The organism is Ruegeria sp. G10 (assembly GCF_056533645.1).
In genome coordinates, this window is record NZ_JBQFOQ010000014.1 from 1 (window position 1) to 96680 (window position 96680).

General features: G+C 57.5%; 91 protein-coding genes and 2 pseudogenes. 55 read left to right on the forward strand and 38 right to left on the reverse strand.

What is annotated here, in order from left to right:
* Positions 1 to 235: 235 nt before the first annotated feature.
* From ACR0KM_RS18425 to ACR0KM_RS18435, 3 genes are all read left to right on the forward strand, one after another.
* Positions 236 to 874: a hypothetical protein gene (locus ACR0KM_RS18425; RefSeq protein ID WP_480861286.1), complete on the forward strand. Its 639-nt coding sequence runs from the start codon at positions 236 to 238 to the stop codon at positions 872 to 874.
* Between the two features lie 247 nt (positions 875 to 1121).
* The gene (locus tag ACR0KM_RS18430; protein ID WP_480699912.1) at positions 1122 to 1943 is read left to right on the forward strand and encodes a type IV toxin-antitoxin system AbiEi family antitoxin domain-containing protein; all 822 of its coding nucleotides are present in this window, start codon (positions 1122 to 1124) and stop codon (positions 1941 to 1943) included.
* Positions 1933 to 2862: a nucleotidyl transferase AbiEii/AbiGii toxin family protein gene (locus tag ACR0KM_RS18435; RefSeq protein WP_480861285.1), complete on the forward strand. Its 930-nt coding sequence runs from the start codon at positions 1933 to 1935 to the stop codon at positions 2860 to 2862. Before ACR0KM_RS18430 ends, ACR0KM_RS18435 begins: the two co-directional genes overlap by 11 nt.
* Before the next feature lie 507 nt (positions 2863 to 3369).
* Here ACR0KM_RS18435 and ACR0KM_RS18440 read toward each other — a convergent pair.
* The 5 genes from ACR0KM_RS18440 to ACR0KM_RS18460 form a co-directional block, all read right to left on the reverse strand.
* Positions 3370 to 4479 (reverse strand): DUF4172 domain-containing protein, encoded by a 1110-nt coding sequence (locus ACR0KM_RS18440; protein WP_480861284.1) that lies wholly within the window; start codon positions 4477 to 4479, stop codon positions 3370 to 3372.
* A 152-nt stretch (positions 4480 to 4631) separates the two neighbouring features.
* Positions 4632 to 5687: a helix-turn-helix domain-containing protein gene (locus tag ACR0KM_RS18445; protein WP_480861283.1), complete on the reverse strand. Its 1056-nt coding sequence runs from the start codon at positions 5685 to 5687 to the stop codon at positions 4632 to 4634.
* Positions 5688 to 5893: 206 nt separating this feature from the next.
* Positions 5894 to 6868, reverse strand: a complete 975-nt coding sequence (locus ACR0KM_RS18450; RefSeq protein ID WP_480861282.1) for a ParB/RepB/Spo0J family partition protein — start codon at positions 6866 to 6868, stop codon at positions 5894 to 5896.
* Between the two features lies 1 nt (position 6869).
* Positions 6870 to 8051, reverse strand: a complete 1182-nt coding sequence (gene repA, locus ACR0KM_RS18455) for a plasmid partitioning protein RepA (protein ID WP_480861281.1) — start codon at positions 8049 to 8051, stop codon at positions 6870 to 6872.
* Between the two features lie 649 nt (positions 8052 to 8700).
* Positions 8701 to 8940: a hypothetical protein gene (locus ACR0KM_RS18460; protein WP_480865536.1), complete on the reverse strand. Its 240-nt coding sequence runs from the start codon at positions 8938 to 8940 to the stop codon at positions 8701 to 8703.
* Positions 8941 to 8998: 58 nt separating this feature from the next.
* Between ACR0KM_RS18460 and ACR0KM_RS18465 the strand changes: the two genes are divergently transcribed.
* Together ACR0KM_RS18465 and ACR0KM_RS18470 are read left to right on the forward strand one after the other, a co-directional pair.
* Positions 8999 to 9262: a type II toxin-antitoxin system ParD family antitoxin gene (locus ACR0KM_RS18465; RefSeq protein ID WP_480861280.1), complete on the forward strand. Its 264-nt coding sequence runs from the start codon at positions 8999 to 9001 to the stop codon at positions 9260 to 9262.
* The gene (locus ACR0KM_RS18470; RefSeq protein WP_480861279.1) at positions 9259 to 9576 is read left to right on the forward strand and encodes a type II toxin-antitoxin system RelE/ParE family toxin; all 318 of its coding nucleotides are present in this window, start codon (positions 9259 to 9261) and stop codon (positions 9574 to 9576) included. The genes ACR0KM_RS18465 and ACR0KM_RS18470 overlap by 4 nt, the downstream gene beginning before the upstream one ends.
* A 4-nt stretch (positions 9577 to 9580) precedes the next feature.
* Here ACR0KM_RS18470 and ACR0KM_RS18475 read toward each other — a convergent pair whose 3' ends face one another.
* Both ACR0KM_RS18475 and ACR0KM_RS18480 read right to left on the reverse strand, forming a co-directional pair.
* Entirely contained in the window at positions 9581 to 10636 is a 1056-nt protein-coding gene (locus ACR0KM_RS18475) for a tyrosine-type recombinase/integrase (protein WP_480861278.1), read from the reverse strand.
* Between the two features lie 178 nt (positions 10637 to 10814).
* The gene (locus ACR0KM_RS18480) at positions 10815 to 11729 is read right to left on the reverse strand and encodes a LysR family transcriptional regulator (RefSeq protein WP_480861277.1); all 915 of its coding nucleotides are present in this window, start codon (positions 11727 to 11729) and stop codon (positions 10815 to 10817) included.
* A gap of 93 nt (positions 11730 to 11822) precedes the next feature.
* Here ACR0KM_RS18480 and ACR0KM_RS18485 point away from each other — a divergent pair, with 93 nt between their 5' ends.
* The 5 genes from ACR0KM_RS18485 to ACR0KM_RS18505 are packed head-to-tail and all read left to right on the forward strand — an operon-like array spanning position 11823 to position 17518.
* Positions 11823 to 12899: an ABC transporter ATP-binding protein gene (locus ACR0KM_RS18485; RefSeq protein WP_480861276.1), complete on the forward strand. Its 1077-nt coding sequence runs from the start codon at positions 11823 to 11825 to the stop codon at positions 12897 to 12899.
* A 17-nt stretch (positions 12900 to 12916) separates the two neighbouring features.
* Entirely contained in the window at positions 12917 to 14224 is a 1308-nt protein-coding gene (locus ACR0KM_RS18490; protein ID WP_480861275.1) for an ABC transporter substrate-binding protein, read from the forward strand.
* Positions 14225 to 14277: 53 nt separating this feature from the next.
* Positions 14278 to 15162 carry a carbohydrate ABC transporter permease gene (locus ACR0KM_RS18495; RefSeq protein WP_480861274.1) on the forward strand — a complete coding sequence of 295 codons (885 nt, stop codon included), beginning with the start codon at positions 14278 to 14280 and terminating at the stop codon, positions 15160 to 15162.
* 3 nt (positions 15163 to 15165) lie between these two features.
* Complete coding sequence (locus tag ACR0KM_RS18500; RefSeq protein ID WP_480861273.1) at positions 15166 to 15996, forward strand: carbohydrate ABC transporter permease; 831 nt, start codon at positions 15166 to 15168, stop codon at positions 15994 to 15996.
* A 13-nt stretch (positions 15997 to 16009) separates the two neighbouring features.
* Positions 16010 to 17518, forward strand: a complete 1509-nt coding sequence (locus ACR0KM_RS18505) for a sulfatase (protein WP_480861272.1) — start codon at positions 16010 to 16012, stop codon at positions 17516 to 17518.
* A 29-nt stretch (positions 17519 to 17547) separates the two neighbouring features.
* Here ACR0KM_RS18505 and ACR0KM_RS18510 read toward each other — a convergent pair whose 3' ends face one another.
* Both ACR0KM_RS18510 and ACR0KM_RS18515 read right to left on the reverse strand, forming a co-directional pair.
* Positions 17548 to 18018: a tripartite tricarboxylate transporter TctB family protein gene (locus ACR0KM_RS18510; RefSeq protein ID WP_480861271.1), complete on the reverse strand. Its 471-nt coding sequence runs from the start codon at positions 18016 to 18018 to the stop codon at positions 17548 to 17550.
* A gap of 40 nt (positions 18019 to 18058) precedes the next feature.
* On the reverse strand, positions 18059 to 19054 hold the full coding sequence (locus tag ACR0KM_RS18515; protein WP_480861270.1) for a Bug family tripartite tricarboxylate transporter substrate binding protein: 996 nt from the start codon (positions 19052 to 19054) through the stop codon (positions 18059 to 18061).
* 240 nt (positions 19055 to 19294) lie between these two features.
* Here ACR0KM_RS18515 and ACR0KM_RS18520 point away from each other — a divergent pair, with 240 nt between their 5' ends.
* Both ACR0KM_RS18520 and ACR0KM_RS18525 read left to right on the forward strand, forming a co-directional pair.
* Positions 19295 to 20794: a tripartite tricarboxylate transporter permease gene (locus tag ACR0KM_RS18520; protein WP_480861269.1), complete on the forward strand. Its 1500-nt coding sequence runs from the start codon at positions 19295 to 19297 to the stop codon at positions 20792 to 20794.
* Positions 20791 to 22440: a sulfatase-like hydrolase/transferase gene (locus ACR0KM_RS18525; protein WP_480861268.1), complete on the forward strand. Its 1650-nt coding sequence runs from the start codon at positions 20791 to 20793 to the stop codon at positions 22438 to 22440. The genes ACR0KM_RS18520 and ACR0KM_RS18525 overlap by 4 nt, the downstream gene beginning before the upstream one ends.
* On the opposite strand, the gene ACR0KM_RS18530 is transcribed toward ACR0KM_RS18525, so the two are convergent.
* On the reverse strand, positions 22437 to 23357 hold the full coding sequence (locus ACR0KM_RS18530; RefSeq protein WP_480861267.1) for a LysR family transcriptional regulator: 921 nt from the start codon (positions 23355 to 23357) through the stop codon (positions 22437 to 22439). The genes ACR0KM_RS18525 and ACR0KM_RS18530 overlap by 4 nt on opposite strands.
* A 51-nt stretch (positions 23358 to 23408) precedes the next feature.
* On the reverse strand, positions 23409 to 24065 hold the full coding sequence (locus ACR0KM_RS18535) for a TetR/AcrR family transcriptional regulator (protein ID WP_480861266.1): 657 nt from the start codon (positions 24063 to 24065) through the stop codon (positions 23409 to 23411).
* A gap of 277 nt (positions 24066 to 24342) precedes the next feature.
* On the opposite strand from ACR0KM_RS18535, the gene ACR0KM_RS18540 reads away from it, so the two are divergent.
* The 9 genes from ACR0KM_RS18540 (at position 24343) to ACR0KM_RS18580 (ending at position 34057) form a co-directional block, all read left to right on the forward strand.
* On the forward strand, positions 24343 to 25449 hold the full coding sequence (locus tag ACR0KM_RS18540) for a sugar ABC transporter substrate-binding protein (RefSeq protein ID WP_480861265.1): 1107 nt from the start codon (positions 24343 to 24345) through the stop codon (positions 25447 to 25449).
* A gap of 89 nt (positions 25450 to 25538) precedes the next feature.
* Entirely contained in the window at positions 25539 to 26504 is a 966-nt protein-coding gene (locus ACR0KM_RS18545) for an ABC transporter permease (RefSeq protein ID WP_480861264.1), read from the forward strand.
* Between the two features lie 10 nt (positions 26505 to 26514).
* The gene (locus tag ACR0KM_RS18550; RefSeq protein ID WP_480861263.1) at positions 26515 to 28023 is read left to right on the forward strand and encodes a sugar ABC transporter ATP-binding protein; all 1509 of its coding nucleotides are present in this window, start codon (positions 26515 to 26517) and stop codon (positions 28021 to 28023) included.
* 10 nt (positions 28024 to 28033) lie between these two features.
* Positions 28034 to 28975, forward strand: a complete 942-nt coding sequence (locus ACR0KM_RS18555) for an ABC transporter permease (protein WP_480861262.1) — start codon at positions 28034 to 28036, stop codon at positions 28973 to 28975.
* On the forward strand, positions 28972 to 30009 hold the full coding sequence (locus ACR0KM_RS18560; protein ID WP_480861261.1) for a zinc-dependent alcohol dehydrogenase: 1038 nt from the start codon (positions 28972 to 28974) through the stop codon (positions 30007 to 30009). Before ACR0KM_RS18555 ends, ACR0KM_RS18560 begins: the two co-directional genes overlap by 4 nt.
* A gap of 18 nt (positions 30010 to 30027) precedes the next feature.
* On the forward strand, positions 30028 to 30597 hold the full coding sequence (locus tag ACR0KM_RS18565) for a flavodoxin family protein (RefSeq protein WP_480861260.1): 570 nt from the start codon (positions 30028 to 30030) through the stop codon (positions 30595 to 30597).
* Positions 30597 to 30896, forward strand: coding sequence for a putative quinol monooxygenase (locus ACR0KM_RS18570; protein WP_480861259.1), 300 nt, complete (start codon positions 30597 to 30599; stop codon positions 30894 to 30896). The genes ACR0KM_RS18565 and ACR0KM_RS18570 overlap by 1 nt, the downstream gene beginning before the upstream one ends.
* A 57-nt stretch (positions 30897 to 30953) precedes the next feature.
* A complete protein-coding gene (locus tag ACR0KM_RS18575) occupies positions 30954 to 32456 on the forward strand; it encodes an aldehyde dehydrogenase family protein (protein ID WP_480861258.1) in 1503 nt (500 codons plus the stop codon).
* Positions 32456 to 34057 (forward strand): GMC family oxidoreductase, encoded by a 1602-nt coding sequence (locus tag ACR0KM_RS18580; RefSeq protein ID WP_480861257.1) that lies wholly within the window; start codon positions 32456 to 32458, stop codon positions 34055 to 34057. Before ACR0KM_RS18575 ends, ACR0KM_RS18580 begins: the two co-directional genes overlap by 1 nt.
* Before the next feature lie 76 nt (positions 34058 to 34133).
* On the opposite strand, the gene ACR0KM_RS18585 is transcribed toward ACR0KM_RS18580, so the two are convergent.
* Entirely contained in the window at positions 34134 to 34952 is an 819-nt protein-coding gene (locus tag ACR0KM_RS18585) for an aldo/keto reductase (protein WP_480861256.1), read from the reverse strand.
* A gap of 149 nt (positions 34953 to 35101) precedes the next feature.
* On the opposite strand from ACR0KM_RS18585, the gene ACR0KM_RS18590 reads away from it, so the two are divergent.
* Genes ACR0KM_RS18590 through ACR0KM_RS18605 form a run of 4 tightly spaced genes read left to right on the forward strand, consistent with a single transcriptional unit; the run spans position 35102 to position 39035 of the window.
* Positions 35102 to 36682, forward strand: coding sequence for an acyl CoA:acetate/3-ketoacid CoA transferase (locus ACR0KM_RS18590; protein WP_480861255.1), 1581 nt, complete (start codon positions 35102 to 35104; stop codon positions 36680 to 36682).
* On the forward strand, positions 36682 to 37449 hold the full coding sequence (locus tag ACR0KM_RS18595; protein ID WP_480861288.1) for an enoyl-CoA hydratase/isomerase family protein: 768 nt from the start codon (positions 36682 to 36684) through the stop codon (positions 37447 to 37449). Before ACR0KM_RS18590 ends, ACR0KM_RS18595 begins: the two co-directional genes overlap by 1 nt.
* An 18-nt stretch (positions 37450 to 37467) precedes the next feature.
* Complete coding sequence (locus tag ACR0KM_RS18600; protein WP_480861254.1) at positions 37468 to 37779, forward strand: Dabb family protein; 312 nt, start codon at positions 37468 to 37470, stop codon at positions 37777 to 37779.
* Positions 37779 to 39035, forward strand: coding sequence for a glycerate kinase type-2 family protein (locus tag ACR0KM_RS18605; RefSeq protein WP_480861253.1), 1257 nt, complete (start codon positions 37779 to 37781; stop codon positions 39033 to 39035). The genes ACR0KM_RS18600 and ACR0KM_RS18605 overlap by 1 nt, the downstream gene beginning before the upstream one ends.
* Positions 39036 to 39050: 15 nt before the next feature.
* Here ACR0KM_RS18605 and ACR0KM_RS18610 read toward each other — a convergent pair whose 3' ends face one another.
* Genes ACR0KM_RS18610 through ACR0KM_RS18625 form a run of 4 tightly spaced genes read right to left on the reverse strand, consistent with a single transcriptional unit; the run spans position 39051 to position 42985 of the window.
* Positions 39051 to 39911: a sugar phosphate isomerase/epimerase family protein gene (locus ACR0KM_RS18610; RefSeq protein ID WP_480861252.1), complete on the reverse strand. Its 861-nt coding sequence runs from the start codon at positions 39909 to 39911 to the stop codon at positions 39051 to 39053.
* A 3-nt stretch (positions 39912 to 39914) separates the two neighbouring features.
* A complete protein-coding gene (locus tag ACR0KM_RS18615) occupies positions 39915 to 41063 on the reverse strand; it encodes a dihydrodipicolinate synthase family protein (protein WP_480861251.1) in 1149 nt (382 codons plus the stop codon).
* A 9-nt stretch (positions 41064 to 41072) separates the two neighbouring features.
* On the reverse strand, positions 41073 to 41843 hold the full coding sequence (locus ACR0KM_RS18620; RefSeq protein ID WP_480861250.1) for a 3-ketoacyl-ACP reductase: 771 nt from the start codon (positions 41841 to 41843) through the stop codon (positions 41073 to 41075).
* Positions 41840 to 42985 carry an acyl-CoA dehydrogenase family protein gene (locus ACR0KM_RS18625; protein WP_480861249.1) on the reverse strand — a complete coding sequence of 382 codons (1146 nt, stop codon included), beginning with the start codon at positions 42983 to 42985 and terminating at the stop codon, positions 41840 to 41842. Before ACR0KM_RS18625 ends, ACR0KM_RS18620 begins: the two co-directional genes overlap by 4 nt.
* Before the next feature lie 160 nt (positions 42986 to 43145).
* Here ACR0KM_RS18625 and ACR0KM_RS18630 point away from each other — a divergent pair, with 160 nt between their 5' ends.
* The 5 genes and pseudogenes from ACR0KM_RS18630 to ACR0KM_RS18650 form a co-directional block, all read left to right on the forward strand.
* The gene (locus ACR0KM_RS18630) at positions 43146 to 44162 is read left to right on the forward strand and encodes an aldo/keto reductase (protein ID WP_480861248.1); all 1017 of its coding nucleotides are present in this window, start codon (positions 43146 to 43148) and stop codon (positions 44160 to 44162) included.
* Positions 44159 to 44611: a MaoC family dehydratase gene (locus ACR0KM_RS18635; RefSeq protein ID WP_480861247.1), complete on the forward strand. Its 453-nt coding sequence runs from the start codon at positions 44159 to 44161 to the stop codon at positions 44609 to 44611. The genes ACR0KM_RS18630 and ACR0KM_RS18635 overlap by 4 nt, the downstream gene beginning before the upstream one ends.
* A 10-nt stretch (positions 44612 to 44621) precedes the next feature.
* The gene (locus ACR0KM_RS18640; RefSeq protein ID WP_480861246.1) at positions 44622 to 45041 is read left to right on the forward strand and encodes a GlcG/HbpS family heme-binding protein; all 420 of its coding nucleotides are present in this window, start codon (positions 44622 to 44624) and stop codon (positions 45039 to 45041) included.
* 78 nt (positions 45042 to 45119) lie between these two features.
* Positions 45120 to 45398: a transposase gene (locus ACR0KM_RS18645; RefSeq protein WP_480865546.1), complete on the forward strand. Its 279-nt coding sequence runs from the start codon at positions 45120 to 45122 to the stop codon at positions 45396 to 45398.
* Positions 45399 to 45539: 141 nt separating this feature from the next.
* Positions 45540 to 46056: pseudogene (locus ACR0KM_RS18650) on the forward strand (SulP family inorganic anion transporter); the annotation flags it as partial.
* 138 nt (positions 46057 to 46194) lie between these two features.
* Here the strand turns inward: ACR0KM_RS18650 and ACR0KM_RS18655 are convergent.
* Genes ACR0KM_RS18655 through ACR0KM_RS18665 form a run of 3 tightly spaced genes read right to left on the reverse strand, consistent with a single transcriptional unit; the run spans position 46195 to position 48961 of the window.
* Positions 46195 to 47175, reverse strand: a complete 981-nt coding sequence (locus ACR0KM_RS18655; RefSeq protein WP_480861244.1) for a DctP family TRAP transporter solute-binding subunit — start codon at positions 47173 to 47175, stop codon at positions 46195 to 46197.
* 17 nt (positions 47176 to 47192) lie between these two features.
* Positions 47193 to 48473, reverse strand: coding sequence for a TRAP transporter large permease (locus ACR0KM_RS18660; RefSeq protein WP_480861243.1), 1281 nt, complete (start codon positions 48471 to 48473; stop codon positions 47193 to 47195).
* Complete coding sequence (locus tag ACR0KM_RS18665) at positions 48470 to 48961, reverse strand: TRAP transporter small permease (protein WP_480861242.1); 492 nt, start codon at positions 48959 to 48961, stop codon at positions 48470 to 48472. Before ACR0KM_RS18665 ends, ACR0KM_RS18660 begins: the two co-directional genes overlap by 4 nt.
* 92 nt (positions 48962 to 49053) lie before the next feature.
* Between ACR0KM_RS18665 and ACR0KM_RS18670 the strand changes: the two genes are divergently transcribed.
* Positions 49054 to 50061 (forward strand): LacI family DNA-binding transcriptional regulator, encoded by a 1008-nt coding sequence (locus tag ACR0KM_RS18670; RefSeq protein ID WP_480861241.1) that lies wholly within the window; start codon positions 49054 to 49056, stop codon positions 50059 to 50061.
* On the opposite strand, the gene ACR0KM_RS18675 is transcribed toward ACR0KM_RS18670, so the two are convergent.
* The 7 genes from ACR0KM_RS18675 to ACR0KM_RS18705 are packed head-to-tail and all read right to left on the reverse strand — an operon-like array spanning position 50058 to position 55403.
* On the reverse strand, positions 50058 to 50957 hold the full coding sequence (locus ACR0KM_RS18675; RefSeq protein WP_480861240.1) for an SMP-30/gluconolactonase/LRE family protein: 900 nt from the start codon (positions 50955 to 50957) through the stop codon (positions 50058 to 50060). The genes ACR0KM_RS18670 and ACR0KM_RS18675 overlap by 4 nt on opposite strands.
* 12 nt (positions 50958 to 50969) lie before the next feature.
* On the reverse strand, positions 50970 to 52001 hold the full coding sequence (locus ACR0KM_RS18680; RefSeq protein WP_480861239.1) for an L-idonate 5-dehydrogenase: 1032 nt from the start codon (positions 51999 to 52001) through the stop codon (positions 50970 to 50972).
* 3 nt (positions 52002 to 52004) lie between these two features.
* A complete protein-coding gene (locus tag ACR0KM_RS18685) occupies positions 52005 to 52763 on the reverse strand; it encodes an SDR family oxidoreductase (protein WP_480861238.1) in 759 nt (252 codons plus the stop codon).
* A gap of 3 nt (positions 52764 to 52766) precedes the next feature.
* Positions 52767 to 53078, reverse strand: coding sequence for a Rieske 2Fe-2S domain-containing protein (locus ACR0KM_RS18690; RefSeq protein ID WP_480861237.1), 312 nt, complete (start codon positions 53076 to 53078; stop codon positions 52767 to 52769).
* Between the two features lie 8 nt (positions 53079 to 53086).
* Positions 53087 to 53911: a 3-methyl-2-oxobutanoate hydroxymethyltransferase gene (locus ACR0KM_RS18695; RefSeq protein WP_480861236.1), complete on the reverse strand. Its 825-nt coding sequence runs from the start codon at positions 53909 to 53911 to the stop codon at positions 53087 to 53089.
* A gap of 5 nt (positions 53912 to 53916) precedes the next feature.
* On the reverse strand, positions 53917 to 54654 hold the full coding sequence (locus ACR0KM_RS18700; protein WP_480861235.1) for an SDR family oxidoreductase: 738 nt from the start codon (positions 54652 to 54654) through the stop codon (positions 53917 to 53919).
* Entirely contained in the window at positions 54651 to 55403 is a 753-nt protein-coding gene (locus ACR0KM_RS18705) for a GntR family transcriptional regulator (RefSeq protein WP_480861234.1), read from the reverse strand. The genes ACR0KM_RS18700 and ACR0KM_RS18705 overlap by 4 nt, the downstream gene beginning before the upstream one ends.
* A 124-nt stretch (positions 55404 to 55527) precedes the next feature.
* On the opposite strand from ACR0KM_RS18705, the gene ACR0KM_RS18710 reads away from it, so the two are divergent.
* Genes ACR0KM_RS18710 through ACR0KM_RS18720 form a run of 3 tightly spaced genes read left to right on the forward strand, consistent with a single transcriptional unit; the run spans position 55528 to position 58673 of the window.
* Entirely contained in the window at positions 55528 to 56559 is a 1032-nt protein-coding gene (locus ACR0KM_RS18710) for a sterol desaturase family protein (protein ID WP_480861233.1), read from the forward strand.
* Positions 56556 to 57713, forward strand: coding sequence for an NAD(P)/FAD-dependent oxidoreductase (locus ACR0KM_RS18715; RefSeq protein WP_480861232.1), 1158 nt, complete (start codon positions 56556 to 56558; stop codon positions 57711 to 57713). Before ACR0KM_RS18710 ends, ACR0KM_RS18715 begins: the two co-directional genes overlap by 4 nt.
* A 6-nt stretch (positions 57714 to 57719) precedes the next feature.
* The gene (locus tag ACR0KM_RS18720) at positions 57720 to 58673 is read left to right on the forward strand and encodes a 2-hydroxyacid dehydrogenase (protein ID WP_480861231.1); all 954 of its coding nucleotides are present in this window, start codon (positions 57720 to 57722) and stop codon (positions 58671 to 58673) included.
* 96 nt (positions 58674 to 58769) lie between these two features.
* Here ACR0KM_RS18720 and ACR0KM_RS18725 read toward each other — a convergent pair whose 3' ends face one another.
* Positions 58770 to 59783 (reverse strand): LacI family DNA-binding transcriptional regulator, encoded by a 1014-nt coding sequence (locus ACR0KM_RS18725; protein ID WP_480861230.1) that lies wholly within the window; start codon positions 59781 to 59783, stop codon positions 58770 to 58772.
* Positions 59784 to 59902: 119 nt separating this feature from the next.
* Here ACR0KM_RS18725 and ACR0KM_RS18730 point away from each other — a divergent pair, with 119 nt between their 5' ends.
* From ACR0KM_RS18730 to ACR0KM_RS18755, 6 genes are all read left to right on the forward strand, one after another.
* Entirely contained in the window at positions 59903 to 61432 is a 1530-nt protein-coding gene (locus ACR0KM_RS18730) for a sugar ABC transporter ATP-binding protein (RefSeq protein ID WP_480861229.1), read from the forward strand.
* The gene (locus ACR0KM_RS18735; protein WP_480861228.1) at positions 61419 to 62486 is read left to right on the forward strand and encodes an ABC transporter permease; all 1068 of its coding nucleotides are present in this window, start codon (positions 61419 to 61421) and stop codon (positions 62484 to 62486) included. The genes ACR0KM_RS18730 and ACR0KM_RS18735 overlap by 14 nt, the downstream gene beginning before the upstream one ends.
* Before the next feature lie 17 nt (positions 62487 to 62503).
* A complete protein-coding gene (locus ACR0KM_RS18740) occupies positions 62504 to 63601 on the forward strand; it encodes a substrate-binding domain-containing protein (protein WP_480861227.1) in 1098 nt (365 codons plus the stop codon).
* Between the two features lie 73 nt (positions 63602 to 63674).
* Complete coding sequence (locus ACR0KM_RS18745) at positions 63675 to 64436, forward strand: ATP-binding cassette domain-containing protein (protein WP_480861226.1); 762 nt, start codon at positions 63675 to 63677, stop codon at positions 64434 to 64436.
* A gap of 11 nt (positions 64437 to 64447) precedes the next feature.
* Positions 64448 to 65572: an ABC transporter permease gene (locus ACR0KM_RS18750; RefSeq protein WP_480861225.1), complete on the forward strand. Its 1125-nt coding sequence runs from the start codon at positions 64448 to 64450 to the stop codon at positions 65570 to 65572.
* A gap of 33 nt (positions 65573 to 65605) precedes the next feature.
* Positions 65606 to 66739 (forward strand): substrate-binding domain-containing protein, encoded by a 1134-nt coding sequence (locus ACR0KM_RS18755; protein ID WP_480865539.1) that lies wholly within the window; start codon positions 65606 to 65608, stop codon positions 66737 to 66739.
* Between the two features lie 73 nt (positions 66740 to 66812).
* Here ACR0KM_RS18755 and ACR0KM_RS18760 read toward each other — a convergent pair whose 3' ends face one another.
* Together ACR0KM_RS18760 and ACR0KM_RS18765 are read right to left on the reverse strand one after the other, a co-directional pair.
* Positions 66813 to 68567: an IlvD/Edd family dehydratase gene (locus ACR0KM_RS18760; protein ID WP_480861223.1), complete on the reverse strand. Its 1755-nt coding sequence runs from the start codon at positions 68565 to 68567 to the stop codon at positions 66813 to 66815.
* A 1-nt stretch (position 68568) separates the two neighbouring features.
* Positions 68569 to 69477: a sugar kinase gene (locus ACR0KM_RS18765; RefSeq protein WP_480861222.1), complete on the reverse strand. Its 909-nt coding sequence runs from the start codon at positions 69475 to 69477 to the stop codon at positions 68569 to 68571.
* A 647-nt stretch (positions 69478 to 70124) separates the two neighbouring features.
* Here ACR0KM_RS18765 and ACR0KM_RS18770 point away from each other — a divergent pair.
* A pseudogene (locus ACR0KM_RS18770) lies at positions 70125 to 70559 on the forward strand (IS5 family transposase); the annotation flags it as partial.
* A 323-nt stretch (positions 70560 to 70882) separates the two neighbouring features.
* On the opposite strand, the gene ACR0KM_RS18775 reads toward ACR0KM_RS18770, so the two are convergent.
* Positions 70883 to 72259, reverse strand: a complete 1377-nt coding sequence (locus ACR0KM_RS18775) for an aminotransferase-like domain-containing protein (RefSeq protein WP_480865541.1) — start codon at positions 72257 to 72259, stop codon at positions 70883 to 70885.
* Here ACR0KM_RS18775 and ACR0KM_RS18780 point away from each other — a divergent pair.
* Positions 72245 to 72796: a DUF983 domain-containing protein gene (locus ACR0KM_RS18780; RefSeq protein ID WP_480865543.1), complete on the forward strand. Its 552-nt coding sequence runs from the start codon at positions 72245 to 72247 to the stop codon at positions 72794 to 72796. The two genes, ACR0KM_RS18775 and ACR0KM_RS18780, sit on opposite strands and share 15 nt — an antisense overlap.
* Before the next feature lie 82 nt (positions 72797 to 72878).
* On the opposite strand, the gene ACR0KM_RS18785 is transcribed toward ACR0KM_RS18780, so the two are convergent.
* The gene (locus ACR0KM_RS18785) at positions 72879 to 73826 is read right to left on the reverse strand and encodes a cysteine hydrolase family protein (protein WP_480861219.1); all 948 of its coding nucleotides are present in this window, start codon (positions 73824 to 73826) and stop codon (positions 72879 to 72881) included.
* A gap of 20 nt (positions 73827 to 73846) precedes the next feature.
* Here ACR0KM_RS18785 and ACR0KM_RS18790 point away from each other — a divergent pair, with 20 nt between their 5' ends.
* Complete coding sequence (locus ACR0KM_RS18790; RefSeq protein WP_480861218.1) at positions 73847 to 74764, forward strand: AraC family transcriptional regulator; 918 nt, start codon at positions 73847 to 73849, stop codon at positions 74762 to 74764.
* 97 nt (positions 74765 to 74861) lie between these two features.
* On the opposite strand, the gene ACR0KM_RS18795 is transcribed toward ACR0KM_RS18790, so the two are convergent.
* From ACR0KM_RS18795 to ACR0KM_RS18815, 5 genes are all read right to left on the reverse strand, one after another.
* Positions 74862 to 75719, reverse strand: coding sequence for a hypothetical protein (locus ACR0KM_RS18795; protein WP_480861217.1), 858 nt, complete (start codon positions 75717 to 75719; stop codon positions 74862 to 74864).
* A gap of 242 nt (positions 75720 to 75961) precedes the next feature.
* Positions 75962 to 77083 carry a hypothetical protein gene (locus ACR0KM_RS18800; protein ID WP_480861216.1) on the reverse strand — a complete coding sequence of 374 codons (1122 nt, stop codon included), beginning with the start codon at positions 77081 to 77083 and terminating at the stop codon, positions 75962 to 75964.
* Between the two features lie 101 nt (positions 77084 to 77184).
* Positions 77185 to 77580 carry a hypothetical protein gene (locus ACR0KM_RS18805; RefSeq protein ID WP_480861215.1) on the reverse strand — a complete coding sequence of 132 codons (396 nt, stop codon included), beginning with the start codon at positions 77578 to 77580 and terminating at the stop codon, positions 77185 to 77187.
* Positions 77581 to 77670: 90 nt separating this feature from the next.
* On the reverse strand, positions 77671 to 79041 hold the full coding sequence (locus tag ACR0KM_RS18810; protein WP_480861214.1) for a sensor histidine kinase: 1371 nt from the start codon (positions 79039 to 79041) through the stop codon (positions 77671 to 77673).
* On the reverse strand, positions 79038 to 79760 hold the full coding sequence (locus tag ACR0KM_RS18815; RefSeq protein WP_480861213.1) for a response regulator: 723 nt from the start codon (positions 79758 to 79760) through the stop codon (positions 79038 to 79040). The genes ACR0KM_RS18810 and ACR0KM_RS18815 overlap by 4 nt, the downstream gene beginning before the upstream one ends.
* 182 nt (positions 79761 to 79942) lie before the next feature.
* On the opposite strand from ACR0KM_RS18815, the gene ACR0KM_RS18820 reads away from it, so the two are divergent.
* Positions 79943 to 80770: a MipA/OmpV family protein gene (locus ACR0KM_RS18820; RefSeq protein ID WP_480861212.1), complete on the forward strand. Its 828-nt coding sequence runs from the start codon at positions 79943 to 79945 to the stop codon at positions 80768 to 80770.
* A 289-nt stretch (positions 80771 to 81059) separates the two neighbouring features.
* On the forward strand, positions 81060 to 81665 hold the full coding sequence (locus ACR0KM_RS18825) for a COG3904 family protein (RefSeq protein WP_480861211.1): 606 nt from the start codon (positions 81060 to 81062) through the stop codon (positions 81663 to 81665).
* A 243-nt stretch (positions 81666 to 81908) separates the two neighbouring features.
* On the opposite strand, the gene ACR0KM_RS18830 is transcribed toward ACR0KM_RS18825, so the two are convergent.
* Together ACR0KM_RS18830 and ACR0KM_RS18835 are read right to left on the reverse strand one after the other, a co-directional pair.
* Positions 81909 to 83039 carry a Hint domain-containing protein gene (locus tag ACR0KM_RS18830; RefSeq protein WP_480861210.1) on the reverse strand — a complete coding sequence of 377 codons (1131 nt, stop codon included), beginning with the start codon at positions 83037 to 83039 and terminating at the stop codon, positions 81909 to 81911.
* 366 nt (positions 83040 to 83405) lie between these two features.
* A complete protein-coding gene (locus ACR0KM_RS18835) occupies positions 83406 to 84179 on the reverse strand; it encodes a DeoR/GlpR family DNA-binding transcription regulator (RefSeq protein ID WP_480861209.1) in 774 nt (257 codons plus the stop codon).
* A 211-nt stretch (positions 84180 to 84390) separates the two neighbouring features.
* On the opposite strand from ACR0KM_RS18835, the gene ACR0KM_RS18840 reads away from it, so the two are divergent.
* From ACR0KM_RS18840 to ACR0KM_RS18885, 10 genes are all read left to right on the forward strand, one after another.
* Positions 84391 to 85335 (forward strand): ABC transporter substrate-binding protein, encoded by a 945-nt coding sequence (locus tag ACR0KM_RS18840; protein ID WP_480861208.1) that lies wholly within the window; start codon positions 84391 to 84393, stop codon positions 85333 to 85335.
* A 76-nt stretch (positions 85336 to 85411) separates the two neighbouring features.
* Positions 85412 to 86434, forward strand: coding sequence for a quaternary amine ABC transporter ATP-binding protein (locus ACR0KM_RS18845; protein ID WP_480861207.1), 1023 nt, complete (start codon positions 85412 to 85414; stop codon positions 86432 to 86434).
* The gene (locus ACR0KM_RS18850; RefSeq protein ID WP_480861206.1) at positions 86431 to 88422 is read left to right on the forward strand and encodes an ABC transporter permease; all 1992 of its coding nucleotides are present in this window, start codon (positions 86431 to 86433) and stop codon (positions 88420 to 88422) included. Before ACR0KM_RS18845 ends, ACR0KM_RS18850 begins: the two co-directional genes overlap by 4 nt.
* Position 88423: 1 nt before the next feature.
* Positions 88424 to 89305: a phosphotransferase gene (locus ACR0KM_RS18855; protein WP_480861205.1), complete on the forward strand. Its 882-nt coding sequence runs from the start codon at positions 88424 to 88426 to the stop codon at positions 89303 to 89305.
* Between the two features lie 8 nt (positions 89306 to 89313).
* Positions 89314 to 91758 (forward strand): GcvT family protein, encoded by a 2445-nt coding sequence (locus tag ACR0KM_RS18860; protein ID WP_480861204.1) that lies wholly within the window; start codon positions 89314 to 89316, stop codon positions 91756 to 91758.
* Positions 91759 to 91768: 10 nt separating this feature from the next.
* Positions 91769 to 92554 carry an inositol monophosphatase family protein gene (locus ACR0KM_RS18865; protein ID WP_480861203.1) on the forward strand — a complete coding sequence of 262 codons (786 nt, stop codon included), beginning with the start codon at positions 91769 to 91771 and terminating at the stop codon, positions 92552 to 92554.
* A gap of 11 nt (positions 92555 to 92565) precedes the next feature.
* Complete coding sequence (locus ACR0KM_RS18870; RefSeq protein ID WP_480861202.1) at positions 92566 to 93318, forward strand: N-formylglutamate amidohydrolase; 753 nt, start codon at positions 92566 to 92568, stop codon at positions 93316 to 93318.
* A 71-nt stretch (positions 93319 to 93389) separates the two neighbouring features.
* A complete protein-coding gene (locus ACR0KM_RS18875) occupies positions 93390 to 94676 on the forward strand; it encodes a glutamine synthetase family protein (protein WP_480861287.1) in 1287 nt (428 codons plus the stop codon).
* Between the two features lie 99 nt (positions 94677 to 94775).
* Positions 94776 to 96158 carry an aldehyde dehydrogenase family protein gene (locus tag ACR0KM_RS18880; protein WP_480861793.1) on the forward strand — a complete coding sequence of 461 codons (1383 nt, stop codon included), beginning with the start codon at positions 94776 to 94778 and terminating at the stop codon, positions 96156 to 96158.
* Positions 96155 to 96680: iron-containing alcohol dehydrogenase (locus tag ACR0KM_RS18885; protein WP_480865544.1), on the forward strand; the 526-nt coding region annotated here is incomplete at its 3' end. The genes ACR0KM_RS18880 and ACR0KM_RS18885, both read left to right, overlap by 4 nt.

The following is a 96680-nucleotide window of genomic DNA, read 5'->3' on the forward strand; positions in this document are numbered from 1 at the left end:
TCTCATCTCCACTCCTTGGCGGTTACGATGAGCCAGAAACCCTCTCTTATCAAATCGACTTAAACTGTCCCATTGGTGCTGACGTCAGACAAAGCGGCAACGTGAGGATGTGCTTGCCCACTGCAAGATAGCCACTGCAGTGCCACGGGCTGATTTGACAGGCCAGAACTTTGAGATTTCTGAGATGTTAGGCGCATCTGCACGAGATAGCATATTGGCATCCGAGGGGAATGGGTTGTTGCTCCTTTCAGAGGATCAGGGGCTTAGGCAGTGGGCGACAGCGGCCCTTAGTGTCAAGGCCAGTTGGCTTCAACCAGCTTTACTGATCGCAAAAGACAAGGGTCTAGTCTCGATTGAGGACTACACGAAATTCCTCGTTGATTGCCTAAACCGTCAATTCACGTACGTCTCGTTGGACTCCCATGCATTGCTGACACAGGCGAAAGCAGATGCGTTCAACGCCAGCGATACCATTAGACGGATGCTGGAAGTGCTTGGAGGTAAGAATGCCGATCTGGAAAGCAACCTTGAGGTGGCGGCAAATTTCCTTGACCTCGTTTTCCAGACAACTGAGCAAGAGTTCTTGCGTAATCGCTATGCCAGCTTGGTCATGGAGGCCTTCTGTGCTCCAAGAAAAGACAAAGCGGTCGAAGTAATCAAACATCTGACGAAACAGGTTACTTTTCGTGCATTCAACCTAATCGAACACGCTTGCTGGTGGCAAACAGGGCAACAAATCGGCACGCCCATGTTTCAGCCGCAGCTTGGAGCGCTGCTGGCGTCCCCGTCACAACGGCCGTTGGTGTTTCCCCGGGCCATAAAATTTCGGATCACAGAAAAGGTAAGGCTGCTTGGTTCGTGCTTCCCAAGCTGAACCACTTATTATGTACGTGAATGTCCGCTTTGCGACCTGCCCAACTCGCCGTGCGCGGGTGCAGCGAATTTCCGGTTTCCGCCGCTTGGCACCGGAATCTTCCATTTATCCCGGGTATTCCGATGGGTTTCCGCGCGGCGCTGCGTTTTTAATGATGTGTTATTTTCAGTGCTATAGACGCTTTAAAGATGTACTTTTCAAAGAGAATCTCTTGCCTTTTCTTTGAAATAATATGATTTAAGGCGTCATGAACGCTGGAAGATCGAAAAATCTGAAGAAAGTTCTCGACTCAGTGCCCGCGGGATATCTCGTCGATGCCAACTGGCTCACCGCCCATGGCATAGCCTACGAAACCTTTCGCGACTATGTAAAACGGGGCTGGCTCGAACGCGTTCACCGTGGCGTTTTTCGCCGACCTGTTCCCAATCCGCCCGTATCAAACACCGTTGACTGGAAGGCCTGCCTGATGTCGATGCAACATATCATGGGCTATGATATTCATATCGGTGGCAAAACCGCTCTCTCACAACAGGGCTACGACCACTACTTGCGTTTGGGCAACAACGCCCCCGTCTGGATCTATGGCTTCAAAATACCCAACTGGCTCACGAAGCTACCACTCAATGCGCCTATAGAAACGCGCAATACGTCGCTGTTCGCTGACCAGGCACTTGGCGTTACAAATGACGACATAAAATCTGAAAACTCCCTCCCGTGGGACTGGCAACTGCGCATGTCGGCCCCCGAACGGGCGGTCATGGAAGCCATGGACGAATTGCCGGACCATGAGAGTTTTCACAACCTCGACATGGTGTTCGAAGGCTTGACGACACTACGACCTAAGTTGCTCTCAGCGCTCTTGCTGAGCTGCAAGAAAATAAAGGTCAAGCGCCTCTTCTTTGTTTTTGCGGATCGCCACAATCACCCCTGGCGTAAACGACTTGATGCTGACGCCTTCAACCTCGGGACGGGGGATCGAGCATTGGTCGAAGGGGGTCGGATACATCCGCGATATCGCATCATGGTACCCGAAGAGTTCGCCACGACAGGGGCAGAAAATGGCGCGTAGAAATTATGAATCCCAGGTCGCCCTTCTCGTGCGTGTATTGCCTTACGTCGCGAGGGAAGAGATATTCGCGCTCAAGGGCGGGACAGCGATCAACCTCTTCTATCGCGATCTACCGCGACTCTCGGTTGATATCGACCTGACATATCTGCCGATCAAAGAGCGTGAACTGAGCCTCGTCGAGATCAACGAAGCCATGGATCGGATCGCTAAGTCGATCGAAAAGGGTATCAGCGGGGCGAAGGCTCAAAGAATAAAAGGAGGTGGGGGCGGCGCCACCCGCGTGCTTGCGCGTCTGGAAGATGCAGAAGTCAAAATCGAGACCTCGCCTGTCACACGCGGCGTTGTTCATGACCCCGAAACCCGGGCGGTCTCCGACGCCGTAGCAGACGCGTTTGGCTATGCAGAAATGCAGATCGTCTCATTCGAAGATTTGTTCGGCGGTAAGCTCCACGCAGCCGTGGATCGCCAGCATCCACGCGATCTTTATGATGTAAAGCTACTCTACGAACACGAAAGACTGACGGATGATCTGTTCCGGACTTTCCTGATCTACATCGCCAGTTCGGCACGTCCGGCACACGAATTGCTGAATCCCAACCTGATCGCCCTAGATCAACCTTATGTGCGTGAGTTCGAGGGCATGACTAAGTCAGCCGTCGGCCTGGATGACCTACTGACGACGCGCAACCAACTGATTGCGGATATCCAATCTCGCTTCGACAAACCCACCAGACAATTCTTGCTCAGTCTGCAGGATGGCGCGCCGGATTTCGCCGTAATAGATCGACCGCAAGCCGCCTATCTTCCCGCCGTGCGTTGGAAGCTTCTCAATCTGGAGCGCCTGATCCGGGACAACCCGAAAAAGCACGTCGAGCAAAGGGAAGAACTCGAGAAACTCCTAGGTCGCCTCTTCGACTGATTTAAATTCAATGTCCGACCAATTGAAAGCGCGGGGACATTTCCGCGCCGCTTATTGTCACTGCGTATAATGCCGAGAAATTCGAACATCCCATTACGATTCAGGAGGCTCATTCTTCTCCGTTATGGGAGCCGCCTGTCATCAGGTCAAGAATCGTCAATCGGTAGGTAAGCCGTAAGGAAGTCAAATTGGGTTGGCTTCAGCGAATTTCCGAATGTACGCGAGAAATGCACGGTCGGGATCTTTGGGTGGTTCCATTCCCGCAGACCAGTCACGCCATTGGCCCTCAATGTAGTAGATGTCATACCCCGGATGGCGCAGACGAGCAGTTTCGCAGGTTTCGGTCTTTAAGGCGTCACCTCTTTTTTCTAGCCAGGCCGGACGCGGCTTGATGCTTGGAGCAACAGGTACTTGAACGTGTTCTTCCTGTTCTTGTGCTTTTGCCTGACGTCCAATGGACGAAAATTTTAGAGCAAGTTCCGCCCATTCGTGCCGTACTTCAGCCCCTTACCCTCCCTGGTCCAACACTAGCCAATAGCGTGTGTACCGGAGTTCACCCGTTCGGGTCAGCGCCCCCTTCTCGACCAATTCCTGCAGATCCCGCGTCGCGGTGGCCCGCGACGTTCCCGTGATCGAGATATAGTTCTCGGCGCTGAGCCCGCCTTTGAACCCGTCCGGCCCAGCCTTGAACAACCGGGCGATTACCTTGCCTTGGCGGGCGTTAAACTGATCACGATGTCGGTCGTAGAAATGCGTCTTGGATATGAAGAAACCGACCCGCTCGAGCGTCACCTGCTGCGCTGTAAGGACAGTCTCGGCGAACCAAACGAGCCATGGCGTGACGTCCAGCGTCTTTTGATGGCGTTCAAGCTGATCGTAGTAAGCCTTCCTCTCTCTCTCGATCGTGAAAGCAAGGGCAATCAGGCTTGGCTGACCAATATTTTGCGCCAGGGATTTTTCCGCCAGCGCCCTGCCCAATCGGCCATTGCCGTCTTCAAAGGGGTGAATGCTCTCGAAATACAGATGGCTCAATCCGGCCCGGATCAGTGCGCGCAATGGTTCGGGACCGTTTGGTGCGGTCCGATTAAACCAGGCTACGAACTGATCCATTTCAGCCGAAACCTGATGTGAAGGTGGCGCTTCGAAATGCACCGTAGGACGGTCTAGCTTGCCTGAGACGATTTGCATCGCATCCTCATGGCTCCGGTAAGATCCAATCGATTCCAGATGCCTGTCATGGGACAGAAGCATGTCATGCCACAGAAACAGGGTGTCGTGCGACAGTGGTTCCGAAAAGTTAGAATAAACATCCACCATCATTTCAGAAACGCCCTGCTCACGCGGTTTGGATGGGTAGCTGTCGGGTGCCAGTCCAAGATGGCGACGCAAGGAAGATTGCACGCTGAGCCGATCCAGCATCTCACCTTCGATCGCGCTGGTCTTCATCGCTTCTTCGCTTAGCAGATCGATCCGCAATTGATCGCGATCCGATGTGTTCACATGATGAACTGCTCCAAGAACTTCCCCTGAGGACAACAGGAACTGTTGTTCATATGGTTCAAGTCTTGTGGCATCGTAACGAAAATTCGGCCAATCAGGGTTTTGCCAGTTCCACATCGTGAGGTATCAGCCTCCTTTCTATAGCTCACCATTTATGTATATGTGATTTATAGAGGTCAATCCTATTGCTCACTTTTCAAACTCTTCAATCTGATCATTGATTGAACGTGTAGTCTGAAAACAGTAGATTTCATCCTGTTTCCACAAATTTACGTAGCACTGGAGGTCCGTGAGAGCATTGCCTTTGGAGACAGCTCTCCCTTTTCGATCTTAGCCAGCAATGAAATCAGGTAAGCCGCTGGAGATTGAATATTCTCAGCACGTTGAAAGATGTATCCGAGGACAATGAAGCGAATAGCTGGGCCAAACATCGATTTCATTGCATACCAGGTTTGGCCAAGCCGGAGATACTCGGCGATATCATCCATAAGTCGATCACAGTGGTGCTGATCTTTTGCAAAACGTAGTTCTGAGCATAGCCGTGGAAAACTGCGCTCCACTTGGTCTGGAGAAACTTGAATCTGAGAAAGTTCTTCTTTCTTAACTTCCGGATTCAAAGAGTCCTCTTTGTGCCCCTCAATTTCATTGTCAGTGGCCCTCAAATTTTCTGTATCTGTCTGTGTTATCTCTGAGATTTCCACAGAGATTTCTGCCAGCAGTTCGCTGAGCACATTCGCATCTGGTTTGCGACGCAGAGCATTGCGTACGGTGGCCATCAAACCCGAGATTTTGGTGTCGTCTGCCAGAAGCTCCCTGAGACGCGCCAGAGCGGCAGAAACCTTGTCGCGGAGCACAGTGAACTCCAGAACTCGATCAGCATGCCTCTGGGCTTCCTGGATGAACTCAGCGTGCCGTTCAGACAAAGGCATCAGGGAGAGCCCAGTTGCGGTGACTACCCTGCCCTGTCGATCCCGGCGGATCCATCGCTTGCCGTTTGCGCTCATGACGCGGCGGATAAGTCCAAGCTCAACCAGCGTCGAGATATGACGTTCAACTGTCTGGACGCTGACATGAGTTCGTTTGGCGATCGCGGCGTTGGAAGCGAAGCAGATGTGATGATCATCTTGGTCCGCAGCAATCTGATCACCGCCCACAAAGGAAATCATCGCTCTCAGGACATTGAGAGTCGTGGATTTTAACCCAAGAGGTTCTCTGGCCTCTTCAATGGCGCGAAGAAGCATCCATTTTTTGGGCGTACTATTCCCCTGCCCTGTCGTTGCCGACAAGGTTGCTCCATTTGGAGCCAATGCTGTTAGTGTCTTCATGAAATTTTGTCAGCAGACAAAGAAAACCTGTTCACCCAGAGGCGTTTTTTATTGTGTCGTGATTCGCGGGCTGTTAGGGTTTAGGTGTCTAATCTATAACCACTAGTTGGTTTTCAGCCCTCGGAGCCTCAGGTTTCGGGGGTTTCTTTTTTGCTTTTCTCCTCTTTGCTCGTTACCTCATGTAGAGTTAACACCTGTTAACTCGCTTAATCCTCGGCGCTTTCTTTGAAACGCTCGTAGGAATCTTGAATGATTTGTCCAAGGTTGTCCGAAAGCCAGCTTGTATAGGCTTCATTGTCGCCTGCCCTTTTGATAGTCATGCTCACCGCAGAATTGCTGGTCTTGATGACAACGTCGGGCGCCGGTCGGATTTCCTGTGCTGCTTTCTTAGGGGTCAAGCTGCTTAGGAGACCGTTTAACCGATCGTCTGAATTAGCAACGTTGAGCGTCTCCAGGAGCTTCTTGGCCTTGTCTGCTGTTATCAGTCCTTTCCGTAACGCATCGGCTAGAGCTGTCCATTTGGGTCGTCCAGATTTCGGTGCTGGACCAATCATATCCCCGAGATCGTCCGGAATATCGTTTGTGACTCGCTCTAATTGTGACAGCGTGTTCTTGGAAATCGCCAGAGCTGTGATCGCTTCCGAGCGGTCATATCCTTGGTTTAATATTTCGCGTGCGAACCGGGCTCTCTCGTAATAGCTGAGGTCAACCCGCGAGGAGTTCTCTAGACCCTTTGCCTGAAGCGCTTCCTTATCATCAAGTGTTCTTACCAGTGCGCGAACAGGCTGGTTTAGATACTGACAAGCTAAGATGCGACGGCGGCCGTAGATGACCTCGAAGTGACCGTCGACTTCCTCAGAAGGACGCAACAGGACGGGAACTTGTTGGCCTCCTGCGTCCTTGATGCTTTCAGCGAGTTCCAGAACAGCTGAATCGACGTCCGCTTCTGGGTTGGAGTTAACAGGTGTTAACTCGATCTCAAGTCTATCTTTTGGACCCCACGGCAAAACGAGTGAGGTATCGATGTCTTGGATGCCTCCGGCTCCAACACGGACCGAAGCAATCGTACCGCGTGGAAGTGCAGCATTGGCGCGTTCCGTTTTCGTGGGTGGGATTGGTGGGTTTCCGGCTGCTGCTGCAATCGCTGCAGCCATGCTGGTTTTGTTTTGTTTAAGTGCCATTTCAACGGCCCCAAGCGGTTTGAATCATGTTTGATACTTCGTGCCCAACAGCATCCATACTTGATCGGGCGCGGTCATAGGTCGATCTCGTCATTTCAGATCGAACGACTTCATACATTGTCATCTTCAGCATCGCAGCATCAGCAATGGCAGTGCTTCGCAGAGCAGTCGCACTGATCACCCGATCCTGAAACAACGCCCTCATCAGACTAACAATTTGCTGAGATGGTGTGTCTGAGGGGTCGTCTCTTGTTATGAGGAACCGGAAATTATCGTGGACGATCGGAATCCCGGAGTTCTCAAACTCTTCCAGATATGCCGAAGTCATTTCAAGAAACTGCTGCGTAGAGGCTACGTCCAACATGCTGGGTGTCAGCGGCACGATGACAGACGTTGCCGCGAATAATCCCGCCAGCGTCAGGAAACCCAAAGAAGGTGGGCTATCGACAATGATCACATCATAGTCTGCCTCCACCGTCTCGATCGCATTGGCGAGCCGATTATAAAAGGGGATACCTTTCCGGGCGTAAACAGCAGTTTCCGTTTCAAACTCAGACAGGATCAACTGTGCGGGGGAAAGATCCAGGCCGGGGAAGTAGGTGGCCCGAATACACTCGGACATTGGCACTGGATCCTCGTAGCGCAAAGCATCATAGATTGAATTTCCTTCAAACTCTATCTCGGGCTGAATTCCGCAAAAACCAGTCAGGCTGCCTTGTGGGTCAAGATCGATGGCCAGAACGCGATAACCTTGAAGCGCAAGATAGTGACACAGGTGAATTGCCGAGGTGGACTTTGCACTACCACCCTTGAAGTTCATAAGTTGAATGACCTGAAGCCGGTCGCCATCGCGACGGCCGGGGAGGTATTTGCCGGGCTTTCTAGAACTGCCTTCAAGAATCTGGCGCATCGTTTTGATTTCGGCGCCGGAATAAAAACGTCGGCCGTTTCTGTTGACTTCCGGCTCGGGAAGTGAGCCCTCAGCATGGCCTTTTCGAAGGTACTGTCCGGTTGTCCCAAACAGGTCGGCAACCTCAGTCGCACTGAAAAGGCGGAGGGTCTTTGACAGCTCAGGAGAGTACGCCTGAGTTAGGTGTGTAGTAAGTGCAACTTGTAGACGATCAGAAATTTCACGTGTAACGTGAGACTGCGTCGCCGCATCAATGGGTGTGGTCTGTAGCATAGTTGCAGTTTTCCTGCTCATTTTTGTATGGTTGCGCAACTTGAGTGTATTTAGGCACTCGTATTCCGATTCATGTCAAGAGAAAAATCAATAACTTGTGGTGCACTGTGAGACCTGCACAAACGTGCTGAAGTTAACAGCTGTTAACTCACGTCTTTGCTGAGCGCTTGAGAAGCGCTTGGAGGTTGTATGGTACCGATAAGAATTCAGACTCCGAGTCAGTATTTTAAAGGATGCTTGACCTCAGGTGCATTGTTGCTTCCCGGAGCCCAATAAAACGGTCACATCTTATCTAGTCCTCAGAAAAGTAGTTAACCGAATGCAATGCTTCACGTCGCTCCCATGCTGAATGCCTGGATTTTCCTGAGAAACGTAGATTTTTTCAAGTGATAGGGCAGGCGGCCAGTCGTAGCGGATTCATATTGATCGAGGACGCGGTTGATCTCTGGTATGTAAGGGCGGGAAGCACTTTCTGGTCTAACTGGATCAGCCGGATAGCGTGATTATAATCGATATCCTGTGCTCCAGTTGTGATCTGCCGTGACGTGTTTCCGCGCTAGCTGCGTTGACGGATGTCACGGAAAAAAACCCAGTCTGTGCAGTCAGAATATCCTTCGGGTTAGTAGTTCTTGAATAATATGAGCAAAGCTCACCTCAACAAATCGGCAGCCGGATTTTCTGCGATATCCACATCGTTGTTGCACTTTTGCGCCTGCGCCATGGAGCGATGCATGGAGAGGCGCATAGCGGCTTGGGTCAGAAAGCCCGTGTGCAACCCGTGCGGCGAGGCAAAGTCTACCGGCAGTCCGGCCAACCTCAGCCGGTGTTTGATGATATACGCAATCGCATCCAGGCCAGCGCGGGCGTTGATATCTTCAGAATCCCACAAGGCTCAAGGACTTGACTTGACCCACCAGTATGACCAAGTATGACTGAGGAGGCCCGCTATGACCATCAAGACAACACTCAGCTTTACCGACAGGCACCACCGATTCCTCAAGGAAAAGGTAGGCGAAGGGGTCTATGCCTCGGCCTCGGCGGCGGTCGCTGCAGCGGTTGAGCGGATGATCGAAGATGAAGAGGCGCGCGAAGTTGCGCTGGACGCGATGGCCAATGAAATCCGCCGCCGCGCCGCCACGCCCCGCGCTGAATTCGTTGACCATGACGATGTATTCTCTCCGGCACTGCGCCGTCTGGACCGCAACGGGTGACATACCGCCTGCGCTACCACCCTTCGGTGGCGGATGACCTTGTGACCATCTCAGAGCTGATCGAGGACTATGCCGGTCCTCAAGTCGCACGCCGCAAGCTGGCTGAAATCGCCGAAGCCGCACAAAGCCTGCGCGCGCTGCCCCATCGCGGCACCAAGCGCGATCACATTCTGCCCGGCCTGCGCGCGATTCCCGCCGCCCGCCGCGCCGTGATCGCCTTTGTCGTCGATGATGACACGCAAGAGGTGCTTGTACTGGCGATTACCTATGGCGGCGCTGACTGGATCACCCGTGCCGATGCGCGGCGCAGCTGACGCCTTACCCCAGCAGATCGGCTGCCGGGTTTTCGGCGATATCGACGTCATTATAGTAGCGTTGCGCCTGCGCGAGGGACCGATGCAGCGACAGGCGCATGGCGGCCTGAATTGGCGCGCCGTCCAGCGCGGCCTGGGTCAGGAACCCCGAGCGTAGCCCGTGGGGTGAGGCGAAGTCGTCCGGCAACCCGGCCAACGTCAGCCGGTGCTTGACGATCTGCGCAATCGCATCCGGGGAGAGGGAGCGTTTCAATACGCGATCCGCCTTTGAGATCGGACGGAAGAGCGGGCCGTCGGTGATCTTCGCTACCTCGATCCAATGCACCAGCGCCTGCGCCGCGCGGCCCTTGAGCACCAAACGAGGCGTCTCACCCTTGCTCGTGGTCTTGGTTTCCAGCAGGGAAATCCAGATCACACCGGTCTTTTCAAACTCTTTCAGGCTGACATCCTCGCGCATCAACCCAGTGATCTCAGAGCGCCGGCGCCCGCCGCTGGCCCAACCCAACATCAGGATGGCCCTGTCGCGACAATCCCGATGCGACCCCCGACAGGTGGCCAGCAGCTGTTCGAGAATGTCGCGCGTGATCGGGTGTTGTGATTTCGGGGCAGGGGGCCGGGCGGCGGCGCGGCGGGCCTTGGCGCGGGCCTGTTTGACCTGCGGGGCATCAAACGGTGATGCGAGGTTCTTCATCCGGTGAAAGGCCAGCCACGAGGCTATGCGCCGGTCCAGCGTCGACGGGGCCGGGCAGGCGAGGGACCTGCGCAAGCCTTGCGCGATCAACATCTCTGCGGTCTGACGCGCGATGTCGTCTTCCGGCGCATCATTCAGATCGCGGGCGTGATCGAGAATAAAGGCCAGTGCGGTGGCCTCATTCTCGGGCCAGTTCAGCGCCGCCCCGAAGCGCGCCTCTTTCCACGCTGTTACATAGAGCAGATCCCGCTCATAGGCGCGCAGCGTATTCGCCGGCGTCCCGCGCACATACAGATCTGTCAGTGCCTCCTGATCCTCGGCAGAGAGGGCAGGGGAGGCGGCGGGGAGGTAGGGGGCAGGGGGCTTCATGGGCACATTCTGTGCCGATTTTCGGGAGAAATCAATTACACGTAATAAGCGATACTTATCGAGTATAACGCCAAATTTGGGTAACAACCCATATAATGGTCATAAAGCGCTTATTATGAGTGCAATAGCCCAACGATACAGGAAATATTGACGAAATATCGTGCAACAAAACCTACAACTATTTATCTGCGCAGCAATAACGAGCGCGCGTTATCAGGTCCTTGATCGGCGGAAGCTCTACGATGCTGGATCGAACGGCATATCCGCTGATGACGCGACCGGGCCGTGCGGGGAAGGGCAGTTTGACAAGACCATTTCTCGAGAGCTCCTGGTCAAGTGCATCAACGGCGAAGATGACATGATCGCTGGCACGGGCAACCGCCATCATTGCCGTCAGCGACATGATCCGGAGCGAGAATTGCCGTGAGGATACAGCCATGCGCTGTGCCCAGCTTTGAACGGTCCCCTCAAGTTTATCGTCACTAGAAAACCCGATCCAGGGATAGTCAGCCAACAGTTCAGCTTGGGGCGTCTCCGCCGAAAGCAAGGGATGCCCTTGCCGGACAAAGACCTGCAGTTCCATTTCAAGCAGGGGTTCGCAATGCACGCCGGGTCTGTCGAATTCCTCGGACAACACCCCGAAGTAAATGTCAAAGTGCCCGTCGATCATTCGGGGCACCAGATAATCCCCTGACCCGGTGACAATATCCAGACGGATCTGCGGGTGGTCGGCACAAAAGCCCGGTAGGATCTCGGGCAGCAGTTTAACGTTCCAAACGGGCCCTGAGCCGATGCGCAGTTCGACATCCGTCAGCGAGGCCGAGTTCTGGATTTCTGAAGTCGCAAAATCTACTTCGCGGGTCAGCCATCGGGTGCGCTTGCGCAGTGCCTCGGCGGTTGGCATCGGGCGCAGGCCCTGGGGCGTTCGCTCGAACAATTGCACTCCGAAATCTGCCTCAAGCTGCGCAATACTCTTGGAGACAGCCGATTGAGTTATTCCAATCGCTTCGGCCGCGGCGGTAGTACTTGCTGTGTCGTAGACGGCAGCAAAGACCCGCAGTTTGCGTGGCAGGAGGTCAGGTGTATTCCTCAAATTCATCCCCTACTGAATTTTATGAATTTGATTCTAGTTGCGAGACAGAGGACAAAACAAGATGGAAAGACCAATAATGTCAGGACCTACCCAGTGAATTCGGTGGAATTGAGAAGCATCGAGAAACGTTATGGCGCGGTCGAAGTGATCTCGGACCTGTCGCTGGCGATCCGCGATGGTGAGTTCATTGTGCTTCTGGGCCCGTCGGGCTGCGGCAAGTCTACGCTGCTGCGGATGATTGCCGGACTTGAGGAAATCTCGGGTGGTGAGATCGCGATTGGCGGTACGGTTGTCAACGATATCCCTGCACGGGACCGGGATGTGGCGATGGTGTTTCAGAACTATGCTCTCTATCCGCATATGAGTGTGGCCGAGAATATGGGCTTTGCGCTGAAGATGCGGAACACCGACGCGGCCGAGATCGCGCGGCGCGTGGATGAGGCCGTGGAAATTCTGGGGCTGCAAGACCTGCTGGCGCGGAAACCCCGAGCATTATCCGGTGGTCAACGGCAGCGCGTAGCGATGGGGCGGGCGATTGTGCGTGATCCCAAAGTCTTTCTGTTCGATGAGCCACTGTCGAACCTCGATGCCAAACTGCGCGCCAGAATGCGCGTAGAGATCGAACAGTTGCACCGCCGTCTTGGCGCAACCTCGGTCTTTGTCACACATGATCAGGTTGAGGCGATGACGATGGCCGACCGAATCGTGCTGATGAATGATGGTGTGATCCAGCAGGTTGGCAAACCGACTGAGCTGTATGATCGCCCCGAGAACTTGTTTGTGGCCGAATTCATCGGTGCGCCACAGATGAACCTTGTGCCAGGCATGTTGGTGCAAATGCCTGAAGGTCTGATGCTGCGACCTGAACATGGTGGTCAGGTCGCTCTCGGCCCGCTGGACGCGCCGACTCGGGACCCCGTAATTTGCGGATTCCGCCCTGAGCATCTGGATATCGCGCCCGGTGGCGACGGATCTGAGACCGTCGTGGCGACCGAGTCGCTGGGGCATCAGACGATCATTCATTGTGATGGGGCTTTGGGGCGGGTGGCCGCCCTGATCGACCGCGCGCAAGACGCGGCGCTGACACTGGACACGCCCGTCACCATCACGCCCCGACCGGGGCAATTCCATCTGTTCAGCGCCAAGACAGGACAGCGCCTGAACGGTTGACAGCGGAGGAGATGACAATGCTGAAAACACTAAGAAACACGGCCGCCGCCGTGCTTCTGACCGGGCTGCCCGCCGGGGCCTGGGCCGAAGCCGATATACAGATGATTATCAACCAATCACCCTGGTATCCGGGCTTTGAAGCCACGGTCGAAGCCTATGAAGAGGCCACTGGCAACAAGGTGAACATCGAAGCGGTACCGTTCCCGGTGCTGTTGGAGAAGTCCCGCAACTCGGTTCGGGCGGATGAAGGGATCTATGATCTGCTGACGATCAACGCGCTCGGCATCATTGAAATGTACGAGGGCGGGTTCCTTGAGGCAGTCTCGGATATCGACCCCGACTACAAGCTTCGCGACGATATCTCAGATTTCGGCGGCTCGGTTTATTGGGACGAGGCCAACAAATCCATTGGCAGCGGCAAGCTGATGGCCCTGCCCATGGCTGGGGTGATCCAACTGCTCTACTACCGCGCCGACCTCTATGAGGAAGCCGGGCTTGAGGTTCCGACCACATGGGAAGAGCTGATGGCCAATGCCAAGGCGCTGCACAACCCGCCCGAGCGCGTGGGCTTTACCGTGCGCGGCTCGCGGCAGAATGTGGGCTGGAACGCGATGCCCTATATCTACAGCCACGGCGGCACGATCTTTGCGGACGAAGCCGGTGGCGACTACTCGGTCACTTTCAACAGCCCTGAAGCGTTGGCCGCGCTGGAAACCTTCCTGAGCTTTGCGCATGACGTGGGTCCCGACGATCCGGGCGCGACAGGTCAGGCCGAGATGATACAGTTCATGGCCACTGGCCGGTCGGCTCACACGATCATGGTCAATGCGGCCTGGGCCGGGCTGGAGGACCCGTCGAAATCCATCGTCGCGGGCAAGGTCGGTGTGGCCGAGATCCCATCCATCGAAGGTGGCGATAACTATAGTTCCACCGGACACTTTATTGGCGGCATTCCCAAGAACATTCCTGATGACAAGAAACAGGCCGCGCTCGCCTTCATGAAATGGCTCAACACCCCCGACGGGCAGCGCGCGATGATTGAGAATGGTTCGGTTCCGGTGTCCGTCGGATTGGGGGCCACCGATTTCGATGACGCTGAAAAGTATCGTTTTTTGGATGCCACTGCGCAGAATGCGGGCAACGCGTTGTTCTATGCGGCGGTGCCCGAGCGAAACGAGATCAACTCGATCATTGATCTGCATCTGAACCTTGCGGTGATCGGCGACATGACGGCGCCCGAGGCCCTGAACAAGGCGGCAGCGGAAATCCACGCGGTGATGGAGCGCGAAGGCTACTCCACAGGCAAGCTGCCCGATCTGCAGTAAACCAAGCGGCCCCGGCAGGCGTGCCGGGGTCATCCCTTTGAAGGACGGATGAAATGATCGGCGACCGAAGCTGGAAACTGCTGTCTCTGGGCCCGCTGGCAACATTGCTGGTGGTGTTTACCATGCTGCCGATCCTTCAGATCGTCTGGATGGTGTTTCATCAGCTTGAATGGGTCGATGGCGAGGCCGTGACCACCTTTGTCGGGTTTGATAACGTCCGCAGGTTTCAGGCCGATCTGTTCTACTGGCCCGGCTTGTGGAACACGCTGTATTTTGCCTTTTTCGCAGTGGTGATCCAGTTTGCCATCGGCTTGTCGCTGGCGCTTGCGGTATCGGGGATGAAGGGCTGGGTGCGGGTCGCGGCTATCTTTGTGATGCTGCTGCCGGTTGTGACGCCGCCCATCGTAATCGGCGCGGTCTGGAACCTGCTTTACAACGCCGATTTCGGGGCGATCAACCTGGCGCTGACCACGCTGGGGCTGCCGAAACAGAACTGGCTGGCCAGCCAGTCGGCGGCACTCTGGGCTGTGATCATCGTCGATATCTGGCACTGGACGCCGTTTGTGTTCCTGCTGATGCTGACCGGGCGCGAGGGCTTGCCCGAAGAGGTCTACGAGGCCGCCGAACTGGACGCCCGCAGCCGCTGGCAGGTGCTGCGTTATATCACGCTGCCGCTGATGATGCCGGTCATAATCTCAACCCTGATCCTGCGCATGATCCTGTCGTTCAAGGTGTTCGACGAGATTTACCTGTTGACCTCAGGCGGCCCGGGGACTTCGACCGAAGTGGTCAGCCTGTCGATCCAGCGCGCCTATTTCACACAGGACGACATCGGGCTGGGTTCGGTCATGTCCCTGTTCACGCTGGTCGTCGTTGCTACATTGGCGCTGGTGACGCTGTGGCTGCAGCGTCGTTTCGTGCAAAAGACCGAAGGCTGAGCCATGGCACAATCGCACCGATCTTCTGGCCTGCCCGCACTCGCCCTTGTGGTGATCTATGGAATTCTTGTGCTGATCCCCTTTGTCTGGATCATTACCATCGCGTTCAAGACTCAGATCTCGATCCTGCTCGGGCAGGTTGCCTTTACCCCGGTCTGGACCAATTTCGAGGAATTGCTGTTCGGCAAATCTTCGCAATATCTGTCGAGCCTGAAGAACTCGATTATCGTGTCGGTGATCTCGACCGCGCTGGTGCTGGCGATCTCGACTATGGCGGTGTTCACGCTGTTCCGCCTGAAGGTCGGGCGCTGGGTGCGGTTTGCCCTGTTCACCTGGGCGATGATCTTTCACATCCTGCCGCCGATCACCTTTATCGGTATCTGGTTCGTGCAATTGCTGTCCGTGGGTCTGCTGGACACGCTGACCGGGTTGGTCCTGGCCGAAACCGTGCTGCATCTGCCGCTGGCGCTGTGGCTGATGTTCAGCTTTATCCACGAGGTGCCCGAGGAACTGCTGGAATCCGGTCGTCTGGACGGGTGCCGCGATGCGGACCTGTTCCGCCAAATCGTGCTGCCGCTGCTGCGCCCGGCGATGATTGCCGCTGGGGTGCTGGTGTTCATCTTTATCTGGAACGATTTCATCGTGGCGGTGAACCTGACTTCGAGCGCGACCCAGACCATCCCGGTCACGATCTCAAGCTATGCGCAGGAATATGACATCCGGTTCGGAGAGATGGCCGCGGGTTCGGTCCTGTCGGTGATCCCGGCGCTCGTCTTTGTTTTGATCGGTCAGAAATACATTATCCGTGGCCTGCTGTCCGGCAGCCTGAAATAGCAGTGAGGGTCTTATGAAAGTTCTCTTTGTCCTGTTCGACAGCCTGAACCGCAACGCACTGGGGGCCTATGGCAGTACCCGCATGGCCACGCCCAATTTCGACCGCTTCGCGGCCAAATCCGTGCGGTTCGACAATCACTATGTGGGCTCGATGCCCTGCATGCCTGCGCGCCGTGACCTGCATACAGGACGACTGAACTTTATGCATCGCAGCTGGGGGCCGTTGGAGCCTTTTGACAATTCGATGATCCGCGAGCTGAAATCCTCGGGCATCTGGACCCACATGATCACCGATCACGCCCATTACTGGATGGAGGGCGGCGCCACGTATCACACGCAATACTCCAGTTTCGATTTCATCCGGGGGCAGGAAAAGGACCGCTGGAAAGCCATGGTGCAGCCCCCCTTGGAGCGCTGGCGCGAGAAGTATCATCCACAGCAGATCGACGGGATGGACGAGAAGTACGTCCCCTACATGATCAGCCGCGACCACCAGCCGACCGAAGCCGATATGCCGCTGGCCAAGTGTATGGACTCAGCCTTTGAATTTATCGACACCAACGCCGACAAAGATGGTTGGTTCTGCCATCTGGAGTGTTTCGACCCGCATGAACCCTTCTGGTCGCCCGAACGGTTCCAAGGGCGGCGCGATAGCGGGTACGAAGGCCCGATCCTCGACTGGCCGCGCTATGACAAGGTTAGCGAAAGCGCCGAGGAAATAGAAGAGCTGCGCAACAATTACGCCGGGCTTGTCGAGATGTGCGACGAGTATTTCGGCCGTCTGCTGGACCACATGGACAAGCACGACATGTGGAAGGATACGGTGGTGATCCTGACCACCGATCACGGGTTCCTGCTGGGCGAACATGAGTGGTGGGCCAAGAACATCACGCCCTATTACAACGAAATCGCCCATATCCCGCTGATGATCTACCACCCCGATCATGCCGATCAGGGCGGCACGTCCCGTCAGGCCCTGACGCAAACCATGGATCTGATGCCCACGATCCTGTCACTGTTCGAAACCCCTGAGCCCGAGGGGGTAGAGGGCAGGGACCTGACACCTTTTCTGGCCGTAGACGGGCCCGGACACGAGGCGGTGGCCTATGGCATCTTCGGCGGATCCGTAAACATCACCGACGGGCGCTATACCTATTTCCGATACCCTGAGGATATCGCCGATCAGGAAATTTATGAATACACGCTGATGCCCACGCATCTGGAAGAGGCATTCTCGGTCGACAATCTGGCGCAGATGGATTTGTCCGCGCCCATGGACTATGCGCAGGGATTGCGGGTGATGAAGATCCCGGCGCGCAAGGCCGAAGACGGCGATATCGATGTGCCCTGCATGGGAACCCCGCGCGAGACCGCGACGGTTCTATATGATCTGCATAGCGACCCAGGCCAATACACCCCCATCGATGCCCCCGAAGTGGTGCAGCGTCTGGAAGACAGGCTGAGAGAAATCATGACCCGCAATCAGGTCCCGCAAGAGGCGTTCAATCGGATTGGGTTGTGACAAGATGCGCAGCATCTTGCGCCGCTAATTTACGGCAGATTCACGAAAAACAGCCGCGAAAACACAAAGTTGAGGATGGGTGGCAGCACCATGGACAGCCCTGCCAGCCACGCCAGATTGCGCCCGCGAGCGGGGTGGATGATCATGCCTGCGACAAACAGAAACACTGCCGTGGAAATCTCGAACCCCACGATGCGAGCGTTCAGCGCCCAGATATAAATCGCCAGCGTGAGAATGACGCCAAGGGATTTGGCTTGCCCCGACAACCGTTCCGCGCGGCGCGGGGCAGTTGCGGGTTTTGTGGCTGAGGGGGACGTGTGCAGCTCGACCAGCCCTTCGATCAGTATCCACAGCGCCAGAAGACCGATCAGAATAATCGTCAGTTGCGGGACAAAGCGCGGCCCCAGAGGGTCGTAATTGCCGTCCACGATCCAGAAACTGCTGGCGAAGAAAAACAGCGACAGGCCAAGGATGATACCTCCGATGAGTGTTTTTTTCATTCCTGTCGCCGTTTTGTTGCCCGATGGTTTCGTGCCGCGGTCAGTTCACCTTGATACCGAACTTGTCGATCGCGCCTGCGGTCGCATCATACCGTTCTTTAACCAGTTCGGTCAGGGCGTCGCCATCTTCGTATTTCATGGTGATCCCCAGACGGCTTTCCAGTTCGGCCACGTTGTCGGGATCGGTCAGCGCCTCGCGCAGGACGTCGCGCCAGTATTGCTTGATCTCTTCGGGCGTGTCCGGGTGAATCCAGAAATAGCCTTGCAGTTTCATAACCACAGGCGGCTCGATCCCTTGTTCGGACAGTGTTGCAACGCCGGGGGCCTTCGGGTGGCGTTCATCGGCGTTTACCGACAACGGTTTGACCATGCCTTTCTCGACCAGTTCGCCAATCGAACCGCCGGGGTCAAGGTTGGTCAGGTCCACATCGCCCGACAACAGCGCTTGCCGGAAACCGGCCCCGCCGCCACCTGTGTGCACAAAGTTCAGATCTGCGTCCAGACTATCGGCCAGACCGCCCATCATCAGATGCGACGCGGTGCCGGTGCTGACGGCGGCGTTCACCGCGCCGGGATTTTCCTTGGCATAAGCCGCAAGCTCGGCGGCGGTGTCATAGGGGGCTTCGGCGCGCGTATACAGCACGTTTGTCGCCTCATGCGTCTGTGCCAGCGGCTCGATCGCACCGGCAAAGGTCTCGTAATCGGTGCCGCCGATGTCCAGCATTCCGAATTTCGAGGTCATCAGGATCGCGTTGTGAATATAAAGCAGCGTATGCCCGTCTGCGGGCTGGCTGATCACGTGGCGGGTTCCGGCGGATGTGCCTGCCCCCGGCATCGCCTGAACGCCGATGGGCTGTGGCACCTTGTCTTTCAGCAGGTCCAGAAACGCCAGCGCGAAGGTGTGGTACGATCCCCCGGCCTTGTTCGGGAACACGACAGTTACGGGTTTGCTTGGAAAATCCTGCGCCGCGACAGGTGCAGAAAGCGTGAGCGCCGCTGTTATCCCGACGGCAAGCGACCGAAACACTGAGTTCATTTTGTCCTCCCATACAGTGTGCTCTGCATTTTGCAGAGACATCCCGGTTGGCCGGGTCTCACCAAAAGCATACGCCGAGCAAACTATATCAATCTAATATCCGTTTTTGATATATGTATCTAAATTCGGTATATATGGCGAAAGCCAAGGACATATCATAATGGTATGGAAACTTTGGTTTTTTATATTTGTTAAGGCATGGCAACCTCTCGTAAGCAGAACAAGAGGGGGAAGTCCGCCGTGCAACAGATTGCTGAAACCGCGCTACAACTGCTTCAGCCTGCGGCGCTGGGGTGGAGCTTTCTTGGCGTCGCACTTGGACTGATCGTCGGATCGATCCCCGGTCTGGGTGGCGGGTTGCTGATGGCGATGATCCTGCCGCTTACCTTTTCGATGCAAAGTCTGGATGCGCAGATCCTGCTGGTCGGGATCTATGTAGGGGGCGTCAGCGGATCGATGGTTTCGGCCATCCTGATCGGGGTGCCCGGAGCACCGGCGGCGGTGATGACCACACTGGATGGGCATGCCATGGCGCGACGCGGTCAGGCGGCGCGGGCCATGTCGTTGGGCATCATGGGCTCGACCATCGGTGGGCTGATTGCTGGGGCGATCCTGATCATGCTTGCGGTTCCGCTGGCCTCGGTGGCGCTGAAATTCCGCAACTTTGACTATTTTTCGTTTGTTGTCATGGGACTGGTCCTGATTGCCTTTACGGCAGGCAACGCACCGCGTCTGGGTTTGATCTCGGGCCTGTTCGGGGTGCTGGTGTCGACCGTCGGGTTCGATTCCGTGGGTGCGGCGAACCGGTTTACCTATGGCAGCCCGATGCTGGCCAACGGTTTTGGCCTGTTGCCCGTCCTGATCGGCGCCTATGCGTTGCGACAGGTGCTTGAGGATGTGCAATCGCCTAAAGGCGCAGGCGACCGCTTGGCAGAGCTGCCCAATGTCGCCTCGGTTCTGCGCCACGCGGGCACGATTATTGCCTTTCCGTTCAACCTGATCCGCTCATCCGTCATTGGCACCTTTGTTGGCATTCTGCCGGGCGTCGGCCCCAATGTCGGTGCGATCATGTCCTATAGCGCGGCGCAATCGCTGTCGAAAAACAAAGAAGATTTCGGGTCCGGATCAGAAGAGGCAGTGGTCGCCGCCGAGACCGGAAACAACGCAACCGTGGGCGGCGCGCTAGTGCCGATGCTGGCGCTGGGTATCCCCGGCAGCGGGCAGGATGTGTTCTTGATGGCTGCGCTGATCCTGCACGCTATCGAACCGGGGCCGTTGCTGGCGATCTATCACCCCGAGATCTTTTACGGCGTGATGGGCACCTATCTGGTGGCGAATGTCATCATGATGATCCTGATGATCTTTGCGATCTCGCTGTTTGCGCGGGTCATTCGGGTGCCGCACAATATTTTGCTACCAGTCGTGCTGGTCATGTGTGTGATCGGCGTCATCGCGTCCAGCAATCGGCTTGAGGATGCCTGGATCATGCTGGGCTTTGGCCTGCTAGGGATCGCGATGTCGTGGGGCAGCATTCCCGTTGCGCCCTTTGTCATCGGCTTCATCCTTGGGCCAATGGCCGAAGAGCGTTTACGCTCGACCCTGATGGGAACACAGGGCGAGATCATGCCGCTGTTCGGATATCCGATTGCCATGGGCGTGCTGGTGCTCAGCCTGCTGGTCATCGTCTCGGCCGCCTACAGCGCCTTACGGAAATCCGCACAAAACAGGAGCCCGCAATGACCCCGCAGCCCAATATTCTGTTTCTGCTGAGCGACGAACACAGCTTTCGCTTTGTCGGGCACCGCAGCCGGGCAGAGGGGGGCGAGCCAGTGGCCACCCCGGCGCTGGATCGGCTGGCCAACCGGTCGACGATCTTTACCGACGCTTATTGCGGCGCACCGATCTGCGTGCCGTCGCGGATTGGCCTTCTGACAGGGCTGACGGCGGAAAAGTCGGGGGCTTGTGACAATGGCTCGTTCCTTGATCCGACGCTGGATACGATCCCCAAGGCGCTGGGGCGTGCAGGTTACGCCACTTGTCTGATCGGCAAGATGCATTTTCAGGGCTCGAACCAGTATCACGGGTTTCAGCATCGGCCCTATGGCGACATTTGCGGCAATCACACCCACCAGTTCGAACACCTGATCCCGATGCGTCCCGGCGATCCCGTTATTGGCGAAGATCTGGGGCGCAAGGGTGATCTGGGCAGCGACCGGCTGGGCGATTTTCTGGAAACGCGCACCACCACAGTGGGCGAGACCAAGATCCCCGAAAGCCAATGCGGTGATCAGATTGTTGCATCAGAAACGCTGGCCTTTCTGCGCGAACAGACGAGCCGCGCACCGGACCAGCCCTGGTTCGCCTGCGCCTCGTTCAGCCGACCGCACTATCCGCTCAACACGCCGCCGCGTTTCCTGCGCGACTATCCGGTCGACAAAATAACCGAGCCGTTCATCCCGCCCAAAGGCGACAGTTTCGATCATCCCGTCACACAGGCCCTGCGCGCCGGGTTCAAGGTGGCCCGCATAGACTATGCCGAGGAAATGCGCGCCCGCGCCGCCTATTTTGCCAACGTTGCGTTTTTTGACGAGATCATCAGCGATCTGCTTGCACGGCTGGATCTGGCGGGGCTGCTGGAAAACACGATCATCGTTTACGCCAGCGATCACGGCGAAAGCGCCGGTGAGCATGGCACATGGTGGAAAAGCGGCTGGTACGAGGCGTCAACGCGGGTGCCGATGATGATTTCGACCCCCGCCCAACGGCAGGGCAGGCAAGCCGCCGCCCAAGTCTCAACCCCGGTAAGCCTGCTGGACCTGATGCCGACCTTTGCCGATCTGGCCAATGTTGATATCGGGCCGATGTCGGGGCGCAGCCTGTGTCCGGCGATCACCGGGCAGGGCGATCTGAGCGACGAAATCGTGGTCTGCGATCACCTGAATGAACGCTGGGGCAAAGGCACCGCGTTCCGGATGCTGCGGTATCGGCAGTTTAAGCTGGTTGTTTTTGATAAGGCCGCAGACCTGTTCTTTGACTTGCAAAACGACCCGAACGAGCAGAAAAACATCATCGACACAGCAACGGGCGAGGCCGCCGCCGCGCAACAGAAGATGATGGCCTTTGCGCACGAGAACCTGAACTTCGAGGTTGCGCTGGCCGAAGATCATGCGAAACAGGCCACGCTGCGGGCAGCCTATCCAATGGCGAATTCGGACTATAACCCCAATCAATACGCGTTGTCCTCGGGCCGTGTGATCGAGGCGGAACAAACCCTTTACGCGCAAGGCGTGGTGACGGACACGCCCGAGACCTTTTTTTCCGACTACCCCGATCACCTGCCCCGACCAACCCAGAGTGCAGCGGGCAAACCGACCAAGGCGTCCTAGCGGCGCTGGTCTCCCCAGCCCATCTCGGTGGCAAGGGTCACGACCAATTCGACAACGCGCCGGATGGTGGGACGGTTCTGATTGGCCCGCAGAATCGCAATCCCTGACGGATAGCGCCAAAGCGGCTCTTCAGTCCGGTTGAGGTGAACGCCGTGGGCTTTTAGATTGGGTTGCAACATGGTCGGAACCGCCATCAGCGCGCCGCGCTGGCGTTGAACCGTCAGGCCCAGCTCCAGCGAGTTTGTATTCAGCACCACGCGGGGCATCGGCAATTTATGATGGAAAAACAGCTCATTGAAACTTTCGCCCATGTTGCTGTCCAACAGGAAGGTGATCCATTCTTTGTCTATCAACGATGCCAGCGGCACCACCTGATCGGGTTCGACCCCCGAAAGGGTGCCGGGCAGATGGGCCACCCCGTGCTCGATTGATCCAAGCAATTCCGCCTTCAGCCCCGGATGGTCGCTGAACCGGTCCGAGGCGGAAATGCCGATATCCAGTTCTTCATTCGTCAATTGCCGCGCAATCGACATCGCCGAGCCGGACACGATGGTATAGCTGGTATTGGGAAACTCGCGCGTGATTGCATCCAGCAGTTGCGGCATCAGAGCGATCTGATAGGTCAGCCCGACGCCGATGCGGATACGGTCGTGATAGCCTTCTTCATGCGCGGCGATGTCTTTCAGCGCGCGGTCATAGCTGGCGTCAATTTCTTGCAGGTGTTTGAACAGGGTCTTGCCCGCGTCGGTCAGGGCCATGCCGCGCGGCAGCCGGACAAACAGTGCCACCCCAAGTTCGCTTTCCAGCTTGGAAATCATCCGGGTCAGGCTGGGCTGTGCGACGTTCAATTCCTCGGACGCGCGGGACACGCTGCCGCAGCGGGCAACTTTCAGGAAATATCTGTGTGATCGTTCCAATCTGCTGCTGTCTTTCCCTTGATAACCGCCATGCTCATGTCAGTCCCGGACTCATCCAGCCGGAGGACGCTCAGAGCGGACAATCCGCAGAATGCTGTCAACGTTAAAGGACAACCTGTCCTCAAGCGCCTGATCGTCCATCAGGTTCCGACCGAACAGATAGGACCCGGTGAACCGGTTGGTCAGATAGTAATACCCGATAGCCGCGATGGTGATGTTCAGCTGCGTGGCGTCGATGCCTTCCCGGAATTCACCGCTTTGCTGACCGCGTTTCAGGATTTCTTCGACCATGCCAACCAGTCCTCGCATGGATTCGGGCAAGTTGGGTAGCGATTTGATGTGACGCGCACGATGCAGGTTTTCGCTGTTGACCAGCGTTATGAACTCGGGGTTCTTCAGGTAGTACTTCCAAGTGAACCGAACCAGCGACTCCAGCGCTTGGGTCGGCGACAGGCTTTCCAGTTTCAGCTTGCGCTCGGCGCTGCGGATGTCCAGATAGGCCGCTTCCAGAACGGTGCGAAACAGGTCTTCCTTGCTGCCGAAATAGTGATACAGCATGCGTTTGTTGGCATTTGCGCGCTCGGCGATTTCATCCACGCGGGCACCACCCAGACCGTGTTTGGCGAATTCTTTCTTGGCCGCTTGCAGAATGCGGGCTTTGGTTGCTTCGGCGTCTCGTTTCTTTCTGGTCGTGTTGGCTTCGGCCACCGCTCATGCCCCCAATTTGTTGTTTGGCTGTCTGATCTAAACACATAGTGAGAATGACCAGAAAGTTACACCCGGCGCTGCCGGTCACTCCCAACCATTTGTTCGGCCATGTCCGCATCTTGCGTCCGCCTTTCATAACACTTGACAGGTCTTGCCGTAAAGAAGTAACTAGTTAGTGCGTTTGTGGCGCGAGGAGCGATCTGTGCTGAATTCGTGTCAGTTGGGGCCAACAGAATAATCACCTGGTTCCCGCGTATGTTCGTAAAGGGAGGACAGCATGTCATTTATCAAAAAATACATCGAGCAGGAGACGATCACGCGTCGGAATTTCCTGCTGGCATCGGCCTATGGCGTTGGCGGTGCAGCAGTGTCCAGCATGTTGGGTGGCATGGCGCGCGCAGCCATCACTGACCCAACAATTGCATGGTCGTATCGCAACCGCACAAACCCATATTGGAATGAAATCGTTTCGGGTGGTGAGGCATTTGTCGAAAGCCTTGGCAAGCCGAAGGATTTCCTGACGCACCTGATTAACGAAGGCTCGTCCGAGAAGTCGCTGGCGGACGTCAAGGCGCTGTTGTCGAAGACCAACGGGGAACTGGCCCTGGCCATCGACACCAACGACGCGCCCAACGCGCGTCCGGTGGTGGAAAGCTGTGTTGAGGCCGGAGCCTATGTCTCGACCCTGTGGAACAAGACCGACGACCTGCATCCCTGGGATTTTGGCGATCACTATGTCAGCCACATGAGCTGGTCTGATGAAGGCCCTGCCGAGCAGACCGCACGTATCTTGCTAGATGCCATGGGTGGTTCGGGCGGGGTTGTGCATTTGGGCGGAATAGCCTCGAACAACCCGGCGATTGAGCGTTTGGCAGGTCTGAAGAATGCGTTGAAAGACTATCCGAATTGCGAACTTCTGGCGGCCGAGCCCGCCGACTGGGATACACAAAAGGCCAACCAAGTGATGAGCGCCTTCCTCACCCGCTATGGTGACGAAATCAAGGGTGTGCATTGTGCCAATGACACGATCGCCTATGGCGTACTGGAAGCGCTGCGCGCCGAAGGTATCGAGGACATGCCCATCGTGTCTTATGATGGCAATCCGCAGGCGGTTGAACTGGTCGGCGAAGGCAAGATTCTGGCCACCGTCTTTACCAACCCGCATTGGGGTGGCGGCATCACGGCTGCGCTGGCCTATTACGCGGCCACCGGCCACTTCAAACCCTCGGAGGAGCCGAACGAGCACCGCGAATTCTACGGGCCGACCATCATGGTCAAACCCGAAGATGCGCAGGCGTTCAAGGCCGAGTATCTGGACAGCGTCCCGACCTACGACTGGAAAGACTTCTGGTCCACGTCGAACGGCCAAATTCAGTACAAATAAGGCGACTGCGGGCTGGTCCTGAGACCGGCCCGCTCGCCCGGGTCTGCGGCGCACGCGACCCCGCCAATTCACTCAGTGGGAGGAAGCACGTGAGCAATGTGCTGACACGGGATGTTCTGATCAAATGGGCACCCCTGATCGTCCTTTTGGTTCTGGTCCTGTTTTTCGCAGCGATGGAGCCGCGCTTTTTCTCGCTGCGCAATTTCGCGCGGATCGGGATTTCATCCGCGCCTGCCCTGATGGTCGCGATTGGTGTGACTTTCATTATCATCATGGGGTCGATTGACCTGTCGATGGAAGGCACCGTGTCCGTCTGCGCTGTGGTGTTCGCCTTTGCCTTCATAGGGCTTGGCGGCACGTTGGCGTCCTGGGCTTGGCTGGCCTTGCCGCTTGCACTGCTGGTCGGAGCCGCTATCGGATTGGCGAACGGGCTTGTGCATGTTCTGCTGAAAATCCCGTCCTTCATGGCCTCGCTGGCGATGGGCTTTGTGGGTACCGGCTTTGCCCTGCTGTTGACCGGAGGCGACCGGATCCGGGTCGAAGATGACCTGTTCCGTTCATTGCTGACCGAACGTTGGTTTGGCTTCCCGATCATGTGCTACGTTGCGCTGCTGTTCTTGCTGATCGCATGGTTCATCCAATCGCGTACTACACTGGGGCGTAACTTCTATGCCGTAGGCGGAGGCGAGGAACTGGCCCATGCCTCGGGTCTGAACGTCAATCGCGTGCGGATCATGGGTTTCGCACTGGCTGGTGTCTTCTATGCTGTCGGTGCGCTGCTGGCGGTGGGTCGGATCGGGATTGCAGAAACTGCGACGGGGTCGAATTTCATGTTCGTCTCGATCACCTCGGTCGTGGTGGGCGGCACCGCGCTGTGGGGCGGGATCGGCGGCGTGTGGAACACGCTGATCGGGGTCCTGATCGTGAATGTCATCAACAACGGCATGGTTGTGATCGGGTTGCCCGGCTATGTGCAGGACGGTGTTCTGGGCGTGTTGGTCATCGCCGCGGTGGTTTTGTCGACCGACCGCAAATCCGTAACCTTCGTGAAATAGGGGCGGGCCAATGTACGAACTGACCAATGTCGACAAGAAATTCCCTGGCGTCCACGCGCTGAAATCTGTCAACTTCAAGATCGGGCGCGGCGAGATTGTCGGTCTGGTCGGCGAAAACGGTGCTGGCAAGTCAACCCTGATGAAGGTGATCTACGGCGCCTATCAGGCTGATGGCGGCGATATCACCATCGACGGCACCAAGGTCCGCTTTCAGAACCCGCGTCAGGCCATGGATCATGGCATCGGTATGGTGTTCCAGGAACAATCCCTGATCACCAACCTGACCGTGATGGAGAACATCTTTCTGGGATTCGAGCAGCAATTCGTCAGCTATGGCGTCATCAACTGGAAGGCCATGGCCGAGGCCGCGCGCAAGCAACTGGCCAAGGTCAAGCTGGATATTGATCCGGCGACCACCACATCGAGATTGTCATTTGCGCAGCGCCAACTGGTGGAACTGGCCAAGGTGCTGACATTGGAAGAACGGATTGACGGCGATCTGGTCATCCTGCTTGACGAACCGACCAGTGTGCTGGCCAAGGAAGAGGTTGAACTGCTATTCAGCCTTGTGCGCGAATTGACCAAACGCGCGTCGTTTATTTTTGTCAGCCACCGCATGGACGAGGTTCTGGATCTGTCCGACCGCATCTATGTGATGAAAGATGGCGAGGTGGTTGATGTGGTCGACCATGACAACGCCGACGTGGATGCGATCCAGCACAAGATGGTGGGCCGCGATGTCGACAAGGAATATTACCGCGAGCAGAAACAGAAGCCTTATCAGTCTGACGCGCAGCCGCTGGTGGCTTTTGAGGCGGTTTCGACAGATGGCAAATACTCGGACATCTCGTTCGATCTACACCCCGGAGAAGTTCTGTGCCTTGTCGGGACCGAAGGATCGGGCCGCGAGGCGATCCTGCGCACGATCTTTGGTCTGGAGACACCATCCTCGGGCACTGTGACCCTCAAGGGTCAGGCGATTGGCAGGTTCAACGCGCAGACCGGTGTGAGCAGCGGCGTGGGCTATATCCCTCGTGAACGCAAGGTCGAAGGCATCGTGGCGGGGATGAATGTCTATGAGAACATGACGCTGAGCCAGATGGGGAACTACTCGAATTCCGGGGTTTTGCGCATTAGCGAGGAGAAATCGTTGGCGAACCAGTGGATTGACCGGCTGGCGATCAAGACGCCCGATGTCTACAAGGATTGCGGCGGGTTGTCGGGCGGCAACCAGCAAAAGGTGGTTCTGGCCAAATGGCGTTCGGCCGGGTCGGACATAATCCTGCTGGATCACCCCACTCGCGGCCTGGATATCGGGGCCAAGGAAGATGTCTATGACATGGTGCGCGAGATGTCGGATGACGGCGTTGGCATCATCCTGGTGGCGGACACGCTGGAAGAGGCCATTGGCCTTAGCCACACGATCATCGTCCTGAAGGACGGCGTCGCGCAGAAACGTTTCGATTGCAGCCCCGGGGACAAGCCGTCGCTTTATGACCTTGTCCACCACATGATCTGAGGCCGGACCCATGAGTTTTGAACGCATCAAACCCCATCTGCCCTGGATCACGCTGCTGGTGCTTGTACTGGCGGTTGGTCTGGCGGATTCGAACTTTCTTCGTCCCGCCAATCTGATTTCGATGATGGCCGATATCGTGCCGCTGTTCATCATGGCGTTGGGAATGACCTTCGCGATCTATATCGGCGGGATCGACCTGTCGGCGCAATCGGTGGCAAACATGACCACCGTCGTGGCCACCATCGCGCTGCCGACTTTCGGCATCGGAACCGCGTTGATCTGCATCTTGGCCGGCGTTGTGCTGGGCAGCATCTCGGGCTATGTAACGACACGGCTTTATGTGCCCTCGTTCATCTCGACCCTTGCCGTCGGTGGCATCGCCTTTTCGGCGGCGCAATACATGTCAGGGCAACGCGCATTGTTCATGGATGCGACCTTGCGGGATTCGACCTTTGGCTGGATGACCAGCTCGGTCGCGGGCCTGCCGAGCGAGTTGATCATTGCGGCCGTTCTGGTTCTGGGTGCGTGGTTCCTGCAATCGCGCACCACGTTTGGCCGCGCGCTCAAAGCGGTTGGGGCGGGTGAACCGGCCGCTGTTGCGTCGGGTTTGAACGTGAACCGGATCAAGATCATGGCCTTCGCCCTCTCTGGCGGGCTGGCGGCGATTGCGGGCTTGCTGTTCTCGGTTAAACTTTCCGGTGGCTCTCCCACACTGGCAAACGGGTTCCTGCTGCCTGCAATCGTCGCGGTTCTGGTCGGTGGCACGCCGCTGACCGGAGGTGTCGGCGGGGTGATCAACACGCTGATCGGAACGCTGATCGTGGCGGTGATCCGATCCTCGATGCTGTATTTCGAGGTTGACGCCACGCAGCAGCAGATGGTGTTCGGCCTGATCCTGATCGGCGCGATTGCACTGACCATAGACCGCACCAAGCTGAGGGTCGTCAAATGACGCGGACCATGCGCGCCGCCGTTCTGGTGAAACCGGGTGTGTTCGAGGTGCAGGACGTCCCGCGCCCTGTACCCGGTCGGGACGAAGTGCTGGTGCGCATTACTCGGGTCGGGATTTGCGGCACGGATATGCACATCTTCAACGGCCATTACGTGGCCGAGAATCTGCCGATGATCCCCGGTCATGAATTCACGGGCACGATTGCCGCGCTGGGTGACGGTGTCACCGGCCCGACCTTGGGCGCGCCCGTGGTCGTGGATATGAATATCGGCTGCGGCACCTGCTATTGGTGTCGCCGTAATGAGATCCTGAACTGCCCCGAGATGCAACAGATGGGCATCACCATGGATGGGGCCTTTGCCGAATATATCTCGGTGCCTGCCCGGCTGGCGATCCCTGCACCCGGCGATGTGCCGGCTGAAGTTCTGGCCCTGACCGAACCGCTGGCCTGTGTCGTGCGTTGCGCGCGCAAGGCGAATATCGCTTTCGGGCAGTCGGTGGTGGTGTTGGGCGCAGGCCCGATCGGTAACCTGCATGTGCAACTGCTGCGCACCATTGGCGCGGCTCCGATCATCGTGGCGGATGTGTCCGAAGACCGGGTGAACATGGCGCTGGAAGTCGGGGCCGATGTTGGTGTCAGCAATCCGGACACGCTGGAAGAGACCGTTCTGAAACACACCGATGGTCGTGGTGCAGATGTGGTCATCGAAAGTGTCGGGTTGCCCGCGTTGTATGAACAGGCCACACGCCTGATCCGCAAGGGCGGTCATATCGCGGCCTTCGGCATCACCGGCGCGGGTGAGACACTGCCCGTCGATATTCTTCAGACCATCCTGCAAGAAAACTCGATCAAAGGGTCTGTCGCGGGAATGGGGCAGGACATGCACGATGCGCTGACGCTGCTAAGCCATGGTCGCATTCGGACCGAACGCTTTACTGGAAGAACCTTCCATCTGCAGGACATTCAGGCCGCGTTCGATACGTTCTCGGACCGACCGCAGGATCTGAAAACGCAAATAGAAATAAATTCTTAACAATAGGGAAAGTGCCAAATGGGTAAAATTCTGATCATCTATGACAGCGAAAGTGACCGGCGGTTTACCGAGCTCGCTGTGCCGTATGTGAAAGAGGGTGTTGAGCGGGTCGACGGCATGGAAATTCGCGTGAAGTTTGTGGAAGACGCGAAAACCGAAGACGTGTTCTGGGCCGATGGGATTGCTATTGGCTGTCCGACCCATCTGGGTGGAATTTCGTGGCGGATGAAAAAGTGGTGGGATGACCGTACGCCTGATATCTGGTTCAAGACCGACGGGAAATTCGCGGTACCCTTCACCTCGGCCGGGTCACTGGGCGGTGGGGGTGAGCTGACCTGTCAATCGCTGAGTATCATGATGATGAACATGGGTTACTTTGTGTTCGGGATCACCGATTATGTCGCGAAAAAGGAAAGCCTGCACTACGGTGCCGTGTTTGCCGGAGAACCCCGCGCCGAGCATGCCATCGAAGCGTGTCGTCGCGCCGGGCAACGGCTGGCTGAATGGGTCGGCTATTATATGGATGGCCGCAAAGAGCTTCATCCTTTGGACGCGAAATATCAACGATTCTGGGAGCTTGCAGACTGATGGCCAAAACACGTCTACTGGTTGAACTGGATGTCAAACCCGACATGGCAGACGCCTTTGTCGAAATGTTCAAAACCGAATTTATCACGCGATCTCGCAGTGAAGATGGGTGTGAACAATACGAGCTTTGGCAATCCGCCGAAAACCCAGGAAAAATGACCATTCTCGAAGTCTGGAGCAGCAAGGACCATTTGGACACGCATCTGGCGCAGGATTGGTTTGGCGACTGGGCACCCAAAATGGAAGCGATGCAAGCCACACCCCTGGTCGTGCGTATGATGGCATCCGTCGAAGACTGAACGTCGCGGTTTGCGCCCCCGCACACTTGCGAGGGCGAACACGGCAGAGAGGATATCATGGACAAATCCAGCCACACACTGACCCCGCCTTCCGAACCGCGCGAGTTTGGGTTTTTCATGGATGGCAACTGGGTACCCGCCGGAGATCGTGCGATGTTCGAACGGTCCTCACCCGGCCATGGTGTGCCAGTCACTCGTATCCCGCGTTGTACCGAGGATGATCTGAACGCCATTGTCGCCTCGGCCCGCACTGCCTTCGATGACCGGCGCTGGTGTGGCCTGTCGGGGGCCGACCGCGCGGCGGTTCTGCTCAAAGCAGCAGACCTGATCCGTCAGCGAACGGACGAGATCGCCTATTGGGAAACACTGGAAAACGGCAAACCGATTGCGCAGGCGCGGGCCGAGGTGTCGGGCTGCGTCGGGATGTTCGAATTCGCATCCGGTCTGGCGCGCGCGCTGCATGGGGAGAGTTTCAACAACAGCGGCGACGGGGCGATGGGCATCGTCACGCGTGAACCTGTTGGCGTTGTTGGTCTGATTACCCCCTGGAACTTCCCCTTCCTGATCCTGTGCGAACGGGTGCCGTACATTCTGGCCTCGGGCTGTACCATCGTTTCGAAACCCTCCGAGGTGACAAGCGCCACGACATTGTTGCTGGCGGAAATCCTGTCCGAGGCGGGGCTGCCAGATGGTGTGTTCAATGTGGTCACTGGATCGGGCAGCGTGATTGGTCAGAAACTGGCCGAGCATATGGATGTGGACATGCTGTCCTTCACCGGCTCGACCGCCGTGGGCCGGTCTGTCGTTGCGGCAGCGGGCCAGAGCAACTTCAAGAAACTGGGGCTGGAGTTGGGCGGCAAGAACCCGCAGATCGTTTTCGCCGATGCTGATCTGGAAGACGCTGCCGACGGTGTCGCCTTTGGCATTGCCTTCAACACCGGCCAGTGCTGCGTGTCCGGTGCGCGACTGCTGGTCGAACGCTCGGTCGCCGACAAATTCGCCGAGATGGTGGCCGAGAAATTGCGCAAGGTGCGTGTGGGCGATCCGCTCGATGAACGCACGCAGGCCGGCGCGATCACAACGGATGCGCAGAACCGCACCATCCTGTCCTACATCGCGAAGGGTCAGGAAGAGGGCGCGACCCTGCTGACCGGCGGCACCACGCCCGAAATCTCGGGCGGGCAGTATATTGATCCGGTCGTGTTCACGGGTGTGACCAACGAAATGGCCATTGCGCGGGAAGAGATTTTTGGCCCCGTTCTGGTGGTGATCCCCTTCGATACGATTGACGAGGCGATCGCGATTGCCAACGATACCGAATACGGGCTGGCCGCCAGTGTCTGGACCAAGAATATCGACAAGGCGCTGACGATCTCGCGCCGGGTTCAGGCAGGTCGGTTCTGGGTCAACACGACACTGGCCGGTGGCCCCGAATTGCCGATTGGCGGGTTCAAAGCCTCGGGCTGGGGGCGTGAGGCCGGGATGCACGGAGTTGAGGAATACACGCAGGTCAAGTCGATCCATGTCGAGATCGGCAAACGGGCACATTGGATAGAGTGATGGCGACAAGCGGATATGACTATGTGATTGTTGGCGGTGGCTCGGCCGGATGCGTTCTGGCCAACCGTCTGTCCGAGGACAGCAACGTTCGGGTTCTGATGCTTGAGGCGGGCGGCAAGGACAGCCACCCGCTGATCCATATGCCGGTCGGTTTTGCCAAGATGACGGACGGCCCGCATACTTGGGGGTTCAACACGATCCCGCAGGTCAACGCCAACAATCGTGAGATTCCCTATGCACAGGGGCGCGTGCTGGGCGGCGGCAGTTCGATTAATGCCGAGGTGTTCACGCGCGGCAATCCCGTTGACTATGACCGCTGGGCAAATGAGGAAGGCTGCGCGGGCTGGTCTTTCGATGACATCCAGAAGTACTTTATCCGGTCCGAACGCAACGCCATCCTGTCGGGCGACTGGCACGGAACCGAGGGGCCTTTGGGTGTCTCGAACCTGGATTCCCCGCAGGAAATGACCCGCGCTTTTGTGCGTTCGTGCCAGGAGGCAGGTATCCCTTATACCCCCGATTTCAACGGACCGGTTCAGGAAGGCGCGGGGATTTACCAGACGACGACCTGGAATGCGAAACGCTGCTCGGCCGCGGTTGGGTATCTCAGGCCAGCTCTCGCGCGTCCGAATCTGACCGTGAAAACCGGCTGTCAAGTGCACCGGGTTGCCATCGAAAACGGCCGCGCTGTTGGCGTTGAATTTGATCAGGGCGGTCAAGTGGAAACTGTAACCGCCGACCAAGAGGTTCTGGTGACTTCGGGCGCGATCGGGACGCCGAAGCTGATGATGTTGTCAGGTGTTGGGCCGGCTTCGCATCTGCAGGATCACGGGATCACGGTGAAACATGACTTGCCCGGTGTGGGTGAGAATCTGAATGATCACTTCGGCATCGACATCGTGGCCGAGCTGAACGGGCATTACAGTCTGGATAAATACAACAAGCCCCATTGGGCGGCCTGGGCGGGCATTCAGTACTATCTGTTCGGCTCGGGGCCCGTGGCGTCCAACGTCGTCGAAGGGGGGGCTTTCTGGTACGGAGATAAGTCCGCGCCGGTGCCTGATCTGCAATTCCATTTTCTGGCCGGGGCAGGGGCCGAGGCTGGCGTGCCCAGTGTACCCAAGGGAAGCTCGGGCATTACGCTGAATTCATACACGGTGCGACCCAAAGCACGGGGTACGGTGCGCCTGCGTTCAAACCGCGTCGAAGATATGCCGCTGGTTGATCCCAACTTCCTCGGGCATCCCGACGACCTGAAAACTTCGGTTGAAGGTGTAAAGCACAGCGTCGAGATTTTCCGGCAGAAAAGTCTGCAAAAATACATCCGACAGATCCGTTTTCCCGATGACAACATCAAAACCCAGGCCGAATTCGAGGCTTACGCCCGCCAATATGGCCGCACGTCTTATCACCCGACTTGCACCTGCAAAATGGGGGTTGACGAGATGGCGGTGGTTGATCCCCAGATGCGTGTGCACGGCATTGACGGTCTGCGGATCTGCGACAGTTCGGCCATGCCCAGCCTGATCGGATCAAACACCAATGCGCCGACAATCATGATGGCTGAGAAGGCTTCAGATATGATCCGGGGCAATCACTGAGCCTTACGCTCTCAAAGGCTTAGGGCTTCTCCCCAGACTGGCGGTACCGTTGATCGGCACCGCCCTTCTTCTTCGCCTAATCCCACTTGGGTGCCCAGGGCACCAGATCTTCCCCGACGATGCGGAATCCGGTCTGCGTCATTGCATCAATCCGATCCATGTCACTGCTGGACAGGGTAAAGTCCATCACGTTGAAATTGGCGTCGATATTGGTGCGTTTTGTGGACATGGTGTTGATCGAGACACCTTTTTGCAAAATCCAGCGCAGAACGACCTGTCCGGCTGTTTTGCCATAGGTCTTGCCTATTTCTTCAAAGATCGGATGTTTGAATACCTCACCGCGCGCGACGGAACAGTAGGACGATAGCGGAATCCCGGTTTCCGTTGCTGCCGCCAGTAGTGTATCCTGATTGAGCAGCGGGTGAAATTCTACCTGATTGGTCACTAAAGGCGTATCGATGATCTTGGCGGCATCCCGCATCATCTGGGCTGTGTAGTTCGATACACCGATGTTCTTAGCCAGACCCTTCGCATGTGCCTGTTCCAACAGCTTCAGCGATGGGGCAATATCCCCGCCAATTGGCGGCCAGTGCAGCAGCAGGACATCGACATAGTCCAGCTGCAACTTCTTTAGGCTTTGTTCGACCGAAGGCAAAAACGCCTCTTGGCTGAAGTTGTCGGGGTGGACTTTGGTAGTCACGCAAATCTTATCCCGGTCAAACCCGATCTCTGCCAGGGCGTCTCCGGTTTCCTGCTCGTTTTCATACATTTGCGCGGTGTCGAACGATCGGTACCCGACCTCGGCTGCGTGTTTCATCGCTTCGCGCAGTTCGGCCCCGGTCAGGGGGAAAGTGCCGAATGTGCGTTGATTTGTACCTTGAAAGTAGATGTTCATGGTAGTCCTCCCATATGAGTCAACTTACAAGTAACCTATTGGTTACTTTATGTCAGGTCAATTCTGCTGTGGCCCAATTTCCTGTTGATTTTTGGCGGGCTGCCATGCATATATAATATAACCAGTTAGTTACTTGTGAGGAGGATCGCATGAGCAAGCAAATGTCGGCGCGCGAAGCGGCCAACATGATTCCGGATGGGGCCACCGTCGCGGTCAATTCCTCTAGCGGTCTATGTTGCCCGGATGCGGTCCTGAAAGGTCTGGGCGAACGGTTCGACGAAGACGGCACCCCCCGCAACCTGACCACCATCCACCCGATCGCAGCAGGCGACATGTTCGGGACCAGAGGGGTCGATCACATCGCCAAGCCGGGGCTGCTGACGCGGATTATCGGTGGATCGTACCCTTCGGGTCCCAGCAAGGCCGAACCGCCGCTTGTTTGGCAGATGATCACGGCCGAACAGGTGCGAGCCTATAACGTGCCATCGGGCATCATTTTCGACATGCTGCGGGAAGCGGCGGCAAAACGTCCGGGCGTTTTGACCAAGGTCGGGATGGAAACTTTTGTTGATCCCGAAGTCGAAGGCTGCGCGATGAACGACGCAGCCCGTGCTGAACCTATCGTAAAGCGTATGGAATTTGAGGGCGAAGACTGGCTTTATTTCAAATCCATGGCCCCGAACGTGGCGATCATCCGGGCCACCACGGCGGATGAAAAAGGGAACCTGAGCTTCGAGCATGAAGGCGCCTATCTGGGCGCGATGGAAATGGCGTTGGCGGCGCGCAACAATGGCGGTGTGGTGATCGCGCAGGCCAAACGGGTCGCTGCTGCTGGCAGTATCCGACCCCATGACGTGCATGTGCCGGGGATTCTGGTTGATGCGATTGTCGAGGCCCCCGACCAGTTGCAGACCACGGCCACCGAATATGATCCGGCGATTTCAGGCGAGCTGACCCGTCCGCTCGACAGCTTCCGCACGGCAGAATTCAACGTGGGCAAGGTCATCGCCCGCCGTGTCGCGCAAGAGCTGAAAGATGGCTGGGCGGTGAATATCGGCTTTGGTATCTCGGCCAATGTGCCGCGCATTTTGGTCGAAGAGGGGCTACACGGTTCGGTCACATGGATGATCGAACAGGGGGCTGTGGGGGGCGTGCCGCTTCTGGATTTCAAATTCGGTTGTTCAGCCAACGCCGAGGCTTTTGTGCCTTCGCCGCATCAGTTCTGCTACTTTCAGGCTGGCGGGTTCGATGCCTCTTTGTTGTCCTTCCTCGAGGTGGATCGGAATGGGTCGGTCAACGTCTCGCGCCTGTCGGCGATCCCGCATCGCACGGCGGGTGCGGGGGGGTTTGTCGACATCACTACTCGGGCCCGCAAGATCGTCTTTTCGGGCAATTTCAACGCAGGTGCGAAGATGTCGATCGAAAAGGGGCAGATTAAGATCCTGCAAGAAGGCAAGGTGGCCAAGTTTGTCAATGAGGTCGACCAGATATCGTTCTCGGGCAAGCGGGCGCAGCGGCAGGGTCAGGATGTGACCTATGTGACCGAACGCTGCGTGATCCGGCTGACCGATAAGGGTCTGATGGTCACCGAAATCGCGCCCGGGCTGAATCTGCAGCGCGACGTTCTGGATCAGGCGGCGACGTCATTGCTGGTCTCAGATGACTTAAAAACCATGGATGCAACTCTGTTCGATCCGGCCCCAATTGGGCTGACGCTGCCCGCCGCGTGATGGAGCATCTGCAGCTGGATATCGAGGCCGGTATCGCCCGGCTGACCCTGAACCGCCCCGAGCGCCTGAACGCGCTGACCGAGGTGATGATGGACGATCTGCTGACTCTCTGTCGTCGGATCGAGCGGTTGGATGAGGCGCATGTGGTGATCCTGACCGGCGCAGGTAAGGCTTTTTGTGCGGGAGGGGATATCGATGCTTGGGCCGATCACGGGCCGGACAGTTTCGGCCGTCACTGGCTGCGCGACGGGCATCAGGCGCTGGATGCGCTGACCCGGCTGCGCCAGCCTGTTATAGCGGTGCTGAACGGTCATGTGTTGGGCGGAGGGCTAGAGCTGGCCGCCTGCGTCGATTTTCGGATCGCCGAGGCGCATATCCGCATCGGACAACCGGAACCGGCGCTGGGGATCATCCCCGGCTGGTCCGGCACCCAGCGCACGGTGCGCCGGTTCGGTGCGCAGCTTGTACGGCGGATGGCGATGTTCGGCGAGCAATTCTCGGCCGAGGATGCCGAGCGCTTGGGCCTTGTCGACCGGGTGGCGGGCACCGGGCAGGGAATGGCCGTGGCGTACGAATTGGCAGAAAGCCTGCGCCATCGCGGGCCGGTGGCGACCGAACTGGTCAAGATGCTGATCAACGCCGCTGAAGGCGAAGAGCGTGAGCGAATCTTCGAATCCCTTGCCGGGCGCATCGCCGCTGCGCAGCCAGAATTGCAGACAGGCCTGGCCGCATTCAAAGCGCGTAAAAAGCCTGATTTCTGGTCCTGATCTGAGAAGGAGCCCCCGATGATACGACACCTGGTTCACCTGCGATTCAAAGCGGATACCAGCGAAGCTGACAAGGCCGCGCTCTATGCCGATCTGGCGGGATTGTCGACGCATATTGACGGTATTCTCGACTTTCAGCACCGACGGAACATCTCGGTCGAAACACCGCTGGTGCGTGGGTTCGATGATATGTTCTGGTTCGATTTCCGCGATACGGCGGTGCGGGATACGTATCTTGAGGATAGCATCCATCAGGAGATTGGCGCACGCATCGTCGCCAAACTGGACGGTGGTGCAGATGGTGTTTTTGTCTGCGACATCCAGCTTTGATGCAGGACGCTGCATTTCTCACCACGCTTTTTGACGCTGCGGTTGAGGCTGCCGATCCGGTGGCTGCCCTGAAACCGCACTTGCCGCCGCCGCCCAAAGGCCAGACCATCGTGATCGGGGCCGGGAAAGGCGCTGCGCAATTGGCTCAAGCATTCGAGGCGCTTTGGTCAGGGCCACTGTCTGGCATTGTCGTCACCCGTTATGGGTACGGTACAGATTGCAAGCGGATCAAAGTGCTGGAGGCTGCGCATCCGGTTCCTGACGAGGCCGGTGTGAAAGCCGGTCAGGCGATGATGCAGACTCTGTCGGGGCTTGGTCCCGACGACCTGGTAGTGGCTTTGATATGTGGTGGCGGATCGGCGTTGCTGCCGTGCCCGCCCAACGGGCTGACGCTTGCGGATGAGCAGGCACTTAATCGGGCATTGCTGGTGTCAGGGGCGCCGATCTCGGTCATGAACGCCATTCGCAAGCATGTCAGCGGGATCAAGGGTGGACGGCTCGCAGCGCTGGCACATCCGGCGCGTGTGGTGTCACTTGTCGTCTCGGACGTGCCCGGTGACGACCCGGCACAGGTCGCATCGGGCCCCACGGTGCCGGATCGGGTAACGCGCCAGCAGGCTTTGGACCTGATCAGCGACCATCGCATCGACCTGCCTGCCGCAATAAGGGCGCATCTTGACAGCGCCGTCTCAGACGCACCGGACCCCGATGACGACTGTTTTGCGCACAACGAGGTTCATGTGATCGCGTCTGCCCGTCTGTCGCTTGAGGCTGCTGCGCGGACTGCCGAGGCGCAGGGTGTGCCCGCCGTGATCCTGTCCGACGCGATCGAAGGCGAAGCCCGTGACGTCGCCCGCGTGCACGCGGCAATCGCCCGTGAGGTTGCCGCCAGAGATCGGCCCTTTCGGAAACCGGTTGTGATCCTGTCGGGCGGAGAGACCACGGTCACGCTGCGCGGATCGGGCAAAGGTGGGAGAAACACCGAATTCCTGCTGGCCCTGGCGCAGGAAATTGACGGGTTGAACGGCATTGTCGCGCTGGCAGCAGATACGGATGGGATCGACGGGTCTGAGGACAATGCGGGCGCGTTTGCCGATGGATCAAGCTGTGCTCGGATGCGAGCGGCAGGGCGCAGCCCAGCAGCGGATTTGGTGCTGAATGATGCCTTTTCGGCCTTCGCGGCGGTTGGCGATCTGTTCTCGCCCGGGCCGACCGGGACCAATGTGAACGATTTCCGTGCAATCCTCGTACAATAGTCTCGCCGATACGCGTCAGCAGAGCCGCCGGAATCGATCAACGATCGTGTCGAGAACCTCATGCGGGTCCCGTTTCCACCAGTTTTGGGCCGAGAAAATCTCGACCTCGCACAACCCGTCATAGCCCGCATCTTCGACCGTAGCCCGAAGGGCGGGCAAGTCAGCGACTCCGTCGCCCATCATGCCTCGATCCAACAGAATGTCGCTGGTTTCGGCCAGCCAGTCGCACAGGTGATATCCCAGAATGCGCCCTTGTGCACGGCTGGCCAGTGTGTCCGCCAATGTCGTGTCCCACCAAACGTGATAGACGTCGATGGCCACGCCGACGTTGTCCGCCCCCACCGCATCACATACGTTAAACGCATCGGCGGCGGTCATCAGGCAGGTGCGGTTTCCCGCTGTGGCGGGGTTCAGCGGCTCCAGCGCAAGATGGACGTGACGTTCGGCGGCATAGGAGGCAGCGCGTGCAACGCGGTCGGCCAGAATCTTCTGACTGTCCAATACGCCTTTGGTGCCGGGTTCCGGCCCGCCGGTTACAATGGTCAGCACCGACGTGCCCAGGCCTGCCGCTTGGTCGATGGACAGGTGAAAATCATCCATAATCTGCTGATCCGACGGCAGCGCCAGCGGACCCGTCAAAAACGGAGTGCGGCACAGACCCACAACCTGCATTCCCATTGCGCGGACCCGCTGGCCGATTTCGGCCTCACGTCCGTCCAGTTCCCGGCGCCAGAAGGTGATCCCGCCATATCCGCGCGCGGCGCAGGCGTCGATCACCTGCTCGGGCGACCAACCCGCACCGTGGCCATCAAGATTGTGGCCCAAAGTCGCGGTATTCAGCGCCAGCGCGGAATGATCGTTCGAGAAATCGCGCAAATCTCAGACCCCGTAGAGTTTGAACATGTGCCCCATCCGCTGCACCGCCAGATCGGGGTCCCGCAGCAGCCCGCATTCATCGGCGATTTTGAAACAGTCGGTGAAATAGGGCAGGGACCGTGTCGCCTGTGCACCGTTCAGCATGATGAAATGGTCCTGAAACCCGTTCAGCCACGCCAGAAACACGACGCCGGTCTTATAATACTGCGTCGGCGCGCGGAAGATATGGCGCGCGAGGGGAACCGTCGGGTCCAGCGTGGCACGGAAGGCGGCGGTGTCGCCATCGCTCAGTTGGCTGACCGCGTAGGCCGCCGCCGGGGCGAGGGGGTCGAATATCCCCAGCAGCGCGTGCGAAAAGCCCTTTTCGTCACCTTCGATCAGTTCGGGATAGTTGAAATCGTCACCGGTATACATTTTGACGCCTTCAGGCAGCAGGCGGCGCATGGTGATCTCTTTGTCGGCGTCCAGAAGCGAGATTTTGATGCCATCCACGTTTTTGATGTTGGACCGGATCACAGTCAGGGCAGTTTCCAGCGCGGTATCGAAATCGCGTGTGCCCCAATACCCGGCAAGCTGCGGGTCGAACATCTCACCCAGCCAGTGCAGGATCACGGGCTGATCGCAGGCCGCAAGCACGTCATTGTAGACCGAGATATAGTCGTCGGGTCCGGTCGCCACCTTTGCCAGCGCCCGCGACGCCATCAGGATGATCCGCCCGCCCAGCCTCTGGATCGCCTCGACCTGTTTCAGATAAGCGCGCCGCACGTCGTCCAGCGAAGTGGCGTCTGCCGGGTCCAGATGATCGGTGCCACAGCCATTCGCGACCAGCGCATCGGGCAATTCCTCTTTGGTGCGGCGGATTAGCTCCAGCGCCCCGGTCCAATCCAGACCCATGCCGCGTTGGGCGGTATCCATAGCTTCGGCGATGCCCATGCCCATGCCGGCCAGATAGTGCCGGAACTCCATCGTCTTGGCCCAGTCGATATGGGCGGGTCCGGTCGGGTCATGATCGCCGAACGGATTGGCCACAACATGGGCTGCGGAATATAACACCCGGGCCGAGTTCGGCGTCAGCGTACTGGGCGCAACCGGCGTGCCTACCAATGCGTAGTCATGCAGCCTACCAGCGGTGTCGGGCAGTTTAATCTTCATCGGGCAACCTCAGAAACGGGGCACAAGCATCCCGGCATCTGCCGAGATCGCCTGTCCGGTGGTATAGGGAAGCTTGCCGCTGGCCAGAGACGCGATGATCGCGCCCATATCCTCGGGCTGGCCCACACGGGGGAACAGGGTCAGACCGTCTTTGGCGCGTTGATCATAATGATCGATCACCGGCGCGGTCATGTCGGTGGCGATCAGGCCGGGCTGCACATCGTAGACGGCGATGTTTTCGGACCCCAAACGGACCGCGAAGGTTTTCGAGATCATGGCAGCTGCCGCCTTGGATGCACAGTATTCCGCCCGCGGTACAGCCACCGCGACGGCGTTAGATGAGGTGACGTTGACGATGGAATGAAACAGCCCAGCGTCGCGGTCACGCGCCAGCAGCCGCTTGGCAAAAGACTGGGATAGAAAGAACATCGCCTTGGTGTTTACGCCCATGCAGCGGTCATAGCTTTCCTCGCTGACCTCAAGTAGATCACCGCGCTGCAGCACACCGACACCTGCGTTGTTAACGAGGGTGGTCAGCGGGCCGATCTTATCCTCGATCTGGATCAGGTGGTCATCATGAGCGTCGATATCCGACACGTCGAAAGCGGCAGCAACCACCGGCACCCCGAGCGCGCGGATCGTGTCTGCGGCGTTTTGCAATTCGGCGTCCATGACGGGACCGTTGACTGCAATGGCAAACCCCTCGCGCGCCAGTGCCACGGCTGCGGCAAGGCCGATGCCACGCGACGATCCAGTGACCAAAGCTGCTTGTGCTGTCATGCTGCCGCGCCTTTCGAGAGCAATTCCCGAGCGATGATCATACGCTGAATTTGGTTCGTGCCTTCATAAATCTGAGTGATCTTGGCATCTCGGTACAGGCGTTCCACTTCAAAGCCGCGAATATAACCCGATCCGCCAAAGACCTGTACCGCATCCGACGACCGCTGCACCGCCATGTCCCCGGCAAAGCACTTGGCCATGGAACAGGCTTTGGTCGCGTCCTGCCCGGTATCGATCTTGTAGGCGGCGGAATGGACCAGAAGACGTGCGGCTTCGACATCCTTGGCAATGTCGGCCAGCAGCCATTGGACGCCCTGAAAATCCGCAATCGGTTTGTTGAACTGCTTGCGCTGTTGCGCGTAATCCGTCGCCGCTTCAAGCCCGGCTTGGCCAATCCCCACGGCCAATGCGGCAATGCCGACGCGGCCTTTGTCCAGAACACTCATCATCATGTGAAATCCGCGGCCTTCGGTGCCCAGCAAGGCGTCGGCGGGCAGGCGCACATCGTCGAATGAAAGCGGCCCAACCTGGCTGGCGCGTTGGCCCATCTTGATCTCTTTCGGTCCACGCGTGACCCCGTTGGCGTGAAGATCGACCACAAAGATCGACATGCCGCGATGCCCGGCCTCGGGGTCGGTGCGGGCCAACACAAAGCCTAGATCCGCGACCGGCGCGTTGTGAATCCAGATCTTGCCACCATTCAGCACCCAGCCGTCGCCATCGCGGACCGCCGTGGTGCGAATGCCCGAGACATCGGTGCCTGCTTCGGGTTCGGTAATGCAATAGGCGGGGCGCACTTTGGCCGCCAGAAGATCGCCCAACCATTTGTCCCGCTGTCCTGCCGTTCCATGGCGCACTAACAGGGTCGTCACCAGTTCCAGCAAGCCACATTGATCCGCGATCGAGGCATAGCCGCGCGACAACTCCTCCATCACCAGCGCATAGGTCACGGTGTCGAACCCCGGCCCGCCCATCTCTTCCGGGACGCCGATGCCGAACAGGCCAAGTTCGGCCATTTGATCATAGATTTCAGACGGAAAACGCGACTCCCGATCCAGTTCTTCAGCGGCAGGGCGGATAACATCCTGCGCAAACTGGCGGGTCATGTCGCGGACCTGAATATGGGTTTCTGTCAGAAACATGGCATGCGCCCCGTGTTGTAACCAGTCAGTTACTAATAGGCAAAAGACCCTGCCTTCGTCAAGTGGGTTGATCGGTTTCTGGATTTGAAGTAAATAACCAGACAGTTACTAATAGTCGCGCAACCGGCGCATCTCCGGTCTTGCGCATAGGGAGGTTTTTATGAATCCGAACACGAAAAACAAGTTTGGCCGGGTAGACCTTGACGTTTCCGCCTTTGGCTTTGGCACAGCGCCCATCGGCAACATTTTTCGCGAGATCGATGAGGAAACATCCCACGGCATGATCCAGCACGCATGGGACAATGGCGTTCGGTATTTTGACACCGCTCCGATGTACGGCCATGGTCTGTCGGAACTGCGCACCGGGCACAGCCTGCGGTGGAAGGACCGCGATGACTATATTTTGTCCTCAAAAGTGGGGCGGGTTCTGAAGCCGGCGCGCCGTCAGGATATCGATTTCGAACCCTGGACCAATGCCGCGCCCTTCACGATGCATTTCGACTATAGCTATGACGGCATCATGCGCTCGTTCGAAGACAGTCTTCAGCGGATGGCGACCGAGCGGATGGATATCTGTTTCATTCACGACATTGACGTGTTCACCCGTGGTGACGAGCAGCCCGAAGTGTTCAAACAGGCGATGGACGGCGCGTGGAAGGCGTTGGAAAGCCTTCGCGATCAGGGTGTCGTCAAGGCCATCGGCGTCGGGGTGAATGAATGGGAAGTCTGCCACGCTGCGCTTGAACAGCGCGATTTCGACTGTTTCCTGCTGGCCGGTCGCTACACGCTGCTGGAACAGGACGCGTTGGACAAGTTTCTCCCGCTTTGTGAAGAGCGCGGGGCTGCTGTGGTTGTTGGCGGTGGCTTCAACTCAGGTATTCTGGCGACTGGGGCCAAAGAGGGGGCCAAATACAACTATGCCCCGGCACCCGCAGACATCATGGATAAGGTCCGCAAGATCGAGGGGGTCTGCGCCGAATACAACGTGCCATTGCCCGCCGCCGCGCTGCAATTCGTTGTGGCGCATCCAGCGGTTCCAACGTTCATGGCGGGTACGCGGACGGTTGAACAACTGGACCAGAACCTGAACTGGTTCAGCCACGATATTCCGGTAGAATTCTGGACCGAACTTAAGGCCAAGAGCCTGCTGCGCGAAGACGCTCCGGTTCCGCAATGAAGGCCGCGTTGCCGGCGGGCCAATATGGCTATGACGACCTGAACGTCGGCGACGTCATGAAAACCGGGTCTGCCCAGATAACGGCGGACCTGATTGATGCCTTCGCGGACCTGACCGGAGACAAATACGATCTGCATCTGAGTGACGACACCGCGCGGGCGCTTGGGTACCCAGCCCGTGTAGCGCATGGTTTGCTGGTTCTGTCGGTTGTGGACGGTTTGAAATTTCGGTCGGATGCGAAACCCGTGGGGTTGGCGTCCTTGGGCTGGGACTGGCGTTTTGAAAAGCCGGTTTTTGCAGGCGATGTGATCAATGCTGAACTTACGGTTATCAGCAAACGCAAAACGACCTCGGCCGCGCGCGGGATTATCTCTTTCGGGTTCGACGTATTCAACCAAGATGGGCTGCGCGTCCAGCACGGTACAAATGAACTGATATTCGATTTATGAACGAGGGAAAATGCAGGTATCGATCCCGAAACGCATGATCACGCATGAGGCCGCGAACGCAGCGGTTCAGGCCGCGCTGTCCCATGCCAAGGACAATGAATGGGCGGTTGCCGCGATAGTCGTGGATGCAAGCGGCCACATGGTTGCCGCTGGACGGCTGGACAGTGCTCCTGCGGCCGTGGCTGAATTTGCGCAGGACAAGGCGCAAACAGCGGTATTGGGCAAGCCGACGCGTGACTTCGCAGAGCGCATGTTGTCGAGCCCCGAGCTGCAACTTGGAATGATCAACCGCCCCAAGCTTTGCGCCTGGGATGGAGGAATCCCAATTCACGAAAACGGCGTTCTGATCGGCGCCATTGGAGTGTCCGGGGCTGCTGGGCCGGATGATATCATGTGTGCGATGGCAGGAATTTCTGCCATCGGTCTTTGAGGGGATTTGATGGAACGGCATCCCCTGATCTCTTATCTGGTAAATTTTGGAGGTGGGGACCATCAGGAGGTTCGCAAAATGCCGGACTTGGAGCTTGTCGGTATAGATCTGGCCAAGAGTGTCCGTACCAGAAAGCTAGAGGCGCAAATCGCCGACTGCGCGAGGCAAGATGAAATATTTCGGAGGTTGAACGCGATACCGGGCGTGGTCCCGGTTATTGGGACGGTAATTGCAGCACCAGCACCTTGGAACACTATACGCGGCAGCGATTTTGAGGCGTGGGTAGGCTTGGCCCCACCCCAGCATTCGAGCGGCGGCATGCAGCGCCGAACGCGCTCGCCAAAGACGGGCGACTGAACTATACGGTGCCTCCTCATTAATGGATCCAGCGTTTTGGTGGGGCGAGTACAATGGGGCCGCACTTCGCTCATTGCTAGCAAGAAAACTGCATCGAAAGCCACTGATGTTAGGCAGTGTGGCACTGGCTAATAGAATCTCGCGCATTCTGTCGGAATACCAGCGGAGGGTGGGTTTGCACGTTCTGTCGTCAATTTTGATGCGGGAGCCTTTGCCGCCATCGATCTGGCCGCTGCCGCAGCTTCGCTGACCCCGCTGGTCCATTGCTTGCCCAAAGCCACACTGGCCCCGTAACGATCATTGTCGCCGTGTTAAGTCTTGTTGACCTATCGATCTTGCGGAAGACATGGAGATATTCTCGCGCCGACTTCAGCGCCGTCGCTGCCACCATCGGACTGACACTGGGGCTGGGGGTCGAGGTCGGAGTTGCCTCTGGCGTGGCGAGTTCGGTGTTGTTGCACCTGTAAAAACATCTCGCTCGCATGTGGCAGTCGTCGGGCTTGTTCTCGGCGCACAGCATTTCCGCAACATCCGGCGTCACGCGGTTGAAACTAACCCTTCGGTGGTGATTCTACGTGTGGATAAGAGTCTGTATTTCGTGGACGCTCGCTTCTTGGAAGACCTTATCCAGCGCCGAGTGACCGAAGGCTGTAGGGTTCCGTTGCGAACTTTGTCCACACCTGACAGGTTGAGTACATTTGTGTTGGCGCGTCCCAGAACATGATGCGACGAAGCTTCGTCAAAAACTGAAAAGCTCTGCCCCAACCATCAAGGGGCAGAGCAATGGTTCCATTGGTTATTTCTGAGCTTCAAGAATCTCGTTGATCAACGTGTCTCCGTTCTCTTCTATAAATGTCGCCCAGACTGGCTTGGCCGCTTCCTGGAAGGCAGCGCCATCGACATCGCGGTTGAGTTCCATACCACCCTCGGTGGTCAGCCATTCGATCGTCTTTTCCTCTTTGTCGCGGTTGCCCTTGCGCTGGAAGGCGACAGCCTCGGCAGCGGCGGCTTCGATGACGGCTTTTTGCTCGTCCGTCAGGCCGTTGAACGTATCTGCGTTCATTGCCAGAACCAGAGCCGAATAAGCGTGCTGAGACAGGCTCAGATATTTCTGGACTTCGTAGAACTTAAAGGCTTCGACGACCCAGATCGGGTGATCCTGTGCATTGACGACGCCGGTTTCCAACGCAGTATAAAGTTCCGCAACCGGAATCTGTTGGGGGTTGGCATCCAGTGTTTCAAACAGGTCGTTCAGCGCCTTGGAATTGTTCACACGCATGACCACGCCGGACAGGTCGGCGGGTGCGCGCACCGGCCCCTTGTTGGTCGAGATATTGCGATAGCCGTTTTCAGGAAAACCCAGACCTTTCAGCCCGAACTCTTCAAGATCGGCCAGCACACCCTGACCCACAGGGCCGTCCAGCACGACATAAGCCTTGTCCCTGTCCGGGAACATGAAGGGCAGCGTAAAGGCCCCGGCCTCGGGGATCATGCCGGTAAAGTTGTTCAGCCCCGACAGGGTAAAGTGGATGACGCCCGAACGCACACCGTCGATCAACTGATCGTCAGTGCCCAGTTGGCCATTGGGAAAAACATCGATGACAACTTCACCGCCTGTGCCTTCGTTGACCTTTTCTGCGAACATGACAGCCATCTGGTGGGTCAGATCGGTGTCGGGCGCCGGGTGTCCGAATTTTAGCCGGGTTTCTGCATCTGCGGCAGAGGCCGAAACGGCCAACGCGGCTGCTGCCATCAGTGATTTGATTTTCAACGACATTTAGTTTCCTCCCTAAGTTAGCCGATGAGAAGTTTCATGGGGTAGATGATGATCTGTGGAAAAATCACGAAAAGCGCCAGAAGCACGACATAGGCCAGCACAAAGGGCCAAACGCCCCTGACCGCCGCAGTCATTGGCGTTTTCGAGACACCGCAGACCACGTTCAGTACATTGCCCACCGGGGGCGTGATCAGCCCGATCGACGCGTTGATGACGAACATCAGGCCGAAATAGACCGGGTCGATTCCGGCGGCCTTGATGACCGGCATGAACAGCGGCGCAAGGATCAGAACCGATGGCCCCAGATCCATGAACATGCCCACCACAAAGACGATCAGCATGATTGTCGCCATCAAAAGACGCGGGTTGTCGACGAGCGGGCCAAGCATAGCAGCCAGTTGCTGCGGCAATTGGGCGATGGTGATCAGCCAGGCGGCCACCATCGCGCAACCGACAAGGAACATGACCATTGCGGTGGACCGACCGGCACTCAGCAGGATGTCGTAGAGCAGGTGCCAGGTCATCTCGCGATAGATGAAGGTGGTGACGGCCAGCGCATAGACGGCGGCGACCACTGCCGCCTCGGTGGGGGTGAAGATCCCGAACCGGATGCCGCCGATGATGATGACCGGCAGCAGAAGCGCCCATCCCGCATCCCGCAAGGCCAGCAGTTTTTCCGACCGTGGCGCGGGTTCGAACACTTCCAGGTCTTCGCCGCGCACAAGGAAATTCCAGACCAGAACCAGCGTGGCCCCCATCATCAGGCCTGGAACAATGCCGCCGATAAAGAGCTTCGCGATGGATATGTTTCCGGCGACGCCGATCAGGATCAACGGCAGCGATGGCGGTATGACCGGCGCGATGATCCCGCCCGACGCCAGCAGGCCCGCGGTTCGGCCACGCGGATAGTTCGCCTTTGCCATCATTGGGAACAGCATGCTGGACAAGGCCGCGGCATCGGCAACGGCCGACCCCGACAGCCCGGCCAGAAGAACCGAGGTGAAGATTGCCACATATCCAAGCCCGCCGCGCCGATGCCCGACAAGGGCGCTGGCCAGTCTGACGATCCGTTTGGCCAATCCGCCGGAGGACATGGTTTCCCCGGCCACCAAAAAGAACGGGATCGCCAGCAACGGAAAACTGTTGACCCCGTTGATCATCGACAGCGCCATGACATTGGCGCTGAACAGGTCCAGTTGCAGCATCAGGGCCATCGAGGCCAGCAGCAGCGAAAACGCGACCGGAATGCCGATTGCGATCCCGATCAGCAAAATCCCAAGGAATATGGCAAGCGTCATGCGTCAGGCTCATGTCTTTGCGGCCAGATCAGGCGGGACAGCGCGATGCAGAACATCATCGCCCCCGCGATTGCGCCCGGAAGGTACAGAGCACCCTTCGGAAGCCCGGTGAGTTGAGAGATATTGTTCCAGTTCGCGACCGTCTGTTGCTGCGCGCCCCAGCCCAGCAAAACAACGGAAATCAGCACAACACTCCATTTGATCCTGTCCAGCCAGGGCAACACCGCCTTGGGGAACAGGGCGTGGGCGATCTCGGTTATCGCCAGATGCTGATCCCGGCGCAGCACCACAACCGCGCCCAGCATGACGATCCAGACAAACCCAAGTCGGGACAGTTCGATGGATTCGCGAAACCCGGTCGAAAAGCCGTAGCGCATCACGACATTCACAAAGACCAGCCCGATCATCGCGGCCATGAGCGCGACGATAACGATGTCGAGCAACTGGAAAAGCCGGTCGACACCTTGTTTGACCTTCGTTCCGGGCATTCTATCCCCCTTGTTCGAAAGTTAGGTTAACGATAACCTAATAGCGGCGCAACACTTGTCGGGGCATAAGAGCGTCGAAAGCAGGAAGCGCCGTGAACGAAAACAGAAACTCAGTGGTCACTTTGGCCGATGTGGCCGAAAAGGCAGGGGTCAGCCGCATGACCGTGTCCAAGGTCCTGCGCGGGACCGGCAGCATTTCAAGCAAAACTCGGGACCGTGTCCTCAGCGCCTGTGACACGCTTGGATATGTACCCAACACCTTTGCAGCCGCGCTGAGTTCAAGGAAATCGCCGTTCATCGGGGTGATTATCCCTTCAACCTCGGATTTTGTGTTCTCCGAAGTGCTAAGCGGCGTAAATGACGTGGTGCGCCCGCACGGGTTGCAGACCCTGATCGGCGAAACCCTGTTTGATCCCGAGATCGAATTTTCGCTGGTCCGCATGATGTTGTCGTTGCGCCCGTCCGGGTTGATAGCCAGCAGCGGACTGGCGCGCCTCGACAAGACGCGGCAGCTTTTGGCCAAGCGCACCTGTCCCCTGATTCAGATCTGGGACGCGGATGACAAGGACGGGGATGCGACGGTTGGCCTGTCTCATGAGGGGGCCGGGGCCACCATCGCGCGGCATTTTATCGAACGGGGGTTTCGAAACGTGGCCTATATCGGTGCCCAGCTTGACACCGACCTTTGCGCCGAACGGAGGCTGGCAGGGTTTGGCGCGGTACTGGCCGAGGCTGGTGTTTCGCTGCTGTGCGAAACGGATCGCGACCTGCCGAGAACGCGGGAAACCGGGCAGATTTTGGCCCAAAGGTTGCTTGATCGCAACGAACCCGTGGATGCGATCTATTGTCTGAACGATTCGATGGCCGCCGGGTGCCTGTCCTATTTGTACGCGCAGGATTATCGGATTCCCGAGGATGTGGCCGTTGCGGGGTTCAACGGAACCTCTCGGGATTACGCGGTCAGGACCAACCTGACCACGCAGGATGTGGACCGGCGTGAAATCGGGCGCTGTGCCGCGAAGCTGATTGTGGATCGCGAGGCGCTGCAAAACCCGGTCGATCTGGTGCCCGACAAGCTGGTCGTGGGAACGACCACTTAAGGCATTTGCACGCCGGACCTGTTCAGTGTGATGGCATAAAGGCTGGTCGACGCAGTGATGTAAAGCTGATGCTTGGCCCGACCTCCGAAACAGATGTTGGACACGGTCTCGGGTATCAGGATCTTGCCCAGTAGCCTGCCATCGGGCGAAATACAATGCACCCCGTCGCCTGCCGAACTCCAGATATTTCCGTCGGAATCCAGCCGGAATCCGTCCGAAGCACCGGCGTCCACAGTGAAGAAATGCGCCCCATTTGACGGTACACCGCCTGCCATATCATAGCGGCGGATGCAGCGTTTTGCGTTGGCATCGAACATCTTGCCGGTGTCGGCCACGTACAGCATGTCCTCACCAGCGCTAAAGGCCAACCCGTTCGGGCAGTCCATATCGGTGACCATGGCGGTAATCTCGCCGGTATCGGGGTCAACGCGGTAGACATGGCAGGGCAGTTCCTGCTCGGACGCAAACCCTTCGTAATTTGTCATGATCCCGTAGTGGGGATCGCTGAACCAGACTGAGCCGTCCGAGTGGACCACGACATCATTGGGCGAATTCAGCCTTTTCCCTTCGAAACTGTCGGCAAGCACTGTGACTGATCCGTCAAGCTCGGTCCGGGTCACCCGTCGCGTCCCGTGTTCGCATGACACCAACCGGCCCCGCCGGTCGCGGGTATGGCCGTTGGCATAGTTTGACGGCTGCCGATAGGTGGTGATGCCGCTGTCCGGTGTCCAGCGCAGGATACGATTGTTGGGAATGTCCGAAAATAGAAGACACCCCGCATCGCCGAACCAGACCGGCCCCTCGACCCAATCGAACCCGGTAGCAAGCTGTTTGACCGGGGCGTTGCCCAATACATAGGTCTCGAACACCGGGTCGTGGGCTTCAAAAAAGGACATCGCTTGGGTTTCCTATCCGAATGTGATTTGCGCTTTCATAGCTTGCGTCCGATCCCCCGCCAGATCAAAGCCTGCCTGCGCCTGATCCAGAGGGACCGTGTGTGAGATCAGCGGTTTCACATCTAGACTGCCATTCTGCATCAGGGCAATGGCGGTGGCGAATTCCTCGTGAAAGCGGAATGAGCCGCGCAGGTCCAGTTCTTTGGCGGTCAGCATCTGCATCGGGATCGTCATGTCACCGCCCAAACCCAGTTGCAGGATGGCCCCGCGCGGACGCAACGCGGCTATGCCCGCTGCCAGCGCCTGCGGGCTGCCCGAACATTCATAGAGAATGTCGAACGTGCCTTTTCCCGCCTGATAGGCAGCCAGCGCCTCGGCATCCCGTGCCACGTTGATTACGCGATCCGCGCCCACCCGAGAAGCAAAGCCAAGGGCGTTGTCCTCAAGGTCGGTCACAACGATTTCGGTCGCACCTGCCGCGCGCGCGGACAGCACCGCCAAGGTCCCGATGGGACCGCTGCCAGTGATCAGCACCCGTTTGCCAAGGATCTCGCCCGCGCGCCGGGTGCCGTGCAGCACGACCGACAGCGGTTCGGCCATCGCTGCCTCGCCCGCGGTCAGGCCTGTCGCGCGCACGCACTGGCTGGCATCGGCCACCAGAACCTCGCGAAAGGCGCCCTGAATATGCGGGAACGGCATGGCCGAGCCATAGAACCGCATGTTTTCGCAATGGTTGCGCAGGCCCTCGGCGCAATACTGGCACGCTCCGCAGGGGCGGGACGGGGACACAGCTACAAGTTCACCGACGGCCAGCCCGTCGACATCTTCGCCCAGAGCCTCAATATGGCCGGAAACCTCATGCCCCAGGATCATGGGTTCGCGCAGGCGCACGGTGCCAAAGCCGCCGTGATTATAGTAGTGCAAATCCGATCCGCAGATACCACCAGCGGCCATACGGATGCGGACCTGCCCGGCACCGGGCTCGGGGGTTTCGCAGGTTTCAATGCGCAGGTCGCGGGCGGCGTGGATGACAATGGCGCGCATGGTTTACAGGCTCGCCGTGATGCCGCCGTCAACAAACAGCGTGTGCCCGTTGACAAAGCTGGAAGCGGGGGAGGACAGGAACACGCAGGCCCCCACCAACTCCTCAACCTTGCCCCAACGGCCCGCCGGGGTGCGCTTTTCCAGCCATGCGGAAAACTCAGGGTCATTGACCAGCGCCTCGTTCAGGGGCGTGTCGAAATAGCCCGGCGCGATGGCGTTGCATTGCAGCCCGTGCTTGGCCCAGTCGGTCGCCATGCCCTTGGTCAGGTTGCCCACAGCTCCTTTGGTCGCAGTGTAAGGCGCGATGCCGGGGCGGGCCAGCGCTGTCTGCACACTGGCGATGTTGATGATCTTGCCAGCCCCGCGCCCGATCATATGCCGCGCACAGGCCTGACCCACGTTGAAGACGGTCGTGACGTTGGTTTCCAGCAACTTGCTAAACATCTCGGCCGGGTAGTTTTCCAGCTCCGTGCGAAACTGCATCCCGGCGTTGTTGACCAGAATGTCGATCTGACCGCTGGCCTCATACCCGTCCACGGCTGCTTTGACAACGGCATGATCGCTGGCATCGAAAGGCAGCGCCGCGACCTTGTGGCCGTCTTCTGCTAGCCGTGCGACCGCGGCATCCAGCTTGGCAATATCGCGGCCATTCAGAATCACCGAAGCGCCAGCCTCAGCCAATCCGCGTGCCAGTGCAAACCCTATGCCTTGCGAGGATCCGGTGATCAGGGCGGTCTTTCCGGTCAGGTCAAATAGGGTCATGGCTTATATCTCAACGTAAACATCGTCGCCTTCGACAGCGACAGGATAGGTTTTCAGCGCCACGCAAACCGGCGGCACGGTGGGATCACCAGTGCGGTAATCAAAAGCCCCGAAATGCAGCGGGCATTCGATGTCGAACTCGTCCACCAACCCGTCGGACAGGTGCTGCTTTTCGTGGGTGCAATAACCGTCGGCGGCATAAAAGTTCCCGTCCGGGCCGTGGATGATGATCAGGCTTTTGTCGCCATGGTCAAAGCGCATGACATCTTTTTCTTCGATGTCGCTTGTTGAACATACGCGGATTTTCTCAGCCATATCAGTCCTCAGATTCTGTCAATTTCGGTCATCAGCTTTTCGTATTCGCCCGGTGCCATGTGTGGCGTGATGCTGTCCGGTGGGAAGCTGCCATTGGTAGCCGCATCGCGAAAGGCGCTGACGGCGGCGACGCGGGCGGCATATAGTTCGCGGTGCAGGCGGGCAAGATCACCAAAGGGCTGCACATGACGCGGCGGGTTCTCGGTTTCGCCGGTCAGGTCGTTCTGGAATAGAAAATTCACATCGCCGCCCCCGCCGGAACCAAGCGATACACAGATCAGCGAAGTGCGGCAGGCGATCTCGGCCATAGTCTCGCCGCAGATCACCTCGGATTCAACAGCGAAGGCTCCTGCATTTTCAAGGCGTTTGAAATCGCGCAAAAGCTCAAGCGCCTCGTCTGCGGTCTTGCCCATGGCTCGCATCCCGCCCGTTGCAACCGATTTGCGCGGCACAAGACCCAGATGCCCCATAACCGGGATGCCTTCCTTGCTGAGTGCCTCAACCACGTCAAAGCTGCGCGGTGTGATCACCGCATCCGCGCCCAGATGCAGCGCGTCCAGGGACGCGCTCAGGATGTCGTCGGTGGTCTTGACCTCAGTCAGCTTGATTGCGGCGGTGCAGAACGTGGTTTTGTTATGCTGGCGGACATTGCCCATGTTGGCCGCGTCCGACACGATCATGTCGATTCCGGCCTCTTCGGCGGCGCGCAACTCGTCCGGCGTGTTGGCGGTGACCTGCGTTAGCTTGCGCCCCTCGGCCTTGGCTTGGCGCATACAGGGGATGGTCACGGTGCGCTTCGCGGGCTGGGCCCCGAATGTATAGATGTTTTTCACGGGTGCTACCCCCGCCCGATAAAGGGCATGGTGGTTGCCATGACGGTCATGAACTGGACATTCGCCTCAAGCGGCAGATTGGCCATGTGCAGCACCGAAAGCGCCACGTTCTCGACGCTCATCACCGGTTCGGGCTTTAGCGAGCCGTCCGCCTGCGGCACCCCGCCTGACATTTTCGAGGTCATCTCGGACGCCGTGTTGCCGATGTCGATCTGTCCGCAGGCGATATTGAATGGCCGCCCGTCTAGCGAGATCGAGCGGGTCATGCCCGTGATCGCATGTTTGGAACTGGTATAGGGCACGGAGCCGGGACGGGGCACAGCCGACGAGATTGAGCCGTTGTTGATGATCCGCCCGCCCTGCGGGTCCTGATCCCGCATCACGTTGAATGCCCCGCGCGCGCACAGAAACGCACCGTAAAGGTTCACGTTCATCACGGTCATGAAATCCTCGGGCGGGATATCCCCGATCGGCGCGGCGGGCACGTTGTTGCCTGCGTTGTTGAACAGCACATCCAGCCGTCCATGCGCCTGTTTGATCTTGTCGTACAGGGCGTCAACCTGTGCCGCATCGGTCACGTCACAGGCAATGGCCTGACCGCCGCCCATGGCGGCAACGGTATCGTCAAGCGGTTCCTGCCGCCGTCCGGTGACGACAACCGTATATCCGTTCCCGGCCAGTTTCAGCGCGCAGGCTTTGCCGATGCCCGAGCCGCCGCCCGTCACCAAAGCAATCTTGCTCATGTTTCGTTTCCTCCCTTGGGTGCCAGCCGCAGGGGCAGGCGATTTTCGTCCTCATATAGCGCCAGATGGGCGCGTATCGCATCCAGACAGGCGGGCAGATCGCGGGCGATGGCAGCGTCGTAAATCGCCCGATGCTCGCCCCGTGTCACATGAGAAAAGCCAAACCCGTCAATCTGGGATACCGCGTACATCCGAAACGTGTCGTAGACGGACTTGTAGGTCCGCATCAGAAGATCTGAATTACACGCCCCCAACAGAGTGCTGTGAAACAGCCAGTCCTGCCGCGACCAGCGTCTGAGGAAGGGCGTCACATCCTCGGCCTGCTCCATGCGCGCTTCGATGTAGTCAAGGTTGTGATGGGCCGCGTTCAGCGCCATCTCCCATTCGAAATCACCCTGTTTCAGGGCCAGCGCGACCGCCTCGCTCTCCAGCAACAACCTCAGATGCGCGGCCTGACGGAACGTATCCTCGGAATGGTCGACTGCCCGGAAACCGTGGTTTTTCTCGTTCTCGACAAAGCCTTCCCCGGCCAGCCGCAACAACGCCTCGCGCAGGGCGGCGGTGGTGCAGCCGAACTCGACCTTGAGATGTTGGGGTTTCAGCCGTTGGCCGGATTTCCAGCGCCCCCAGATCAACCCGTCGCGCAGGGCGTCGTAAATATCGTTGGGTGGTTTTGGGGCAGAAGAAGCATCCATCCCGAAAGGCGTAAGGACACAGCGACGACCGGTCAAGGTAATTTTGTCAAACAATCACTTATTCGTCAATTTGACAAAGTTTCGAAACTTTTGTTGACGCGACGAGTGTCGGTCACTATCCGATCAAGAGGACGAAAACGCCCCTTTGGCCCGGATTCGGGCACGGAAAGGATACATCATGGCGAAGAAGCCCAAGGTCACAATCGATGAGCACGGTCAGGAAAGAAACCGCCGCGGTGAGTGGTGGTCGGGCCGCCCCGTCTATCTTGAACCGCTGCTGGATGATCCGCTGAACTTTCCGAAGCTGTTCAAATGGCTGACCGGTTTCCCGGGTTTCTTCCTGCCGTGGTTTGCCATCTACATGGTGCTGATCGGGGTCAGCTATGTCTGGTTCACGCCCGAGTTGTCGCGCATGGAAACCTTTCAGATCGGCTGGATGGGTGAGATCCTTCTGCGCAATCTGGTTCTGATCTGGGTCTGGACCGGGATATTCCACCTGTGGTTTTGCGGTTACAAAATGCAGGGGAGGCTCAAGAAGTATAACGCCAACATGCAGGCCAAGAACAACCCCACTTTCCTGTTCAGCGATCAGGTCTGGGACAACATCTTCTGGGCACAGGTCGGCACTCTGATCTGGACCGGGTACGAGTGTTTTCTTTGGTGGGGCTATGCAAACGGCTGGATGCCCTACCTTGATCCGGCAGAACATCCGATCCTGTTCTGCCTGCTGATGATGGCGATTCCGTTCTGGCGCAACTTTCATTTCTACTGGATTCACCGTCTGATCCACTGGAAGCCGCTGTATGACTGGGTGCATTACTTGCACCACAAGAACGTAAATGTCGGCCCGTGGTCCGGGATGGCCATGCACCCGGTTGAACATCTGGTCTATTTCTCTTGTATGCTGATCCACGTGATCGTGCCCAGCCATCCGCTGCACATGATGTTCAACGGGTTCCAGACTGCGCTTGGCCCGGCCGTCAGCCATTCCGGGTTTGATGAGATCGTGTTCGGGGACGAACTCGCGCTGCGCAATGACCGCTATATGCACTATCTGCACCACCGCTATCACAACGTGAATTTCGGCGAGAGCAATGTGCCGCTGGACAAGTGGTTTGGCAGCCTGCACGACGGCACGCCCGAGGCCGATGAGCATTTCCGCAAGCTGCATACCGAGCGCACCAAAGCTATGCGCAGCACCCAGGCATGAGCGGTGTCGTTATCGTTGGCGCAGGCCATGCGGGTCTGCGCGCGGCGACCTCGGCCCGCAAATCAGGGTTCGAGGGTTCGATAACGCTGATCGACCGGGATGCGGTCTGGCCGCCGCATGAACGCCCGCCCTTATCAAAGTGGCGCGAGGACGGGGTCGAGGCGCGCCCTATCCTTCCCGCTGAACATGTCGATGCGGCGGAGCTGACGTTCCGGCATGATAAGGTCACGGGGATTGATCCCAACGCCCGGATCCTGACGTTGTCCGGCGGCGCATCCCTTGGGTTTGACAAACTGCTGTTGGCCACCGGCGCAGCGGCGCGCGCTTTTCCGGATGCCATGACCCTGCGTACCAAAGCCGATGCGGCTGCGATCCGCGAAAGGGCGACCGGTGCCGACACGGCCATCATCATCGGGGCCGGATTCATCGGGTTGGAGCTGGCATCCAGCTTGCGCGCCATGGGTGTCTCTGTGCGCTTGGTCGAGCAGGCAGACCGCATCCTTGCCCGCGGCGTGACTCCGGCGGTTGCCACTATCGTGCAGAACCGCCACGTCGCGGAAGGCGTCCTGTTCAGTCTGAACCATAGCATAACGCCCGAGGAACTGACGCAGGCCGATCTTGTCATTGCGGGTATCGGCTCAGCCCCGATGGTCGAACTGGCCGAACAGGCCGGGCTGTCGGTCGAGAACGGGATATTGGTGGACCGCTATTTGCACACCTCGCACCTGGATATCTTTGCAGCTGGCGATTGCTGCGCGGCGCCGGTCACAGGGGAGCAGCCAACCCGGCTGGAGGCTTGGACCGCCGCTGGCCAGCAAGGCGATATCGCAGGTCATAATATGGCCTGCCCCAATGACTTGCGCCCCTGTGAATTCACGCCCTGGGTCTGGTCGGATCAGTATGAATATGTGCTGCAAAGCGCTGGTTTGCAAAGCCCGGATCACCAGATCATCGACCGCGCTTATGGGCCTGACCATCATATTTCCTTCGGCCTGTCAGACGGCAAACTGGCGTTTGCCGTAGGCATTGCGCAAGGCGTCAAGATAGCAAAAGATATGCGTTTCGCGATGAAGCTGATAGAAAGCGCGCGTTTGGTGGACAGCGCGGCACTTGCCGATCCTACCATTGCACTCAAAAGTCTGCTTAAGGGATAACAAAAAATGACCAAGCCAGATATCCTCGTTGTGGGGTCTTACGCCGACTACGATCAGGTCCCGATGGACGAAGCCTTTACCGTTTGGCCGATGGAGGAGGGCGGCGCACCAGACCATCTGCCTGCTGAGGCGCTGAGCGCGATCCGCGCCATTGCCTTTCGTGGGCACTCATTTCTCAGCGGTGAAGTCATGGACCGGTTTCCCAATCTGGGGATGATCGCCAATCTGGGTGTCGGCTATGACACGATCGACGTGGCCCATGCGGTGAAACGCGGCATTCTGGTGTCCAATACCCCGGATGTCCTGACCGAGGATGTTGCCGATCTGGGCATTGGCATGATGATCGCCTGGTCGCGCGGCATTCCGGGTGCGCAGGGCTGGATAAGGTCCGGCGAATGGGCGCAGCATGGCGAATACCGCCTGCAACGGAAGGTGTCAGGCAAACGCGCAGGGATCGTCGGGCTGGGCCGGATTGGACGCGCGCTGGCTGAACGGCTGGTGCCCTTTAATATAGATGTCAGCTATTTTGCGCGGGCCGAAAAGGAAACGCCCGGCTGGACCTATTTTGACGACATCACCGCTATGGCCGGGCAGGTCGATGTGCTGTTCGTCTGCGTATCCGGGGGCCCTGAAACGGCGGGTATCGTTGGGGCCGAGGCGCTTACGGCGCTTGGACTTGAAGGGCTGTTGGTGAATATCTCGCGGGGGACAACCGTGGACGAGGGCGCGTTGCTGGCGGCGCTGGAAAATCGTCAAATCGCAGGTGCCGCGCTGGATGTGTTCCTGAACGAACCAAATATTGATCCACGTTTTCTGAAATTGGACAACGTCTTGCTACAACCGCACCAATCCTCTGGCACGATCGAGACACGTACGGCGATGGGGGCCTTGCAACGGGCAAACCTTGCGGCGTTTTTCGAAGGCCGCCCATTGGTGACCCCTGTGCCGGAATGCGCCTAGATCGTTTTGTGTTTGCGTTGAAGCGAAATACTCTGCCTCTCCCTGCGGTCGAACGCGCGTTTCGATAGTTTTGCTTCAGAAAAGTCGCAAAACACTTTAGATCGTACTGCCCGGCACAAAGCGGAAACTGACCGGCGTGACATCCTTGACCGGTTGGTTGTTGATCGCCGCCAAAATGGAATCGGCGGCCTGCCGACCTAGCTTCAGATGCGCCACATGCATCGTCGTCAGCCGCTGCGGCAGGATCGACGCGATGGGCAGATCACCCCAGCCTGCAATGCCGATATCATCCGGCACGCTAAGGCCGCGAGATTGAGCAAACATCAGCCCCCCTGCGGCCATATTGTCGTTCTGATAGTAGATGGCATCCAGATCCGAGGTCCGGCTGAGCATTTGTTCCGTCGCATAATACCCGGCGTAGAATCCGGGCGTGTCCTTCAGAACATAGCTGTCGGCGATTGAACCCTTTCCATCCATCACCGCTGATTCCCAACCCCTGAACCTGCTTTCGGCAGAATGGGCGGTGTCGTGGTGCGTGCCGATATATCCCATCCTGCGGTGTCCGCGTTCGACCATATACCGGCCCATGGCATAGCCGCTGTCATAGTGGTTCAAACCGACGCTCAGATCGACGGGCGAGGTGTTGAGATCCCACAGTTCGACTACCGGAACACCAGCCCCGCGCAGCAGCTTACGGGTCCGTTCGGAATGATTGCGCCCGGTTACGATCAATCCGGCAGGACGCCATTCAAGAACCGTCTCGATCCAGCTTTCGACCGAGTCCATGTCATATTGCGAAACACACAGAACTGCCTGATATCCCGACGCATTCAACCGCCGCTCGATCCCTTCCAGAACCTGTGCAAAAACCTCGTTCCCCAGATCGGGGATGGACACGCCCACAAAGGTCGAGGTGCTTTCCGACGAAAACGCGACCGCCATCCGGTCGTGAACATAGCCCAGCCGTCTGACTTCGGCCATGACCCGTTCGCGGGTGCCTTCTGAAAAACCCTTGCCGTTGTTCAACACGCGCGAGGCAGTCATTTTCGACACACCTGCGGCCTTGGCTACTTCGGCCAGTTTTATTCTTGTTCGTTTCCGTGGGCCCATTCCGGCTCCGAGAGTTACCCGTAACTTTTTTGTTGACTCAGTGCCAAACTGAACGCAGCGTAAGTGAGAGATACCGGTAACTCAATAAAAAACTCGGTACGCACCAGGGAGGAACACGAGTGTCGAAGACCGTTTTGGACGGGCTGGTTTTTGACCGTATTGCCAAGCACTTCGGCGGCAACTATGCGCTGAAGGACGTGTCGCTGCGGGTGGCGCGCGGCGAAATCGTCGCGTTGCTGGGGGAAAACGGGGCCGGGAAATCGACACTGATCAAGGTTCTGGGCGGCATCCATACAGCCGACAGCGGCGAGGTGCGGATTGACGGCGAGCCCTATCGACATTCGCCGGGCAGTTTCGGACAGCGGCAGCGCGTGGCCTTCATTCATCAGGATTTGGGTCTGATCGAATGGATGACGGTGGCCGAGAACATGGCACTGTCCCTGGGTTTTGCCCGCAAGGCTGGTTTCGTGAACTGGCGCGGCGTTGAAAGATTTGCCCGCGCGGCGCTGGACAAGGTGGGGTGCGATTTTGACCCGACCACACGGGTATCCAGCCTGTCGCGCACCGAGAAATCCCTGATCGCGATTGCGCGGGCTCTGGCGGTGGAATGCGACTTTCTGGTTCTGGACGAGCCGACCGCGTCGCTGCCCGCGGATGAGGTCGAGGGTCTGTTTGACGCAATCCGCCCGCTGAAAGACCGGGGTGTGGGGATGATCTATGTCTCGCACCGTCTGGATGAGGTGTTCGCGATCTCGGACCGCGTTGCGGTGCTGCGCGATGGGGAAATGGTTGGTATGCGTGATACTGGCCATACGACACCCGAAGAATTGGTGCATATGATCGTTGGCCGCAAAACCCGCGCGGTTCAGAAAGCCGAGGTCGTACCTGGCGCGCGGGTGGCCGAGGTCCGCAATCTGGCCTGCGAAGGGGTGGGGCCGGTCAGCTTTCACCTTGATCAGGGGGAAATCCTCGGACTTGTGGGCTTGCGCGGCGCCGGGCACGAGGCAATCGCCCGTGCCATATTCGGGTCGGAGCCCTGTGAGGGTGACATCGAAATCAATGGTGAAGCCCCTGATCTTTCATCCCCAAAGGCGGCAATGGCATCAGGGATCGGGCTAGTGGCGCGGGACCGGACCGAGGAATCGGTGGCTGGAACGCTGTCGATCCGTGAAAACACGTTCCTGAACCCTGCTGCCTTTGAACGCGGATTCTGGGATATGCAGGCCACCCGAACCGAGGCGGGAAAAGCCGCCGAGATCGGCGCGGCACTTGGTCTTTCGCCCAATGATCCGGAATTGAACGTCGAGGCTCTGTCGGGTGGCAATCAGCAGAAGGTTGTTGTTGGCCGCTGGCTGGCGACAAACCGCAAGCTGCTGATCTGCGAAGACCCCACGGCGGGCGTGGATGTGGGCGCAAAAGCCGAGATTTACGCGCTGATCCAGCGCGCCGTACGCGAAGGCGTGGGCGTTATCGTCGTTTCGACCGATTTCGAAGAGGTCGCAGCCCTGTGCACCCGCGCCTTGATTTTCAGTCAAGGCCGGATTGTCGACGAACTGTCCGATCACCGCCTGAACACCGAGCAACTGATCCAGTCTGCATCGGCAGGCAATATATCGACCCAGATGGAACCCCCTCATGCAGTCCATTGAATCCAACGCGCTGGAGCCGACCAAGGCCGAAATGCAGAACCTGTCGCTGGCTGCGCGCCTCGGACGTCTGGTGCCGGTCTATGGCCTTGTGGTGTTGACAATCGCCCTGATCCTGCTGTTCAGCATTCTGTTACCGGATACGTTTCCGACAATGCTGAACCTGCGCTCGATCCTGGCGGATAAGGCGATTATCGCGATCCTGTCGCTGGCGGCGATGATCCCGATGGTGACGGGCAAGATCGACCTGACCGTGGGGTATGGCATCGTGCTGTGGCACATTCTGGTCATCAGCCTGCAAATCGCCGGTGTGCCGTGGCCGTTGGCTTGCGTTCTGATCCTGATTGCTGGTGCATTCGTGGGTTTCCTGAACGGGCTGCTGGTCGAAGTGGCCAAGATCGACAGTTTTATCGCCACGCTTGGAACCGGCACCATCATCTACGCGCTGGCCCTGTGGCATACCGGCGGACGTCAGGTTGTGGCGCAGCTTGAGCCTGGGTTCTACAAGCTCAGCACCACCTTTGTCTTTGGCCTGCCGATCACCGCCTATTACGTGCTGGCGCTGGCCGTTCTGCTGTGGCTGCTGCTCGAATATCTGCCTTTGGGCCGGTATATGTACGCAATCGGCGCAAACCCCAAAGCGGCTACGCTGAACGGCATCCCTGTTGCGCGTTACACCATGCTGGCCTTTATCGCGTCGGGCCTGCTGTCTGCGCTTGCTGGCATACTTTTGGCCTCGAAGCTCAGGATCGGACAAGCCAGCGTCGGGCTGGAGTTTCTGTTGCCTGCTCTGGTGGGGGCCTTCCTTGGGTCCACGACGATCAAGCCCGGCAGGGTGAATGTCTGGGGCACAATCATCGGTGTGATCATTCTGGCGGTCGGCATCTCGGGTATCCAGCAATTTGGTGGGTCCTTCTGGGTCGAGCCAATGTTCAATGGCGTGACACTGTTGGTTGCCATCGGCATCGCAGGTCTGGCCCAGCGGCGCAGGGCTGCGGCGCAATTTGGTGTTGCAGGGGCCGAAGATCCACCTGCGGAACAATCATCAGGAACCTGAAAACGGGAGTAAACCAAATGCTCAGAAGAACTCTGTTGGCCAGTGCAGTTGCCGCTCTGGCAATGACCGGCGGCGCATCGGCGCAATCGGTGAATGAGGCAAAGGACTTCATCGCGCAATTCGCGTCTCGTCAGGACACATGGACCGGCCCGACAACAGGACCGGCAGCGCAGCCCGACAAGCTGGTTGTCATGCTGGCCTCGGATCTGACCAACGGGGGTGTGCTTGGCGCGGCAGAAGGCGCGCAAGAGGCCGCCGCAGCCATCGGCTGGGATCTGCGGTTGATCGAGGGCGGCGGCACCGTTTCGGGTCGGACGGCTGCGTTCAGTCAAGCGCTGGCGTTAAACCCGGATGGGATCATCATCAACGGGTTCAACCCGACCGAACAGCAGGTTGGCATGGAAGCGGCGCAAGAGGCTGGCGTTCCAATGGTCTCGTGGCACGCCACGTCCGACAATGGCCCGGCCCCGGATGTGGGTATCTTTGCCAACATCACCACCAATGCGCGCGATGTGTCGCTGGCGGCGGCCTATTGGGCCTTTGTCGACGCGGATGAGCAGCCTGCCGTCGTGATCTTCACCGATTCGACCTATCAGATCGCCATCGACAAGGCCGACTGGATGAAGGAAGCCATCGAAAAGCTGGGCGGCACGGTGCTGGAATATGTCGATACGCCGATTGCCGAAACCTCAACCCGGATGCCGCAGCTGACCACCTCGCTGTTGCAGCGACACGGGAACAAGTGGACTCACAGTCTGGCGATCAACGACCTGTATTTCGACTTTATGGGCCCCTCGCTGGCTGCTGCGGGTATTCCCGGGGATGGCGGGCCGATTGCGGTGGCCGCGGGTGACGGCAGTCAAGCCGCCTATCAGCGCGTCCGCACGCAGGAATATCAGGCCGTCACCGTGGCCGAGCCGCTGAACCTGCAGGGCTGGCAGATGATTGACGAGCTGAACCGCGCCTTTGCGGGCGAAGACTGGTCGGGTTTCAACTCACCGCTGCATGTGGTGACGCCGGACAACATCGAATTCGATGGCGGACCCAACAACACCTTCGACCCCGATAACGGCTATCGCGATGCCTACAAGAAAATCTGGGGTGTAGGCGGTTAAGTCTCCCCGAACCGCCTTATCGTCCGGCGCGCCTTGTGCGCGCCGGGCACAACGACCGGATAAGGGCACGATCATGACGGATAAATCACCCATAGTTTCCATGCGCGGAATCTCGAAACGTTTTGGCGGCGTCCACGCATTGGAGGGCGTTGATCTCGACGCTTACCCCGGAGAAGTTCTGGCCATCGTTGGCGACAACGGGGCCGGTAAATCGACGCTGATCAAGGTTCTGACGGGCGTTTACCAGCCGACCGAGGGCGAAATTCTTCTGGACGGCAAACCGTTTTCCATGACCAACCATTCCGATGCCATCGCCAACGGCATCGACGCGGTGTACCAGAATCTTGCACTGGCCGATCACCTGACGCCTGCGCAAAACCTGTTTCTGGGCTCGGAGCTGACGCGCAAGGTGCTGGGCATAGAAATCCTCGACAACCGGCGTATGCGGGACGAGGCGCGCCGCGTTCTGCAGGACCGTCTGGGGGTCAATCTTGGCTCGATGGATGTGGAAACCGACAGCCTATCGGGTGGTCAGCGTCAGGCGGTCGCCATCGCGCGCGCGGTCCGGCATGACGATCTGCGCGTGCTTGTCATGGACGAACCGACCGCGGCCCTCGGACCGCAGGAAACCGCGCGAACGCTGAAGCTGATCAAGACGCTGCGCGACCAGGGGCTGGCGGTGATCGTAATCTCGCACTCGCTGGATGACGTGTTCGAAATATCCGACCGCATCCATGTGCAGCGGCGAGGCGAATGCGTGGGCGTCGTCAAGACCGCCGAGGTCACCAACGAAGACGTGCTGGGCATGATTGTCGGCACCAAGACGGCCGCCTGAGGGAGAGAGACATGAACGACACAACCGCCACTCGCCCCCAAACCCTGACAGCACGGCTGGATGCCTATATGGGCGTTCTGGGCCCGCTTGCGATGATCCTGCTGATCGGGCTGTTCATGGCTGCGGTGGAACCGGCCCGGTATTTCCGCCTGTCGAACCTGAACCAGATTCTGCTGGATGCCGCGCTGTATATGCCGATGGCAATGGCGATGACCTTTGTCATCACCCAACGCGGGATTGACCTGTCTATCGGCTCGGTCGCCGCATTGTCGGCGATTTGCATGGCCTTCATGGTCAAACAATGGGGGCTTGCGCCCTGGGCCGGAGTGCTGGTCTGTATCACACTGGGCGCGCTTCTGGGTCTGGTCAACGGTCTGGTGATTACCGTGTTCCGCGTACCCGACCTGATCGGTACGCTGGCCATGGACCTTGTCTATCGGGGCTTTGCGCTGGTGCTGGCCAAGGGGCTGGTGCTGGCCCGGTTCCCCGAGCTGATCACCGAGATTGGACGCGGCCAGATGTTTGTCATCCTGCCCACGCCGGTTGTGATCGGGATACTGACGCTGGTCATCGGCTATTTCGTTCTGCGTGACACCTATTTCGGGCGCTACACGATCGCCATCGGATCAAACCCCGAAGCCTCGGAGATGACGGGGATCGCGGTCGATCGCTATCGCATCTACGCCTATGTGCTGATGGGCGCGATGGCGGGGCTGGCGGGGCTGATGCTGACCGGCAAGCTGAACGCAGTACAGGCGACATCGGCGCCTTACTTCAACCTGCATGTCATCGCGGCTGTGGTCGTCGGCGGCACCTCGCTGTTCGGCGGGCGCGCTTCGATCATCGGGTCTTTTGCGGGCGTGCTGTTGCTGTCGATGATGGTGAACGCTCTGGTGACGCTGCGGATCGAGTTCTTCTGGCAGTCGGTTGCCTCGGGCGTGGTCATCATCCTGTCCGTCGCCGTCTACACCTGGATCGGCAAGAAGGATCGCGATGGCAGCGGCAGTATCGGCGCGCTGTTTGCCAGCGCCGAAAACCGCCGCATCGCCAAGCTGATCGCGGTTCTGATCGCCGCATTCGTGGCCGTTGTCGTGCTGGGCATGCTGTTCGGAGGGGATCCGAACCCAAGCGGCTGAGGCCAAAAAGAAATCAAACCTAGGGAGGAAAACATGAAACTATTCAATTCTACGGTTCTTGCGACCAGCCTTGTCGCATCCGCAGCCATGGCGCAGGAGTTGCCGCTCAAGGCGCTGCCCGATGACGGAGAGCGGGATTTCTGGCTGATCGAACAGGTGAACGTGCCCGGCAAGATGGAGGCGTTGCAAGACGTGACCGGTGCCGAAGCGGTTCCGTTCAAAGGCACGCAGGAAAACCCGGTTCAGATCGCCTTTATTTACCCGTCGGCAGATGTTTCGGATTTCTGGGCGCGCTCCTATCTTGCTGTGACCAAGCGACTGGACGAATTGGGTATCGCATACGAGACCCGCGAATTCGCATCGCGCCAGATCGAACATTCGCTGCAATCGACCTATGCGCAGCAAGTGGATCAGGATGCCGACATCTATGATTTCGTCATTTTCGGGCCGTCCGAGTTGGCCACCCAGGCCGACAACATCGACAAACTGTCGGCAAATCCCGATCTGACCACCTTTGTCTGGGCCTTCCATACCCCGCTGCAATATCTGGAAAACCAGCCGGATATGTGGATGGATTTCTCGTCAGCCTATGGCGCGATCAAGATCTGCGACTACATGGTTGAACGTCTTGGCAATGATGTTGTCTACGCCATGAACCGCGGTATTCCGGGTATCACCGACAATCAGCGTTCGGGCGATTTCAAGGATTGCGTGGCCGAGAAAGGCAACTGGGATGTCGTCTATGAACATTACGGCGAATACCAGCGCGAAGGCGGGTTCGAAGGCACCCAGCTGATCCTGCAAGCCTATCCCGAGGCCAAGGTGATCCACAACGCCAACACCGCCATGTCCATGGGTTCGGTCGAGGCGCAACTGGCCGTCGGCAAAGAGAAAGAGATTTTCTCGACCGGCTGGGGTGGCACGGGTCTAGAACTGGAAGCCATTCGCCGGGGCGAGCTGGACGCGACCCCGATGCGCATGGGCGACGATGTGGGCGCGGCCACGGCCGAGGCGATCAAGTACCATCTGGAGGGTCGGCAAGATGAGCTTCCGCTGGTCTTCCTGGGCCGGATTACAGTGGCGCATGACCAGATGTCTGTGGATGAGATCGACGCGCTTGAACAGGAAGCGTTCCGCTTTTCGGGCGTCGGCAAGCTTGAGCGGTAACTTACCGGTGTAAAGAAAAGATCGACGGCACCTGCGCAGGCGGGTGCCGTCTTCGTTTCGGATGATCCGTCAGTCAGTGATTGTTGCGGGGCAGACGTTTTGAGGTTTGCGCATATTCGACCGCCAGTTCCAGGCAGCCGCCATCCGCAAGTTGCCCGACATTCCGGCGGTAGATTTCCTGCCAGGGGGTCGCGCTCTCAAGGCGGGGTGGCTGCCATTGCGCTTTGCGTCTGGCCCATTCATCCTCGGTCACCAAGGCGTTCACCGTTCTTTTTTCAAGATCCAGCTCAACCTCATCCCCGGTCTGCAAGAAAGCCAGCCCGCCGCCCACAACGGCTTCGGGGCTGGCGTTCAGGATCGACGGGCTTTCCGATGTGCCCGATTGCCGCCCGTCGCCGACTGTTGGCAGATGTGCCAGACCCTGCGCGATCAGTGCGTCGGGCGGCTGCATGTTGACCACCTCGGCAGAACCGGGATAACCGACGCAACCGACGTTTCGGATGAACAGGAAACTGCGGTCATCTATGCCAAGCGCGGGATCATTAATCCGTGCGTGATAGTCCTCTGGGCCTTCAAATACCACGGCGCGCCCCACAAATCGTTCATCCGTCAGATACTTCTCACGAAACTCCGGTGAGATAACGGATGTTTTCATCAGCGCCGAGTCAAACAGGTTCCCCGACAGCACCGCAAACCCGGCGCTTTCACGAACCGGGCTGTGTGCCCGCCGTATGACATTCGTATCTTGCGAACGTTCTGCGCCGCAATTTTTGCCAACGGTCTTGCCGCTAACAGTCATAGCGTCCGCATTCAGTAGTCCGGCTGACAGCAACTCTCCGATAACAGCAGGCGCGCCACCTGCGCGATAGAATTCTTCGGCCAGATACTCGCCCGCTGGCTGCATGTTCACAAGCTGTGGGATGTCGAACCCAACGGTTTCCCAGTCTTTCACATCCAGCCTGGCCCCGGCGTGCCGGGCGATGGCCTGCAAATGCGGCGGTGCGTTGGTTGACCCGCCAATGGCCGAGTTTACCACAATGGCGTTTTCAAACGCCGCACGGGTCAGAATGTCTGAGGGTTTCAGGTCTTCCCCGACCATTTCAACAATTCGGAGCCCTGTCTGATAGGCGGCCTCCATCCGTTCGCGGAACGGGGCCGGGATCGCCGCGCTTCCGGGCAATGCCATGCCCAGAGCTTCGGCAAGGACGTTCATCGTCAGCGCGGTGCCCATCGTATTGCAATGCCCCAGCGACGGGGCCGAGGCACAGGCGCGCGACATGAATTCCTCGCTGTCGATCTCACCCGCTGCCATCAATTTGCGGCTTTCCCAGATCACAGTTCCCGATCCAACCCGGCGCCCTTTCCACCAGCCATTCAGCATCGGGCCGCCGTTCAGAACAAGCGCGGGCAAATCCACCGTCGCTGCCCCCATCAGCATCGCCGGAGTGGTCTTGTCGCATCCGGTTGTCAGAACCACCGCGTCCAGAGGGTAGCCGTGCAGAACCTCGACCAGCCCCAGATAGGCAAGGTTCCGATCCAGCGCAGCAGTCGGGCGTTTGCCGGTTTCCTGAATCGGGTGGACAGGAAACTCCATCGGGATGCCGCCTGCATCGCGGATGCCCGCCTTGATCCGATCCATCAGGAACAAATGTATCTTGTTGCACGGCACCAGTTCGCTACCGCTGTTGGCGATCCCGATGATGGGTCGGCCCGATTGCAGTTCCTCGCGCGTGAAAGTGCTGTTCAGGTAGCGTTCGATATAAAGCGCTGTCATCCCCGGATCATTTGCGTTGTCGAACCAGTTTTGCGATCTGAGCTTCTTTTTCATGTCACTTTTTCCTGAGATCGGCGGGCAATTCGACAAGCGCGCCATATTCCTGGATAACCACCGATGCGACTTGATGCGCAAAGGCGGCAGCGTCAGCGGGCGTGGCCCCGGAATTGCGCGCCGCGATATAAGCCGCGTTGAACGAATCCCCCGCCGCTGTGGTGTCAACTGGCACCACCTGTTGCGCAGCAACTTTCTGAACGCCATTTGGCGTCGCCACAAGACAGGCCTCGCCCCCGCATTTCACCACAACTTCCGCAGCGCCGTAGCCAAGATACCGATGGGCCGTGGCCATCGGATCCGGATCACCAAACAGCCGGGCATCATCGTCAAATGTCGGAAACGCCCAATCCGAAACCTGCCCCGCAGACTTGATCGCAGCTTGCGCCACGCTGTCGGCCTCCCAAAGTTGTGGGCGGATGTTCGGGTCGAACATCACCGTCTGGCCACCCTTCCCAAGGCGGTTCAGCAGGGTCGCGCGGTCCTGCGGTGAGAGGATCGCCAGAGTGATACCTGAAAGGTAAACCTGATCAGAGGCAGCCAGAGCCCGGTCCAGCACATCAGGATCAGACAGCATCTGGCGCGCAGCCGAGGTGCTGCGCCAATAGGAAAAATGCCGCTCTGAACCTTCCAGATCAATCGTATAAAGCCCCATTTGACGATCGGTCGCCTGCGAGGTGAAATCCGTCCCAATCCCGGCTTTCGCCGCAAATCTCAAAAAGCTCTGTGATGTTTTGTCCGTCCCGATGCGCGAGAAAAACTGGACGGGTTTTGAGCTGTTGTTCAGATTTGCCAGATAATACGCGGTGTTGAACACATCCCCTGCAAATCCCCTCGACCAGTTGTTCTCAGCCGCAGAGCGCGCAAATTCGACCATAGCCTCGCCGATCAGAAGGATGCTCCGCGTCATTGGGCCTGAGCCTCAAACTGAAACACTGGGATATTGCCAGCCCCGGCAGCCCATTCCGGATAGCGTTCCAATTTGAACATAGGTCGTATTTGCCCCTAAATCTTGCGGGTTTCATGAGCACTATTTGGTCAGAATATCAGGTCACTACGTCATGTCATAGGCTTCATGACCAAAAGTTCACAATTGAGCGACAAAACCAATCGGTGACGCGGAAATAGGGCGAGTTGGTGACTGACTTTAGGCTCACGCACAAGAATCTAAAGCCCCAAAGAAATCAGACGAATAGAATCGGTTCACGTTTTCAATGGTCAGGATATCCCTACCCGGGTTTGGAAATTCAGCAAAGTGCCTTGATTTTGACAAAGTAAGGCGGTGACAAAGATACCGCTTTGGTTGAAAGCCAAGTCAAAACACTACTGTAGAATGCAGATTTTAAGAGGGAATAATGGCTGTCTGACGTCAGCGCCTATGGGTCCAACTAGCGGTATTTGATAATAGAGTGTTCTTGGCTCATCGTAACCACTAAGGAGTGGAGGATGAGAAAGACGAGTAAGAGCCCCGGCGAGAAGATCGTCAAAGACATCAAGCGGGCGACACGCAAACAGTACTCAGCCGAAGAGAAGATCCGGATCGTGCTGGATGGCCGCAAAAGAAGGGGGCGCGGACGCCTGATCGGCTGAACCAAAGGCGGCATGAACACCAAATTGAATGACATCTGCGACAGTCAGGGACGACCGATTGACCTATTCGTCACTGCTGGTCAAGTCAGCGATTATGACGGCGCACGGGCGCTGCTCAGCGGTTTGCCGAAGGTCGAGTGGTTGCTCGGGGATCGTGGCTATGATGCAGACTGGTTCAGAGAAGCGTTGAAAGACAAAAGGATACACGCCTGTATCTTCGGCAGAAAGCAACGCAAGACGCCCGTCAAATATGACAAACGCCGTTACAAGCGACGCAACCGCATCGAGATTATGTTTGGCAGACTCAAGGATTGGCGACGTGTCGCGACACGTTATGATCGCTGTTCCAAGGTTTTCCTCTCCGCAATCGCCCTCGCGGCAACCGTCATTTATTGGTTATGAATCCCGACCCTAGTTTTGTCGATGTGATCTGAGAGCAGTATTCGATCATCAGGCAACACTGACGGTTCGGCGATGCCTGTTTGGCCAATCCGTGGGGGCAGAAGTTGCGTTTGATCTCCTGCAAAGACCTGCAGTTTGTGGCGCCTCAGAACTCACGCCACCTCTCTAGTCAGCATTATAGAGTGCTACAGCTATCTGAACTAAGGATGTCGCTTAGGCTCGGTAGTGTACGAACGGCTCCGATATTATGCACTGCCATTCGCTAACACATTGATAGATAGGAATATCTTTAACAGGCCGCGTGTTTTGAAGAACAGCCTGCCCTAAGCGATCCATTCCGAGTTTAATAGCACCTCTTTAAGGGTCAGAAGTTCGCGGCGCAGGCTGTTGGTCGGAATTGGCCCGCCGAGACAGACACGCAAGGCTTCGGGTGCATCACCAAGGACCGTGAACACGTCGCTCGGCATTAGTCCCATTGGACTCTTAGACATACGCGACAAAACTTCAGCCCTGCTAAAGCCCTCAGGAAGGTTTATCCAGGTGTTAAACGCTACAGGATCGGCGTTGACATCAAAGCCGCACAAGCATTCTGCTGCGACCTGCTGCCGTTGTATGGCTTCTGCGCGTACAAACGCTTGAATCTCGGATGCTGTTCCGTCGTCTAGCCAAGTGCTCAACAACGCCAAACTAAGCGGGCTTGCCATGACCTGCCCGGTACGGATCGCCTTCACAAACGCGCCTGACAGAGCGGGACCTGGTATATGCGTGAACGCTAGGCGCAGACCTGCTCCGAATACTTTCGATACTCCCATTACATGCCATGCGAGGTGCGGAACATATGAAGCTAAGGGTTGCGGGGCGTGGTCTGTGACAAAACGGTACGCATCGTCTTCGATGAGAGGCACCTTATGCGCGTCCAATATTGCGGCGATTTCCCGACGCCTCTGGGCTGGCATGGTCTGTGTCGTGGGATTGCGCAAGGTCGGGTTGAGGTAAAGGACCGCATCTGGGTGGGTCTTTAGCGCCGCTTTCAACGCATCTGGCGTCACCCCATGTGGATCTTCTTCAAGGCCGATGAGTTTGAGATCCAAGCCCGCTGCAATTGTACGGATGCCGGGATACGTGATGGCTTCACATAAGATGACAGTTTGTGGTTGTCTTAGCACGCGGAGCGCCGCTTCGATAGCCGCATGGGCTCCCGGCGTTATTGCCAAAGTGTCCATGGAGCAAGATAGACCGTTTTGTGCGATCCAAAGTGAGGCAATCTCACGATCTTTTGTGCTTCCAATGGCCGTCTGGTAGCGAAGAAGGGGCACAATGTTTGCGGACACATGGGCGAGACCGGCCTGCATTTTGGCAATGAGCACCGGATCATCTGGTTCTGGCGGCATGTTCATGCGAGGGTCTTCTTCGAGGTTCCGCCTTGGATCCACAGTTGGTTCGTCGGACGCGGGATCACTTACAAAAGTCCCCCTGCCAACATGTGCTTTGACATACCCACGTCGCGCGGCTTCTGCGTAACCTCTTGATATAGAAGAGACATCCAATCCAAGTGATTGTGCCATCTGGCGCTGCGGTGGAAGCCGATCACCGGGAGAGAGGCGGCCGGATGCGATGTCCAACTTAATCGCTTCTGCAATCGCAATGTACTGCGGTAGCTCCGCATGTTCGAGTTCAGGAACCCAATGCTGCGCGTTCATATTCGCCGCCTGTTCGCCAATGCATGCCACGTCTTTAAAGGAGGGCTGGAATTGCATCAAGGCATAGCGATGCAATTCTTGTGTGCTCCTATATTGACTGCATGCAATTATGATGCATATTTACATACAATGCTCGAATACACACGGAGTTTCTTCATGGTTGAATCAATTGATACCCTGGAAGACACACGCCTGATGAAGCCTGCGATTTGGAACGGGCTATGTCTGAAATGCCCCCGCTGCGGCGAGGGACGCTTGTTGCACTCGTATCTAAAGGTCCGGTCTCAATGCGATCACTGCGGCTTGGATCTGTCTCATCAAAGAGCCGATGACGGGCCAGCATATCTGACGATTTTGATTGTCTGCCACCTGCTGGGATTTGTGCTGCACATCGTCTACGCGTATGGCGACCCGGAACCCCTGATGGTTGCTCTCGTTTTGTCTGTCGTATCAGTTGGAGTTTCTCTTGCTATGCTACCTCGGTGCAAAGGCCTGATCATCGCCATTCAATGGGCGAAGCGTATGCATGGGTTCTGATCGTGGCGATCAGCTCGGTGCAAACCTGAGCATTTGGTTGGAAGTGCAAGGGCAACACTTCTGCCACCCTTGCGTTATTGTACTAAGTCGCCGCAGCGCGGATTTGCGCAACAGCTTCCTCAGTGGTCCATACAGCGTTTGCCATGTACCGGAAGTTGACCAAAGCTGCGAGATAACCGTCACCTTCTGGCAATTGCGCCGCCGCGGTCGCGTCTTCAACCACGGCTACTTCAAAACCTTGTTCCAGCAGCTCGCGCATGTGAGATTCAACACACAGGTTTGCCGACATCCCCGACAAAATGATTTGATCCACCTTTTGCTTACGCAGTTGGAGAGACAGATCGTTGCTCTCGTTGCCATAAACCTTATGGGGCGAGGCAACGATCGTTTTGCCGTCGTTAATGTACGGTTTGTACTGCTCCAGCCAGTCGGCACCCGAGCCTTCGAAACCGTCCAGGTTCAACTGACCGGCGCGATCGAACATGCCGATTTTATGCATCAGCTTTTCCAACGCACCTTCGAATCTCCAGCCATGATCGGTCGGGAAGTAGTAATGCGGCGACACAGCTGTGGTGATGTCGAGCTCTTTGGCGACTTTAAACAAAGTCTCAATGTTGTCGACAGTGTTATGCTGTTGCACCGACGCACCGATGACCCCCCATGTGACACCCTCTGGGCTGAGAAAGTCGTTTTGCGGGTCGATGACCACGAGCGCCGTGCGGTTCAGGTCCAGCTTCATGTCCGAGGGCGGAAGAGCGGGTTCAGCCGGACGGGCGTAAGGGTCACTGGATTCCTGGGCCTGCGCGACGCCACCAACCGCAGTCACGGCGGCCGCGGCAGAGCCCGCGATCCCAGTAGTGAGCATCGCGCGGCGCGACATACGGTTTTCGCCACTGCCACGATTGTGATCAGAACAGTTACACATGGTCTTATCTCCTTTTGGGTTGCGTTCCCCAAAGATGGCGCAACCCAAGTGCCTTCGCGTCTTGATGCGGGGCGCATCCTGCTCGCGCTGTGCTTTTCCGTCCAAATACCGTGCTGGAGGATCGCTTGAGCTACGAACATATCTTCGAAAACCTGGAGATCGGTGCTGAGCCGTTCGCGCTGTGTGAGCTTCAAGGGCCTTGTCATATCGGACTTAAACCGGACTCCATGGCAACGCTGCACTATATTTTAAGCGGAGAAGGCGAGATCAGGTTTCGTGGGTTGTCTCCGATATCTGTAAGCAAAGGCAGCCTCGTTCTGGTGCCGGGTTTCTTTAGCCATGAGCTGCGGAGCTTCGGTCTTCAAAAGAACCTTGCTCCCGCCTGCAAACCTGCGGAACTGACTCTCGCGCACATACTTGAAGCTACCGAGGCAACGACCGAACCACAGGGGCAACTTTTGGCACTTTGCGCACGCGTGACCATTGGGCTGAAAGGCGGAGCCGATCTTATTAATCTGATCCATGTTCCTATCCTGGAGAATTTTGATGGCGAAGACGTTGTGCAGCCTATCCTTCGTGCAGTGTTGCGAGAGCTGACAGCTCCCAACCTGGGAAGCCGCCCAATGATCCGCGCGCTTTTGCTCCAGATCATGATCGAGATACTGCGTCGTCGGTTGAACGAGAAAGAGTCTGCGCTACGCTGGATGGCTGCTCTACGCGACCCGGCTGTATGGAACGCGCTACGTACTATGATGGATCGCCCCGGAGACCCGCACAGCGTTGAGAGCCTTGCCGATACCGTCGGTATGAGCAGATCTGCTTTTGCCAAGCGTTTTGCCGAAAGCTATGGATCCGGGCCAATGGAACTTCTCCGTGACCTGCGGATCCGTCGCGCGGCGAGCCTCTTGCAAACGACATCTTTGCCGGTGAAACGCGTCGCCGAAATGGTTGGGTTTGCAAGCCGAAGTGCATTCACCCGGCAGTTTGAATCCACAACAGGTCAAACGCCCAGCTCGTTCAGGCAACACCATTTGGAAGACTAAATTAACCAGTCTGGAGGGAGCTGTCAGATTACACAAAAGAACTTCTGAACCACCACCGTCTTAAGAACACCGACGCGTTGATGTTTCACGTGCCTTCTCAGGTCAGAATAAACAGCGTGGCAGCGACAACAGAAAAAACAGAGAGTATCGCCAAAGGCACACTGTACGCTGCCCTTGTCCACTTCTTTCTCGCGGATACGAGAGACGCGATCTGCCCGGCTATGAGCAGTGGAATCCCGGCCCAGTAAGACAAGGAGTATAGCGCCTTTAGCCAGGAAAACCCGTTCGAATTTGTCGGCCATTCGACAAACGCAAAGATCAGGGGGGTGGTGAACCACGCCAGTAAAAGCAAAAGCGCGCAAAGAGAGGTTGCTGCGAAGAACAAACGATATCGGTGATCGGGCGTTTTTGGCGGCGCGAGTGGCCAGGTCCCAGTGATCCAGCTTTGGCTCAAACCAGGCAGCAATACCTGTATGACATCATCGTCTCTTGGATCAACCGCTTCCCAATCCAGCCAGCGGGCGCTCTTGTCCAATAAACCGGTTTCAAGGCAGCGGAAATAGAGATCGCACCAGCCATGATAAGAACTTCGTAGGGTCCGATCCGTTGGAACACACAACTCCAAAACAACATGGACGCCCTTCTCGCGCTCGGCCTCAGAAAGAAGTTCATTGGCAAGCTGGGCTACTTTTTCCCGGTCACATTGCCACGCCCAAACAGGAGGATTCCGACCATCTGAAAGTTCCAGGCGAACCATTGTCTCCAGTGCGAACTCATAGGCCATCCGCTCTTTGTCGCTCAACTCAGCGACCGCCCAATCGGGGCGATACCATAAGCCTGCGTCGAACTGATCAAGAACGCTTTTATGCTGGACTGTGAACAGACGTAGCTTTGATGCGTGGCAGAGATTGGTCGGCTCATTGGAGAAGCAATCGGAGTATGTTTTTTTAGTCATTTCTCGTCGGATCATTCGTTACATGGAAAAAATGGGGCGGCCCTTCGATCATGAGATTGATCCTGATAAAGCGCGTATTTGCAACCAAGGCACGCAAAGCCTGAGGAAGAAACGTTCTCCTGTTACATGGCGCTGTATATGCGACTTAGACATCTGGGTTCTTTCAGAATAACGGGCTGGGTTTAGGGGCATGAAGCCCAGATAACGGCTTAAAAACGCATCTTTGTGTTCGTGTTCTTCGGTCAAGGGCGGTCAATCGAATAGGGTTCGGCCTGGGTTGGATCGACTTTCCACCCAAGGTCTTTGAGAATTCCTATCGTGATTGGTGAAAGGCGCGACCCAAAGGTCATCAACTCCTCATCCACCGGGATAATCGCTGTGCCATCGGCAAGGATCCATCGTTCCTCATCGGGTCCACTTGGGTCATTGGGGTCATCAGTGGTATAGTAGGGGTGTGTTCCATAAGGGTCCATGGGCAGGAAATCGAGTTCCAATCCGGAAACTAGCCTGTACGCGGAAACACCATGTGGTTGGCGATAAGCGAGACCTGCACGACCTCTAGACCCCTCGGGCGCTGAAGTCAGCCAATTTCGCACTGAGGAATTGGGCGAATTCTCCGGAATAGGATAATCCCCAGGAGAGAACTTTCCCGAGTCTTCAAACACGTAAAACGCCGTCCCGATGCCGAGAGCGTGCCCGAACTCATGTAAGACAGTTAAGCGCCGCTCTTCGTGGTTGTCCCAACCCGCCATTAGAATATCACTGTCGAGAATGATCTCGGCATGCAGCGGCATGTAGCGGCCAGGCAATACTTCTTCCAGCGTATCAACACCCGCGATACCTGTTGTATCGCCCAGACGGCTTGCGCGTACGTCTATATGAACGGTGTATTCTTGGTTTAGGCCTTCTACGCCCGTAACGACCGATAGCCAGCGGTCTGCAGCCTCAACAACCAAGGCAATGTTCTCCTTGGTCCACCTGTGTTGTTTGAACCATATACCGGTCTCGATCGGATCGACAAAACTGAGTGCGAATGAGACCGCGCCGTTGGTGCGTACAACAACAGTGACTTCCTCCGCTCTAAAGTGCGAACTCAAGCCCAGGGTGGCAAACAATCCCAAGCTCAGCAACACGCCGAAGCCGCTGAGCAATCTGCGTGCTCTATGCATCACATGCTCTTTCCTTGAAAAACCCAACACGCCAATGAGCTGAAACTCGAGCACGTCGGAAATCTCCGTCAGCGTGTTGCATCTTGTTTTCTTCACCGTCTTAGTCCTGATCAAAGAAAGTGCTCGATCGGCCAATTCGATCAGAGCTATGCAACGCATCTTCCGCTCTGATTGCAGGATATCAATGCTGGCCATCACCCACATCGGTTTTGCCTATCTGTGGATGCATCTTTTGCCGTCCTGTGCGCGTTTTCCGTCTATTGATACCGCGCCACGACAATACGCACGTCTAGTCATCAAGTGTTCATGTCGGCAAACGGCTCTGCTACAATTTGATATTCGTCTTCATAAATAACATATCCGATACGCTTTTCTTTCAGTATATCAATAGTGTATCCGCATTCATCGAGTATGCTCTTCAACTCAAATGCTCTGGAAATGTGTTCAGTAGCCGATGGTTTGAACCAGCTGAGTCCCTTGGTTTCAGAGCTGTTGCGCCTTTTGGTAGAGTTCCTGGAAAACTGCCCTGGAAGCGGAAGGTTTTTTGCAAACCACTCCCGTAAAACATCCACGCGTGCAACCGTGTTCACATCGGAAAGAGGGTTATCCGCAAACTCACCTGCTGCCTGAAAGAAGCCTTCGCGAGAGCGCATTCCTTGAACTGTTTTAGCATATACGAAGCGTATGTACATCTATCAGCTTCTCGAGTTGGCGTCGGGGTTTTAACAGCAGATATGAGGTTCAGTACTGCTATGTGGGCTACACTAGGGGAAACAACACGATCATTCACTTTGTTCGCGTGGCAAGGTGATTATCATCCGAAAACCGTCCGTTAGAGTCTGTGGGCGAATGTCACCACCCTGTTTACGCATAATGGACCTTGCGATTGATAGCCCAAGCCCGACTGAGCCTTCGGCAACCGACCGCGCCTGATCCAAACGGGCAAAGGGTGCAAACACGTCTTCGAAGTGCTTTTCCGGGATGCCGGGGCCACCATCGTCGATTGTGATACAGATGTCTTTCGCATCACATTCCAGATGCACCTGTGCCTCTTTGCCATATTTGACCGCGTTTGAGACCAAATTGTTCAAAACGCGTTTCATACCTGACTTTGGTCCAACAACCCAACAGTCGGGTTGAGAGGTTGAAAACGTCACTCTCTCAGTCTGATCTGCCAGCCGCTGACACATCGCAACAAGGTCAATGTCCTGATGGGGATCGCTCGATGCATCTTGCCGCGCAAATTGCAAAAAGCTCTCGACCATGACCTGCATGTCATCCAATGACTCGACGATATTGTCCTTCAATCCCTGATCTTCGATAAACTCCGCACGCAATCGTAACGACGTAATCGGTGTTCGCAGGTCATGGCTGATTGCGGCCAGCATCATGGTTCGGTCCTGAACAAAGCGCGATATGCGTTCCTGCATTGTATTCAGCGCGACGATTACGGACGACAGTTCCAGTGGCCCACCCTCTGGCAAAGCTGGAACGTCTTCACCCCGCCCGATCTTATCCGCAGCCTCTTTAATACTGCGCAGCGGCGCCGTGATCCGCCGGGTCAGGAAAATCAGGACAAGTGTTGTCCCTGTCAGAGTCAACAACACAGAAATGGACAAAGGAATAAGCGCGACGCTGAAGCCATCAAAAGCCAGCGATGTTACGGTCATCCATGTCTTGTCAGGATATTGAAGGGACGTTTGCCAATATGGGCACTCGGCTTCGATCAGAGGTTGACCCTTCAACAGCAGGCATTGATCGAGCCTGCCGTTAACCCACATCATCAGGATTTCTGGGAATGACGCCTGACCAAAACCAACAAAAACGGGAACATCAGGCAGTTCAGTAAAGGCTCGAAGACTCATCAGATCATCCTCGGCAGGCGGTTTCCCGCGCGCGCTGGATGCTGCTTCGAACGTAACGTCCAGATCCGAGGCGATTTCGAGAATACGTTGCCTTGAGGTTGCATCGACCTGGCTGCTGAACTGGTAGATCGACACAATCCGACCGAGGATTTGGTCGTCTTCATATTGTGCGATCCGGTTGTCAGTATCGACAAACAGCAAAAGCAGAACGATGGCCTGCGCCAGAAAAACCGCGCCGATCGTCAGGGCCAGAAACCGGCCGGTGAGAGTGCGCGGCCATAGGATCATGGCTTGATCACATCGCAGGAAAACAGGTACCCGCTACCCCAAACAGTTTTGATGTAGGTCGGGTTCTTGGGATCGGCCTCAAGTTTTTTGCGCAACCGGCTGACCTGATTATCAATACTGCGGTCAAAGACCGCGGCCTCGCGGTTGCTGACATGATCCAGCAACTGATCACGCGTCAAAAGTATATGCGGGTGCCGCAAAAAGGTCGACAACAGGCGAAACTCGATACTGCTGAGCGCGATGGGTTGGCCGGGCGAGACCGAGTGGACCAGAGTCTGCGTTTGTGTGTTCAGCCTCCAGTCGCCGAACAAGACAGAGCCAGCATCAAGCTTTGAGTAACTGCGCGGCAAGCTGTTCACCCGCCGCAGCACGCCCCTTATTCTGGCGACAAGCTCTCTCGGGTTGAAGGGTTTGGTGACATAGTCATCAGCGCCCATTTCCAACCCGATGACCTTGTCCAGTTCATCCGATACGGCGGTCAGAAGGATAACGGCTGTGTCCGTCGTCTCGCGTATCCTGCGACAGATATCAAGGCCGCTTTCACCCGGCATCATGATATCCAACACCACCAGATCAATATTCTCTTGCTTCAATGCTGCAAATGCCTCTTTCCCATTGGATGCGGGGGTAACGCGGTAGCCGTGCTTGCGCAGAAAATCGACAAGCGGATCCCGTATGCTTTTGTGATCGTCAACGATCAGAAGATGGGGGCTGGACATTGCAAGTAAACGATCAGGGTCTCTTTCCCGAAAGCTAACGCAGCGCAGGTCGCATGCAACCACTTCAGTGTATCAAACTGTATCAAAGGCCATTGATGATACAATTGATTACAAACTCATGCCTGCGTGGCAAAGACTTGTGAAACTTCGGGTCCAGAACAAGAGCAACGACAGCTCAACAGATGGACCTCGTCATAATGCTTTCCTGTTCAAAACGCATCTTCAGTATCCCTGTTCTTATTCTCGCTTTTGACCCAACCGTCTCGGACGCGCGGAGCCTGTCAAAAGACTGGGACTTCTTTGTCGGGGTAGGAATTGAACGCTCACCTGAATATGAAGGTTCGGACCAGTTCGAGACCGGTTTTCAGCCTGGCTTGCAGGCGATCTGGCGCGACCGGCTTGCGATTTCCTCAGGTGGGGTTGAATTGTTTTTGTTCAACGATCAGCCCTACAATGCCACGATTGGATTGGGGTATGGCGGGGGGCGCGACGAATCCGACAGCGCCGCACTCAGCGGATTGGGTGATATTGACGCCGGGCTTACAGTTTCGTTGGGTGGTCAATACGATCTGGGTGTCGCCGTTGCGACGATCGATGTCACCAGATTCACCAAAGGCTCGGAAGGAACGCTTGTCAGCCTGGGTTTGCAATCCGACGTACCGTTCGGAGTTATTACGGGCGGTCTGCGGCAGACAGGCAATCGTATCGACGATGAAGGGCTGGTGATCACCGGCGGCCTCTCGCTGGATTGGGCGGATTCGAACTATGGTCAGTCTTTCTTCGGAGTGACGGCGGTTCAATCGGCCAGCTCAGGATTGCGCACGTTCGACGCGGGTTCGGGATTCAAATCAGTCGATGCGACCATCGGGTTCGCAAAGCCCTTGGGCCGCAACTGGGGGATCACCGGCGAAGTCACATATTCGGTTCTTCTGGGGGACGCGCGTAACAGTCCGTTGACCCGGCAACGGGACAGTCTGACCTATGCGCTTGGCATAAGTTTCAATTTCTGAAGCTTTTAGGAACAGCCATCAATGCATCTACGTTTTCTTAACCCGCAAGAAGCCATGAACACAATTTGGAAACTACTCAGTTCGCGCCAACTGGTTCTTTCGCTGGCGATTTTGGTCGGCGCAACGAGCGGCCGTTCGGAGGCTTCGGCACTATCGGATGTAGCACAACACTGGCTGAACTTACCTCATCCGGGTGAGCAACAACAATCCCTGCACAACCCATGAAGCATAGCTGTGGGTTAAGGCAAAACATCAGAAATCAGACAATTTGGTCAAGGATACCCCTCACATGAAAAAGCTCTTAATCAGCTTGATTGTATTATTCGGCCCAGGCGCCTGTGCAGAATTCGATTATGACCCGGTTGTTTTTGAGGCGAAGGACACCGAGATTGTCGCACAAGGCACAATTGACCACACCACCCTTGATCGGTTCCAACAGGCAATGCGCCAGGCTCCGAATGCCGACACGCTGGTTCTTCAAGTGATCGACGGTTCGGCGGATGATGCAGCCAATCTGAGATTTAGCCAATTCGTACGCAATGCAGGTTTCGCAACCCGTGTGCCGTCTGATGGTTTGGTCGCATCTGGAGGAACCGATTTGTTTTTGGCGGGTATCAGCCGCACGCTAGAGGATGGTGCGTGCGTCGGAGTGCACAGTTGGGGTGCATTAGAGGGCCTTCAGGGGGACAAACTGTCCCGATCCCATCCGCTGCATCAACCCTATCTGGCTTACTACAACGCCATGGGCATCCCCCGCGACTTCTATTGGTTTACGCTGGAGGCTGCCCCAGTTGAAGATATCCATTGGATGACCACCGATGAGGTTTTGAGCTATAAAATCACAACCTCTGCGCCTGCGTTTCTGGGAAAGGATAGCATTTGCAGTAGGCGCTGAAGTATTTGTCAGCGCATCAGTTCACTTGTTAGCTGTCAAATATGAGTTGATTGCGAAGACGCTGCAGCCGGATTTCTCCCACGTACTGATCGATCACGATGCCATTCAAGTTGAACAATCCGTCAATGCTCTCCAACTGATCGTATAGACCGCTTTCGAGCGAAAGGGGCCTCGACAAGCACTTAGGGCAGCGGGAAATGCTATAGGTCCAAGGAGCATCTTTTTGGATGTGGAATGCGCAGTCTATTTTCCACCGCGGCTATCAGCTTGAAGCACGTCCTCAGCATGGCGAGAAGCTTCTTTATCAGCAAAGCATAGACAAGGCTTGCTGTTCTTCAGATGTCTGGCAATGAGTAGTTTCTGGCTTTTTCCGCAAGGAATTAAGGCTGCAGGTGTAGGTGCATGGCTCAACCTATCGGCTTCCGGGAAAATGGATAGGATTTCGGCACGGGCTTTGGAGTCGATCGATCCAATCGCCTCGGGCCCCAAGAACAAGCTCTCTGTGGGGGCGCCATTGGCATAGACAATCTCGTGCTTGTCGAGCAGCAGGTGATAGTATTCGACTGAATCAGCTGAATCGTCCAAAAACACACCACTGAGCCCTGTCAATTTGATAGCGGCAACAAGGACTTCACTTTGCCCAAACATTCGTTTTGCGATTTGCGAATGCAAAAGCATCCTATGCTGCCGCGAGACGAGTAGGTCATTTTTGGGAAGGCCATTTCCTAAGCTCCCTGCCGCAATGCGCACTGGATATAGCTTTGGGTTCTCTTGCAAGTGTAAGTTCGACAAAGCTCTGCGGCCAATCCACTTGATTTTCGAAGGCCCATTGTTTGCTGTAAAAACTAGATCACCCTCTCTTAAATCCTCAATTGGAGCACTAAGCCCATTTGGCAATGCAATTTGAGTGCCTTTGACGAAGCATGGTATCGACCCCGGTGTAGGATTTGTCTGGAGTGTGTAGGAGGCCCCGTCATTGGACTCCAGAGATGATCCAAATCCAGCGCTGCCAATTTCCGTTGATGTTAATCCACTGGCGGGCCCCTCGGTGGCTGTCACGGGCGCGGCAGTATCGGTGAATGACAAGAATGAGTAAACCGTTCCGCTACCGTTGTCAGACAGTGAGATCCCGTTACTGAGGGCTAGCCCCGTAAACGTACCAGAAGAGTTTGTGTCGATTAAATATACGTCTTTTCCGGCAACGGTTGTTGGGGTGATGCCGACTAGTGTATTTGTGGACCGAATTGTTCCATCTGCAAAATAAACTGTGATTTGAAGATCTGATATGTCCGTGCCCTGGTCGACTGCGACTTCGACAAAGTCCAGTGACGCACCACCGAGGTACTTTAGCTCTGAGAAGTATGGATCAGGCATTAGTCACCTCTTGTTCCTTGCCTTTCCTGCTGCGACTCTGTGAGTGGCCTCATCTGATTGGTGCTGTGGTGTCTTTAATGCATGATTGGCCAGCGTTCCATCATCACGATGCCTATGGCTGGTGAGCGATAAGCTTAGTCAGAGGGGCTCAGACGTCGCAAGATCGAATAGCGTCTTTTCAGAAGACTTGATTCATGAGTAGCATGGGATTGATCGTAAGTTGCGTGGGCCTGTTGTGGCCGATAAGCTCGTCTTTGTCACATCCTTCATTGATCAAAGGTTCAGCGATAAGGGCGGTACCATCGGTGATGCGCCGGATGTCATATTTCGGTAGACTGTCTTGTGCAATGTTTTGCGAAAGCCAAATCAGTCCACGCAGACAAGATCGATTTCGTTCACAGACAACATCTCGGAAATCGCTGCATCCGGCCTGGCATCGGTGAACAGGACATCGATCTTTCCCAGAGCGTCCAGTGTTACAGGGGCTCGCTTGCCCAGTTTTTCGCTGTCGGCGACCACAACACGAATCTGAGCGTTGTCGATAGCAAGGCGCGCCAGATTGGCTTCTTGCAGGTCATGCAGCATGAACCCCATCTCGGCATTGACCGCGCCCACTGAGAGGATGGCAAAGCGGACGTTCAGGCGTTTGACAAGCTCTTGTGCTTCGATCCCGAAGGCCCCGCCGTCATGGGGTCGTAGTTCACCCCCAGCCATGAACACCTTGTTATTGTTCCGCGACGCTAGTTTATGCGCCACAAAGACCGAGTTGGTTACAACAAACAGATCGCTGTGATCCTTAAGTGCGGTAGCAACATAAGCCGTCGTGGAGCCGATATCGAGGAATAGTGAATCCCCGTCACTGATGATTTTAGCAACCGCACGGGCCAGTTTGTCTTTTGAGTCCGCCTGGGTATCCAGCCGGGTTTCCAGCGTCGGTTCAAGGACCTCTTCTAGTAGGTGAACGCCGCCATGCACCTTGCGTACAAGCGCGCGGTCTTCAAGGTTGCGAACATTGCGCCGGATGGTTTCAAGCGTCACACCCAGCTGGTTGGCAAGAACACTCACACGGCAGGACCCGCCTGAGCGAATAAGCTCCCGCATGATTTCTTCTTCACGCTGATTGGTTGTGTTGAGGTTCATGTATTCGCGCCTGAATGATCTCATTTTAAATCAATCGACAGATACCACAATACCCACGAAAAGCAACATTGCCTTCTTTTTGAGCGGCTTATGATGCCCCATTAGATATTATTTATGGCTTTATGTGGTTTTTCTTGACACAAAACACCACACCATGCTCATCTTTCTAAAAACAACACTGATTCACAAACCTCGACAGGGAGAAGGTAATATGAACAAAAAGCAGAAATTCTTGGCACTGACTTTCGCGACCTTGGGGGCTGCGTCCTCGGTGATGGCTGCGGAATCGTCCGACCCGATCAAGCTCACGCTGCATGATTGGTCTGGCCAGCTGATCAACACCAAGATTATGGGTTCAATCCTGCAAGAGGCCGGGTACAATGTGGAGTATGTTCAGGCTGACTATATCGCGCAGTTCGCGGGCCTGAAAACCGGCGACCTTCATCTGGCGATGGAGATCTGGGAAACCACAGGCCGCGAGGCGCTGGATGAGGCGACGGCTTCTGGCAATGTGGTCAATGTCGGTGAAACCGGCCTGATGGCGATCGAGGAATGGTGGTACCCGTCCTACATGAAAGAGCGCTGCCCGGGCCTGCCCAACTGGGAAGCCCTCAAGGACTGTGCCGAGGAATTCGCCACCGCCGAAACGTCGCCCAACGGGCGCTATGTGGGCGGCCCCGTGACCTGGGGTGGCTTTGACGAAGAGCGTGTCGAAGCGCTGGAGTTGGAATTCGAAGTCGTGCATGCCGGCACTGACGCAGCCCTATTTGCTGAACTGGAATCGGCTTATCAGCGGGAAGATCCAATCATGCTGTGGGTCTATGTTCCGCACTGGGCGCCGGCGAAGTACGACGGCGAGTTTGTGGAGTTCCCACCTTACTCCGCGGAATGCTATAGTGACCCGTCGGTTGGTGTGAACCCAGACCTGGCCTATGACTGCGGTAAGCCGCGCGGCCCGATCTGGAAAGCCGCCTGGTCTGGTCTGCAGGACAAATGGCCCGGCGCGTTCGATATCATCGAAGCCTACAACATCAACAATGATGAAATGAGCGCCATGGTCGGTCAGGCCGATCTGGATGGCGTTGAGATTGACACTGTTGTTGCGGATTGGATGGAAGCCAACAAGGACCGGTGGTCCGGCTGGATCCCCAAGTAATCTGCATATGGCCGGAGCGGTCTCCCGCTCTCAACCCCGCTCCGGCCCTTACTCCCCGCCTGACCGGACCTCACTGATGACACCCAAAACAAAATTGTCCTGCCGTAATGTATGGAAACTTTACGGCCAGAACGCTGACGCGCTGCTGCAACAGAAATCCAACCCATCCGGTGACGATATTCGCGCCGCTGGCGTTATCGGCGCGGTGCGCAACGCCAATATCGACATCGCCGAGGGTGAGATTTTCATCATCATGGGACTATCGGGTTCTGGCAAGTCCACATTGGTCCGCTGCCTGTCGCGCCTGATCGAACCAACCGGCGGCGAGGTGCTATTTGACGGCGTCGACCTGCTGAGCGCCAGTGAGAAAGAGCTGATCGAGATACGTCGTCACAAGATGGGCATGGTGTTCCAGCACTTTGCATTGCTGCCGCATCTGACCGTGCTTCAGAACGTCATGTTCCCACTGACCATTCAGGCCACGCCCAAGGACGAGGCCACAGCCAAGGCGCGCGAGGTTGTGGAACTGGTTGGCCTCAATGGGCGCGAGGATTATTACCCGCGCGAACTGTCCGGTGGTCAGCAACAGCGCGTCGGTATCGCTCGGTCGCTGGTGACCGAGCCGGATCTGTGGTTCCTGGACGAACCGTTCTCGGCGCTGGACCCGCTGATCCGTCGCGAGATGCAGGATGAATTCCTGCGGTTGCAGGAGCGGCTGCACAAGACCATCGTTTTCATCACCCATGATTTCGAAGAGGCCGTGCGTCTGGCAGACCGCATTGCCATCATGAAAGATGGCGAAGTCATCCAGATCGCCACGCCGGAAGAGCTCGTGATGCACCCGGCAACGGAATATGTGGCTGAGTTCACCCGCCACATCCCGCGCTCGAAGGTTCTGACCGTAGGTGGTGTCATGAATGCAGGCGGAACCGGCGAAGGTGAGTCCATTGCGCAATCTGCCCGCGTCTCGGACGTGGCGGAGCGGATCATTGCATCGGATGTGGCTCTGCCCGTGGTTGACGAGAATGGCCAGAGTGTCGGTGCGATTGATCGTAAAGCCGTGGCGCATGTGCTGTTTGGTGAAGGGGATGCGGAATGACGCGCCTGAGCCGTAGCCAGTTTACCATTCTGGCGCTTGTGCTGGTCACAATCGTTCTGGGCTATTATGGCCGCGACCTGGGCAAGGCGCTGGATGCGCGCTGGCTGACCAAGTTTCCCTCGGCCTGGGTGATCCCGTTCAAGACATATATCTCCTCTGCGATGGCTTGGCTGATCGAGGATGCCGCGATTGGCCCGGTCTCGTTCACCGATGTGACCCGCGCCATCGCCTGGCTGATCGAACAGCCCTATGAATTTGTGCTGGCGCTTCTGGCGGATGGCTTCGTCAAAGGGCAGGGCAACGACGCGCAGGTCATCCTGCCCGCGATCAGCTGGATCGTGGTAACCACCGCCGTGATTGCGCTGGGTCAGTATTGCCGCGACTGGGCGCTGGCTGCGCTGGTGGGGGCCTGTTTCATCTATCTGGCGGTCTTTGGCCAATGGGACAGCGCGATGGTCACGCTGGCCTCAGTCCTGATTGCGGTACCGATTGGCGCGGGCGGCGGGCTGTTGCTGGGCATTCTGGCCTATCGGCATCCCACTTTCGAAAAGGTGATCTCGCCGGTTCTGGACCTGATGCAGACGATCCCGATCTTTGCCTATCTTGTGCCGATCCTGTTCATGTTCGGCTTTGGCCCGATCTCGGCGCTGGTTGCGACGATCATCTACGCCACTCCGCCGATGGTGCGGATCACCACACTGGCGCTGAAGGCCGTGGATTCGGAAATTCTGGATTTCGGCCGCATGGCCGGCACAACACAGCGGCAACTGATGTGGCGCGTTCTGGTGCCCTCGGCCAGCCACAGCCTGATGGTGGGCGTCAATCAGGTGATCATGCTGACCCTGAACATGGTGATCATCGCCTCGATGATCGGTGCCGGGGGTCTGGGCTTTGATGTGCTGGCGGCGCTGCGCCGTCTGGACATTGGCGCGGGTTTCGAGGCCGGTATCGCCATCGTGGTTCTTGCCATCGCCGTTGACCGGCTGAGCCAGGCTTTTGCCGAGCGGATGGGGCAGGTGCATCATGAGGTCCCCGGCAGCTGGGTCGCCCGTCATCGCCGCACGGTTCTGGTGCTGATCCTGCTGGTCGTGACCTGGGTGCTGGGGCAGTTTTCCCCGCTGCTGCTTGAATATCCCGAAAGCCAGACGATCACCACCGGTGCCTTTTGGGACAACACTGTTGAATATCTGAACGTCAACTACTTCGACTTTTTCGAGGCAATCAAGGTCTTCTTCCTGACCTGGTTCATGATCCCGATCAAAACCGTGCTGCTGGGCATTCCATGGCCCTGGGCCATCGCGATGTTGACCCTGCTGGGTTGGCACGCAGGTGGCTGGCGGCTGGCGCTGCTGTGCGGCAGTATGGCCTCGCTGATCCTGGTGTCGGGCCTGTGGTCCAAGGCAATGGTTACGGTCTATCTGTGTGGTGCATCGGTGATCCTGGCCACTCTGATCGGGGTTCCGCTGGGTGTGCTGGCGGCGCTGAACAAGCGCGCCGGGACGGCTATCAACCTGCTGATCGACACGCTGCAGACCCTGCCCAGCTTTGTCTATCTGATCCCGGTTGTGATGCTGTTCCGCGTGGGTGACTTCACTGCCCTGATCGCCATTGTCCTGTATGCGCTGGCCCCTGCGGTGCGCTATGCGGCGCACGGGGTGCGGTCGGTCAGTGAGGAGCTGATCGAGGCCGGGCTGGTATCAGGCTGTACCCGCACGCAGCTGTTGCGCCATATCCGTCTGCCGATGGCCCTGCCGGAGATTCTGCTGGGCATCAACCAAACCATCATGCTGGCGTTGTCGATGCTGGTGATCACCGCGCTGGTCGGTACCCGCGATCTGGGGCAGGAGGTCTATATCGCGCTGACCAAGGCGGATACGGGCCGGGGCCTTGTGGCTGGTCTGTCCATCGCCTTCATCGCCATCATTGCCGACCGGTTGATCAATGCCGGGGCGCGTCAGGCCCGCATTCGCTTTGGACTGGAGAGCTGACATGACCCAATCCGATCTATTGGCCCGCATTCAGGATCTGCCCATCTGGGATGGTGCGATTTCGGCACAGCCTTTGACCGGCGGCATCACCAATGTGAACTACAAGGTGACCGACACCAAAGGCTCTTACGTGGTGCGTGTCGGCGATGACATTCCACTGCATCAGGTGATGCGGTTCAACGAGCTGGCCGCCAGCAAGGCCGCCCATGACGCGGGCCTGTCACCGGGGGTGGTCCATGCAGCGGGCGACCTGACGGTGCTGGAATTTATCGACAGCCGGACGCTCAGCGAAGAGGATGTGCGCAACCCCGAGATGCTGCCGCGCGTTCTGCAACTGGTGAAAGACTGCCATCAAGAGGTGCCCAAATATCTGCGCGGTCCGTCGCTGGTGTTCTGGGTGTTTCACGTCATCCGCGACTATGCCGCCACGCTCACGGAACGCGGCAGCGCGCATGAGGCGCTGATCCCCGATCTTGTCGCCGCAGGGGCTGAGCTGGAACGCGAGGCGGGGCCTTATGACATGGTCTTTGGCCATAATGATCTGCTCTGCGGTAATTTTCTGGATGATGGCGACCGGCTCTGGCTGATCGATTTCGACTATGCGGGCTTCAATTCCCCGCTGTTTGATCTGGGCGGTCTGGCCTCGAACAACGGCCTGTCGCCCAAACAGGAAGACTGGGTGCTGGAAACCTACTTCGAAACCGCCGTCACCGACGATCTGCGCCACCGCTATACGGCAATGAAATGCGCCTCGCTCCTGCGCGAAACGATGTGGAGCATGGTGTCCGAGATCACCTCGGAGATCGACTTTGATTATGCGGCCTACTCGGCCGAGAACCTCGCGCGGTTCCGCGCGGCCCTGACAGACTTTAAAAACACCTGAGGACAGATATGACCGACCTTCCCAAAACAGCCAAAGCCGTCATTATCGGAGGCGGCATCATCGGGTGCTCGACCGCCTATCACCTGGCCAAGCTGGGCTGGACCGATACGGTGCTGCTGGAGCGCAAAAAGCTGACCTCGGGCACGACATTCCATGCCGCGGGTCTTGTGGGCCAGCTGCGCTCGAACGCGAATATCACCCAGTTGCTGGGCTATTCGGTTGATCTGTATAACAAGATCGAGGAAGAAACCGGCCTTGGCACCGGCTGGAAGATGAATGGCGGTCTGCGCCTGGCCTGTAACGAGGAACGCTGGACCGAGGTGAAACGGCAGGCTACCACCGCGCATTCCTTTGGTCTGGACATGCAGTTGCTGACGCCGTCTGAGGCAAAAGAGCTGTGGCCGCTGATGGATGTCTCGGACGTTGTCGGGGCCGCCTATCTGCCGACCGATGGTCAGGCGAACCCGTCGGACATCACGCAGGCGCTGGCCAAGGGCGCGCGCTTGGCCGGGGCGAAGATCTTTGAGGATACCAAAGTCACCGATATCGAGATCGAAGACGGCAAGATCCGCGCCGTGATCACGGAACATGGCCGGATCGAATGCGAAAAGGTGATCTGCTGTGCAGGCCAGTGGACACGCACTTTTGCGGGCAAGTTCGGCGTCAACGTGCCGCTGGTGCCGATGGAGCATCAGTACATGGTCACCGAACCGTTCGAAGTGCCCTCGAACCTGCCCACACTGCGCGACCCTGACCGCCTGACCTACTATAAGGAAGAAGTCGGCGGTCTGGTCATGGGCGGTTATGAGCCCAACCCGATCCCCTGGGCCACCAACGGTATTCCGCAGGGATTCCACTATACCTTGCTGGACAGCAATTTTGACCATTTCGAGCAGTTGATGGAATTGGCGCTGGGGCGGGTCCCGGCGTTGGAAAATGCGGGTGTCAAGACCCTCACCAACGGACCGGAGAGCTTTACACCCGACGGCAATTTCATCATTGGTGAGGCACCAGAGCTGAACAACTTCTTTGTCGGCGCGGGCTTCAACGCTTTTGGCATCGCCGCCGGGGGCGGGGCAGGTATGGCGCTGGCCGAATGGGTCCACAATGGCGAGCCGCCGTTTGACCTGTGGTCTGCCGATATCCGCCGCTTTGGCCGCCCGCATTTCGACACTGACTGGGTCCGCACCCGCACGGTCGAGGCCTATGGCAAACATTACACGATGGCCTGGCCGCATGAGGAACACGACTCTGGCCGCCCCTGCCGCAAGTCGCCGCTTTATGACACGCTTAAGGATCAGGGCGCGTGCTTTGGCGAAAAACTGGGCTGGGAGCGTCCGAACTGGTATGCGGATGCGTCGCTGGGCGAGACCGCCAAGGATGTTTACAGCTTTGGCCGCCAGAACTGGTTTGACGCCGTGGGCCGCGAACACAAGGCCGCCCGCGAGGCGGCGGTGCTGTATGACCAGACCTCATTTGCCAAGTTTTCGCTGAAAGGGCCGGATGCACTGGCCGCGATGAGCTGGATTTGCGCCAATGACGTGAACAAGCCTGTGGGCGCGCTGGTCTATACCCAGATGCTGAACGACAAGGGCGGCATTGAATGTGACCTGACCGTTGGCCGTGTGGCGCATGACGAGCTCTACATCGTCACCGGCACCGGCTTTGCCACCCATGATTTCGACTGGATCAGCCGCAATATTCCCGAAGGCATGAACTGTCAGCTGTTCGACATCACCTCGTCCAACGCGGTTCTGTCGCTGATGGGCCCGAAAGCACGGGATATCCTGTCTGCTGTGACACGTGATGACGTGTCGAATGAGGGGTTCAAGTTCGGCACGATCCGCACAATCGGCATCGCCGGTTGCCCGGTCAAGGCGCTGCGCGTGACCTACGTGGGTGAGCTAGGCTGGGAACTGCACCTGCCGGTGGAATATGCCCAAACCGTCTATGATGCGCTCAAAGAGGCGGGCGAACCGCATGGTCTGGTCAATGCGGGCTATCGCTCGATTGAATCGCTGCGGCTTGAAAAGGGCTATCGCGCCTGGGGCTCGGACATCGGACCCGACCACACCCCGTTCGAAAGCGGGCTGGGCTGGGCCGTGAAACTGCGCAAAAACATCGACTTCAAAGGCCGCGCAGCAGCTGAAAAGCAAAAGGCCGAGGGCGTCGCCAAGATGCTGGCCTGCTTTACCGTCGACCCCGATATTGTGCTGCAAGGGCGCGAGACCATCTATCGCGATGGCAAGCGCGTAGGCTGGCTGACCTCGGGCGGCTATGGTTACACCGTGAACAAGTCAATCGGATATGGCTACATCCGCAATGCGGACGGAGTTGATGCGGATTACGTCACTTCGGGCAGCTATGAGCTTGAAGTCGCGACCGAGCGGGTTTCCTGTGACGTGACATTGCAGCCGCTCTACGACCCCAAGATGGAACGCATCAAAGCGTAAGGATCGAATGATGTTGGGCACCAACATACTGGAAGACCACGCAAAGGCGGTCGCGAAAGTAGCCTCGGACGCAGCGATGCGGTACTTTCGCGGGCGGCTGGGGGTCGAGTTCAAGTCCGATGAAAGCCCGGTAACGCAGGCCGACAAGCAAGTCGAAACCGAGGTGCGCACCTATCTGAAACAACACTTCCCCGATCACGGTGTGTTCGGGGAGGAAGAAGGCAAGGACATGGGCGATGGCCGTCATATGTGGGTCATCGACCCCATTGACGGCACCCGGTCCTTTCTGTCGGGGCACCCTCTGTTCGGTTTCCTTCTTGCGCATCTGAACGAGGGTCAAGCCGAGTTGGGTGTTGTCGGGATGCCTGCACTTGATGAAACCTTTGTGGGCGTCGTCGGCAAGGGAGCGACGCTGAACGATCAGCCTATCCATGTTTCGGACCAGACGCGGCTGGATCAGGCGATCCTGTTCGTGAATGAAGGCGACAAGATTTACCGCGACCATCCCAAGGTATTCGACCGTCTGATGCAGTCAGGCCAGACACGACGCTTTGCCTATGATTGCTATCCCCACGCTCTGCTGGCCGCTGGCCATGTGGACGCAGTGGTGGACTACGATCTGCAACCCTATGACTACCTCGCTCTGTCGCCTCTGATCGAAGCGGCCGGTGGGGTCATGACGGACTGGGGTGGCAAACCACTGACGCTTGACTCCGATGGGGCCGTGATCTCGGCCGCAACACCCGCGCTTCATGCCGAGTTGCTGGATGTGCTTCACGCAGGGCAATCGGTTTAACGGAGGGGCACATGGAAACCAGACCAGTTGAAATCATCAACCCCGACGGTAAAGGGCGCGTCGTGTTGCTATGCGAACATGCCAGCAACCGGATACCGGCGGAATATAACGGCCTCGGCCTGTCCGATGCCGACCGCGACAGCCATGCCGCTTGGGACCCCGGCGCGCTCGCGCTGACCCGGGTGTTGTCGCAGGCGCTGGATGCGGCGGCGGTGACTTCGACCGTGTCGCGCCTTGTCTATGACTGCAACCGGCCGCCAAAGGCAGCCAGCGCCATGCCCGAAAAATCCGAGTTGATCGAGGTGCCGGGCAATGTCGGGCTGACGCAGTTGCAACGCGATGCGCGCACGGACGCGGTTTACCGTCCGTTTTGTGCAGCCGTGACTGCTGAATTGGAAAAACACGGGCCCGACACGGTGGTGGTGACGGTGCATTCCTTCACCCCGATCTTCTATGGCCAACCGCGCGGTGTTGAAGTTGGTCTGCTACATGATGACGATAGCCGCCTGGTAGACGCCATGCTCCGCCGTGCGGGGGACATTCCGCACCGGCGCGTGGAACGAAACGAACCCTATGGACCGACGGATGGGGTGACCCATTCGTTGAAGTTACATGCGCTCAGTCGCGGGCTGGCGAATGTGATGATCGAAGTGCGCAACGATCTGATGCGCACTGACACACAGATCGCCGAGATGGCGCGGGACATCCTGACGCTGTTGGAACCGGCTTTGAAAGACATTCCGATCAAGGAGAGTGCAACGTGACGGCACCTTTAACATTCGAGCATCTTAAGGCGCAGGTTTCTGCGGGTGAGGTTGATACGGTATTGGTCTGTATGGTCGATATGCAAGGTCGCCTGATGGGCAAACGGTTCCACGCGGGCCATTTTGTGGCGGGTGCGTGGGAAGAAACCCATTGCTGCAACTATCTGCTGGCCACCGATCTTGAGATGGCAACGCCGGATGGCTACGCCTCGACGAGTTGGGAGCGGGGCTATGGCGATTATGTCATGAAACCCGATCTGAGCACGCTGCGTCCGGTGCCGTGGCTTGAAGGCACGGTGATGGTGATGTGCGATGTGCTGGATCACCACACGCATGAGGAGGTGCCTCATGCGCCGCGGTCAATCCTGAAGAAGCAGGTCGATCGCCTGAAGGCCATGGGCTATGACGCCATGTGCGCGACCGAGCTGGAGTTTTTCCTGTTCGAGAAGAGCTTTGATGAAATCCGCAAGGAGGGTTTCCGCGATTTGGAGCCGATCTCAGGCTACAACGAAGACTATCACATCCTTCAGACCACCAAGGAAGAGCATGTGATGCGTCCGATCCGCAATCATTTGTGGGATGCGGGGCTGCCGGTCGAGAACTCGAAAGGTGAGGCCGAGACCGGACAGGAAGAACTGAACATCAAGTATGCACCTGCGATGGAGACGGCCGAATATCACTCGATCGCCAAGAACGCGGTGAAAGAGATTGCATGGCAGCATGGCCATGCGGCGACGTTCCTGCCGAAATGGCATCACGAGAAGGTCGGCAGTTCGTCCCACGTGCATCAGTCGCTTTGGGCGGACGGGGTGCCGGTCTTTTTCGACGAAAAAGATTCGCTCGGGATGTCGGGGTTGATGAAGAACTATATGGCCGGATTGCTGAAACACGCCGCCGATTACACATATTTCATGGCCCCTTACATCAACAGCTACAAGCGCTTCATGAAGGGCACTTTTGCGCCGACGCGGATCATCTGGTCGGTGGACAACCGCACGGCGGGTTTTCGGCTGTGTGGTGATGGGACCAAAGCGGTGCGGGTTGAGTGCCGCATACCGGGCTCGGACATGAACCCCTATCTGGCAATGGCGGGAATGCTGGCCGCAGGGATTGCAGGGATTGAGGAAGGGCTGGAGTTACAGCCGCCAACCAAGGGCGATGTCTATCAGGGCGACACGGGTATGATTCCGGGCAACCTGAGTGCAGCGCGTGATGCGCTGCATGGTTCGGTGATGCTGCGGGCCGCCATGGGGGATGAGGTTGTCGACCACTATGCCCGTGCAGCTGAGGTCGAAATCGAAGAGTTCGAGCGCGTGGTGACGGATTGGGAGATTGCCCGCGGGTTCGAGCGGGCTTGAGACGGGTCGGGGCAGGCTGGGGGCTCTGCTCCCAGACCCCCGGGATATTTGTGGCCAGATGAAGCAGGGGATCCTGTTTCTTTCGGAAATGGAGTGAAGATGGGGCAGATGTTGAAATGTGTCTCGCCGAATGATGGGTCGGTTTTTGCAGAACGTGAGGTTCTGACGCGTGAGGCGGCGTTTGAGGCGGCGGCACGGGCGCGGGCGGCGCAGACAGCTTGGGCGGCGCGGCCGTTGCAGGAACGTATCGATCTTGTGATGGCGGGCGTGGCAGCCGTCGGTGCGATGAATGACGAGATCGTTCCCGAACTGGCCCATATGATGGGGCGTCCCGTGCGCTACGGTGGTGAGTTTGGTGGCTTTAACGAGCGCGCCAGCCATATGGCGCAGATTGCCGAGACGTCACTTGCCGATATCGAAGTGGATGAGGACGAAACCTTTAAACGCTATATCAAGCGCATCCCGCACGGGGTCGTGTTTGTGGTTGCGCCCTGGAACTATCCTTACATGACCGCGATCAACACGGTGGCTCCCGCGCTGATTGCCGGGAACACCGTGATCCTGAAACATGCCACCCAGACACTGCTGGTGGGCGAACGGATGGCGCAGCTGTTCCATGCGGCAGGTGTGCCTGAGGATGTGTTCCAGAATGTATTCCTGAGCCATGATGTGACCAACGATCTGATCGCGGGCAATGCGTTTGATTTTGTGAACTTCACCGGTTCGGTTGGTGGCGGACAGGCGATGGAGCGTGCTGCGGCGGGCACCTTTACCGGTGTCGGCACTGAGCTTGGCGGCAAGGATCCGGGCTATGTCATGGAAGACGCAGATCTGGATGCCGCCGTGGATACGCTGATCGACGGGGCGATGTTCAACGCCGGTCAGTGCTGCTGCGGGATCGAGCGGATTTACGTGCATGAAAGCCTTTTTGACGCGTTCGTCGCCAAGGCGGTGGAGATCGTGAAGGGCTATAAGCTGGGCAACCCGCTGGACCCCGAGACCACGATGGGCCCGATGGCCAATGTCCGTTTTGCCGACGAGGTGCGCGCGCAGATTGCCGAGGCGATTGCTGCCGGAGCGGTGGCGCAGATCGATCCCTTCCCCGAGGATGATGGCGGGGCTTATCTGACGCCGCAAATCCTGACAAATGTCACCCACGACATGCGCGTGATGCGGGATGAGAGTTTTGGGCCGGTTGTCGGCATTATGAAAGTGTCCTCGGACGACGAAGCCATTGCGCTGATGAATGACAGTGAATTCGGCCTGACCGCCAGTCTCTGGACCCGTGACGTGGACCGGGCAGCGCGCGTGGGCGATCAGATCGAAACGGGGACCGTCTTTATGAACCGGGCCGATTATCTGGACCCGGGCCTGTGCTGGACCGGTTGCAAGAATACCGGGCGAGGAGGTGGATTGTCGGTCATCGGCTATCACAACTTGACGCGCCCCAAATCCTACCATCTGAAAAAGGTAACATCATGAGCCTTGTTGGAAACTGGTCTTACCCGACCGCGATCAAGTTTGGCGCTGGCCGGATCAAGGAGCTGCCCGAGGCCTGTGCCGCAGCCGGCATGAAGCGCCCGCTGTTGGTCACAGACAAGGGGCTGGCCGATCTGCCGATCACTACGGCCACGCTGGATATCATGGAGGCCGCAGGTCTGGGCCGGGGTCTGTTCAGCGATGTGGATCCGAACCCCAATGAAAAGAACCTCGACGCTGGTGTCGCGGCGTATAACGCAGGCGGTCATGACGGGGTGATCGCCTTTGGCGGCGGCTCGGGCCTGGATCTGGGTAAGATGGTCGCCTTCATGGCCGGTCAGACACGCCCCGTTTGGGATTTTGAGGACATAGGCGACTGGTGGACCCGCGCGGATGCCGACGCCATTGCGCCCATCATCGCGGTGCCGACAACGGCCGGGACCGGGTCTGAGGTGGGGCGTGCCAGTGTCATCACCAACTCGGAAACCCACGCCAAGAAGATCATTTTTCACCCCAAAGTTCTGC

Bases quoted from the DNA above. Each gene is read 5' to 3' on its own strand.
- ACR0KM_RS18430 (WP_480699912.1), top strand. From the start codon at position 1,122: ATGAACGCTGGAAGATCGAAAAATCTGAAGAAAGTTCTCGACTCAGTG.
- ACR0KM_RS18435 (WP_480861285.1), top strand. From the start codon at position 1,933: ATGGCGCGTAGAAATTATGAATCCCAGGTCGCCCTTCTCGTGCGTGTA.
- ACR0KM_RS18440 (WP_480861284.1), bottom strand. From the start codon at position 4,479: ATGTGGAACTGGCAAAACCCTGATTGGCCGAATTTTCGTTACGATGCC.
- ACR0KM_RS18445 (WP_480861283.1), bottom strand. From the start codon at position 5,687: ATGAAGACACTAACAGCATTGGCTCCAAATGGAGCAACCTTGTCGGCA.
- ACR0KM_RS18450 (WP_480861282.1), bottom strand. From the start codon at position 6,868: ATGGCACTTAAACAAAACAAAACCAGCATGGCTGCAGCGATTGCAGCA.
- repA (WP_480861281.1), bottom strand. From the start codon at position 8,051: ATGCTACAGACCACACCCATTGATGCGGCGACGCAGTCTCACGTTACA.
- ACR0KM_RS18465 (WP_480861280.1), top strand. From the start codon at position 8,999: ATGACCATCAAGACAACACTCAGCTTTACCGACAGGCACCACCGATTC.
- ACR0KM_RS18475 (WP_480861278.1), bottom strand. From the start codon at position 10,636: ATGAAGCCCCCTGCCCCCTACCTCCCCGCCGCCTCCCCTGCCCTCTCT.
- ACR0KM_RS18490 (WP_480861275.1), top strand. From the start codon at position 12,917: ATGCTGAAAACACTAAGAAACACGGCCGCCGCCGTGCTTCTGACCGGG.
- ACR0KM_RS18495 (WP_480861274.1), top strand. From the start codon at position 14,278: ATGATCGGCGACCGAAGCTGGAAACTGCTGTCTCTGGGCCCGCTGGCA.
- ACR0KM_RS18500 (WP_480861273.1), top strand. From the start codon at position 15,166: ATGGCACAATCGCACCGATCTTCTGGCCTGCCCGCACTCGCCCTTGTG.
- ACR0KM_RS18505 (WP_480861272.1), top strand. From the start codon at position 16,010: ATGAAAGTTCTCTTTGTCCTGTTCGACAGCCTGAACCGCAACGCACTG.
- ACR0KM_RS18510 (WP_480861271.1), bottom strand. From the start codon at position 18,018: ATGAAAAAAACACTCATCGGAGGTATCATCCTTGGCCTGTCGCTGTTT.
- ACR0KM_RS18515 (WP_480861270.1), bottom strand. From the start codon at position 19,054: ATGAACTCAGTGTTTCGGTCGCTTGCCGTCGGGATAACAGCGGCGCTC.
- ACR0KM_RS18525 (WP_480861268.1), top strand. From the start codon at position 20,791: ATGACCCCGCAGCCCAATATTCTGTTTCTGCTGAGCGACGAACACAGC.
- ACR0KM_RS18540 (WP_480861265.1), top strand. From the start codon at position 24,343: ATGTCATTTATCAAAAAATACATCGAGCAGGAGACGATCACGCGTCGG.
- ACR0KM_RS18550 (WP_480861263.1), top strand. From the start codon at position 26,515: ATGTACGAACTGACCAATGTCGACAAGAAATTCCCTGGCGTCCACGCG.
- ACR0KM_RS18555 (WP_480861262.1), top strand. From the start codon at position 28,034: ATGAGTTTTGAACGCATCAAACCCCATCTGCCCTGGATCACGCTGCTG.
- ACR0KM_RS18560 (WP_480861261.1), top strand. From the start codon at position 28,972: ATGACGCGGACCATGCGCGCCGCCGTTCTGGTGAAACCGGGTGTGTTC.
- ACR0KM_RS18565 (WP_480861260.1), top strand. From the start codon at position 30,028: ATGGGTAAAATTCTGATCATCTATGACAGCGAAAGTGACCGGCGGTTT.
- ACR0KM_RS18570 (WP_480861259.1), top strand. From the start codon at position 30,597: ATGGCCAAAACACGTCTACTGGTTGAACTGGATGTCAAACCCGACATG.
- ACR0KM_RS18575 (WP_480861258.1), top strand. From the start codon at position 30,954: ATGGACAAATCCAGCCACACACTGACCCCGCCTTCCGAACCGCGCGAG.
- ACR0KM_RS18580 (WP_480861257.1), top strand. From the start codon at position 32,456: ATGGCGACAAGCGGATATGACTATGTGATTGTTGGCGGTGGCTCGGCC.
- ACR0KM_RS18585 (WP_480861256.1), bottom strand. From the start codon at position 34,952: ATGAACATCTACTTTCAAGGTACAAATCAACGCACATTCGGCACTTTC.
- ACR0KM_RS18590 (WP_480861255.1), top strand. From the start codon at position 35,102: ATGAGCAAGCAAATGTCGGCGCGCGAAGCGGCCAACATGATTCCGGAT.
- ACR0KM_RS18595 (WP_480861288.1), top strand. From the start codon at position 36,682: ATGGAGCATCTGCAGCTGGATATCGAGGCCGGTATCGCCCGGCTGACC.
- ACR0KM_RS18600 (WP_480861254.1), top strand. From the start codon at position 37,468: ATGATACGACACCTGGTTCACCTGCGATTCAAAGCGGATACCAGCGAA.
- ACR0KM_RS18605 (WP_480861253.1), top strand. From the start codon at position 37,779: ATGCAGGACGCTGCATTTCTCACCACGCTTTTTGACGCTGCGGTTGAG.
- ACR0KM_RS18615 (WP_480861251.1), bottom strand. From the start codon at position 41,063: ATGAAGATTAAACTGCCCGACACCGCTGGTAGGCTGCATGACTACGCA.
- ACR0KM_RS18620 (WP_480861250.1), bottom strand. From the start codon at position 41,843: ATGACAGCACAAGCAGCTTTGGTCACTGGATCGTCGCGTGGCATCGGC.
- ACR0KM_RS18625 (WP_480861249.1), bottom strand. From the start codon at position 42,985: ATGTTTCTGACAGAAACCCATATTCAGGTCCGCGACATGACCCGCCAG.
- ACR0KM_RS18630 (WP_480861248.1), top strand. From the start codon at position 43,146: ATGAATCCGAACACGAAAAACAAGTTTGGCCGGGTAGACCTTGACGTT.
- ACR0KM_RS18635 (WP_480861247.1), top strand. From the start codon at position 44,159: ATGAAGGCCGCGTTGCCGGCGGGCCAATATGGCTATGACGACCTGAAC.
- ACR0KM_RS18640 (WP_480861246.1), top strand. From the start codon at position 44,622: ATGCAGGTATCGATCCCGAAACGCATGATCACGCATGAGGCCGCGAAC.
- ACR0KM_RS18645 (WP_480865546.1), top strand. From the start codon at position 45,120: ATGCCGGACTTGGAGCTTGTCGGTATAGATCTGGCCAAGAGTGTCCGT.
- ACR0KM_RS18655 (WP_480861244.1), bottom strand. From the start codon at position 47,175: ATGTCGTTGAAAATCAAATCACTGATGGCAGCAGCCGCGTTGGCCGTT.
- ACR0KM_RS18660 (WP_480861243.1), bottom strand. From the start codon at position 48,473: ATGACGCTTGCCATATTCCTTGGGATTTTGCTGATCGGGATCGCAATC.
- ACR0KM_RS18665 (WP_480861242.1), bottom strand. From the start codon at position 48,961: ATGCCCGGAACGAAGGTCAAACAAGGTGTCGACCGGCTTTTCCAGTTG.
- ACR0KM_RS18675 (WP_480861240.1), bottom strand. From the start codon at position 50,957: ATGTCCTTTTTTGAAGCCCACGACCCGGTGTTCGAGACCTATGTATTG.
- ACR0KM_RS18680 (WP_480861239.1), bottom strand. From the start codon at position 52,001: ATGCGCGCCATTGTCATCCACGCCGCCCGCGACCTGCGCATTGAAACC.
- ACR0KM_RS18685 (WP_480861238.1), bottom strand. From the start codon at position 52,763: ATGACCCTATTTGACCTGACCGGAAAGACCGCCCTGATCACCGGATCC.
- ACR0KM_RS18690 (WP_480861237.1), bottom strand. From the start codon at position 53,078: ATGGCTGAGAAAATCCGCGTATGTTCAACAAGCGACATCGAAGAAAAA.
- ACR0KM_RS18700 (WP_480861235.1), bottom strand. From the start codon at position 54,654: ATGAGCAAGATTGCTTTGGTGACGGGCGGCGGCTCGGGCATCGGCAAA.
- ACR0KM_RS18710 (WP_480861233.1), top strand. From the start codon at position 55,528: ATGGCGAAGAAGCCCAAGGTCACAATCGATGAGCACGGTCAGGAAAGA.
- ACR0KM_RS18715 (WP_480861232.1), top strand. From the start codon at position 56,556: ATGAGCGGTGTCGTTATCGTTGGCGCAGGCCATGCGGGTCTGCGCGCG.
- ACR0KM_RS18720 (WP_480861231.1), top strand. From the start codon at position 57,720: ATGACCAAGCCAGATATCCTCGTTGTGGGGTCTTACGCCGACTACGAT.
- ACR0KM_RS18725 (WP_480861230.1), bottom strand. From the start codon at position 59,783: ATGGGCCCACGGAAACGAACAAGAATAAAACTGGCCGAAGTAGCCAAG.
- ACR0KM_RS18735 (WP_480861228.1), top strand. From the start codon at position 61,419: ATGCAGTCCATTGAATCCAACGCGCTGGAGCCGACCAAGGCCGAAATG.
- ACR0KM_RS18740 (WP_480861227.1), top strand. From the start codon at position 62,504: ATGCTCAGAAGAACTCTGTTGGCCAGTGCAGTTGCCGCTCTGGCAATG.
- ACR0KM_RS18745 (WP_480861226.1), top strand. From the start codon at position 63,675: ATGACGGATAAATCACCCATAGTTTCCATGCGCGGAATCTCGAAACGT.
- ACR0KM_RS18750 (WP_480861225.1), top strand. From the start codon at position 64,448: ATGAACGACACAACCGCCACTCGCCCCCAAACCCTGACAGCACGGCTG.
- ACR0KM_RS18755 (WP_480865539.1), top strand. From the start codon at position 65,606: ATGAAACTATTCAATTCTACGGTTCTTGCGACCAGCCTTGTCGCATCC.
- ACR0KM_RS18760 (WP_480861223.1), bottom strand. From the start codon at position 68,567: ATGAAAAAGAAGCTCAGATCGCAAAACTGGTTCGACAACGCAAATGAT.
- ACR0KM_RS18765 (WP_480861222.1), bottom strand. From the start codon at position 69,477: ATGACGCGGAGCATCCTTCTGATCGGCGAGGCTATGGTCGAATTTGCG.
- ACR0KM_RS18780 (WP_480865543.1), top strand. From the start codon at position 72,245: ATGCTGCGCGTTCATATTCGCCGCCTGTTCGCCAATGCATGCCACGTC.
- ACR0KM_RS18775 (WP_480865541.1), bottom strand. From the start codon at position 72,259: ATGAACGCGCAGCATTGGGTTCCTGAACTCGAACATGCGGAGCTACCG.
- ACR0KM_RS18795 (WP_480861217.1), bottom strand. From the start codon at position 75,719: ATGACTAAAAAAACATACTCCGATTGCTTCTCCAATGAGCCGACCAAT.
- ACR0KM_RS18800 (WP_480861216.1), bottom strand. From the start codon at position 77,083: ATGGCCAGCATTGATATCCTGCAATCAGAGCGGAAGATGCGTTGCATA.
- ACR0KM_RS18805 (WP_480861215.1), bottom strand. From the start codon at position 77,580: ATGTACATACGCTTCGTATATGCTAAAACAGTTCAAGGAATGCGCTCT.
- ACR0KM_RS18810 (WP_480861214.1), bottom strand. From the start codon at position 79,041: ATGATCCTATGGCCGCGCACTCTCACCGGCCGGTTTCTGGCCCTGACG.
- ACR0KM_RS18815 (WP_480861213.1), bottom strand. From the start codon at position 79,760: ATGTCCAGCCCCCATCTTCTGATCGTTGACGATCACAAAAGCATACGG.
- ACR0KM_RS18820 (WP_480861212.1), top strand. From the start codon at position 79,943: ATGGACCTCGTCATAATGCTTTCCTGTTCAAAACGCATCTTCAGTATC.
- ACR0KM_RS18825 (WP_480861211.1), top strand. From the start codon at position 81,060: ATGAAAAAGCTCTTAATCAGCTTGATTGTATTATTCGGCCCAGGCGCC.
- ACR0KM_RS18830 (WP_480861210.1), bottom strand. From the start codon at position 83,039: ATGCCTGATCCATACTTCTCAGAGCTAAAGTACCTCGGTGGTGCGTCA.
- ACR0KM_RS18835 (WP_480861209.1), bottom strand. From the start codon at position 84,179: ATGAACCTCAACACAACCAATCAGCGTGAAGAAGAAATCATGCGGGAG.
- ACR0KM_RS18840 (WP_480861208.1), top strand. From the start codon at position 84,391: ATGAACAAAAAGCAGAAATTCTTGGCACTGACTTTCGCGACCTTGGGG.
- ACR0KM_RS18845 (WP_480861207.1), top strand. From the start codon at position 85,412: ATGACACCCAAAACAAAATTGTCCTGCCGTAATGTATGGAAACTTTAC.
- ACR0KM_RS18850 (WP_480861206.1), top strand. From the start codon at position 86,431: ATGACGCGCCTGAGCCGTAGCCAGTTTACCATTCTGGCGCTTGTGCTG.
- ACR0KM_RS18855 (WP_480861205.1), top strand. From the start codon at position 88,424: ATGACCCAATCCGATCTATTGGCCCGCATTCAGGATCTGCCCATCTGG.
- ACR0KM_RS18860 (WP_480861204.1), top strand. From the start codon at position 89,314: ATGACCGACCTTCCCAAAACAGCCAAAGCCGTCATTATCGGAGGCGGC.
- ACR0KM_RS18865 (WP_480861203.1), top strand. From the start codon at position 91,769: ATGTTGGGCACCAACATACTGGAAGACCACGCAAAGGCGGTCGCGAAA.
- ACR0KM_RS18870 (WP_480861202.1), top strand. From the start codon at position 92,566: ATGGAAACCAGACCAGTTGAAATCATCAACCCCGACGGTAAAGGGCGC.
- ACR0KM_RS18875 (WP_480861287.1), top strand. From the start codon at position 93,390: ATGGTCGATATGCAAGGTCGCCTGATGGGCAAACGGTTCCACGCGGGC.
- ACR0KM_RS18880 (WP_480861793.1), top strand. From the start codon at position 94,776: ATGGGGCAGATGTTGAAATGTGTCTCGCCGAATGATGGGTCGGTTTTT.